The sequence below is a fragment of the Bacillus sp. YBsi01 genome (assembly GCF_038406745.1).
In the GTDB taxonomy this organism is placed as follows: Bacteria; Bacillota; Bacilli; order Bacillales; family Bacillaceae; genus Bacillus; species Bacillus siamensis.
Window position 1 is genome coordinate 2294084 of the sequence record NZ_CP151679.1, and the last position, 115343, is coordinate 2409426.

At 48.0% G+C, this 115343-nt stretch carries 118 protein-coding genes, 1 tRNA gene, 1 other RNA gene, 3 pseudogenes and 1 other annotated feature (2 of these 124 running past the window's edge); of the genes and pseudogenes, 34 read left to right on the forward strand and 89 right to left on the reverse strand.

The window, feature by feature from the left end:
- From cysI to AADZ70_RS11475, 4 genes are all read right to left on the reverse strand, one after another.
- A protein-coding gene (gene cysI / locus AADZ70_RS11460) for an assimilatory sulfite reductase (NADPH) hemoprotein subunit (protein WP_095241342.1) crosses the window boundary here: on the reverse strand, positions 1-409 show its start. Its footprint begins 1307 nt before the window's first position; the window shows 409 of its 1716 coding nt (coding positions 1-409); it begins with the start codon at positions 407-409; the stop codon falls past the left edge of the window.
- A gap of 27 nt (positions 410-436) precedes the next feature.
- Positions 437-2245 carry an assimilatory sulfite reductase (NADPH) flavoprotein subunit gene (locus AADZ70_RS11465; protein WP_342007059.1) on the reverse strand — a complete coding sequence of 603 codons (1809 nt, stop codon included), beginning with the start codon at positions 2243-2245 and terminating at the stop codon, positions 437-439.
- A 175-nt stretch (positions 2246-2420) separates the two neighbouring features.
- Positions 2421-4736 carry an RNA polymerase recycling motor HelD gene (gene helD, locus AADZ70_RS11470; RefSeq protein WP_342007060.1) on the reverse strand — a complete coding sequence of 772 codons (2316 nt, stop codon included), beginning with the start codon at positions 4734-4736 and terminating at the stop codon, positions 2421-2423.
- Between the two features lie 151 nt (positions 4737-4887).
- A complete protein-coding gene (locus AADZ70_RS11475; protein ID WP_016937932.1) occupies positions 4888-5496 on the reverse strand; it encodes a trimeric intracellular cation channel family protein in 609 nt (202 codons plus the stop codon).
- 225 nt (positions 5497-5721) lie between these two features.
- On the opposite strand from AADZ70_RS11475, the gene AADZ70_RS11480 reads away from it, so the two are divergent.
- Positions 5722-6522: a zinc-dependent metalloprotease gene (locus AADZ70_RS11480; RefSeq protein ID WP_342007061.1), complete on the forward strand. Its 801-nt coding sequence runs from the start codon at positions 5722-5724 to the stop codon at positions 6520-6522.
- 33 nt (positions 6523-6555) lie between these two features.
- Here the strand turns inward: AADZ70_RS11480 and AADZ70_RS11485 are convergent, their stop codons facing one another.
- The 6 genes from AADZ70_RS11485 to csoR all read right to left on the reverse strand — a co-directional run bounded on the left by AADZ70_RS11485 (position 6556) and on the right by csoR (position 13114).
- Positions 6556-6975, reverse strand: coding sequence for a disulfide oxidoreductase (locus AADZ70_RS11485; RefSeq protein WP_013353605.1), 420 nt, complete (start codon positions 6973-6975; stop codon positions 6556-6558).
- Complete coding sequence (locus AADZ70_RS11490) at positions 6965-7636, reverse strand: DsbA family protein (protein WP_049627366.1); 672 nt, start codon at positions 7634-7636, stop codon at positions 6965-6967. The genes AADZ70_RS11485 and AADZ70_RS11490 overlap by 11 nt, the downstream gene beginning before the upstream one ends.
- 117 nt (positions 7637-7753) lie before the next feature.
- On the reverse strand, positions 7754-9865 hold the full coding sequence (locus tag AADZ70_RS11495; protein ID WP_342007062.1) for a heavy metal translocating P-type ATPase: 2112 nt from the start codon (positions 9863-9865) through the stop codon (positions 7754-7756).
- A gap of 149 nt (positions 9866-10014) precedes the next feature.
- Positions 10015-12444 (reverse strand): heavy metal translocating P-type ATPase, encoded by a 2430-nt coding sequence (locus AADZ70_RS11500; protein ID WP_342007063.1) that lies wholly within the window; start codon positions 12442-12444, stop codon positions 10015-10017.
- An 83-nt stretch (positions 12445-12527) separates the two neighbouring features.
- Positions 12528-12734, reverse strand: a complete 207-nt coding sequence (gene copZ, locus AADZ70_RS11505) for a copper chaperone CopZ (RefSeq protein ID WP_230014598.1) — start codon at positions 12732-12734, stop codon at positions 12528-12530.
- A 74-nt stretch (positions 12735-12808) separates the two neighbouring features.
- On the reverse strand, positions 12809-13114 hold the full coding sequence (gene csoR / locus AADZ70_RS11510; RefSeq protein WP_013353610.1) for a copper-sensing transcriptional repressor CsoR: 306 nt from the start codon (positions 13112-13114) through the stop codon (positions 12809-12811).
- A 136-nt stretch (positions 13115-13250) separates the two neighbouring features.
- Between csoR and AADZ70_RS11515 the strand changes: the two genes are divergently transcribed.
- A complete protein-coding gene (locus tag AADZ70_RS11515; protein ID WP_342007064.1) occupies positions 13251-14291 on the forward strand; it encodes an oxidoreductase in 1041 nt (346 codons plus the stop codon).
- A 44-nt stretch (positions 14292-14335) separates the two neighbouring features.
- On the opposite strand, the gene azoRB is transcribed toward AADZ70_RS11515, so the two are convergent.
- The 10 genes from azoRB to AADZ70_RS11565 all read right to left on the reverse strand — a co-directional run bounded on the left by azoRB (position 14336) and on the right by AADZ70_RS11565 (position 22224).
- The gene (azoRB, locus tag AADZ70_RS11520; protein WP_003151719.1) at positions 14336-14971 is read right to left on the reverse strand and encodes an FMN-dependent NADH-azoreductase AzoRB; all 636 of its coding nucleotides are present in this window, start codon (positions 14969-14971) and stop codon (positions 14336-14338) included.
- Between the two features lie 194 nt (positions 14972-15165).
- Positions 15166-16494, reverse strand: coding sequence for an LLM class flavin-dependent oxidoreductase (locus tag AADZ70_RS11525; protein ID WP_342007065.1), 1329 nt, complete (start codon positions 16492-16494; stop codon positions 15166-15168).
- Positions 16491-16778: a glutaredoxin family protein gene (locus tag AADZ70_RS11530; protein WP_045925956.1), complete on the reverse strand. Its 288-nt coding sequence runs from the start codon at positions 16776-16778 to the stop codon at positions 16491-16493. Before AADZ70_RS11530 ends, AADZ70_RS11525 begins: the two co-directional genes overlap by 4 nt.
- 2 nt (positions 16779-16780) lie before the next feature.
- On the reverse strand, positions 16781-17797 hold the full coding sequence (locus tag AADZ70_RS11535) for an LLM class flavin-dependent oxidoreductase (RefSeq protein WP_045925955.1): 1017 nt from the start codon (positions 17795-17797) through the stop codon (positions 16781-16783).
- Positions 17794-18573 (reverse strand): amino acid ABC transporter ATP-binding protein, encoded by a 780-nt coding sequence (locus AADZ70_RS11540; protein ID WP_342007066.1) that lies wholly within the window; start codon positions 18571-18573, stop codon positions 17794-17796. Before AADZ70_RS11540 ends, AADZ70_RS11535 begins: the two co-directional genes overlap by 4 nt.
- The gene (locus AADZ70_RS11545; RefSeq protein ID WP_342007067.1) at positions 18570-19277 is read right to left on the reverse strand and encodes an amino acid ABC transporter permease; all 708 of its coding nucleotides are present in this window, start codon (positions 19275-19277) and stop codon (positions 18570-18572) included. Before AADZ70_RS11545 ends, AADZ70_RS11540 begins: the two co-directional genes overlap by 4 nt.
- A 15-nt stretch (positions 19278-19292) precedes the next feature.
- Positions 19293-20015, reverse strand: coding sequence for an amino acid ABC transporter permease (locus tag AADZ70_RS11550; RefSeq protein WP_016937921.1), 723 nt, complete (start codon positions 20013-20015; stop codon positions 19293-19295).
- 22 nt (positions 20016-20037) lie between these two features.
- Complete coding sequence (locus AADZ70_RS11555; RefSeq protein ID WP_095241331.1) at positions 20038-20850, reverse strand: amino acid ABC transporter substrate-binding protein; 813 nt, start codon at positions 20848-20850, stop codon at positions 20038-20040.
- A gap of 25 nt (positions 20851-20875) precedes the next feature.
- Complete coding sequence (locus AADZ70_RS11560) at positions 20876-21685, reverse strand: amino acid ABC transporter substrate-binding protein (RefSeq protein ID WP_064778616.1); 810 nt, start codon at positions 21683-21685, stop codon at positions 20876-20878.
- Positions 21685-22224: a GNAT family N-acetyltransferase gene (locus tag AADZ70_RS11565; protein ID WP_342007068.1), complete on the reverse strand. Its 540-nt coding sequence runs from the start codon at positions 22222-22224 to the stop codon at positions 21685-21687. The genes AADZ70_RS11560 and AADZ70_RS11565 overlap by 1 nt, the downstream gene beginning before the upstream one ends.
- 151 nt (positions 22225-22375) lie before the next feature.
- On the opposite strand from AADZ70_RS11565, the gene AADZ70_RS11570 reads away from it, so the two are divergent.
- Complete coding sequence (locus AADZ70_RS11570) at positions 22376-23266, forward strand: LysR family transcriptional regulator (RefSeq protein ID WP_342007069.1); 891 nt, start codon at positions 22376-22378, stop codon at positions 23264-23266.
- 40 nt (positions 23267-23306) lie between these two features.
- Here the strand turns inward: AADZ70_RS11570 and AADZ70_RS11575 are convergent, their stop codons facing one another.
- The 8 genes from AADZ70_RS11575 to AADZ70_RS11610 form a co-directional block, all read right to left on the reverse strand.
- A complete protein-coding gene (locus tag AADZ70_RS11575; RefSeq protein ID WP_342007070.1) occupies positions 23307-24101 on the reverse strand; it encodes an SDR family oxidoreductase in 795 nt (264 codons plus the stop codon).
- A 113-nt stretch (positions 24102-24214) separates the two neighbouring features.
- Positions 24215-24520, reverse strand: a complete 306-nt coding sequence (locus AADZ70_RS11580; RefSeq protein ID WP_264819158.1) for a barstar family protein — start codon at positions 24518-24520, stop codon at positions 24215-24217.
- 75 nt (positions 24521-24595) lie between these two features.
- Positions 24596-24958, reverse strand: a transfer-messenger RNA (tmRNA) gene (gene ssrA, locus AADZ70_RS11585).
- A 167-nt stretch (positions 24959-25125) separates the two neighbouring features.
- Positions 25126-25596, reverse strand: a complete 471-nt coding sequence (gene smpB, locus AADZ70_RS11590; RefSeq protein ID WP_003151688.1) for an SsrA-binding protein — start codon at positions 25594-25596, stop codon at positions 25126-25128.
- A gap of 139 nt (positions 25597-25735) precedes the next feature.
- A complete protein-coding gene (gene rnr, locus AADZ70_RS11595; protein ID WP_342007071.1) occupies positions 25736-28069 on the reverse strand; it encodes a ribonuclease R in 2334 nt (777 codons plus the stop codon).
- Between the two features lie 18 nt (positions 28070-28087).
- Positions 28088-28828 carry a carboxylesterase gene (locus tag AADZ70_RS11600; RefSeq protein ID WP_016937913.1) on the reverse strand — a complete coding sequence of 247 codons (741 nt, stop codon included), beginning with the start codon at positions 28826-28828 and terminating at the stop codon, positions 28088-28090.
- A gap of 118 nt (positions 28829-28946) precedes the next feature.
- Positions 28947-29177, reverse strand: a complete 231-nt coding sequence (gene secG, locus AADZ70_RS11605; protein ID WP_013353627.1) for a preprotein translocase subunit SecG — start codon at positions 29175-29177, stop codon at positions 28947-28949.
- A gap of 121 nt (positions 29178-29298) precedes the next feature.
- A complete protein-coding gene (locus AADZ70_RS11610; RefSeq protein WP_101605598.1) occupies positions 29299-29487 on the reverse strand; it encodes a helix-turn-helix transcriptional regulator in 189 nt (62 codons plus the stop codon).
- 195 nt (positions 29488-29682) lie between these two features.
- On the opposite strand from AADZ70_RS11610, the gene AADZ70_RS11615 reads away from it, so the two are divergent.
- From AADZ70_RS11615 to AADZ70_RS11625, 3 genes are all read left to right on the forward strand, one after another.
- Positions 29683-30093, forward strand: a complete 411-nt coding sequence (locus AADZ70_RS11615) for a helix-turn-helix transcriptional regulator (RefSeq protein WP_045925948.1) — start codon at positions 29683-29685, stop codon at positions 30091-30093.
- A gap of 24 nt (positions 30094-30117) precedes the next feature.
- Positions 30118-30549: a helix-turn-helix transcriptional regulator gene (locus tag AADZ70_RS11620; protein WP_095241326.1), complete on the forward strand. Its 432-nt coding sequence runs from the start codon at positions 30118-30120 to the stop codon at positions 30547-30549.
- Between the two features lie 81 nt (positions 30550-30630).
- Entirely contained in the window at positions 30631-30948 is a 318-nt protein-coding gene (locus tag AADZ70_RS11625; protein ID WP_016937909.1) for a winged helix-turn-helix transcriptional regulator, read from the forward strand.
- Positions 30949-31031: 83 nt separating this feature from the next.
- Here the strand turns inward: AADZ70_RS11625 and AADZ70_RS11630 are convergent, their stop codons facing one another.
- From AADZ70_RS11630 to AADZ70_RS11670, 9 genes are all read right to left on the reverse strand, one after another.
- A complete protein-coding gene (locus tag AADZ70_RS11630) occupies positions 31032-32435 on the reverse strand; it encodes a HAMP domain-containing sensor histidine kinase (protein ID WP_342007072.1) in 1404 nt (467 codons plus the stop codon).
- Positions 32426-33088, reverse strand: coding sequence for a response regulator transcription factor (locus AADZ70_RS11635; RefSeq protein WP_016937907.1), 663 nt, complete (start codon positions 33086-33088; stop codon positions 32426-32428). The genes AADZ70_RS11630 and AADZ70_RS11635 overlap by 10 nt, the downstream gene beginning before the upstream one ends.
- 21 nt (positions 33089-33109) lie before the next feature.
- Entirely contained in the window at positions 33110-33883 is a 774-nt protein-coding gene (locus tag AADZ70_RS11640; protein ID WP_342007073.1) for a lantibiotic immunity ABC transporter MutG family permease subunit, read from the reverse strand.
- Complete coding sequence (locus AADZ70_RS11645) at positions 33880-34614, reverse strand: lantibiotic immunity ABC transporter MutE/EpiE family permease subunit (protein WP_342007074.1); 735 nt, start codon at positions 34612-34614, stop codon at positions 33880-33882. Before AADZ70_RS11645 ends, AADZ70_RS11640 begins: the two co-directional genes overlap by 4 nt.
- A complete protein-coding gene (locus AADZ70_RS11650; RefSeq protein WP_045925946.1) occupies positions 34611-35324 on the reverse strand; it encodes a lantibiotic protection ABC transporter ATP-binding protein in 714 nt (237 codons plus the stop codon). The genes AADZ70_RS11645 and AADZ70_RS11650 overlap by 4 nt, the downstream gene beginning before the upstream one ends.
- A gap of 110 nt (positions 35325-35434) precedes the next feature.
- Positions 35435-36112, reverse strand: coding sequence for an ABC transporter permease (locus tag AADZ70_RS11655; protein WP_099743844.1), 678 nt, complete (start codon positions 36110-36112; stop codon positions 35435-35437).
- Positions 36113-36130: 18 nt separating this feature from the next.
- Complete coding sequence (locus tag AADZ70_RS11660) at positions 36131-37024, reverse strand: osmoprotectant ABC transporter substrate-binding protein (RefSeq protein WP_231595069.1); 894 nt, start codon at positions 37022-37024, stop codon at positions 36131-36133.
- Positions 37025-37062: 38 nt separating this feature from the next.
- On the reverse strand, positions 37063-37716 hold the full coding sequence (locus tag AADZ70_RS11665) for an ABC transporter permease (protein WP_342007075.1): 654 nt from the start codon (positions 37714-37716) through the stop codon (positions 37063-37065).
- A gap of 16 nt (positions 37717-37732) precedes the next feature.
- On the reverse strand, positions 37733-38878 hold the full coding sequence (locus tag AADZ70_RS11670) for a betaine/proline/choline family ABC transporter ATP-binding protein (RefSeq protein ID WP_342007076.1): 1146 nt from the start codon (positions 38876-38878) through the stop codon (positions 37733-37735).
- 285 nt (positions 38879-39163) lie between these two features.
- Between AADZ70_RS11670 and AADZ70_RS11675 the strand changes: the two genes are divergently transcribed.
- Positions 39164-39697 (forward strand): GbsR/MarR family transcriptional regulator, encoded by a 534-nt coding sequence (locus tag AADZ70_RS11675; protein WP_003151660.1) that lies wholly within the window; start codon positions 39164-39166, stop codon positions 39695-39697.
- A gap of 32 nt (positions 39698-39729) precedes the next feature.
- On the opposite strand, the gene opuCD is transcribed toward AADZ70_RS11675, so the two are convergent.
- From opuCD to opuCA, 4 genes are read right to left on the reverse strand one after another with little or no spacing between them, the layout of a single operon-like run.
- Complete coding sequence (gene opuCD, locus AADZ70_RS11680; RefSeq protein WP_342007077.1) at positions 39730-40404, reverse strand: glycine betaine/carnitine/choline/choline sulfate ABC transporter permease OpuCD; 675 nt, start codon at positions 40402-40404, stop codon at positions 39730-39732.
- 17 nt (positions 40405-40421) lie between these two features.
- Positions 40422-41315 carry an osmoprotectant ABC transporter substrate-binding lipoprotein OpuCC gene (opuCC, locus tag AADZ70_RS11685; RefSeq protein ID WP_342008061.1) on the reverse strand — a complete coding sequence of 298 codons (894 nt, stop codon included), beginning with the start codon at positions 41313-41315 and terminating at the stop codon, positions 40422-40424.
- Positions 41316-41352: 37 nt separating this feature from the next.
- Positions 41353-42006, reverse strand: coding sequence for an ABC transporter permease (locus tag AADZ70_RS11690; RefSeq protein WP_047477185.1), 654 nt, complete (start codon positions 42004-42006; stop codon positions 41353-41355).
- Between the two features lie 20 nt (positions 42007-42026).
- Positions 42027-43166: an osmoprotectant ABC transporter ATP-binding protein OpuCA gene (opuCA, locus tag AADZ70_RS11695; RefSeq protein ID WP_016937896.1), complete on the reverse strand. Its 1140-nt coding sequence runs from the start codon at positions 43164-43166 to the stop codon at positions 42027-42029.
- 260 nt (positions 43167-43426) lie between these two features.
- Here opuCA and AADZ70_RS11700 point away from each other — a divergent pair, with 260 nt between their 5' ends.
- Positions 43427-43984 (forward strand): GbsR/MarR family transcriptional regulator, encoded by a 558-nt coding sequence (locus AADZ70_RS11700; protein WP_045925937.1) that lies wholly within the window; start codon positions 43427-43429, stop codon positions 43982-43984.
- A gap of 21 nt (positions 43985-44005) precedes the next feature.
- Here the strand turns inward: AADZ70_RS11700 and AADZ70_RS11705 are convergent, their stop codons facing one another.
- Positions 44006-44638, reverse strand: coding sequence for an NAAT family transporter (locus AADZ70_RS11705; RefSeq protein WP_014471043.1), 633 nt, complete (start codon positions 44636-44638; stop codon positions 44006-44008).
- Positions 44639-45050: 412 nt separating this feature from the next.
- Here AADZ70_RS11705 and AADZ70_RS11710 point away from each other — a divergent pair, with 412 nt between their 5' ends.
- The gene (locus AADZ70_RS11710) at positions 45051-45746 is read left to right on the forward strand and encodes a zinc ribbon domain-containing protein (protein ID WP_061573640.1); all 696 of its coding nucleotides are present in this window, start codon (positions 45051-45053) and stop codon (positions 45744-45746) included.
- A gap of 40 nt (positions 45747-45786) precedes the next feature.
- Here AADZ70_RS11710 and AADZ70_RS11715 read toward each other — a convergent pair whose 3' ends face one another.
- The gene (locus tag AADZ70_RS11715) at positions 45787-47565 is read right to left on the reverse strand and encodes a hypothetical protein (RefSeq protein WP_342007078.1); all 1779 of its coding nucleotides are present in this window, start codon (positions 47563-47565) and stop codon (positions 45787-45789) included.
- 132 nt (positions 47566-47697) lie between these two features.
- On the opposite strand from AADZ70_RS11715, the gene AADZ70_RS11720 reads away from it, so the two are divergent.
- A complete protein-coding gene (locus AADZ70_RS11720) occupies positions 47698-48159 on the forward strand; it encodes a GNAT family N-acetyltransferase (RefSeq protein ID WP_045925934.1) in 462 nt (153 codons plus the stop codon).
- Positions 48160-48189: 30 nt separating this feature from the next.
- Here AADZ70_RS11720 and eno read toward each other — a convergent pair whose 3' ends face one another.
- From eno to AADZ70_RS11755, 7 genes are all read right to left on the reverse strand, one after another.
- Positions 48190-49482: a phosphopyruvate hydratase gene (gene eno / locus AADZ70_RS11725; protein ID WP_007409956.1), complete on the reverse strand. Its 1293-nt coding sequence runs from the start codon at positions 49480-49482 to the stop codon at positions 48190-48192.
- Between the two features lie 28 nt (positions 49483-49510).
- Positions 49511-51046, reverse strand: coding sequence for a 2,3-bisphosphoglycerate-independent phosphoglycerate mutase (gene gpmI, locus AADZ70_RS11730; RefSeq protein ID WP_016937891.1), 1536 nt, complete (start codon positions 51044-51046; stop codon positions 49511-49513).
- Positions 51039-51800, reverse strand: coding sequence for a triose-phosphate isomerase (gene tpiA / locus AADZ70_RS11735; RefSeq protein ID WP_016937890.1), 762 nt, complete (start codon positions 51798-51800; stop codon positions 51039-51041). The genes gpmI and tpiA overlap by 8 nt, the downstream gene beginning before the upstream one ends.
- Before the next feature lie 24 nt (positions 51801-51824).
- Positions 51825-53009 (reverse strand): phosphoglycerate kinase, encoded by a 1185-nt coding sequence (locus AADZ70_RS11740; protein ID WP_016937889.1) that lies wholly within the window; start codon positions 53007-53009, stop codon positions 51825-51827.
- Between the two features lie 320 nt (positions 53010-53329).
- Positions 53330-54337, reverse strand: a complete 1008-nt coding sequence (gene gap / locus AADZ70_RS11745) for a type I glyceraldehyde-3-phosphate dehydrogenase (protein ID WP_016937887.1) — start codon at positions 54335-54337, stop codon at positions 53330-53332.
- A 33-nt stretch (positions 54338-54370) separates the two neighbouring features.
- Positions 54371-55405, reverse strand: a complete 1035-nt coding sequence (cggR, locus tag AADZ70_RS11750; protein WP_016937886.1) for a gapA transcriptional regulator CggR — start codon at positions 55403-55405, stop codon at positions 54371-54373.
- Positions 55406-55669: 264 nt separating this feature from the next.
- On the reverse strand, positions 55670-57064 hold the full coding sequence (locus tag AADZ70_RS11755) for a sugar porter family MFS transporter (RefSeq protein ID WP_095241316.1): 1395 nt from the start codon (positions 57062-57064) through the stop codon (positions 55670-55672).
- Between the two features lie 224 nt (positions 57065-57288).
- Between AADZ70_RS11755 and AADZ70_RS11760 the strand changes: the two genes are divergently transcribed.
- Positions 57289-58377, forward strand: a complete 1089-nt coding sequence (locus AADZ70_RS11760; protein ID WP_047477197.1) for a GntR family transcriptional regulator — start codon at positions 57289-57291, stop codon at positions 58375-58377.
- Between the two features lie 35 nt (positions 58378-58412).
- Here the strand turns inward: AADZ70_RS11760 and AADZ70_RS11765 are convergent, their stop codons facing one another.
- The gene (locus tag AADZ70_RS11765; protein WP_064778603.1) at positions 58413-59420 is read right to left on the reverse strand and encodes an LLM class flavin-dependent oxidoreductase; all 1008 of its coding nucleotides are present in this window, start codon (positions 59418-59420) and stop codon (positions 58413-58415) included.
- A 275-nt stretch (positions 59421-59695) separates the two neighbouring features.
- Between AADZ70_RS11765 and AADZ70_RS11770 the strand changes: the two genes are divergently transcribed.
- Positions 59696-60103, forward strand: coding sequence for a hypothetical protein (locus AADZ70_RS11770; protein WP_045925929.1), 408 nt, complete (start codon positions 59696-59698; stop codon positions 60101-60103).
- Positions 60104-60133: 30 nt separating this feature from the next.
- Here AADZ70_RS11770 and AADZ70_RS11775 read toward each other — a convergent pair whose 3' ends face one another.
- Positions 60134-61012, reverse strand: a complete 879-nt coding sequence (locus AADZ70_RS11775) for a LysR family transcriptional regulator (protein WP_342007079.1) — start codon at positions 61010-61012, stop codon at positions 60134-60136.
- Positions 61013-61109: 97 nt separating this feature from the next.
- Here AADZ70_RS11775 and AADZ70_RS11780 point away from each other — a divergent pair, with 97 nt between their 5' ends.
- Positions 61110-62027 carry a DMT family transporter gene (locus tag AADZ70_RS11780; protein WP_342007080.1) on the forward strand — a complete coding sequence of 306 codons (918 nt, stop codon included), beginning with the start codon at positions 61110-61112 and terminating at the stop codon, positions 62025-62027.
- A gap of 34 nt (positions 62028-62061) precedes the next feature.
- On the opposite strand, the gene AADZ70_RS11785 is transcribed toward AADZ70_RS11780, so the two are convergent.
- Both AADZ70_RS11785 and AADZ70_RS11790 read right to left on the reverse strand, forming a co-directional pair.
- Complete coding sequence (locus AADZ70_RS11785) at positions 62062-63402, reverse strand: amino acid permease (protein WP_047477202.1); 1341 nt, start codon at positions 63400-63402, stop codon at positions 62062-62064.
- Between the two features lie 62 nt (positions 63403-63464).
- Positions 63465-63704, reverse strand: a binding site (T-box leader).
- Between the two features lie 92 nt (positions 63705-63796).
- Positions 63797-63955 carry a hypothetical protein gene (locus AADZ70_RS11790; RefSeq protein ID WP_016937878.1) on the reverse strand — a complete coding sequence of 53 codons (159 nt, stop codon included), beginning with the start codon at positions 63953-63955 and terminating at the stop codon, positions 63797-63799.
- Positions 63956-64105: 150 nt separating this feature from the next.
- Between AADZ70_RS11790 and AADZ70_RS11795 the strand changes: the two genes are divergently transcribed.
- The 3 genes from AADZ70_RS11795 to AADZ70_RS11805 all read left to right on the forward strand — a co-directional run bounded on the left by AADZ70_RS11795 (position 64106) and on the right by AADZ70_RS11805 (position 68044).
- Entirely contained in the window at positions 64106-64963 is an 858-nt protein-coding gene (locus AADZ70_RS11795; RefSeq protein WP_049627435.1) for a MurR/RpiR family transcriptional regulator, read from the forward strand.
- Positions 64964-65144: 181 nt separating this feature from the next.
- On the forward strand, positions 65145-66689 hold the full coding sequence (gene gntK, locus AADZ70_RS11800; protein ID WP_064778601.1) for a gluconokinase: 1545 nt from the start codon (positions 65145-65147) through the stop codon (positions 66687-66689).
- 26 nt (positions 66690-66715) lie between these two features.
- A complete protein-coding gene (locus AADZ70_RS11805; protein ID WP_016937875.1) occupies positions 66716-68044 on the forward strand; it encodes a GntP family permease in 1329 nt (442 codons plus the stop codon).
- A 33-nt stretch (positions 68045-68077) separates the two neighbouring features.
- On the opposite strand, the gene AADZ70_RS11810 is transcribed toward AADZ70_RS11805, so the two are convergent.
- From AADZ70_RS11810 to AADZ70_RS11830, 5 genes are all read right to left on the reverse strand, one after another.
- On the reverse strand, positions 68078-68800 hold the full coding sequence (locus AADZ70_RS11810; protein WP_342007081.1) for a lactate utilization protein C: 723 nt from the start codon (positions 68798-68800) through the stop codon (positions 68078-68080).
- A complete protein-coding gene (locus AADZ70_RS11815) occupies positions 68800-70230 on the reverse strand; it encodes a LutB/LldF family L-lactate oxidation iron-sulfur protein (protein ID WP_045925923.1) in 1431 nt (476 codons plus the stop codon). The genes AADZ70_RS11810 and AADZ70_RS11815 overlap by 1 nt, the downstream gene beginning before the upstream one ends.
- Positions 70231-70257: 27 nt before the next feature.
- Positions 70258-70974, reverse strand: a complete 717-nt coding sequence (locus AADZ70_RS11820; RefSeq protein WP_016937872.1) for a (Fe-S)-binding protein — start codon at positions 70972-70974, stop codon at positions 70258-70260.
- A 170-nt stretch (positions 70975-71144) separates the two neighbouring features.
- Complete coding sequence (locus AADZ70_RS11825) at positions 71145-72335, reverse strand: PLP-dependent aminotransferase family protein (RefSeq protein WP_188154428.1); 1191 nt, start codon at positions 72333-72335, stop codon at positions 71145-71147.
- Between the two features lie 30 nt (positions 72336-72365).
- On the reverse strand, positions 72366-73085 hold the full coding sequence (locus AADZ70_RS11830; protein ID WP_060964222.1) for a FadR/GntR family transcriptional regulator: 720 nt from the start codon (positions 73083-73085) through the stop codon (positions 72366-72368).
- A 204-nt stretch (positions 73086-73289) separates the two neighbouring features.
- On the opposite strand from AADZ70_RS11830, the gene lutP reads away from it, so the two are divergent.
- Positions 73290-74966 (forward strand): L-lactate permease LutP, encoded by a 1677-nt coding sequence (lutP, locus tag AADZ70_RS11835; RefSeq protein ID WP_342007082.1) that lies wholly within the window; start codon positions 73290-73292, stop codon positions 74964-74966.
- Positions 74967-75002: 36 nt separating this feature from the next.
- Here the strand turns inward: lutP and rpoN are convergent, their stop codons facing one another.
- Positions 75003-76313, reverse strand: a complete 1311-nt coding sequence (gene rpoN, locus AADZ70_RS11840) for an RNA polymerase factor sigma-54 (protein WP_049628769.1) — start codon at positions 76311-76313, stop codon at positions 75003-75005.
- Positions 76314-76390: 77 nt separating this feature from the next.
- Between rpoN and yvfG the strand changes: the two genes are divergently transcribed.
- The gene (gene yvfG / locus AADZ70_RS11845; protein WP_003151570.1) at positions 76391-76609 is read left to right on the forward strand and encodes a protein YvfG; all 219 of its coding nucleotides are present in this window, start codon (positions 76391-76393) and stop codon (positions 76607-76609) included.
- A 13-nt stretch (positions 76610-76622) separates the two neighbouring features.
- Here the strand turns inward: yvfG and AADZ70_RS11850 are convergent, their stop codons facing one another.
- From AADZ70_RS11850 to AADZ70_RS11920, 15 genes are all read right to left on the reverse strand, one after another.
- Positions 76623-77588: a polysaccharide pyruvyl transferase family protein gene (locus AADZ70_RS11850; protein ID WP_342007083.1), complete on the reverse strand. Its 966-nt coding sequence runs from the start codon at positions 77586-77588 to the stop codon at positions 76623-76625.
- Positions 77567-78739, reverse strand: a complete 1173-nt coding sequence (locus tag AADZ70_RS11855) for an aminotransferase class I/II-fold pyridoxal phosphate-dependent enzyme (RefSeq protein ID WP_342007084.1) — start codon at positions 78737-78739, stop codon at positions 77567-77569. The genes AADZ70_RS11850 and AADZ70_RS11855 overlap by 22 nt, the downstream gene beginning before the upstream one ends.
- Before the next feature lie 4 nt (positions 78740-78743).
- Positions 78744-79391 carry an acetyltransferase gene (locus AADZ70_RS11860; RefSeq protein ID WP_342007085.1) on the reverse strand — a complete coding sequence of 216 codons (648 nt, stop codon included), beginning with the start codon at positions 79389-79391 and terminating at the stop codon, positions 78744-78746.
- Positions 79388-79996: a sugar transferase gene (locus AADZ70_RS11865; protein ID WP_342007086.1), complete on the reverse strand. Its 609-nt coding sequence runs from the start codon at positions 79994-79996 to the stop codon at positions 79388-79390. The genes AADZ70_RS11860 and AADZ70_RS11865 overlap by 4 nt, the downstream gene beginning before the upstream one ends.
- On the reverse strand, positions 79993-81510 hold the full coding sequence (locus AADZ70_RS11870) for an MATE family efflux transporter (protein WP_064778593.1): 1518 nt from the start codon (positions 81508-81510) through the stop codon (positions 79993-79995). Before AADZ70_RS11870 ends, AADZ70_RS11865 begins: the two co-directional genes overlap by 4 nt.
- Entirely contained in the window at positions 81507-82541 is a 1035-nt protein-coding gene (locus AADZ70_RS11875; RefSeq protein ID WP_342007087.1) for a glycosyltransferase, read from the reverse strand. The genes AADZ70_RS11870 and AADZ70_RS11875 overlap by 4 nt, the downstream gene beginning before the upstream one ends.
- Complete coding sequence (locus AADZ70_RS11880) at positions 82538-83614, reverse strand: polysaccharide pyruvyl transferase family protein (RefSeq protein ID WP_342007088.1); 1077 nt, start codon at positions 83612-83614, stop codon at positions 82538-82540. Before AADZ70_RS11880 ends, AADZ70_RS11875 begins: the two co-directional genes overlap by 4 nt.
- A gap of 4 nt (positions 83615-83618) precedes the next feature.
- Positions 83619-84656, reverse strand: a complete 1038-nt coding sequence (locus tag AADZ70_RS11885; RefSeq protein WP_342007089.1) for a glycosyltransferase family 2 protein — start codon at positions 84654-84656, stop codon at positions 83619-83621.
- Positions 84657-84674: 18 nt separating this feature from the next.
- Complete coding sequence (locus AADZ70_RS11890) at positions 84675-85778, reverse strand: EpsG family protein (protein WP_342007090.1); 1104 nt, start codon at positions 85776-85778, stop codon at positions 84675-84677.
- A gap of 3 nt (positions 85779-85781) precedes the next feature.
- Positions 85782-86918: a glycosyltransferase family 1 protein gene (locus AADZ70_RS11895; protein WP_342007091.1), complete on the reverse strand. Its 1137-nt coding sequence runs from the start codon at positions 86916-86918 to the stop codon at positions 85782-85784.
- A complete protein-coding gene (locus AADZ70_RS11900) occupies positions 86911-87753 on the reverse strand; it encodes a glycosyltransferase (protein WP_045925910.1) in 843 nt (280 codons plus the stop codon). The genes AADZ70_RS11895 and AADZ70_RS11900 overlap by 8 nt, the downstream gene beginning before the upstream one ends.
- Complete coding sequence (locus AADZ70_RS11905) at positions 87750-88889, reverse strand: glycosyltransferase family 4 protein (protein WP_342007092.1); 1140 nt, start codon at positions 88887-88889, stop codon at positions 87750-87752. Before AADZ70_RS11905 ends, AADZ70_RS11900 begins: the two co-directional genes overlap by 4 nt.
- Before the next feature lie 15 nt (positions 88890-88904).
- Positions 88905-90722: a nucleoside-diphosphate sugar epimerase/dehydratase gene (locus tag AADZ70_RS11910; protein WP_327814617.1), complete on the reverse strand. Its 1818-nt coding sequence runs from the start codon at positions 90720-90722 to the stop codon at positions 88905-88907.
- Between the two features lie 223 nt (positions 90723-90945).
- Positions 90946-91626 (reverse strand): CpsD/CapB family tyrosine-protein kinase, encoded by a 681-nt coding sequence (locus AADZ70_RS11915; protein WP_016937854.1) that lies wholly within the window; start codon positions 91624-91626, stop codon positions 90946-90948.
- 5 nt (positions 91627-91631) lie between these two features.
- Positions 91632-92339, reverse strand: a complete 708-nt coding sequence (locus AADZ70_RS11920; protein WP_047477241.1) for a Wzz/FepE/Etk N-terminal domain-containing protein — start codon at positions 92337-92339, stop codon at positions 91632-91634.
- 244 nt (positions 92340-92583) lie between these two features.
- On the opposite strand from AADZ70_RS11920, the gene AADZ70_RS11925 reads away from it, so the two are divergent.
- The 3 genes from AADZ70_RS11925 to AADZ70_RS11935 all read left to right on the forward strand — a co-directional run bounded on the left by AADZ70_RS11925 (position 92584) and on the right by AADZ70_RS11935 (position 94940).
- On the forward strand, positions 92584-93039 hold the full coding sequence (locus AADZ70_RS11925; protein ID WP_003151541.1) for a helix-turn-helix domain-containing protein: 456 nt from the start codon (positions 92584-92586) through the stop codon (positions 93037-93039).
- 80 nt (positions 93040-93119) lie between these two features.
- Positions 93120-94583, forward strand: coding sequence for a carboxylesterase/lipase family protein (locus AADZ70_RS11930; RefSeq protein ID WP_342007093.1), 1464 nt, complete (start codon positions 93120-93122; stop codon positions 94581-94583).
- Positions 94584-94739: 156 nt separating this feature from the next.
- Complete coding sequence (locus AADZ70_RS11935) at positions 94740-94940, forward strand: hypothetical protein (RefSeq protein ID WP_049627452.1); 201 nt, start codon at positions 94740-94742, stop codon at positions 94938-94940.
- 29 nt (positions 94941-94969) lie between these two features.
- Here AADZ70_RS11935 and AADZ70_RS11940 read toward each other — a convergent pair whose 3' ends face one another.
- Positions 94970-95500 (reverse strand): dihydrofolate reductase family protein, encoded by a 531-nt coding sequence (locus AADZ70_RS11940; protein ID WP_095241296.1) that lies wholly within the window; start codon positions 95498-95500, stop codon positions 94970-94972.
- A gap of 37 nt (positions 95501-95537) precedes the next feature.
- A complete protein-coding gene (locus tag AADZ70_RS11945) occupies positions 95538-96173 on the reverse strand; it encodes a YitT family protein (RefSeq protein WP_045925904.1) in 636 nt (211 codons plus the stop codon).
- Positions 96174-96292: 119 nt separating this feature from the next.
- Here AADZ70_RS11945 and AADZ70_RS11950 point away from each other — a divergent pair, with 119 nt between their 5' ends.
- Positions 96293-96811, forward strand: coding sequence for a GNAT family N-acetyltransferase (locus AADZ70_RS11950; RefSeq protein WP_342007094.1), 519 nt, complete (start codon positions 96293-96295; stop codon positions 96809-96811).
- A gap of 53 nt (positions 96812-96864) precedes the next feature.
- Here the strand turns inward: AADZ70_RS11950 and AADZ70_RS11955 are convergent, their stop codons facing one another.
- From AADZ70_RS11955 to AADZ70_RS11965, 3 genes and pseudogenes are all read right to left on the reverse strand, one after another.
- A complete protein-coding gene (locus AADZ70_RS11955) occupies positions 96865-97353 on the reverse strand; it encodes a phenolic acid decarboxylase (protein WP_045925902.1) in 489 nt (162 codons plus the stop codon).
- 21 nt (positions 97354-97374) lie between these two features.
- Positions 97375-97521: pseudogene (locus tag AADZ70_RS11960) on the reverse strand (DUF3237 family protein); the annotation flags it as partial.
- Between the two features lie 342 nt (positions 97522-97863).
- The gene (locus AADZ70_RS11965) at positions 97864-98208 is read right to left on the reverse strand and encodes a DUF1433 domain-containing protein (RefSeq protein ID WP_045925901.1); all 345 of its coding nucleotides are present in this window, start codon (positions 98206-98208) and stop codon (positions 97864-97866) included.
- 60 nt (positions 98209-98268) lie between these two features.
- On the opposite strand from AADZ70_RS11965, the pseudogene AADZ70_RS11970 reads away from it, so the two are divergent.
- Positions 98269-98385 (forward strand): annotated as a pseudogene (locus tag AADZ70_RS11970) (sporulation transcription factor Spo0A); the annotation flags it as partial.
- 188 nt (positions 98386-98573) lie between these two features.
- On the opposite strand, the gene AADZ70_RS11975 reads toward AADZ70_RS11970, so the two are convergent.
- On the reverse strand, positions 98574-98888 hold the full coding sequence (locus tag AADZ70_RS11975) for a DUF1433 domain-containing protein (protein WP_173425959.1): 315 nt from the start codon (positions 98886-98888) through the stop codon (positions 98574-98576).
- A gap of 47 nt (positions 98889-98935) precedes the next feature.
- Here AADZ70_RS11975 and AADZ70_RS11980 point away from each other — a divergent pair.
- Positions 98936-99223, forward strand: a pseudogene (locus tag AADZ70_RS11980) (lipase); the annotation flags it as partial.
- 275 nt (positions 99224-99498) lie between these two features.
- Here the strand turns inward: AADZ70_RS11980 and AADZ70_RS11985 are convergent.
- Positions 99499-99786: a DUF1433 domain-containing protein gene (locus AADZ70_RS11985; protein ID WP_082083384.1), complete on the reverse strand. Its 288-nt coding sequence runs from the start codon at positions 99784-99786 to the stop codon at positions 99499-99501.
- 110 nt (positions 99787-99896) lie between these two features.
- On the opposite strand from AADZ70_RS11985, the gene AADZ70_RS11990 reads away from it, so the two are divergent.
- The 3 genes from AADZ70_RS11990 to AADZ70_RS12000 all read left to right on the forward strand — a co-directional run bounded on the left by AADZ70_RS11990 (position 99897) and on the right by AADZ70_RS12000 (position 102288).
- Positions 99897-101315 (forward strand): lipase, encoded by a 1419-nt coding sequence (locus AADZ70_RS11990; RefSeq protein WP_342007095.1) that lies wholly within the window; start codon positions 99897-99899, stop codon positions 101313-101315.
- Positions 101316-101331: 16 nt separating this feature from the next.
- A complete protein-coding gene (locus AADZ70_RS11995; protein WP_045925896.1) occupies positions 101332-101643 on the forward strand; it encodes a hypothetical protein in 312 nt (103 codons plus the stop codon).
- 411 nt (positions 101644-102054) lie between these two features.
- Positions 102055-102288, forward strand: a complete 234-nt coding sequence (locus tag AADZ70_RS12000; protein ID WP_342007096.1) for a hypothetical protein — start codon at positions 102055-102057, stop codon at positions 102286-102288.
- A gap of 204 nt (positions 102289-102492) precedes the next feature.
- Here AADZ70_RS12000 and AADZ70_RS12005 read toward each other — a convergent pair.
- The 3 genes from AADZ70_RS12005 to AADZ70_RS12015 form a co-directional block, all read right to left on the reverse strand.
- Positions 102493-102568: transfer RNA gene (locus AADZ70_RS12005), tRNA-Arg, on the reverse strand.
- 251 nt (positions 102569-102819) lie between these two features.
- Complete coding sequence (locus AADZ70_RS12010) at positions 102820-104289, reverse strand: glycoside hydrolase family 32 protein (RefSeq protein ID WP_342007097.1); 1470 nt, start codon at positions 104287-104289, stop codon at positions 102820-102822.
- 14 nt (positions 104290-104303) lie between these two features.
- Positions 104304-105536, reverse strand: a complete 1233-nt coding sequence (locus AADZ70_RS12015) for an MFS transporter (protein ID WP_326351446.1) — start codon at positions 105534-105536, stop codon at positions 104304-104306.
- Between the two features lie 364 nt (positions 105537-105900).
- Here AADZ70_RS12015 and AADZ70_RS12020 point away from each other — a divergent pair, with 364 nt between their 5' ends.
- Entirely contained in the window at positions 105901-106875 is a 975-nt protein-coding gene (locus AADZ70_RS12020; RefSeq protein ID WP_342007098.1) for a LacI family DNA-binding transcriptional regulator, read from the forward strand.
- A 230-nt stretch (positions 106876-107105) separates the two neighbouring features.
- Positions 107106-107702 (forward strand): ATP-dependent Clp endopeptidase proteolytic subunit ClpP, encoded by a 597-nt coding sequence (gene clpP / locus AADZ70_RS12025; protein WP_003151513.1) that lies wholly within the window; start codon positions 107106-107108, stop codon positions 107700-107702.
- 40 nt (positions 107703-107742) lie between these two features.
- Here the strand turns inward: clpP and AADZ70_RS12030 are convergent, their stop codons facing one another.
- A complete protein-coding gene (locus AADZ70_RS12030; protein ID WP_342007099.1) occupies positions 107743-108603 on the reverse strand; it encodes a LysR family transcriptional regulator in 861 nt (286 codons plus the stop codon).
- A 173-nt stretch (positions 108604-108776) separates the two neighbouring features.
- Here AADZ70_RS12030 and AADZ70_RS12035 point away from each other — a divergent pair, with 173 nt between their 5' ends.
- The 4 genes from AADZ70_RS12035 (at position 108777) to AADZ70_RS12050 (ending at position 112344) form a co-directional block, all read left to right on the forward strand.
- Complete coding sequence (locus tag AADZ70_RS12035) at positions 108777-109907, forward strand: PrpF domain-containing protein (RefSeq protein WP_342007100.1); 1131 nt, start codon at positions 108777-108779, stop codon at positions 109905-109907.
- 43 nt (positions 109908-109950) lie between these two features.
- Complete coding sequence (locus AADZ70_RS12040; RefSeq protein WP_342007101.1) at positions 109951-111327, forward strand: MFS transporter; 1377 nt, start codon at positions 109951-109953, stop codon at positions 111325-111327.
- A 178-nt stretch (positions 111328-111505) separates the two neighbouring features.
- Positions 111506-111907, forward strand: a complete 402-nt coding sequence (locus AADZ70_RS12045) for a hypothetical protein (RefSeq protein WP_235714286.1) — start codon at positions 111506-111508, stop codon at positions 111905-111907.
- 5 nt (positions 111908-111912) lie between these two features.
- Positions 111913-112344 carry a hypothetical protein gene (locus AADZ70_RS12050; protein ID WP_235714285.1) on the forward strand — a complete coding sequence of 144 codons (432 nt, stop codon included), beginning with the start codon at positions 111913-111915 and terminating at the stop codon, positions 112342-112344.
- An 8-nt stretch (positions 112345-112352) separates the two neighbouring features.
- On the opposite strand, the gene AADZ70_RS12055 is transcribed toward AADZ70_RS12050, so the two are convergent.
- Positions 112353-112928, reverse strand: a complete 576-nt coding sequence (locus AADZ70_RS12055) for a TIGR00730 family Rossman fold protein (RefSeq protein WP_016937831.1) — start codon at positions 112926-112928, stop codon at positions 112353-112355.
- Between the two features lie 115 nt (positions 112929-113043).
- Here AADZ70_RS12055 and AADZ70_RS12060 point away from each other — a divergent pair, with 115 nt between their 5' ends.
- The gene (locus tag AADZ70_RS12060) at positions 113044-113364 is read left to right on the forward strand and encodes a MazG-like family protein (RefSeq protein WP_016937830.1); all 321 of its coding nucleotides are present in this window, start codon (positions 113044-113046) and stop codon (positions 113362-113364) included.
- Between the two features lie 44 nt (positions 113365-113408).
- Here the strand turns inward: AADZ70_RS12060 and AADZ70_RS12065 are convergent, their stop codons facing one another.
- Together AADZ70_RS12065 and AADZ70_RS12070 are read right to left on the reverse strand one after the other, a co-directional pair.
- Positions 113409-114998 (reverse strand): SulP family inorganic anion transporter, encoded by a 1590-nt coding sequence (locus AADZ70_RS12065; protein ID WP_342008062.1) that lies wholly within the window; start codon positions 114996-114998, stop codon positions 113409-113411.
- 2 nt (positions 114999-115000) lie between these two features.
- Positions 115001-115343: the 3' portion of a carbonic anhydrase gene (locus tag AADZ70_RS12070; protein ID WP_095241440.1), read on the reverse strand. Its footprint extends 248 nt past the window's final position; only the last 343 of its 591 coding nucleotides appear in the window; its start codon lies off the right edge, out of view; the stop codon is at positions 115001-115003.

Sequence of the window (115343 nt, forward strand, 5' to 3'; positions counted from 1 at the left end):
CCGCATTGATTTTCTGAATCGTTTTTTTCATGTTCCATTTTAAAATTCCGTGCATTTGGAACGTTTCGCGCGTTGTCAGCTTTAATGTATTGTTTCCGTATTTTTGCGCCAGTTCATCCATGACAAGCCATTGTTCCGGAGTTGACACGCCGCCTGGCATCCGGACGCGCAGCATGAATTGATAAGCCGGTTCAAGCTTTTGTTTCTGACGTTCATTGCGGAGATCGCGGTCATCCTGCAGGTAGCTGCCGTGATGCTTCATCAGCCGGTTGTCATCGTCCGGGATGCCGGCTGAAATCCGGTCAAGCATGACTTCTTTCAACGTGCCGCGCAAATAATCACTTTTTTCTTTAATTTCCTCAACATCACTTGGAGGGCCTTCCGGCGCTTTTAAAATGTTGTTCACCATGCTGAATAAGCTCCTTTCAAACCAAAATCAATATACGTCACGCTGATAGCGTTTTTTCTGCTGCATGTCTGCCAGGAAGCTTTCCGCTTTTTCACGGCTCATGCCGCCTTCTTCCTGAATGATATCGAGAAGCGCCTGGTGCACGTCATGCGCCATATGCTGTTCATCACCGCAGATGTATACGGCGGCTCCCTGCTGCAGCCATTCATACAGCTCTTTGCTTTGTTCTTTCATACGGTGCTGCACATATACTTTTTCCTCCGAATCCCGGGAAAAAGCGACGTCCATTTTTGTAAGTACACCGTTTTGCAGCCATTTTTGCCATTCCGTCTGATACAGAAAATCAGTGACAAAGTGCTGATCTCCGAAAAACAGCCATGTTTTCCCTTCAGCACCGGTTTCTTCACGTTCCTGCATAAAGGAACGGAACGGCGCGATGCCTGTCCCCGGCCCGACCATAATAATCGGTGTATCCGGGTTTTCCGGCAGCTTGAAGTTTTGGTTGTGCTGAATGTAAATCGGAAGCGTATCTCCCGGCTGGAGTCTTTCCGCACACAGAATGCTGCAGACGCCCTTTCGTTCTCTGCCGTGCGCGTCATATCTGACCGCTCCGATTGTCAGATGCACTTCTTCCGGATTCGCTTCTAAACTGCTTGCGATCGAATAGAGCCGGGCCGGCATTTTACGCAGGATGGAAAGAAAGTCTTCCGCGGACGCTTCCCACGGACCGAAATCCCGGACGAGATCAAGCAGATCACGGCCGTTGATGTATGCTTTCACCTGCTCTTCATTTCCTTCGGCCAGAAGTTCACCCAGCTTTTTGTCAGTCGTAAACTGTGCGGCCTTTTGCAAGAGCGGTTTTGTTAACACTGTAATTTCAAAATGAGAAGTGAGCGCGTCTTTCAGCGGACGGGTCTCTCCTTGCTTATTCACCGCCACTTCCTGTTTTGGGTCCCATTTCAGCTCATTGATCAGCTCATCCACGAGCGCCGGATCATTTTCCGGATAGATGCCGAGGCTGTCCCCGGGCTGATACGCGAGACCGGATCCTTCAAGCGAAAGCTCCAGATGGCGTGTTTCTTTATTCGAACCGCGCCCGTTCAGATTGATGTTCTCAAGAACCTCCGCCCGAAACGGGTTCGTTCTGGAATAAACGGATTCACCGAGAGCAGGCGTCTCGGCAGGCGCTTCGGCTGTTTGGTTTCCCGCACCTTCGTTCAGGCCGCCGATAACCGCATCAAGCCATTCCGAAAACGGTTCATCATAATCAAGATCGCAATCAACCCGAGGCGCAAGCTGCGTGCCGCCGAGCTCTTTAAGACGCTCGTCAAACTCTTTGCCGGTCTGGCAGAAAAATTCATACGAGCTGTCCCCGAGCGCCAAAACGGAAAAACGGAGCGCTTCAAGCTTCGGCGCGCGTCTGCCGTGAAGAAATTCATGAAAAGCCAGCGCATTATCCGGCGGATCGCCTTCTCCGTGCGTGCTCACCACGATCAGTAAATTGTTTATTTTTTTCAGATTATTCGGCTTAAAATCGTTCATAGACGCGACGGTGACTTGGAATCCCCGTTCCTCAAGCGTCTTTACCGTCTGTTTCGCAAGACCTTCCGCATTTCCCGTTTGCGATCCGTATAATACGGTCACTTCTTTCGAGACTGCCGGGCTTTCTGCCGCAGCCTGGGGAGCGGGTGCGGCTGCTTCACCGGACTCGGGCCGGGCCGCAGCCAAATAACCGCTCAGCCAGATTTTCTGTGATTCTGTCAAGGTCGGCAGAAGGCGGTTAAGGAGCTCTGCCTGCTCCTGATTAAACGGACTGTTCATGACCTGAAGTTGCAACGATATCCACCTCACAAGGAATTAAACGTAACGTACGTTATTTCTATAGGAATTGTCAAAATAATATTCTAATTGAAACTTTACCGAAAGTTTGTGTGTAAGTAAAATATATAATCATGATGATAATGATTAAGATTACTAATGATAAAAAGCCCTTTGCACTTGGGCAAAGGGCTTACACGAATAAGCCGGCGGGCACTTCGTTTATAAAAGGAGAGAGTTCTCCCGGAGACAGCACGGTCAGATGATGCATCGCCCGCGTGCAGGCCGTATATAAAAGCTTGCGGTCATGCCCGCTTTTATACTGAGCAGCAGAGGCGTCAGCGACAATGACGGCGTCAAACTCAATGCCTTTTGCCAAATACACGGGAATGACGCATACCCCTTTTTGAAAAGGCTGGTTTTCTTTATTGATCAAACGGACACTGCTCCCGGCGCTGACTGTCTGAAACACTTTTTCCGCTTCCGCGGCCGTTTTGCAGATGACAGCGATCGTCTCCCGGCCTTTTTGCCTGAGCTCCCGTATTGTTTGAGTCAATTGCTCGCGGCGCTCTTTTTCAGTATCCGCCCGCAGAACCCGTGGTTTTTCCCCGTTCCGGTTAAAAGGCTCAATGTCATCACCATCAGCCAGCAGCGCTTTCGTAAATTCAACAATCTGCCGCGTCGATCTGTAAGTCCTCTTCAGGCTGACATCCTTTTCTGCGCCATTGCGGAAGCAGCCGGCGAGTGAAGAAGGACCGGTAATGGTGTGTGCATAAATCGACTGGCTGACATCACCGAGCACCGTCATTTTTGCAGCCGGGAAGATGCTTTGAATATACGTGAGCTGAAAAGAGGAATAATCCTGCGCTTCATCAATGAAAACGTGCTTCATTTGTGTGTTTATTCTTTTTCCTTCTATCAGGTCCTGCAAATACAGATACGGAGCGGCATCTTCATACGGGAGCGACCGTTCTGCAAATGCGCTGCGGGTTAAAGCCCCGATGCTCTGCCAATGATCGGGCTTTTCATCAGCTCCCCAGTCTGAAAACAGCCGGAGGTACATCCGTTTTATATCGAGAAAGCCGAGCTGTCTGACGGCCTGTTTAATCGGTTTAAAGGCTTTGCGGACAATAATGGCGCCAAGCAGGCGCTGTTCACGCTGATGGTCGTCAAATGCAGGTTCATCATCCGCCGCTTGCTTCTTAAGTTTTTGATAAACCTCCGCATAATCTTCTTTATCAAGCAGCTCACTCTCCTGCAGCACCCATTCCTTCTTACGCTCCTTTTTTTCGAGTGCGCTGATTTCCGTAAGAAGCCATTCCGCCGTCAGCTCCGCTCTGTTCGGAATCAGCAGCTGCTTATCAAGCGAATAAAAATAGGCTTCAATCCGCTCTTTTGAAATCAGGATGTCTCCTCGGAAGCTGATCTGTTTACATATCAGACCGGAGACCGAAAGCGACCCGGCATAACGGTCAATCATGGCCTGAAAAGCTGGTGACGCTTTGTAAGCAATGGCTTCGAGCCTTACGGAAAGGGCGTCCTGGTTCTGCTCGGTCAGGCAATATTCGAGCTGTTCGTACGGGCTTTCACATTCAAACTTTCGTCCGAGCCGGCGGGCGATATATTCCTGAAACGTGGCCTGCTCCATATTTTCTTCTCCCAGTTCCGGCAATACGGCGGAAACGTAACTGTTGAATAAAATGTTCGGAGAAAACAGCACTATCTGACGGGCGTCAAGCACACCGCGCCCGCGGTACAGCAAGTAAGCGGCCCGCTGAAGCGCCGCGGATGTTTTCCCGCTTCCGGCGGCTCCCTGAACGATGAGATATTTGCTTTTTTCATCACGAATGATTTCATTCTGTTCTTTTTGGATGGTTGACACGATGTTTTTCATATGCTGGCCGGAATGGCCGCTCAGCACCTCTTGCAGCATTTCGTCACCAATCGTCATATCCGTGTTAAACATCGCTTTAAGCGTCCCGTTTTTAATGATAAACTGCCGCTTCAGTGTGATGTCCCCTTCTATCGTTTCTTCCGGAACTTCATAGCGGGCTTTTCCCGGGGAATATTGATAGTAAAGAGATGAAATGGGCGCACGCCAATCGTAAATGAGAAAATGCTCATTGTTTTCATCCATTAAAGAAGTCAGCCCGATATAAATCTGCTCGGCAGAGGACTCCCCTTTTTCCGTAAAATCGACACGGCCGAAGTAAGGAGAGGCTTTCAGCTTTTGGATTTTTTGAAGCTGCCGGTATTGAAGCCGATGCGTCCGTTCACGTTCTGAAAGCATTTCAGCCTGCTGTTTAATGCTTGAAAATGTTTCCGCCGCTTCATGGGCATCATCCAAATTAACCGTGACATCATCCCAAAACGTTTTTCTCAGGCCGACAATATCCTGCTTCAATCCGCCCGATGATGCTTCAAGACGCGTTTGTTTCTGATCCAGTTCCTTCATGACAAAATTGATTCTTTCCTGCTCTTCTTTCCATTCTTCATCACGTTTTGCCATCAGCGGCACCTCCGACATCAAGCTGACAAATCCGGCTTTCTTTACCAAACATATTATTCATCATTATAGTCAAATACCCTTTTTCTTATCATATCGGGCGTCTTTTTATCCGTTATGCAAAAAAACCGATTTCTTTTATGAAATCGGTTTTTTACTGATCTATATGATAGGAACGAATCGGCAGGCGCCACCTGAAAACATAACTGCAGATGCGGCATGCCACAAGCACTAGGAACAGCACATACAAACCTGCGGCATTCCCGGCCCAGCCGAGGCCCACGATTAATCCTCCGAGTGCGGCCCAGACTGCATAAATTTCCGACTTGAGCACAAGGGGCTTCCTGCCCGCGAGCAGATCCCGTATGATGCCGCCCCCGCTTCCGGTCAGCACCGCGGCCGCAACCACTGCACTGAGCGGATGGCCCATTTTCACGGCATACAAAGCGCCTTGGATGGCAAACGCCGAAAGCCCGATGGCATCGGATAAGTTGCCCCATTTACTCCAATGTCTTAACAGCAGCTTCGGAAATAAAAAGACAATCGTAACTGATGCGAGAGCGATTTGAAAAAATGCGCCTTGCTCCCACAAGGCGGAGACCGGAACACCGATCAGCAGGTTTCGGATGGCTCCGCCGCCGAACGCCGTTACAATCCCCAAGATATACACGCCTAAAATATCATACTCCTCTTCCATCGCAACAATCGCTCCGCTGACCGCAAACGCAATGATGCCGATTACACTAAGCAGCTCCCAGGCCATTCCATATGCTCCTTTTTATTTGTTAAATTTTCTGACGACCATTAGATTTTATAATCGCTTTCTCTTAAAATCAACCTTATTTTTGAAAGATTCTGATCCCAAAATCGGGACAACTGCATTCAGCATGGCTGGAGGCAAGAACATTTTCCTATTTTATACTATATTAGGAGGTTTATTGGAAGTTACATTGAATACCTTCTCTTAACAAAAAAGGGGGGTTATAAGATGAAAATCAGTTCACTTGTTTTTCCAGTTTTACTGGCCGCCGGATTAATTCCTGGCCTGCCGTCAGCCGAAAGCCATACGCATTCGCACACTCATGCGGAGCCGGCCAAAACGGTGTATACGGACCCGCTTCCGAAAGCCGATCATTTTAAAGATCTGAAAGGCCCGGTTCAGATTGAACAGACGGTTGATACAAAAATTCTGGATGAAAACGGTAAGCAGGTCGGCACGAAACGATTCGACGCCAATGTCAATCAGGATAAAGCCTCAACTAAAGCCAGCACGGGCTCTCAGAAGGTCAGAGTACTGGCGGTGGCGGACGCTGAATACCGCGCCAAATACAGCGACTGGCAAACGCGGATCGTCCAGATCGTGGAGCAGGCTGATGTCGCCTTCAACCGTGATCATAACATTGATTTTGTCGTACAGGCCGTGCAAGCCTGGAATTCCTCCGGCTCAAACAGTTCTCAGATTTTATCGAATCTCCAAAGCAGCTTCAGAAATCAAAATTATCATTTTGTCGTCGGTTTTACCGCAAAATCGAGTTTTGACGCCGGCGGTATCGCGTATGTATATAACGGCAAACCGAGCGGCCCGGCTTTCAGCGTGAACCTAGATCAAGGAACGGCCAACACGGCGAAAGCGGCCCAGCACGAGTTTTCCCATAATTTCGGACTTCAGCATGACGCCCAAGGCAGCGGCATCCGCTGCGTCATGAATTATGATTATGCCTATTCCGTAGATATTTGGGACAGTTCCCATAACAGACAGATTGAGACAAACAAAGCTTGGTACAGATAATAGAAAAAGAGCCGCTCCCATGGAGCAGGCTCTTTATTTTGCCGTGCGTTCCGCTTTGACAAAACACATGCAGACAATAATGAGAATAAATGCCGTCAATGCTAAGAATGGAATGGTAATAAAACCGAACCAGTTAATATATTCAGATGAGCAAGGCACGCCGTAGACGCATGGCTTGATGCCGCTGAAACCGGGCACCTTCTGCTCAAGGTAATGCATGATCGATATAAACGCACCGATGACGGCCATCGGGAGCACATATTTTTTCACGCGCGTGTCACCCTGAAAGGTGGCGATTCCTAAAATCAGGACAAGCGGGTACATGAGAATTCTTTGATACCAGCACAGCTCGCACGGTATGAATTTTCTGATCTCGCTGAAATATAGGCTGCCGAGCATGGCAACAAGAGCTATTACCCAAGAAGCATATAAAAATACGATTCTATTTTTCATTTTTCAGCTCTTTCTTAATCGTTTTTGAAATCTCCTCATAATTAGCGAAGTCTTTAATCACTTTGTCATTTACGTAAATCGTCGGTGTCGCCGTGATATTTAATTTATCATTCAGGTCAGTGTCAGCTTTCAGCTCTGTTGCGAAGGTTTCTTTATCAAGGTTTTCCTTCAGCTTGTCAGGATCAACCTTTTTCGCGGTGCTTTTGACCGTCTTTTCAAGCAATGCAGGCGTGACCCATTCCTGTTCGCTTGACGGCTGCTCTTCAAACAGCTTTTCATGGAAAGCCCAGAATGATGCCGGGTCTTCCTTCCACACCTCTTCTGAGGCAAGTGCCGCCAGACGCGAGCCGGTTCCGTGGAACATGACGTTCACAAATGAAAATTTCACGTCGCCTTTATCGATAAAATCTTTTTTGATTTTCGGAAAGATATCGCTGTTAAATACTTTGCATGACGGACATTTGTAATCTCCGAATTCAACTACCGTCACAGGCGCGCTCTCTTTGCCGAGCACGGGCTGTCCTTTAATGGAAGGCTGTTCGGCGGCTGTTTCGCCCGCTTTTTCCGTTTGGTTGTTAATAATTACGATGGCCGCAAATAAAACGACAACGATTAACGTCAGAATCACCGCAAATTTCGCAGACGATTGTTTCTTTTTCACTCAGACACCTCATTGTTTTTAAAATAAAAAAGAAGCGGATGCCGGATGGCCCGCTTCTCTATTTTACCAAGACAACCTTGTTTAAGAAAACCCTGAAAAACGAATTATCTTTGACAATTATTCCGCTTTCACTCTCATGACGCGCATCGCGTTGGCAACGGCGATCAGCGTGACGCCTACATCTGAAAAGACCGCTTCCCACATGGTGGCGAATCCGAATGCGCCAAGCAGGAGAAAAATGATTTTCACGCCTAAAGCAAATCCAATGTTCTGCCAGACGATCCGGCGTGTGCGGCGTGCAATCCGGATGGCTTCGGCTGCTTTTGACGGCTGGTCTGTCATCAGGACGACATCGGCCGCTTCTACGGCGGCATCAGAACCGAGAGCCCCCATGGCAGCTCCGATGTCAGCTCTGGCAAGCACAGGCGTATCGTTAATCCCGTCACCGACAAACATCAGTTTTTCATTCGGTGCAAGCGCCGCTTCGAGTTCTTCGACTCGGTCTACTTTGTCACCCGGCAGCAGTTCTGTATACACGTCATCAATACCGAGCTCGCGGCCGACCGCTTCACCGGTCTGCTTTGAATCACCCGTCAGCATTACTGTCCGTTTGACGCCGAGCGCTTTTAAACGGGCAATGGCCTGTTTGGCGTCCTCTTTGATTTCGTCGGCGATCACGATCGCCCCCGCATACTGCTGATCAACGGCAACGTAAACGACGGTTCCGTTGTTTTCAGCTGTGCCGGAAGCGATTTGTTCTTTTGCCATCAGTTTTTGATTTCCGGCCAAAATCGTTGAACCGCCAGTTTTCACCCGAATGCCGTGTCCGGGTATTTCTTCATATTCTTCAATTTCCTCAGCCGCGAGCGGTTGATTGTAAGCCTCGCGGATGGATGAAGCAATCGGATGATTGGAATGGACTTCGGCAAGCGCAGCCGCATGAAGCAGGCTGTCTTGTGTAAATCCTGCCGCCGGTTTGATATCAGTAACGGCGAAATTGCCTTTCGTTAAGGTTCCCGTTTTATCAAACACGGCGTATGCCACCTGATTGAGCGCTTCTAAATAGTTGCTGCCTTTCACGAGCACCCCTGCTTTAGACGCGGCTCCGATACCGCCGAAAAACCCGAGCGGAATGGAGACGACAAGTGCGCACGGACAAGAAATCACAAGGAAAATCAGCGCCCGGTACACCCAGTCGGACAGCGCGGCTGACGGCACGAAAAGCGGCGGTAAAAAGGCGAGAAGCACCGCAACAATGACAACGGCCGGTGTATAGTACTTGGCAAACTTCGTAATAAAGTTTTCCGTTTTCGCTTTGCGTCCGGCCGCATTTTCGACCAGATCCAATATTTTTGATACGGCGGAGTCTTCATATCCTTTAGAGGTTTCAATATGAAGCACGCCGTTCTGGTTCATAAATCCGGCCATCACATCTTGCCCCGGCTCCGCTTTTCTCGGCACGGATTCGCCCGTTAAAGCGGATGTATCAACCATCGATGAGCCGTTCAGCACCTTTCCGTCCAGCGGAATCCGTTCTCCGGGATTCACGACGATGACCTGTCCGACTTTAACGTCCTGCGGCGGAACGGCAGCCATGCCGTTTTCCGTTTTCACATTGGCGTACTCAGGACGGATGTCCAATAACGCGCTGATCGATTTTCTGGATCGGCTGACGGCCGCCCCCTGAAACAATTCACCGATTTGGTAGAACAGCATGACCGCGACGCCTTCCGGATACTGATGAATGATAAATGCGCCGATTGTCGCAAGCGCCATCAGAAAATGCTCATCAAATACCTGGCCGCGGACAATATTTTTTCCCGCTCTGGCTACGATATCGCCGCCGATGATCAAATACGAAGCAAAAAAGAGCAGAAACTCAAGGACGGCGCCTGTGTGCGCGAAATAAGCGATGACGGCCAAAACGGCGCCCGCCGCCAATCTCACTAACATCAGCTGCAGCTTTTTGCGGTATTCATCCTCTCCGGGTTTGTCCTCATGCTTCGAACGGACGGTCACATGAGGATCAATGGACTTTACTTTTTTTGCGACTTCGTCTTTCATCCATTGCTCATCTTTGCCCCCGGCCGAAACCGTGATGGTGCTTGCCGCAAAATTGACAGCACAGCCGTCGATGCCGTCAATGGCTTTTACGCCGTTTTCTATTTTTTTTGCACAGTTGCTGCAATCAAGTCCGTCTAACACAAATTCACCTTTTGCCGCTTTCATTTTCGACTCACCCTACTTTCCGTAATAGGATTCCCATAATATCAATGCAGCTAAACGAAATTATATATATGAGCATATGTTCATATAGTTGTTTTCTATATTATATGCAAGTTTTGGATAAAGTGTCAATAAAAAAGACAAAACCGGCATCAGCCGATTTTGTCTTTTTTCACCTTCTGTAAACGCAAAGCATTAAGGACGACCGATACCGAGCTGAACGCCATGGCGGCGCCTGCCACCCACGGAGCCAGAAAGCCGGCTGCCGCAATCGGAATGCCTATGGTGTTGTAGCCCAATGCCCATCCTAAATTCTGCTTGATGTTTCTCATAGTCAGCCTGCTCATGCCGATGGCGTCGGCAATGCCGTTCAGGTCTCCGCGAATCAGCGTAATGTCCGCTGCTTCCATTGCGATATCGGTGCCGGTGCCGATGGCCATCCCGATATCGGCCACAGCCAGCGCCGGAGCATCATTGATGCCGTCGCCGACCATTGCCACGCGCCGGCCTTCTTTTTGCAGCCGGGAAATCTCCGCTGCCTTTTGTTCGGGAAGCACTTCGGCAATCACACTGCTGATGCCTGCGGCTTTAGCAATGGCTTCCGCCGTCTTTTGGTTGTCACCGGTCATCATGATGACGTCAAGGCCCATATCCTTCAGGCGTTTCACCGCAGCCTGAGATGTTTCTTTGATCGTATCGGCGACTGCGATAAGCCCCGCCGCTTTGCCGTCTGCCGCAATAAGCATCACCGTTTTTCCTTCCGCCTCCAAGCGGGTCATGTGCGGAAGCAATGCACTATGCTCAATGTGTTCCGATTCCATCAGCCGTCTTGATCCGGCAAGAATCGTTCTCCCGTCAGCCTCTGCATAGATTCCGGAACCGATCCGGGCTTGGAAACGGGTTAGTTTCGGAATGGAAACCCCCCGTTTTTCGGCTCCTGAAACGATGGCTTCTCCAAGCGGGTGCTCCGATCCCGCTTCAGCGGCAGCCGCCAGCCGGAGGAGTTCCTCTTCGTTCATTCCCGCTGCCGGTACGGCGTCTGTCAGCACCGGTCTGCCGTTTGTCACCGTTCCGGTTTTATCCAGTACGATTGTCGTCAGACGCTGTGTCTTTTCTAAATGCTCTCCGCCTTTAAAGAGAATGCCGAATTCAGCTGCACGGCCGGAGCCCGCCATAATGCTCGTCGGAGTGGCGAGCCCGAGTGCGCACGGACAGGCAATGACAAGCACGGCGATGAATTTGCCGATCGCTTCAGAAAACTGTCCCGGAGATACCCATACATACCAAATGAGAAAAGTCACCACGGCCAATCCCAGCACAATCGGGACGAAAATGCCTGAAATGTGATCCGCGAGACGCTGAATGGGCGCTTTTGATCCTTGGGCTTCTTCCACGATTTTAATAATGTGTGCAAGCGCGGTATCTTTCCCGACATTCACCGCTCTGATTTTGAGAAAGCCGTTTGCATTGATCGTCGCCCCGGTGACGGTGCTCCCCGGAGACTTATCTGCAGGCATGCTTTCTCCCGTAATCATCGATTCATCAATCGCGGAATGGCCTTCAATCACTTCGCCATCGACAGGAACGCGTTCTCCCGGTTTCACATATACGATGTCCCCCGTCCGGACCTCGTCAATCGGAATCACCTGTACCTTCCCTTCCCGCTCAACCGCCGCCGTCTTCGCCTGAAGCTTCATTAACTTTTTAATCGCTTCTGATGAGCGGCCTTTTGCTTTCATCTCTAAAAGCTTTCCAAGCAAAATCAAAGTCAGCAAAATGGCGCTCGTTTCATAATAAAGCCCCTCGGCATGGCCGTTTCGCCCGAGAGACGCAATCGTCATGTACAGGCTGTACGCGTAAGCGGCCGTCGTTCCGAGGGCAACGAGAACATCCATATTGGCGCTTTTATTTCTAAGCGCCTTGTACGCTCCCGTATAAAAAGGCCAGCCGATGACGAGCTGCACCGGGGTGGCAAGCGCGAATTGCAGCCACGGATTCATCAGGATATCCGGCATCCAGATAAAAGAAGTAAAAGAAAAATGGCTGACCATCGACCATAGAAGCGGAAAGGAGAGAACGGCAGAAAATATCAGCCTGATCAGCTGTTTACGCTGTTCTTTTTCCTTTTGAGATAATCCGCCGTCTTGGCCGTCCGCTTCCTTATCTTCTAACCGGTAGCCGAGTTTTGCCACGGTCTCTTTCAGTTCTTTCGGTGCCACTTCTTTAGGGTTGTATTCAACGGAGACCGTTTCAAGGGCGAAATTCACCGGCGCGCCCACAACGCCCTCTATTTTGTTCAGGCGCTTTTCAATCCGATTGGCGCAGGCGGCACACGTCATGCCTTCAATCTGAAAATCGGCTTTTTCCGTCACGACGTGATAGCCGAGTTTTTCAATCTTATCCTTTATGGCGCCAGCTTCGATTTTGTCAGGCTGATAGGAAATATTTGAGGTCTCAAGCGCAAGATTGACGGAAGCGTCATTGACGCCGTCCATCCGTTTCAGTCCTTTTTCAATTCTTGAAGCGCAGGCGGCGCATGTCATGCCTCCCACTTGAATAGTCATTTCTTTTGGTTCACTCAATGCCCTCACCTCTTCTCACAAACCCCCAGGGGGTATCATTTTCATAAAAGAAAACCGCGCCCGTTCCCGAAGCGCGATAAACCTTATACGACGTCATAACCTTGATCTTCAATCGCGTCTTTTATATCTGATACGGAGACTTTGTTCTTATCAAACGTCACATCCACCTGTCCGGCTTCCAATTTCACCTGAACCGCCGTCACTCCGTTCAGTTCTCCTACTCCGGTCTCTACTGCTTTGACGCAGTGCTGACAGGACATGCCTTCGACTTGCAGTGTTTTTTGTTCCATGATGATTCCCTCCACGTCTTGTTTTTTCTTCTTCATGTTACCATACCCCTGTAGGGTATTTCAAAACATTTTATTTATGATTTCGCGATTTTTTTCACGACATCCAGCAGCTCGGCAATCGCCTGCTCCCCGTTTCCGCTCTCAATGGCGCCGGCTACGCAGTGATGGGCGTGATCTTCCAGCAGATGAAATGCGACTTTCTGCATGGCCGCCTGAACGGCTGAAATCTGCACGAGAATATCCACGCAATATCGTTCGTTTTCCACCATGTTCTGAATGCCCCTGACTTGGCCTTCAATCCGTTTCAGCCGGTTCAGAATCTGGTCTTTTTCCTTGGCGCTTTTATGATTTAACGATTGATGTTCGGTATGTTTGTCCATTTTCCACCTCGTTTTTTCTTCGTTATCTTCATTATACAGACTTGAAAAACCGGTGTAAAAAATTTTCAACACACAAGTTTTACCAGTACACCCGCGGGGTATATATTGTTATCACATATCAAGAGGGGGAAGTTCATTGAAAACGATACAGGTTGGCCTATTGGGATATGGTCTGTCGGGGAAAGTCTTTCATGCGCCGCTTTTGGACGTCCTTGATGATTATCAGATCAAAAAAGTCATGACCTCCAGAACGGATGAGGTCAAACGTGATCTGCCGGGGGCTGAAGCCGTGCGCACGATTGAAGACATCACCGGAGACCCTGATATTGATCTCGTCATCGTTACGACACCGAGCGGAATGCATTATGAATCAGCGATGAAATGTCTCCTTGCGGGGAAACACACCGTCGTGGAAAAGCCGATGACGGCGACTTCAGCAGAAGCGGAGGAGCTGAGAAGAACGGCTGAAAATAAAGGCGTCTTGCTGAGCGTGTATCACAACCGGCGCTGGGACAATGACTTTTTAACGATTCAAAAGCTGATTCGGGACGGGGCGCTTCAAGACATTCATACATATCAGGTCAACTACGATCTATACAACCCAGTTGTACAAGAAAGATGGCGCGAAAAAAACGGACCCGCCACGGGAACGCTGTATGATCTCGGTTCACATATTATTGACCAGACACTCCTGCTGTTCGGAATGCCGGAATCCGTCACCGCACATGTGATGAAACAGCGGGACAACAGTGAAACGGCCGATTGGTTTCTGGCCGCCCTCCATTACGGCAAGCTTCAGGTTATTCTTCAATCCGGCTCCATGAATGCGGCAAGCGGCCCGCGCTATCAGATTCACGGACGGAATGCAAGCTTTATCAAATACGGAAAGGACGGACAGGAAGCTGCGCTTTCAGCCGGCCAAAAGCCGATTGACGAGAACTGGGGCGCCGATGACCCTGACAGCTTCGGTGAGCTGACAACTGCAGCGGATGAGAAAAGACATACAGAAACAATCCCCTCTGAGAACGGATCTTACCTTACGTACTACAAACGGCTGGCAGACAGCATCTTAAACGGAAAACGGCTTCCTGTTACGGCGGAAGAAGGCATCGATGTCATCCGTGTCATTGAAGCGGTGATGAAAAGCAGCGAACAAAAACGGACGATCGCCCTTTAATATGAAAAACCTCCCAGCCGTACGGCGGGGAGGTTTTTTTAAGATCAGAATGATTTTCCGGCTTCTTTCGCGCGGGCAATCGCATCTTCTTTAATTTGCTGTGCTTTATTCGGTTCAGCATTATGGCCTTCAACGATTAATCCGTCGAAAGAAGGAACGCCGAAGAAGTTCATCATGATGCCGATGTAACGGTGGCCCATTTCCATGTCAGCCGCCGGTCCTTCAGAGTAATAGCCTCCGCGCGCCTGAATGTGGAGCGCTTTTTTGTCTGTCAACAGACCGATCGGGCCTTGTTCTGTATATTTGAATGATTTTCCGGCTACAGCTACAGAATCAAGGTACGCTTTCATAACAGGCGGGAATGAGAAGTTCCAAAGCGGTGTAACGAATACGTATTTGTCAGCAGATGCGAATTGATCGCTCAGCTCGTTCAGACGGCCGACTTTCGCTTTTTCATTTTCAGAAAGCTCTTCAAAACCTGTGCCGGATTGAAGTTTTCCCCAGCCGCTGAATACATCCGCGTCGATATGAGGAATGTTTTCTTTGTAAAGGTCGATATGTACAACCTCATCATTCGGGTTTGATTCTTTATAAGAATCGATAAACGCTTTTCCTGTCGCCATGCTGTAAGATGTCTTTTCATCATGAGGATGAGCAGTGATATAAAGTACTTTTGCCATTGTAAACAGCCCTTTCGTTTTCAGATTACACACATATTTATTATGAAATATGAATGTTTTTTTATACTGATCAGTTCTGTAATAATTATAGTTACAAAAAAATCTTTTAGCAACAATAATATCTCGAAATCAGTATATTTTTTTTGAAATGCTTTAATGACGGGGGTTGGAAGCAGCAGAAAAAGCAGAAACATTTAGTTTCTGCTCAAAATCGGATTTGGTTTGCAGACCGGAATATCCAATCCGAGATTCCCCCGCAGTGTATCCGCCGGATAGCTTTTTCGGTACAGCCCCTTTTCCTGAAGGATCGGTATGACATGATCCACAAAGGCTTCAAGCATGCCCGGGATGTCAGAGTGAATGATAAACCCGTCCGCCGCTTCCCGCTGAAACCATGTTTCAATTAATGATGCCACACGTTCCGGTGTCCCGATAAAGTTGGTTCGCGGAAACGCGGCTTCGCGCGCCACTTGACGCAGCGTAAGATTCCGGGCTTTCGCCTCTCTTTTGATACGGTCTGTCGTGCTTTGAAACGCGTTTTTTCCGACGTCGCCCAAATCAGGAAACGGCTCATCCAATGGAAACCGGCTCAGATCATAATCGTCAAAAAATCTGGCCACATATTTAACGGCGTTCTCTATCGGAATCAGCTCGGCGAATTCTTGGTATTTCGCTTCCGCTTCTTCTTGTGATCCGGCTATAATCGGACTGATTCCCGGAAAGATCCGCAGTTTGGAAGCGTCCCGGCCGTAATCCGCCGCCCGCTTCTTCACATCATCATAAAAAGCTTTCGTTTCCTCAAGTGAATTGGAGTGCGTAAAGACTGCATCGGCATTCCGCGCGGCAAACGACCGGCCGGTTTCTGAAGACCCCGCTTGGAAAACGACCGGCTCTCCCTGTTTGGACCGGCCGATATTCAGCGGGCCCTCCACTTGAAAATACTCGCCTTTGTGATACAGACGATGCAGTTTGTCAGGATCAAAAAACTGTCCGGTTTCTTTGTTGCGGACGAAGGCATCTTCTTCCCAGGAATTCCACAGACCGCGCACCACGTCCACATGTTCTTGGGCGATGGCGTAACGCCGGCTGTGGTCGGGAAGGCTTTCCTTGCTGTGATTGCGCGCAGCCCCCGCCTGCGGAGAAGTGACGAGATTCCAGCCCGCCCGGCCGCCGCTGATATGGTCAAGAGACATGAGCTGTCTTGCGATGGTGAACGGCTCAGTGAACGATGTGGAAAATGTGCCGATTAAACCAAGATGGGTTGTAGAAGCGGTAAGCGCCGATAAAATGGTGATCGGCTCAAACCGATTTAAGAAATGCGGGATGGACTTTTCAGAAATGAACAAACCGTCCGCAATAAAAGCAAAGCTGAACAGCCCTCTTTCAGCGGTCTGCGCTTTTTGCCTGTAAAACGCCGCATTCGTGCTTGCTGACGGATCGACGTCGGGATGACGCCACCCGTCCGTTGTACCGCCGACACCGTGAATCATGGCTCCGAATTGAATAAGATCCGTCCGGCTCATTTTCTCTCCCCCTTTTTTCCCTCGTAATCGGCAAGCGCCCGTTCTACGTGTTCAATGCCGACTTGAGTAACGGCCTGATACACCCGCCTGTCACCGCTGCCGATTTCAACGACGGGGACATGGCGGATGCCGTACTTCGTGTGAAGCACATCACGCAATTCATCCCGCTCCGTCACATCAATTGTTTCGTACGCAATGGCCTTTTCCCGCAAATATCCTTTCACTTCCTCGCAATACGCACAGCCCTTTTTGCTCCAAACCACTACATTTGCTTCATGACTCATGTTCATCCCTCCTGTAATTGTGCGGCCGGCTGCACCGCTTCGCTTAACAGCCGATAAGACAGCCGTTTTTCTTCAGCGTTTTTGATAGGCGACAAAATCACAAAATCGGTAATGCTGTATTGAACGGATAATCGTCGCAGCTCGGCGGCGGTCTCTTCTTTTGTCCCGGCAATCACACCCGTCTTTTGTGTGATCAGCTTATATGGCTGCGTGACTTGTTCAAGAAACGCTTCCGCTTGTTTTCGGGAAGCCACATTCACCTTTTTGCCGTCTTCGAGAATGATTTTGACCGACTCACGCGATACGACGTGTTTTTGCGCTTCCGCTTTTGTATGTGCGGTAAAGACCATCGGCGCAAGGTGGAATTCGGCTTTTGCCCCTTTCGGCAGATGTTCGTCAAAGGCTTGGCGCGCTTTTTCTAACGCAGCGTCTTCACCGTTTATGAAATAGGCGAAAACGAAAGAAATGCCGAGTTTGGCCGCTGTGATCGCGCTTTCTGTGCTGCCGCCGAGCAAAAAGATGTCAGGCGCATACTCAGTATGCGGAGCCGGCCGCAATGACGCGTAGCGGTGTGAGTCCGGAAAATCATTGCGGATGAAATGAGTCAGCTCCTCAAGCTTTTCTTCAAATAAACGAGCGGGCTGAATAAGCTCGCGCTGCAGCGCATCGGTTGACAGCTGAAATCCGCCGGGCGCTTTGCCGACACCGAGCGCTATACGGCCGGGGGCAAGGGCGGATAAAACCCGGAACTGCTCCGCCACTTTATAAGGGCTGTAATGCTGCAGCATCACCCCGCCGGATGCGAGGCGGATTTTTTTCGTACTGGCGGCCAGATATCCCAGGACAATTTCCGGTGCTGATCCCGCTATCTCTTCATTATTATGATGCTCCGCCGCCCAGAAACGGTCATATCCGTATTGTTCGGCCTCTTGAGCCAATCTCACCGTTTGCCGCAAAGCTTCTTCTGCGGTTTGGTTTTCCGCGGTGACACTTTGGTCTAAAATGCTTAAACGAATCATACGACAGGCTCCTTTATGTGTTCTTTTATGTCATAACCGTAATCAGGAAGAACGCGGCGGAGGAACTTCTTCGTTCTTTCTTTTTTCGTCTTGTAAAAGACCTCTTCAGGCGTTCCTTGTTCCACGATTGCGCCTTCATCCATAAACACAATTTGGTCGGACACTCTTCTGGCGAATTCCATTTCATGAGTAACAATGATCATGGTGGCGCCGGTCTGCACAATGTTAAGCATCACCTCAAGCACCTCGCCGACAAGCTCCGGATCGAGGGCTGCAGTCGGTTCATCAAACAGCATCACATCAGGATGAATGGCAAGTGCCCTGGCAATTCCGACCCGCTGCTTTTGGCCTCCCGACAGCTGATTCGGATAGGCGTGCAATTTGTCCTGAAGCCCCACCTTGGCCAGTTCCCGCTCCGCAATGGCGTACGCATCTGTTTTTTTCATTTTCCTTGCGACCGTCAGGCCTTCCATGACATTTTGAATCGCCGTTTTATGCGAAAACAAATGATATTGCTGAAAAACCATCGCCGTCTGTTTCCTCAGTCTGAGAATGTCTTTTTTGGCCGGCTTTTTGCAGTTAATGACTTCACCATGTACGGAAATGGCGCCCTCATCCGGCCGCTCAAGTAAATTAAGGCAGCGCAGAAACGTTGTTTTCCCCGAGCCGCTCGGACCGATGATGGTCACGACTTCCCCTTTCCGGACACTTAAATTGATCCCTTTTAGCACGTGATGACTGCCAAAGTGTTTCTGAATGTTTCGGATTTCGATCATACTGCGCCTCCTTGATATCTGGCCGCTCTTTTTTCCGCCAAAGTGTTTACGGCCTCGAGAATCAGCGTTAATCCCCAATAGATGACGGCCGCCCCGATAAATGCTTCCAAAAACGCATAGTTATCGGATGCCGCAATCGTCGCCGTTCCTGTAATTTCAGGCACTGCAACGATTGCCGCGATTGAAGTGGTATGCAAAAAACCGATGCCTATGTTGGTGAAATTCGGCAGTGATAGCATGAACGCCTGCGGCAGAATCACGCGCCGAATCATCTGGCCCCGTGTCAGGCCGATTGAATAAGCCGCTTCCGCCTGCCCCGTATCGACGGCCATGATCCCTGATCGGAGAATTTCCGTCATATAGGCGCCTGCCGTTAATGACAGTGCCATGATGACAAACACGGCGACCGGAATCTGATTGGCCGACCAGCCGAGATGAAAGGCGCGGCTGAAATGATCGGCAATCAGCGGAACGCCTAAATAAATCAGCATAATATGGAGAATCGCCGGGGTGCTTCGAAAAAAAGACACGTAAAACGCTGAGCAGGCAAGCAGCCATTTGATGCGGAATATACGCACCGTGATATTGCCGAGACCTATGAAAAATCCGGCAATAATCGGAATGACCGTCATTGCCAGTGTAAGCGGAACGGTTTTCATCATTTGTTTTATCGCAGTGCCGATAAACGGAATGTCCAGCTCCAATGTTCTCCCTCCTTTTCAGCTGTGCGCGCTCATATCAAAAACCGTCACAAGGCGCGTCTCATCTTTCTTGATTCGTTTTTCACACCATCTGAAGACACATTCAAATAAAAGGGCGGCTGCGTAATACAAAACAGAAAGCGAGATATACACTTCAAGAGAATGATTGCTCGATGTTATCAATGTCTGACCTCTGCCCGACATATCCATCACTCCGATTGAAAAAGCGAGTGACGTATCTTTTAAAAAACCGATCACCATATTCCCGATGTTGGGAAAAGCCTGCACGAGCGCCTGCGGCAGAATGATGCGCCGGAATGTCTGCACCCCGTTCAGCCCGATGCTGAACGCCGCCTCCGCCTGCCCGCGGTCAACGCTGTTCACACCTCCCCTGATGATTTCCGCCGCTCTTGCCGCACTGCTCAGCGCGTACGTGGCGATGGCCGCATACAAAGGGTCCATTTTGGAAGTGTCAATTCCGGCGAGCGCCGTGAGCGCCGGGATGCCGTAAAATACAATAAACAGCTGCACCATAATGGGCGTTCCTCTGAAAAAGGAGATATACAGCTTCGCGATCTGATTCAGCACGGGAATGCGATAGATCCGGGGCAGCGCCAAAAGCAGCCCCAATAGAAAGCCGAACAGCAAAGACACCGCCAATATATACAGCGTGACGGGCAAATACCCGAGCAATGTCGGCACAAAGGATGCGATCATACTGATATCAAACGCTTTTTCCATTGCCGATCCCTCTCTTTTTCACTTAATATTGCTCCTTTGAATAATCCGCGCCGAGCCACTTTTCACTCAGCTTTTTGAGCGTGCCGTCATCAATGATTTCCTTGAGCGCCTTATCAATGTCATCACTCAGCGTTTGCTCATTTTTGTTAAACATAAAGAACACCTTGGCATTTGACAGCACCCCGCCGACCGTTTTTTCTTTGACCGCGCTCGTTTTGTTTTGGAAATCGACAGCAAACGGCGTGGAAATCGTTGCATCGGCGCGGCCGGATTTCAGCTGGTTGGCCGCATCGTTGGAGCCTTGGCCCGCATAGGCGATTTCAAACGGACTGCCGTGTTTTTCATTCCATTTCTTCAGCACAAGCGCGCCGTTTGACGTCGGACTCGTAATGACACGCTTCCCTTTCAAATCCTCAATGCCGTGAATGTTCCCGTTCTCTTGGAGCACCGTGATTTTCAGCGGGAAGTTGTTATACGCGACTTGATTGAACAGAAATTTTTTCTCCCGTTCGGCGCTTTTCTCCATTTGATGAGCCACGATATCGACTTTATGCTGGCCGAGGCTGACAAGCAAATTGGAGAAATCCATCGTTTTAAAAGTGAAACGATAGTCCGGCAGGCGCCTGTCAAGCTCTTTCACCAGCTCAACATCATAGCCCGTCAATTTTCCTTTATCATCGATAAAGCAAATATTCGGAAATTGAGTTCCCGTGCCGACCGTGATGTTCTTCACATTTTTCTGATTGCCTGATGCCGCCTCCCCGCCAGCGCCGCAGGCTGATAACGCCGCCATTGCGGCAATTGTTAATGACATGACCGCCAGTTTTATTTTCATGTGATCGCCCCGTTTTCTGCTTCAATTATTTCGTGAAACTTGATTTTGAATAATCCGCGCCGAGCCATTTTTCACTCAGCCTTTTCAATGTACCGTCCTTCTCCAGCTTTTGAATCGCCCGATCCGTATCGTCCGCCAGGGTTTGGCTGTTTTTATTGAACATAAAATACACTTCTGTATCCAGCAGCACATCACCGACCGTCTTTTGTTTGAACGCGTGCGTCTTATTTTGAAAATCGACGGCAAACGGCGTAGATACGGTGGCGTCAGCGCGTCCTGTCTCAATTTGGTTCGCTGTATCATTGCTGCCCTGCCCGGCGTATTTCAAATGTATCGGGCTGCCGTGGGCTTTGTTATATGCCGTCATATAATCCGCCGCGTTTGACGTCGCGCCGACGATGACGGTTTTCCCTTTTAAGTCCCGGAGCGTGTGTATCGCGTCATTATCCGCCTTCACTGTGATGTACATCGGCGAGTAGTTATACGGGATTTTGTGATACAAAAAGCGTTTCTCCCGTTCCTTGTTTTTCGCCATATTGTGTGCGATCACGTCAATTTTCCGGTTTCCGAGACTTGTGAGCAGATTCGAAAAATCCATCGTCTTAAAGACAAATTTGTATTGCGGCAGCTGTTTATCAATGGCTTTCATCACTTCAATGTCATAGCCGGTCAGTTCGCCTTTTTCATCCATAAAAGCAATGTTTGGAAAATCAGTTCCCGTGCCGACGATGACGGTCTGCACGCCGCTCCCCGCTTTCGTGCTTTCTCCTTGTCCGCACCCGGCCAGTGCGCCGAGCAGCAGAAGCAGACAGCCGGCTCTGATCCGCTTTTTCATCATTGCGCCCAGCTCGGTGTGCCTAATAGCGACGCGTCAAACCGCTCCGGTATGAGCACCTTTCTCATCATGACCCCGATGTCTCCGTCTTTCTCCTGCTCAAAATACACTTCATAGCCCCTCCGTCTGTACATATCCAATAGCCAGGGATGCTTGCTCGCTGAGGTGCCGAGCGTGATGGCCGGGGCCTTCAGCGTATCCCGCAGCACGTGTTCCTCCACATAAGTCAAAAGTTTGCTGCCGATGCCCTGCCCCTTCAGCTCAGGAAGCGTCGCAAACCACCAGACAAACGGATATTTTGACGGAGGTGTGTCACTCTCCCACGGAAAACGGATCGTAATGGTTGAAAGAAGCCGTCCGTCCCGTTCCAGCACGACGGCTGAATGATTTTCAATATTTTCTGTTACCATGTCAATGTCGGCCCGCGCCGACGGCCAGTCAATCTCCAAATTGCGAATCGGCTGAAACGCGCTGTACAGCAGTTCTAAAAACTCGGGCGCATCCTTTTTCTCAGCCAATCGAAATATGTCTTCACTCATTCCGTTCACTCTCCCCGAAAATATATATAATTCCAATTTGTTTACTAAGCTTTAATTGTTTATACTATAAAGCAAACTGATTTATTTGACTAATCAAAAAAAATAAAGGAAAAGTTCAAGAAAATTAATGAACAGCCGGGAGGGGATTTCGTTGGAGTTACGCACCATTAAAACGTTTCATACCATCGTACAGTCAGGCAGCTTTTATAAGGCCGCCGAAATTCTGAACTATTCACAGCCGACGATTTCAATGCGGATTAAACAGCTGGAGCAGGATGTAGGCGCGCAGCTTTTTGAACGGGGAAAGAAGCTGAAACTGACAAGAGCGGGACGGCTGTTTCATGAGCGGGCCGGGCAGCTTCTCGCGCAATACGAGGTGCTTGACCATACTCTGGCCGATATCAGACAGGGCCAGGCCGGCCTTATTCAGATCGGCATATCCGAACCGACGGCAAGCCTGATCTTTCCTGCCGTGCTGCGGGGGTTTTTAGATGATTATCCTGACATGTCGGTCAATGTCAGCGTGGATGATGCCAATACATGCAGCCGCAAACTGTTGGAGGGCGCCATTGATTTTGCGGTATGCGGCGAGCCGGAGCTGATTTTGGAAAATTACTTCGATCCGTTTTTCCATGACTCGCTCAATGTCATCGTGTCCGACAGACATCCCCTTGCAGCCAAAACAAGTATCAATCTCGAAGACTTAGAAAATGAATGCCTGATTTTCACGCCCGCCAACTGCCCGATCCGAATTCAAATTGAACAGCACCTGCAGCGGGCCATCGGCAGCCGCTATCGAAAAATGGAGCTGACCAGCAGCATGGCTCACCAATATTATGTCAGGGAAAATATCGGCGTCTCGATCTTTACGGCGACGGCGCACTCAGAGCCGATCGGAGGCACGAAGGTCATTCCGATCCGTAACTTAACGATTTCACCGCCGGTCGGGCTGTTGACAAACCAAAAAGAAGAGCATTTTGACTCCGCCACAAAAGATTTAATCAGCAGGATCATCAGCCGGTTTCAGCATGATCCGCATTAAAAAACCCCCGCCACTTTGCGGGGGTTTTTGTATATTCATCTTATATAATGCTCCGCACTAAGCCGCCGTCGATCCGCAAAGCAGATCCGTTAATGGCTGACGACAGCGGGCTGCTTAAAAAGGCGACAAAATGGGCGATCTCCTCCGGACGGATCAATCGCTGAATGATCGACGTCGGACGATTTTCCTTCATAAATCGTCTCTCCGCTTCAGCCACTGTCAGGTTTTCACCCGGATAAAGCGACTCCAGCATCGTTTCGACGCCCTCTGTTTTCGTGGAGCCCGGCATGACCGTATTCACCGTCACATTCGTCCCTTCCGTGAGCTCGGCCAGACTGCGTGACAGCGACAGCTGCGTCGTTTTCGTGGCGCTGTAATGGGCCATTTCCTGAGAAGGCATGACGGCCGCTTCACTCGCGATAAAAATCACCCGCCCTTCCTTCCGTTCAATCATCCGCTTTGCATACCGGCGTGTCAGCCGCACGCCGCTCATGATATTCACCTCGAAAAACCGGAGCCACTCCTCGTCAGGAATATCAAAATATTCCGCGGGTTCAAAGATTCCTAAATTGTTCACGAGAATATCCACATCAGGATACTGCTGAAAAATCTCGCCGCATCCTTCCGCCGTGCCTAAATCAAATGCGGCCGGATAGAGCCGGGCACCCGGCGTCTGTTTCTCTAGTTCCCGGATCGTTTCGTTCACCTTTTCTTCACGGCGGCCGTTAATGATCACCGCCGCGCCTTCTGCAATCAGCGAAGCCGCAATCGCCTTCCCGATGCCTGACGTAGATCCCGTCACAAGCGCCGTCTTCCCTTTCAACTGCAAATCCATCGTCCATTCCTCCTATCACAAGTCTCTTCTTATATATGGTCAGAAATCGAAAGCCTGAAACCTTCCGTCCCTATTATCGGATAGAAAAATGGATGAGGGGAAGTACGCACTTTTTAGTGCCTGTCGTTTGACCCGGCTGACGGCTGTTCGAGTTGAATGAAAAACTCACCATCTAATTCTGCCTCAGCCTTTTTTAATATCCTTAATACATCATCAGCATCCGAACCCAATGCCTTCTGACTGATCTCAAAATTCTTCCACACCAAAGTCAGCGGATATTCGATCCATCCTGTCAGGCAATCCCATAAGGCATTCAGATTTTCACCATAATAGTCCGGGAAATCTAATTGATCTTTTAAGGTTCGGTGTAATGCTTCTGTGCTTGTAATATCTTTTCCGTCTATGATGACGATTTCCATTCACATTCACTCCTTTATTTCGGCACGAAAAAACCGCAGTGCGGTCATGTGACGGCACTGCGGTTCTTATGTTATGTATGGAGACGGTGGGAGTCGAACCCACGTCCAGAAACATCGATTACTTAAGCGTCTACGAGCGTAGCCTGCATATTTCGTGTTTCACTCGTCTTCGTGCCTGCGGGCGGGCCTTCCGAGAGCTAGTCTGTCAGTCTCTTCTTACGTTCTCAGACGGGAACGTAAGCGTAGCCTACTTGGATGTGCTCTTCACGGACACATAGGCAATGTCAGGAAGAGCTCGCTGCGTTTATTAGGCAGCTAGTGCTAAGTTTTGGTTAAAACTTTTAGTTTTGCCAGTTATATTTAGGTGCGTGTTAACGAGATCGCCTCTCGGCTCGCAGCTCAAGCTCGATCCATCCCTGTCGAATCCGTAACGTCCCCTTGTTAAGGGTATACGGGAGATCTATCAAGCTCTTGCTCAACTGGCTGTACTGTTATTATATCATGATCACAGACAAATTCAATTGGGAATGTCTTCAATAAACAGCCTGTGAATCTGATGTGTGAACAGTATAGCATAGGGCAGTCATCACATCAAGGCTCAGGCATCAGAAGCCTTTTTGTCTGTCTCTGAACGCTCTTTCGATTTCTCTTTTGGCGTCTTTTCGTTTTAAATCTTCGCGTTTATCGTATGTTTTCTTCCCTTTTCCGAGGCCGATTAACACTTTGGCGAAGCCGTTTTTCAAGTACAGCTTCAGCGGCACGAGGGAATAGCCTTTCTCTTTCGTCAGGCCGATCAGCTTATTGATTTCTTTCCTGTGCATCAAAAGCTTTCTCGTCCGGAGCGGGTCGTGGTTATAGCGGTTTCCCTGCTCGTACGGGCTGATGTGCATATTGTGGAGGAACACTTCGCCGCGCTCGATTTTCGCAAAGGAATCCTTCATGTTTACGCGGCCGGCGCGGATGGACTTAATCTCCGTCCCCTGCAGCACGATGCCTGTTTCATAGGTTTCTTCTATAAAGTAATCATGGTTTGCTTTTTTGTTTTGTGATAATACTTTGCCTGATCCTTTTGGCATGCCTTATCCTCCTCTCTCCGCAAAAACCGTTCATGTGTGCGATACGCTTTATTTTAGCAAATGGAGCGTTCCGCGACAATGAAAATGCGGCTTGCGAAAGAAAGCAAACAGAGCATTTTGCCCCATTTGCTTTTCGCATTTACTTCTTCTTTTTGCGTTTTTGTTTCGGCGCGTTTTGGAAACCGCGTTTTTTCTTTTTCTTCTTCGGTTTTGTAAACCATTCCCCTTTTTCCTCCGATTTCGGCGGTGAAGCCGGGGTATTGCTGTTTAACACACGTTTCCGCGCCGGTCTGCCTCGTTTTCTGCGATCGCCTGTTGTTTCTCTCGGACGACGGGTGCCTTTCATGCCGACAATTTCAAAGTCGATGTTTCTCTCATCTTTATTGACGTCGACGACTTTGACCGTGATTTCGTCTCCGATCCGATAAACGTTGCCCGTGCGTTCGCCGATCATGGCGAAATGCTGCTCGTCAAAACGGTAATAATCATCCGTCATAAAGCTGACGTGCACAAGCCCTTCAATCGTATTCGGCAGCTCGACGAACATTCCGAAGTTTGTGACGGAACTGATCATGCCGTCAAATTCCTCGCCGATTTTATCAAGCATATATTCCGCTTTTTTCAGATCGTCCGTTTCCCGCTCTGCATCAACGGCGCGCCGTTCCATCGTTGACGTATGGTCAGCGATTTCCGGAAGGCGTTCGGCCCACTTTTCCTGAGTCGCTTCGTCCGATTGTCCGTTGATCAAATACGTTCTGATCAGTCTGTGAACGATTAAGTCAGGATAACGGCGGATCGGCGATGTGAAGTGCGTATAAAATTCAGTCGCCAGCCCGAAATGGCCCAAGCTTTGCGGATCGTATTTCGCCTGCTTCATGGAACGGAGCATGACGGTTGAAATCACCGTTTCTTCCGGACGGTCCCGCACTTCGTCAAGAATGCTTTGCAGCGCGCGCGGATGAATGTCTCCGGCTTTCCCTTTGACGATATAACCGAATGTGGTGACGAACTCCAGGAACTTTTGCAGTTTTTCGGCGTTCGGCTCTTCGTGAATCCGGTAAATAAACGGCACGTTCATCCAATGGAAGTGCTCGGCCACCGTTTCGTTTGCCACAAGCATGAATTCTTCAATCAGCTTTTCCGCTACTGAGCGCTCTCTGATGACGACGTCTTTTACGGCGCCTTCCTCATCGACGAGCACCTTCGCCTCTTTGAAATCAAAATCCACGGCGCCGCGGTCCATCCGTTTCGCCCGGAGAATTTCCGCCAGACGTTCCATGTCTTTGAACATCGGGACGAGCGGCCCATACCTTTCTTTCAGCTCGGCGTCGTCTTCTGTGAGAATCCGGTTGACATCTGAATAGGTCATTCTTTCCGTCGTTTTAATGACGCTTTGGAAGATCTCATGTTCTGTCACCTGTCCCTGCTGGTTGATTGTCATTTCGCAGGAAAGCGTCAGGCGGTCGACCTTCGGATTTAAAGAACAGATTCCGTTAGACAGTCTGTGCGGGATCATCGGAATGACCCGGTCAACCAAGTACACGCTTGTCCCTCTTTCCAGCGCTTCTTTGTCAATCGGGGAATTCTCCGTGACGTAATGGCTGACATCGGCAATATGGACGCCGAGCTTGTAGCTGCCGTTATCAAGCTTTGTTACAGTGACGGCGTCATCCAGATCCTTCGCATCCGCGCCGTCAATGGTGACAATGACCTGATCGCGGAGATCACGGCGGTCTTTGATGTCTTTTTCATCGATGGTATCCGGCGTGCTTGTTGCCTGCTCCATCGCTTCAGCCGGAAAATCTCCCGGCAGGCCGTGCTTATGGATGATTGATAAAATATCGATGCCCGGATCATTTTTATGGCCGAGTATTTCAACGATTTCTCCTTCGGCGTTCATTCTGCCTTCAGGGTAGCTTGTCAGTTTGACGACGACTTTATGGCCTTCCGCAGCGCCGTTATTGGCATGTTTCGGAATAAAAATATCACTCGTGATTTTCTTATCATCCGGGATGACAAAGCCGAAGCTTTTCGTTTCTGTGTATGTGCCCACGACGCGGTCGATGCTTCTTTCCAGGATGCGGATGACCGTGCCTTCCTGTCTCGATCCGCTTGACTGGGAATTGAGCCGGACCATGACGATATCGCCGTTCATAGCTGTATTCAGCTCATTCGGCGGAATAAACACATCGCTTAAAGAGGTATCCTCCGGCAATAGAAACGCGAATCCCTTTGCATGCGCGGAAATTTTTCCTTTTACTAAATTCATTTTTTCCGGAAGCCCGTAGCGGTTGCTTCTGGTGCGGACGATTTGTCCGGTCTCCTCGAGCGCCACCAGCGCTTTTACCAGTTCTTTAAATTCTTCGGCTTCCGTGATGTTCAGCATCTCCTCAAGTTCCTGAACGGTAAGGGGCTTGTACGCCTCTTCCTTCATAAACGCGAGAAGACGGTCCATAAACGCTTCTTTTTCCATTATCCGACCTCCTGTTTGTTACCAATCGAGTTTCTCTAAAAATTCGTACACATCCTGATGAACGAGGTCCCGTTCTTTGTCCAGCGTAATGACATGTCCTGACTCTTCATACCATTTCAGCTGTTTGTCGTCCGTTTCCACCTCGTTGTAAATGATGTCTGCACTGTCTGTGTTAATCATATGGTCATGCCGTGCCTGAACCACAAATGTCGGGGAATAGATCATGTCGACGTTTTTGCGCACATCGGCAATCAGCTCCTGAAGCGATTTGAGCGTATTCATCGGCGTTTTTTCAAACTCCTTCATTTCCTTTTCAATCTGCTCCGGCTGTTTTCCTTCGAATTTTTTATAATTGCGCGCGTAGGAGAGAACTCCTTCGTACATAACCTCTTCACTTTTAATGTGCATCGGAGCACACATAGGAACAATTCCCTTTATGGGTACAGTGTAACCCAATTTCAATGAAAAAACCCCGCCAAGCGACAGTCCGCAGGCCGCAATGTTTTCATAGCCTTCAGATTGTAAATATTCATACCCGTCCATGACGTCTTTCCACCAATCTTCAGGTCCCGTATGTACCAGCTCTTCCGGCGGAACGCCGTGCCCTTTATATTGAGGCGCGTGACAAGTGTAGCCGCGCTCATTTAAGTAGCGGCCGAGCATTCTGACGTCTGCCGTATTTCCCGTAAACCCGTGCAGCAGAAGCACCGCCTTGTCTCCGCCTTTAAATGTAAATGGTTTTGGTGTCACAATTTTCATGCTCATAACCCCTTTTTTGCACATTCAATTTAGTTTTCCACAGTTTTGCGAGAAACAAACGCCGTCTCTCAACAAGAAAAAGGCCTGATATTAAATCAGACCTTATACAAACATTGCCTTATACGATATACGCCAGCGAAATCGTCAACACGAAAAACAAGACTGCCAGCACAACGGTTGTGCGGTGAAGAATCAGATCAAGGCCCCTTGCTTTCTGTTTTCCGAAAAGCTGCTCCGCCCCGCCTGAAATCGCACCCGATAAACCGGCGCTTTTGCTGGATTGAAGCAATACGACAATAATAAGTGCAATACTGACGATAACCAATAAGGTAATCAATAAAGTGTGCATCCCATACACCTCCAGACTGACTGGCCTACATTGCTTCTATTTTACATGAAAAGCAAAGGCATGTCACGCCGTATCGGTGCACATCATGTCAGAAAAACGGAAATGCAATTTGAATCTTTCATCACTGTTGACTTTTGTCAACAAAATCGTAGTAAAAAAGATCTTCAAACTTCATGTCAAAGTAATAGAGCATCTTTCCGATGACCAGCTGGCCCGGCCTCCGCTCTCCATTCAGTACACGGCTCAGTGTGGCGGGAGATATTCCGATCTCCAGGGCGAGCTGGTTTAACGAGTAGTCATTATTGACCATATACTGCAGCACATAATCTCTTCTGATCTGTATCTTTTCGACCACTTTCTTCACCTTCCGTTCTGTCAAATACTTTCTTTCTTATACATAAGATACGGCTTTTGTTAACTTTTGTCAATACTTTTCCAGCCTGACTATTCCCTTTAGTCAATAAACATACTAGAATATAATTAGACCGCGGGAGGGGGAGAGACTGTGGAAAGCTTCGGGAAACAATTACGGACATTGCGGGAAAAACGGCATCTGACAGTGAACCAGCTGGCAACGTATTCAGGCGTCAGCGCCGCGGGAATCTCGCGGATTGAAAACGGCAAACGCGGGGTTCCGAAACCTGCAACCATTAAAAAGCTCGCAGATGCGTTAAAAATCCCGTATGAGGAATTGATGCAGACGGCGGGATACATAGAGACCGTTCAGGAAACGAGAGCCTCATACGACACAGGCTGCACCTTGCTGGAAAAAGCCGAAACGTATGAGCTGGATGATTTATCACTTTTGGAGCGGGAGAACTGGCGGCACCTGTCGAAAGAAGACTTGGTTCTGCTTGATAAATACTTTGCATTCTTGTCAGCGGAAGCCAAAAAAAGAAAAAATGAAGACTCATGACTTTGCACATGTGAGGCGATCTTATTGAACACATTCGGAAAGCAATTAAGAGAGCTGCGCCGCGCCCGGAAGCTTACCGTCAATCAGCTTGCCGTCTATTCCGGCGTCAGCTCGGCGACCATTTCCAGAATTGAAAACGGGCACCGCGGCATTCCTAAACCGGCGACCATCAAGAAATTGGCGGACACATTAAAAATTCCGTACGAAGAGTTAATGGCGCGGGCCGGACACATCAAGGCATTTCAGGAGGAAATCCGCGAAACATCCGAAAGCTATCAATCCATCCGCGCCATCTATCAGACCGCCGTTGACAGAGGCGCGGAGCATCTGCCGCTGTTTGACAGCAAAAAGTGGCAGCACTTCACAAAGGAAGACATTGAAAGCGTCAGCAAATACTTTGATTTTATCGCGGCTGAAGCGAAAAAGCGCTCCCAAGATTCCTCATCCTCTTTTTGATCCTCTCCTCAACTTAACAAGCGCCAGACGTACGTTCCCTCTGATTTTGCGGTATAATAGCAGAAGACGAGGTGAAAAAGCATGAACCAATCAGAAATGTGCCCCAGATTCGAAAAAGCGGTCGACATCCTAAGTAAACGCTGGGTGGCTCTAATCGTCTTTCAGTTATTGAACGGACAGCAGCGATTTAGCGAAATTGAAGCGGCGCTTCCGAATTTAAGCGGAAGAGTCTTGTCAGAACGTCTGAAAGAACTTGAAACAGAAGGTGTGATCAAACGGGATGTTATCCCCGAAACGCCTGTCCGTATTGAGTATTCTTTAACGAAAAAAGGCTGCGCATTAGCCCCTATTTTAGAGGAAATTTCCAAGTGGTCTTCAACATGGATTGATCCTTCCTGATAAACGCTTTTCCGCATAAGCGGCTGATCTCTCAAACGGACAGCCGTTTTCATTTTGCCTTTCTTAAACAGGAAAACAAGCCCTCATGCGTGCAGGGCTTGTTTTTGTCTGATGCCTTCCAGCGGAATTCGGATTTCCGCACGGGCTCCGCCAGACTCTTGATTTTCAAGTATTAATTCGCCGTGGTGAAGATGCACGACATGATGGGCGAATGTAAGCCCCATGCCGTGATGCCCCGCCGAATGTCTGCTTTTATCCTCCGTGTAAAAAAGCTGTGTCGCCCTTTTCAGCGCTTCCTGTGAGAACCCGCTTCCGCTGTCAGATACGGCAATACTGAGTGCGGTATCGGTGCATAGGACGTCCACACGGATTTCTCCTCTTTCCGGCGTATAGTCGACGGCATTCGCCGCGATATTCATGACCGCCCTGCGAAGCAGTTCTTGATCAATCGGCGCTTCTTTTCGGTCAATGCCCCGCTCTCTGAGGACGAGATCAATCTGTTTCGGCCCCGCAAGCGCCGCTGCGTCACGATATATGTTTTGAGCCCACTCTTTGAGATCGGTATATTCCAGATGAACGGCAACTGCCCCCTCCGCTTTAGAAAGCTGAATCAGCTGCCCGACATATTGCTCGATTTTGTTTCCGGCATCAAGGATATACTGCGTGTATTCCGTCTGTTCCTCATCAGGTTCTGTTAACTGAAGCAGCTCGGCATTTCCTTTAATGATCGTTGCCGGAATTTTAATATCATGCGCAAGCGCGCCGATCTGTTCCTTCTTTATCCGCTCCGCCTCCCATTGCGCAGCCAGAGATGCCTGAAGCGCGTCTTTCATTTTCAGCAGAGAGTCAATGACATCGTCAAATTCCTTTATGCGCGGCCTTTTTGGATTGATATTTAAATTCTGTTTTTGAATGCTTGCCGTAATGGAGCTGAGTGTGCTGAAATGCCGTCTCAGCTGATTGGCGAATCGCGTCGTCACGATAAACACAGTTAAAAGAAGCAAAGTGATCAGAACCGCAAGACCCGTCCATTCATAATTCGGCAGATAGCGCCTTAGCAGCGGCGACTGAAATTCCGACCTGAGTGAATATTGGAGAACGCCGTATTCATTTTTCCGATCAACCACCATGAATCCTTTTTGAGCATAATTAAAATACGGCTGGTGCTGGATCTTTTTTCTGGCGCTGGCCGCGTCTTTTTCCGTCATCGTTCCTTTCGTCATCCGCTTTGTTTTTTTATCAAAAACGGCGTATGTCATACCGTCGGGGATCATTTCTTCTGTTATCTTTTCCGCCGATTTCAGGCGGGGCTTGATCTGTTCCGCCTCATGCTCGCTGTAATTTGCCGGCAGGATCGCTCCGGCATTCAGGGCAATGGCATTTAAGGCGACGCATAATGCCGCCACCCCCATCGTGCTCAGACACAGCGTGATGGTAAATTTGACAAGCTCTTTGCGGATGCTGGATTTTCCTTTTGCTATTCCCATTTGTATCCGACACCCCACACCGTTTTGATCGGATCAGCCCCGTGTTCTTTACATTTTTTCCGGATGGTTCTGATAAACTCCGTAATGGTTGAATAGAGCGCATCGCCGTCCAAGCCGTACACTTCCTCGTAAATCTGCTCCCGTGAGAATGTTCTGTTTTTATGCTGTGCCAGAAATTCTACGATTTTATATTCGTTTTTCGTAAGAGGCAGTTTCCGGTCATCAAACCATACTTCTTTATTGTCAAAATCAAACATGAAGCCTGATATCAGACGTTTTGTCTGACGCTTTTCCCGCTGTTCCCTTCTGACATGAGCGTTTACCCTTGCCATCAATTCCTGTACGCCGAACGGCTTTGTGATGTAATCATCAGCGCCTGTCATGAGGCCTTTCACAATGGATTCTTCGTCAGACTTTGCCGTTAAAAACAGGATCGGGCTGTCCACCAGCGGCCGAATCCTCCGGCAGAGTTCAATCCCGTCGGTTCCGGGCATCATGACATCAAGAAGAATCAAATCATAGCCTTGAAAAAAATCCAATGACTGATCTTCCGCTTTTTCCAGAATCGTTACTGTATGCTGATCACGCTGTAAAATGTTTCTGATCAGAACGAGAATATCTTTTTCATCATCTACCGCTAAAATGTTTGCCACCGGCCGAATCGCTCCTTGCCTTTATTCATATGAACGCCGCCCTTCCCATCTTCTGCACCAATGGAGGCCGGCCAGACATAATATCACTATAGAAAAATATAACATTATTTCTCCGAATCTCATATCGTATCTCACATAAGGGAGGAACTCTTTTTTGACTTTGTCAAAATGCAGCAGTCCTGCAAGGCCCGACAGCCGCACGCTCCATGCCCACGGGAAAAAACGCCAGATGACATCGCCCAACCCCGTATTCATCAGCGCCGCCATTAATAAACCCGCTCCCCCTAAAAGCCCGGACGGTCCCATGCCGTACTGTATGCCGACAAAAAAAGAAATCATATAAAGCGGAATACTGCCGGCAATCAGCCACGCCCCTCCCTTTAAAAAGAGAAAGTACGGAAGGTCATTGATGTGAAGAACAAATTTCATCCCCGCCAAATAAAGACAGATGGCAAGACCTATCGATAACACATTCAAGAGCAGCAATAGAAGCAGCTTGCCCGCAAAACTGACGATTTTCGAATGCGGAACCGCCAGCATCATCTGAAAATAACCCGCCTGTTCCTCGACGGAGGCAGACATGCCGCAGACAATACTGATGATTAAAGGGTATAAAACGGCAATCACGTTGAAGAAGACGCTGTACAGCACATAAGGCTCCTGAATCCTTCCATACATCATATATAACAGGAAAAATCCCGCGCATACGGCCGGCGCCGCAACATGCATCCATATGAACGGCGTGCGCTTCATTTTTAATACATCGGCCCACATATATCGTAAAAGCACGGTCATGACCGGTTTCCCCCTTTTGCAAAAGGCACGGCGGAAATCAAACTTATTGCGATAAAAGAAAGGATAGAAAGAATAATAGCCGGAAAGATCACGTTTCCGTTTAATAAGCCGCTGTCTGCGGGAAGCGGAATTCCGTTCGGATGGATCCCGAGAATCGGTGACATCACCCGGACTGACCAGCTCCACGGACTCAGCCACCACAATGAACCGGACGCCGGCACAATACCCAAAACAAAGGCGGCAATCATATTCACGAGAATGACTGCCGTAAACCCGAACTGTCTGGCAATCCATAAGCACAATGGGATTTCCCAAAGCGTCGTCAGCCATAAAAGGGAGCCCGCTTCAACGCCTTTCAGCTGCAGCGCAGCAATTCCCGGAAACACAAGGCCAAGTAAAAACATGATGATGAAAAAGACGATTTGCGACAGGAGTGAATACAGCGCGATCAAGCTTATTTTTGAGAGCCATATGCTTTTTAAGTCTGCCGGCAATGAGTACACCGCGCGGTCGTTCGCAGATTTTTTCTCTTTTTTAACAGATAAACCGCACATTAGAGCAATCATGAGCGGCATGAAAATAACCGCCCACCAATTGAACGTGCCCGTCATAAAATAGGCGGCATTCAGCAGAAAAGAAAAAGCCGTGTTCAGAAGCGGAATCAGAATGATGAGCTTTCTGATAAATGTTCTTTTAGATGTAAGGTGTTCCGCCTGCATGTACTGAATCATTTTCCTGTCCCCGCTTTCTCCCGTGTTGATTTGACTACCTCCAGAAACAGCTGCTCCAGATCGTCTTCCCGGCTGATTTCTCCCTGATATCCCAAAACACCGTCACTGATGATTCCGATATGGTCTGCGATCTGCTCCACTTCTGATAACAGGTGGCTTGATAAAATCACCGTCATTCCCTGTCCGGGCAGGGAGCGGATAAATTCCCGCAAATCCTGAATCCCCATCGGGTCCAATCCGTTTGTCGGCTCGTCAAGAATTAAGAGCGACGGACGGTTGACTAATGCCAACGCAATGCCGAGACGCTGTTTCATTCCCATGGAAAATTGGCCGGCGCGCTTTTTTCCGGTTCCCGTTAATCCCGTGATTTCCAGCACCTCCGCAATTCTTGAATCAGGAAGCCCGAGCATCACGCAGCGGACTTTCAGGTTTTCAGCGGCTGTCAAGTTGCTGTAAAGCGGCGGCGCTTCAATCAGGGAACTGATCTTTTTCAAATCTTCGCGCTTCCATGGATGCCCGTCGAACAGAACCTCGCCGGATGTTTGCTGCAAGATGCCGGTCAATATTTTAAGAGTCGTTGATTTTCCGGCGCCGTTCGGACCGAGCAGGCCGTATATACTGTTGCGCTTAACCGATAGAGACACATCAGCCACTGCCTGTTGTCTGCCGAATGATTTTTGCAGCTGTCTCGTTTCTAAGATGTTGCTCATATGATTACCCCTCTGCTTTGTTATTTGATATGTAAGACTTTACAGCGCAGTTATCAAAATTTAATCAAGAAATCAAAAAAAGCATCCTTCACGCGGAAGAATGCTTTTTTTCATGAGGCTGAGCGTACGATCAGCTTTCTTTTTTGTTTTTTCACAGGGCTGAGGGCTCGTTCCAGCCACGCCATCAGCAGGTCTGCGGCTACCGCCATCAGTGCGGTCGGAATGGCGCCCGAAAGAATAATGGCGGTTCCGTTTGTCGCGTTCGAGCCTCTGACGATCATATCCCCGAGACCGCCTGCGCCGACGAAGGTGCCGATTGCCGTGATGCCGATCGCAATGACGAGCGCCGTTCGAAGACCCGCCATAATGACGGAAAGCGCAAGCGGCAGCTCCACCATGCGGAGCACTTGATATTTCGTCATGCCCATCGCTTTTCCCGACTCAAGATAAGCGTGATCAATATTAATAATGCCCGTGTGCGTATTCCTGAGAATCGGCAGCAGTGAATACAGAAACAAAGCCGTGATGACCGTATTGGCGCCAAGTCCCATGACAAGCATCAGGACGGCGAGCATCGCCAGCGCCGGAACGGTTTGAATCACGTTCGCCACAGCAAACACCCAGCCGGAGAGACGCCCGTGCCTTGCTGTCACAATGCCGGCCGGAATGGCGAAAGCGGCGGCGAAAACGACGCCGTACGCCGACATGAGAAAATGCCGCCAGCACTCATACAGAACATAGCTGCCGTTTTGAGCGTAATACGTAAACAGCTCTTTCAGCGTGTCCATCCGCACATCTCCTTTCCGTTATTCAAAGTAATGATGTTTTTCTAAAAATTCCTTTGCCACGACGGACGGCTCTTTTAATTGGCCGTCGACTTCGTAATTCATTTTCTGCATCATCTTCGTATCAATCGCGCCGATCATTTGATTGATCACGCCTTCCAGCTCGGGATGCTCGTTTAATACACGTTTCGGAACGACGGGTGAACAGTCGTACGGAGGAAAGAACCGCTTATCATCTTTCAGCGTTTTCAGTCCGTAAGCAATGATTCTTCCGTCGGTGGAATAAGCGAGCGCGATATCCATCTTCCTGCTTTTCAGCGCGTCGTAAACGAGGCCGATCTGCATCGGATACGTGCCTTCAAATGACATTCCGTATGTGTTCATAAAATCCTGATATCCGTTGCCTCTCAGCTTCATCCAATAGTTATCAACGCCGAATTTCAGATGAGACGCCTCTTTTTTGACATCGGATACCGTTTCTAAATGGTATTTGCGGGCAAGCTGTCCGGAAACGGTAAAGACGTATGTATTATCAAAGCCGTAGGAATCAAACCATTTCATGTCATATCTGTTCTGAAATTCACGCTGAACGAGCCGCAAAGCTTTATCCGGGTCTTTTTCCGGCTCCATACGAAGCGTGCCCGTCAGCGCGTCCCCCGTATAGCGCGTGGCGGCGATATCAATATCACCGTTTATCAAGGATTGCTGCTGTACGGCGTTGGAGCCGAGATTTTTAATAACGGTTGTTTTCAAATCGCTGTGATGTTCGATCATCTGTCCGAGCATGCTCGCGATGATTTCTGATTCGGTCATGCTTTGCGCCCCGATTTTGATGGTATCCTCCGACGCGGCGCTCAATCCCGGAAGCGAACAGCCGCCAAGGAGCAGCACGCCGATACAGGCGAATGCGAGCAGCCGTTTTTTGCATCTATTCCCCACGAGAGATCTCCTCCTTATGAAGCATTTTTTATGTCCTTCAGCCCGTCAGGCGTGACTTTCCGTTCTGTCATCCCGAGCATGCAGTCAACGGCGGCCGCTAACATCGTGACCGGAACGGCGCCGGCGATAATATACTCCGGCTGATAAAGGTTCAAGCCGATAAAAATGTAATCCCCCAGTCCGCCTCCGCCGATAAAGGAGGCAAGCGTCGCCCAGCCGATCAAATAAATCGCGGACGTCCGGATGCCCGCCATGATGACCGGGGCGGCAAGCGGGAGCTCTACAAGCCTGATCTGCTCCCATGCGGTCATGCCGATCCCTTTTCCCGATTCAAGAAGATGCCGGTTGACACCGAGGATTCCCGTATACGTGTTTCTGAGAATCGGCAGCACGGAATAGAAAAACAGCGCCGCAATGGCTGGGACCTTTCCCACGCCTAAAAGCGGAATAAAAAATGCGAGAATGGCAAGGCTCGGCAAAGTTTGGATGATATTGACGATGCCGATGACTGTGCCGGCGCCTCTTTTCATCCTCGTCAGCAGGACGCCGAGCGGAACGGCGGCGAGAATGCCCGCCATGACGGCGATTAATGAGATGTACAAGTGCTCCCATGTTTTATAAAGCAGTTCTGCACCGTTTGTCTGTAAAAATTGCATGGTCTGATTCATATCAATTGAAGCCTCCTCATGACATCACCGCGAGCTCTTTCTCTTCTCCCCAAATGGAGTCATAGACGATGTCAACGAGACTTGCCCTTGTCACGATTCCCGTTAAACGGCCGGCTTCATCAATGACGGGCACAAATTTCATGCCTCTTTTTAAAATTTTATGGACGGCGTCGCGAAGCAGGGTGCCGCTTCTGACCGTGTATAGATCGCGCTCGAGCACTTCCGCGACGGTTGCCGCCTGTCTTCGTTTGCGGCCAATCATTTCCACATCGACATAACCTTGGAGAACGTTCTTCTCATCAATGACGAGCAGCGAATCCACCCGCTCGGCGCGCATCAGCTGAATGGCGGCTGACAGCGTTTTCTCAGGTGTTACCGTCACAGGAGCGGAATTCATGATCTGCTCCACCCGTTCAATATCAGGGCTGGATGATTGAATCAGCCGTTCTTTGCCGATAAACTCCTCGACAAATTCATTCGCCGGAAATCGGAGAATGTCATCAGGCGTTCCGGCTTGGACGATTTCTCCCGCTTTCAGAATGACGATTCTGTCCGCAAGTTTGATGGCTTCGTCCATATCATGGGTAACAAATACGATGGTTTTATGTAAGGTTTTTTGCAGTTTTTTAAATTCTTCCTGAAGGGAATCTCTCGTAATCGGGTCAAGCGCCCCGAACGGTTCATCCATTAAGATAAGCGGCGGCTCTGCGGCAAGTGCCCGTAATACACCTATTCGCTGCTGCTGTCCTCCGCTCAGTTCATGAGGGTAACGGTCTAAATATTCAGGCCCCATATCAACGAGCTTTAAAAGCTCCCGCGCCCGTTCCTTCCGTTCTTTTGCAGGATGTTTTAAAAGTTTCGGAACGAGGGTAATGTTCTGCTGAATGGTCATATGCGGAAACAGCCCGATCTGCTGAATGACATAGCCGATGCTTCTTCTGAGTTCCACCGGGTCTTGTTCCATAATGTTCCGGCCCTCTATCAGGATTCTGCCTTCCGTCGGTTCAATTAAGCGGTTGATCATTTTCATCGTCGTCGTTTTCCCGCAGCCGCTCGGTCCGATAAAACAAATAAATTCGCCCTTAGCGATATTCAGATTGATGCTGTTGACGGCTTTTTTTCCGCCTTTATACGTTTTCGAGACATTTTCTAATGTCAGCAAACACTCACACCTCCATGATTAAGTTTATTCAATTTGTTAAATTTGTATTTAACTTTTCAGACAATTGAATGTTTCCCATTATAAATTAAACTTTATAAATAAAAAAGTTTACAATTTGTCCATATTATATATAAAGGTTGTGTAAGCACTGATTTACCCGTATTGACCGGCAAAGTTCTTCTTATTGCTCCGAATTACTGCCAAATTCTCTCGGAAGAGCATTTCCGCCGGTTTAAAAATATGGTATATTGACATCGGAATTGCTGACTGAAAGGATTGAAACTGTTGGAGAAAGATCCGTTACACGTAATCGAACAAGCCGAAGATCATTTAATAGAACGAATCGCTGAAAATATGCATACATTCGGGATGCCCGCGACGGTGGGACGCATTTTAGGCATTATTTATATGAACCGCAAGCCGATGACCTTAACTGAATTATCAGAAGCGACCGGCATGAGCAAAACGAGAATGAGCCAGGCCGTCCGTGAAATGCTTGACGTCAATCTGGCGGAAAAAGTGTTTGAAAAAGGCGTCCGCAAAGATTTATACGACGTCGAGCAGGATTATTACCAAACCTTTATTACGCTGTTTACGGCCACATGGAGCAAGGTCGTCAGCAAAAATAAGATGATGCATAAAAAGCTGAACCGCGAACTGACGGCCGTTCTTGAAAACGGCGTGCCGGAGGAAGCTGAGGAAAAAATCAATGAACTGCTGAAAGAATTAAAGGATTGGCTGGATTACTACAATTGGATCAGCCGCCTGATCGAGTTTTTCGAAAGCGAAGAAATTTTCAAGCATGTTCCGAAGCCATAAGAAAAAACGCCCTGACCCGCAAGGCGTTTTTTTCATGCCGCATTCGGCGCTTTGGTTCGTTTTTTCTTTCTCCCCGGGCTCAGCGCCCGCTCCAGCCACGCCATCACAAGATCTGCGATAACTGCCATCAGCGCTGTCGGGATGGCGCCGGCTAAAATAATCGCGGTTCCGTTCGTGGCGTTTGAGCCTCTGACAATAATGTCACCGAGTCCGCCAGCGCCGACAAACGTACCGATTGCCGTAATGCCGATCGCGATGACGAGCGCCGTCCGCAGCCCCGCCATGATGACGGAGAGCGCAAGCGGCAATTCCACCATGCGAAGCACTTGAAATTTGGTCATGCCCATCGCTTTTCCCGATTCAAGATAAGCGTGTTCAATGCTGGCGATTCCCGTGTACGTATTCCGGATGATCGGAAGAAGCGAATATAAAAACAGCGACAAAATCACCGTATTGGCGCCGAGCCCCATGACAAGCATCAGCACCGCGAGCATCGCAAGCGCCGGCACGGTCTGAATCACGTTTGTCACCGCGAATACCCAGCCGCTTAATGTTCTGTATCTGGCAATGAAGATGCCGAGCGGAATCCCAACGACCGCCGCAAATAAAACGCCGTATACCGACATGAGAAAATGGCGGTAAAACTCCTGAAGCACATAGGCGCCGTTTTGAGAATAATAAGTGCCGAGCTGCTGCAGCACTTCCATTTGCCCCACCTCATTTCTTATTCAAAATAATGATGTTTCTCCAAAAATTCTTTAGCGACGACGGACGGTTCTTTCAGCTTGCCGTCCACCTCGTAATTCAATTCCTGCATCGTTTCCGTATCGATTTTGCCGATCAGTTTATTCACAATGCCATTCAGTTCCGGATGCTGTTTCAGCACGCTGTCGGGGATGACCGGCGAACAGTCATACGGCGGGAAAAACTGCTTGTCGTCTTTTAAAATTTTCAGATCGTACGCTTTAATCCGTCCGTCCGTTGAATAGGCGAGGACGGCATCCATTTTCCCGTTTTTCACGGCATCGTATACAAGTCCGATCTGCATTGGATAAGTTGTGCCGAATTCATAGCCGTACGTGTCGGTGAAGCCCTTATAGCCGTCGCCTTTTCGTTTCAGCCACGCATTGTCTACACCGAGCTTAAATTGATCCGCATACTTCTTAATATCTGATACTTTGTCTAAATGGTCTTTTTCCGCAAGCTCTTTCGTGACGGTAAAAGCGTATGTGTTTTCAAATCCGTAGGAATCAAACCATTTGTAATGGAAGCGTTTCTCAAATTCTTTCTGCACGATGGATAATGCTTTTTTCGGATCTTTTTCCGCTTCCATGCCGAGGGTGCTCGTTAAGTCAGTTCCTGAGTAGCGCGTCGCGGCGATATCGATTTCACCGCCGAGCATCGCCTGCTGCTGGACATAGTTTGATCCGAGGTTTTTAATTAATGCCGTATTCAAATCTGTATTGTGCTCAATCATCTGTGCGAGCATATTGGCGATAATTTCTGATTCCGTCATGCTTTGCGCCCCGATTTTAATCGTATCATCGGAAGCCCCGCTCAGCCCGGGAAGGGAACAGCCGCCTACAAGCAGAGCAGCCGACAGCGCCAGCGCGCACATCCATCTCTTTAGGTTTCTTTTCAAAACAGCCAACTCCTTATGATACTTCCTTCAGTCCTTTCAGCCCTTTCGGCGTCACCTTCCGTTCCGTCGCCGCCAGCAGATAATCGATGATAATGGCTAAAATGGTGACGGGCACGGCGCCGCCGATAATATATTCAGGCTGATAGAGGTTCAGGCCGATAAAAATATAGTCTCCGAGCCCGCCGCCCCCGATAAAGGAAGCAAGCGTCGCCCAGCCGATCAGATAAATGGTGGATGTGCGGATGCCCGCCATGATCACCGGAACCGCAAGCGGCAGTTCCACAAGCCTGATCTGCTCCCAGACCGTCATCCCGATGCCTTTTCCCGATTCCAGCAGATTTTTGTTTACGCCTTGAATGCCGGTGTACGTGTTCCGGAGAATCGGCAGCACCGAATAGAAAAACAGCGCGACGATCGCCGGCAGCTTTCCCACCCCTAACAGCGGGATAAAGAATGCCAGTATCGCGAGACTCGGCAAGGTCTGCACAATGTTGACGGCGCCGATGACAGCGCCTGCGCCCTTTTTCATTCTCGTCAGCCCCACTCCGAGCGGAACGGCGACGAGAATGCCTAATATGACGGCGATGATTGAAATATATAAATGCTCCCACGTTTTATATAAAAGCTCTCCGCCGTTCGTCTGCAAAAACTTGATCATTTCATTCATTGTAAGCGTTCCTCCCCTTGTCAGCCTGTCACCAGCTGGTCTTCCTCGCCCCAGATTGAATCGTAAACGATGTCGACAAGGCTCGCTCTCGTGACAATCCCGACCAAATGCCTTTGTTCATCAACGACGGGTACGTATTTCATTCCGCGCTTTAAAATTTTGCGTACGGTATCGCGGAGGAGCGTCCCCTGTTCGACCGTATACAGATCAGAGCGGAGCACGTCGCCGACGAGGCTTGCTTTTTTCCGGTTCTGATCAATGATTTCGACATCTACATATCCTTGCAGCACATTCAGGTCATCAACGACAAGCAGGGAATCGACCCGGTGCTCCCGCATCACCTGTATCGCCTGCGAAAGCGTTTTGTCCGCCGTAACGGTGACGGGCTTTTTGTTCATCATTTGCTCGACGCGTTCAATGTCAGGTCTTGATTGCAATAACCGTTCTTTGCCGATAAATTCTTCGACAAACTCATTAGCCGGATTTCGGAGGATGTCATCAGGAGTGCCGGCCTGAACGATCTCTCCCGCTTTTAAAATGACGATCCGGTCAGCCAGCTTAATAGCTTCATCCATGTCGTGGGTTACAAACACAATCGTTTTATTCAGTGTTCTTTGCAGTTTTTTGAATTCTTCCTGAAGCGAATCACGTGTAATCGGATCAAGCGCTCCGAACGGTTCATCCATGAGAATAAGGGGAGGTTCCGCTGCCAGGGCGCGCAGCACGCCGATTCTCTGCTGCTGTCCGCCGCTCAGCTCATGAGGATAGCGGTCTAAATATTCCGGGCCCATATCGACGAGCTTCAAAAGCTCCCGCGCCCGTTCCTTCCGCTTTTGTTCCGGCCATTTCAGCAGTTTCGGCACGAGGGAAATGTTCTGCTGAATGGTCATGTGGGGGAAAAGTCCGATCTGCTGAATGACGTAGCCGATTTTCCGTCTCAGCTCCACGGGGTCCTGCTCCATGATGTTTTCGCCATCGATAAAAATCTTTCCTGATGACGGCTCAATCAGTCTGTTAATCATTTTCATCGTCGTTGTTTTTCCGCAGCCGCTCGGCCCGATAAAACAAATAAACTCGCCTTTTTCGATATTTAAATCAATGCTGTTGACGGCTTTTTTTCCGCCTTTATAGATTTTTGATACATTTTCTAATCTCAGCAATCCGTGCACCTCCGAAGGATTCCGTTATTTTTCTGAAAAGTATAATCTTTATTATAAGATGAAGTTTATAAAATAAAAAGTTTACAATGTGTCTAAATTATATATAATATACGTATTATTTGATGTTATCCCGCTGACAACGGGGACGTTCTTACAATCGCTCCGGAAAGCTCGCATATCCTGCCGCATCATCTTTTTCAACAACTGTAAAAAATATGATATATTGTCAGCATGAAAAGCCAGTGAAGGGATGATCAGCCGTGGAAAAAAACGCTCTTGATATCATCGGTCAAGCTGAAGAGCATCTCATTGAGAGAATCGCCGAGAATATGCATACATTCGGAATGCCGGCCACACTGGGGCGTGTGCTCGGTATTATTTATATGAACCGAAAGCCGATGACGTTAAATGAGCTGTCAGAGGCGACCGGCATGAGCAAAACGAGGATGAGCCAGGTGGTCCGCGAGATGACCGATGCCAATCTGGCTGAAAAAGTGTTTGAAAAAGGCGTTCGGAAAGACCTTTACGACGTGGAGCGTGATTATTACCAGACGTTCATCTCCCTGTTTACGGCAAATTGGACAAAGGCGGTCAGCAAAAATAAAATGCTGTATAAGAAGCTGAACCGTGAGCTGACTGAGCTTCTGGAATCGGAAAACCTCAGTCCCGAAATTGAAGAAAAAGCCCGTCAGCTTTTGAACGAACTGACGGACTGGCTCCATTATTATGACTGGCTGAGCCGTTTGATAGAATTTTTTGAGAGTGAAGAAGTGTTTCAGCATGTGCCGAAAATAGAAAAAAGCAGCGCCCGCAGATAACCGGGCGCTGCTTTTTTTAAGTCAGGAAACCAATATCGGGAACATGCCTTTCAGACCGGCGCCGATCATGCCGATCGCCACTACCGCCAAAATCAAACCCATCAGCCGGGTAATCACGTTCATTTCGGTTTTCCCGAGCTTGTTGCTGATGAAAGAAGAATAGTGAAAGAAGATGAACGTCATCGCGATGACGGCCGCAATACCGATCAGCACGCTGATGTAATGGAAGATGCCGCCGTGGCCGGCCGACAGACTCATTACCGTCGCAATCGTACCGGGACCGGCGATAATCGGAATCGACAGAGGCGTCACGGAAATATCCGCTTTCTCCTTGCTTTCCCCCTTCTCTTCATGATGAAGGGACTGTACATGTGATTGTTTCGCGTTCAAAAGATTATAAGCGATGCCGAAAATAAAAATACCGCCCGCGATACGCAGGGCATGAATATTAATGTCAAACAGTTTAAAGATCAGATGGCCGAAGATTAAAAATGCCGCCAAGATGATAAACGACAGCACGGACGCCTTGCGTGCGATCGCTGTCCGTTCTTTCTCCGGGTAGCCCTCTGTCAGTGAAAGAAAAATCGGCACGTTTCCGATGGGGTTGGACACTGCAAACAGGGAAATGAAGACATGAATGATAAATGAAAACATGCGTACCTCCTTATGACTTGCCGTTGTGATTTATGTTTTGTTTTCCGCTGTTTCTTATGCATGATTTTTACCCCGGTGCCTGCTTCTTGTAACCTCAGCCGGCCGATCTGGAAACAGAAAAAAACCGCCCTTACAGGACGGTTTTTTCCGTTTGCTATCTCCATAAGCCTTTTCCGAATTTCAACAGCCGATAAAGCATTTTTAATTTTTTTAGCATCAGTTAATTTCCTCTATCACCCTGATCAATACTCTCGTTAAAAATTCTACCATAATGGGTACTTTTTCTCTATTATCAAATAATAGAGAAAGTGAATAGTATATCTTTAGAAATCTCCGTTACATCCGCCCTATTTTCTTTTATAATGTAAATATTGAACAAAATCCCTATATTACATGTAAAAGGAGTTTTAGAATGTATTGTCCTCAATGCGGCCATCATACAGATGGCGGAAAGTTTTGTGAAAAGTGCGGTGCGCCCCAGCCCAACCAGACCGGTTCAGGCCAAATGCAGGCCGGCGCCGCTGCTAAACAGGCTTCAAAGCAATTTGCCTTATTCGTGCTTAATGTGTTAAAGAAACCGTATCAGACATGCAAAACGACAGGCAGTGAACAGCTTGTCAGCAGCATAATCAACATGGTGCTTTTCTGTCTGATAACGCCGATTATGATGTATATTCTCTTATCAGACGGCTTTCGTGACGTCAGTTTTACCGCGGTTGTGATCAAACCGGCGCTTACCTTTGCAATATGTGTTTTCTGCCTGTATCTCTTGATTTTTATCGCATTGAAGGCCGGCGGCGCGCAGGTGTCATTTAAAGATTCGCTGTCCAGATTCGGGGCGTTTTTGATTCCGTTTACGGCTATTTTGCTTCTTGCACTCATTTTTATGCTGATGCACACAACCGTTTGCTTTACCATTCTGGCTGTCGGTCTTTTAGGAGCGGCGTTTGCCGTGCCTCCGCTCATGCTGGCGAGCTACCAGCATCAGCTCACGGCTAAAGCGGATATCACTTATGCTATTATCGTCATCTATTTCATCATTTGCGTAACATTTCAATTCACGATCAAGCATTACACAAAAGAACTTATGAATTATCTTTTCTTTTAAAAACGAAAACCCCCGCCGCCTGATTGGCGCGGGGATTTTTTTATTGAATGGATGTTAAATAAATTCTTCCGTCTTTCACCACGCCGCCATACGTCCAATTAAATGTTCTGAGCTTCGGACTGCCGCCGGCTTTCGTAATATAAAACTCCTCATACGTATGAATCGTCAGATGGGAGCCGTTCTGCGAAAAGCTTTTTACATTCACTTCATTAAATACTTCTGTCGTTCCCTCGCCGTATAGTTTTTTAACCAATTTTTGCTGATCAGCATACAAAGGGCTTCCCTCTTCCAAATTGCCCGCCATGATGGCGAAATTGTTCAGGCTGACGGCGCTTGATTGATTTGTCAGGTAATCAACCATAAACGATGTGACTTGTTCATTCGTGAGGCTGCCTGAAGCTGCCTTTCCTTTGGATGACGCCCATGCGGATGTGTAGGTTTTCGGCTGGTCGTTTTTTATTTTTTTCACATTTGCCCCAGAAGAATCTGAGGCAGGGTCAGCTTTTTCGAAAACCCATTTTTTATGTTTTGTATCATATGACAGTATATAATGAAAGCTCGGTTCAGCCTCTTCCATATCAGGCTTCGTATTCCCGTCGAAATAAGCAGACTCATGAAGCTCTTTACCCGTAACAGTTACTTGCCAGCGGCCGTTCTCTTGTGAAATCGCAAATGAATCCAGATCAAAGCTTGTCTCTTTATACTGATCCTTCAAAAAAGTGCCGGAACTCTTCATGCCGGAAACCACTTCTTTCGTCTGCTCCTTCCACGCTGAACCAGCCTCTGTCATCTTATCCGTATTTCCGTCTGCCATCGCTTTTGTATACTGCTTCGTTGTTTTGACAATCGTGTCCATGATTGTTTTTTGTGTATCTTGATCGGGAATTAGCGTTAATTCCATATCAGTGCCGTTGATCGGAACATCGGCAGTTTTTGTTTCCCCCCAAGGAAAATCAGCCTCCACGGCGGCTGTCATGGAGCCGTCAGTTAAGAGCGGGCCGTATGTAACGGACTTAAAAGGGTCTTTATGGACGGACTTGCCGTTTATCAGCAGATCGCCTTTCGCGTTTTTGAAGCTGTCTGCCGGAGTGAACGTCACATCCTCGGCGTCTAACGGCAGGTCAAACTCAACATTCCGGCTTCCGGCTGCCTCCGCCTCTTGCTTTTTGACAACGTCAACCGTATCATTTTGAAGCTTGGCTTCCGCCGTATAGACACCGGGTGCATACGGGCCGAATGTTTGGGTTTCATCGGCTTTTTTGACCGTACCGGTTTTCTCGCTGTTGATGTAAAGATCGGCGCCTTTATAATTACTTGTGATGCGGAAATAAACTGGATCGACTTTCAGTTCATAATGGTCGAACAAGAGAAGGGTTTTTCCCTCTTTTTTGACATATACCGCATCTTTTTCAGATGAATTGCCGCGAAGCGATTCCAGCAGTTCACCGTGTTTCTTTGCGTATGCAAGGAGCGGTTTGACATTGGTCTCATTCAGCTTCATTTTTTTATCTGAAGGGGTGAGAAGGGCTGCGAGCTTTTTCGTGTCCCCGTCATGAACCGCCTGTTCGAATTGATCCGTGAGCCTTTTTTCAGATGTCAGCCAGGCTCCGGTTTTATATGCGGCAATCAATAAGATCAGCGCTGCGGCGATGCCTCCCCATAGGAAGAGCGTTTTTTTAGGGATCGGCTTTCTCGGCTGTGATGCGGATTCAGCCGCCTGCCGCTCCAGCCGGCTTCCTTTCCCGATCGGCTTTCCGCATTCTTTACAGAAATGCGCCTCTTCATTATTCTGTCGGCCGCAATATTTACAAAAAAACATGACTTTCCTCCTATTCAATCTGCAAAACTTGTATAACTTTTCCTATGTTTCATATTTTATAATAAAGTAGAATGATTTTGGAGTTATTTTGAAAAAATAGCTGCCGATCACAATGAAGGAGGAGAAACGGACATGCAAAAACTGAGCATCCGAAAAGCGGCAGAGCGGGATGAAGCGCTGTATGAACTATTGCTGCTGGCCGATCCGTCGAGGGAAATTGTCGATGATTATCTTGCCAGAGGCGAATGCTATACGGCTTGGACGTCAGACGAGCTTGCAGGGGTCTTCGTCCTTTTAAAAACAAGACCAAAAACGGTGGAAATCGTCAATATTGCGGTAAACGAATCAATGCAGAACAAAGGCATCGGCAGAAAGCTCTTAGAAGAGGCCTTGAATAAGGCAAAACAAATGGGAGCAGTGACTATTGAAATCGGAACGGGCAACTCCAGTATAGGCCAGCTTGCCCTTTACCAAAAATGCGGCTTCAGACTCCAAGCCATCGACCATGATTTTTTCATCAGGCATTATGAAGAGGAGATTTTCGAAAACGGGATACAGTGCCGCGATATGGTAAGGCTTTATGCAGACATATAAAAAAACCTCCCCTTGGGGAGGTTTTTTCGATTACTTATTCAAGTTATAGAAAGAGTTGATACCGTGGTATTGAGCAGTTTCAGCCAACTGATCTTCGATGCGAAGAAGCTGGTTGTATTTCGCAACACGGTCCGTACGGGACGGAGCACCTGTTTTGATTTGTCCTGCGTTCGTTGCCACAGCGATGTCAGCGATTGTGCTGTCTTCAGTTTCACCAGAACGGTGAGAGATAACGGCAGTGTAGCCTGCGCGTTTCGCCATTTCGATCGCATCGAATGTTTCAGTCAATGTACCGATTTGGTTTACTTTGATCAGGATAGAGTTGCCTACGCCGTTTTTAATACCTTCAGCAAGCTTTTTCGTGTTTGTAACGAAAAGGTCGTCACCGACAAGCTGAACTTTTTTGCCAAGACGCTCTGTAAGAAGTTTGTGGCCTTCCCAGTCGTTTTCGTCAAGTCCGTCTTCGATAGAGATGATTGGGTATTTAGAAACCATTTCTTCATACCAGTCAACCATTTCAGCAGATGTTTTCACAACGCCTTCGCCAGACAGATGGTATTTGCCGTCTTCTTTGTTGTAGAACTCAGAAGATGCAGCATCCATAGCAAGTTTCACTTCTTCGCCAGGTTTGAAGCCGGCTTTTTCGATTGCTTCAACGATTGTTTGAAGCGCTTCTTCGTTAGAACCAAGGTTCGGAGCGAATCCGCCTTCGTCACCTACAGCTGTGTTCATGCCTTTAGCAGAAAGAACTGATTTCAGGCTGTGGAAGATTTGAGCGCCCATGCGAAGCGCTTCACGGAAGTTAGGCGCGCCTACAGGCATAATCATGAATTCTTGAATGTCTACGTTGTTGTCAGCATGCTCTCCGCCGTTTACGATGTTCATCATCGGTACAGGAAGCGTTTTTGAGTTGAAGCCTCCAAGGTACTGATAAAGAGGGATCTGTAAGAAATCAGCAGCTGCGCGCGCACAAGCCATAGATACGCCAAGGATAGCGTTCGCACCGAGTTTGCCTTTGTTTTCAGTTCCATCAAGCTCGATTAAAAGCTGATCGATTGCGTTTTGTTCTGTTACGTCAAAGCCGAGAAGCTCTGGAGAAATGATTTCGTTTACGTTGTTAACAGCAGTTAACACGCCTTTTCCAAGGTAACGGTCTTTGTCGCCGTCACGAAGCTCAACCGCTTCGTATTCGCCTGTAGAAGCTCCGCTTGGCACTAATGCGCGGCCGAAAGCTCCTGTTTCTGTATATACTTCTACTTCAACTGTCGGGTTGCCGCGGGAGTCAAGGACTTCGCGTGCATAAACATCAACAATGTATGGCATGAGTTTTGTCTCTCCTTTTGATTTCAAATTATTTTTGAATTAAAGATGTTCCGGTCATTTCTTTCGGTTTTTCAACACCGAGAAGGTCTAATAACGTTGGTGCGAGGTCGCCTAGGATTCCGCCTTCGCGCAGCGTCACGCCTTCTTTCGTCACAATGACAGGGACTGGATTTGTCGTATGGGCAGTGTGCGGTTCGCCTGATTCTGTAATCAGAATATCTGCATTACCGTGATCAGCGGTAATGATGGCATGCCCGCCTTTAGCGATGATGGCGTCAACCACTTCGCCTAAGCACTCGTCCACTGCTTCAATTGCTTTAATCGTCGGTTCGACCATTCCGGAGTGGCCGACCATGTCAGGGTTTGCAAAGTTCAGGATGATCGCGTCATGCTTGTCAGCCGCGATTTCTTTTACAAGAGCATCCTTCACTTCATACGCACTCATTTCAGGCTTCAGGTCATATGTCGCAACCTTCGGCGAGTTGATAAGGATGCGCTCTTCGCCCGGGAATTCTTCTTCGCGGCCGCCGCTCATAAAGAACGTAACGTGCGGATACTTTTCAGTTTCTGCAATGCGAAGCTGTTTTAACCCGTGCTGTGCTAATACTTCACCAACCGTATTGTCAAGGTTTACCGGTTTAAAAGCCACATATCCGTCAACAGATTCACTGAAGTGAGTCAGGCAGACGAAATACAGGTTTTTCGGATGATGTTCACCGCGGTCGAAATCGCGGAAATCTTTGTTGGTAAACGTGTTCGAAATCTGGATGGCGCGGTCAGGTCTGAAATTATAGAAAATCACAGAATCGCCGTCATGAATTTTCGCAACGGGTTCACCGTTTTCTTTTGTGATAACGGACGGGATGACGAATTCATCATGAATGCCGTTCGCATAAGAATCGTCAACTACATCCATCGCGCTGCGGTAAGACGGGCCTTCGCCGTAAGCCATTGCGCGGTACGCTTTTTCTACACGGTCCCAGCGTTTGTCGCGGTCCATGGAGTAGTAGCGTCCGGAAATGCTGGCGATTTCACCGACACCGATTTCTTCGATCTGCTCATTCAGCTGCTGAATGTAAGTTTTCGCAGTTTGCGGACCTACATCGCGGCCGTCGAGGAAACCGTGGATATACACCTTCGTCAGCCCTTCACTTTTCGCAAGCTTCAGCAGCGCGAATAAATGATTGATGTGACTGTGTACGCCCCCGTCAGAAAGAAGGCCGAACAGGTGCAGCGCTTTGTCGTTGTCTTTCGCGTTTTTGATGGCGTCAAGGAACGTTTGATTGCGTTCGAATTCGCCTTCGCGGATGGCAACGTTCACGCGTGTTAAGCTTTGGTACACAATACGTCCTGCGCCGATATTCAAATGTCCGACTTCAGAGTTCCCCATCTGTCCTTCAGGCAGTCCGACTGCTTCGCCTGATGCCGTCAGCGTCTGATGAGGGTATTGGTTCCAATAACGGTCGAAATTCGGTTTTTTCGCTTGTGCGACTGCATTTCCGACTGTTTCATTGCGTAATCCGAACCCATCAAGAATGATGAGTGCAGCTGGTTTTTTACTCATATTGACCTTCCTCCAATAATTGAACGAATGACTGCGGTTCAAGGCTTGCGCCGCCGACCAAAGCACCGTCAATATCGGACTCTGCCATATATTCTTTAATATTTGCAGGTTTTACGCTGCCGCCGTATTGAATGCGGAGCTTGTCAGCAGTTTCCTGGCTGAAGCTTTCAGCAACGACTTTACGGATATGCGCGCAGACGTCGTTAGCATCTTTCGCTGTAGAAGATTTGCCTGTTCCGATTGCCCAGATTGGCTCGTACGCAATAACGGAAGCAGCAACTTGCTCTTCAGAAAGACCCGCAAGACCTTTTTTCACTTGATCGGCAACAAGATCATTTGTTTTTCCGGCTTCGCGCTCTTCAAGCGTTTCACCTACGCAAATGATCGGCACAATGCCGTGTTTGAAAGCGGCATGCGCTTTTTTGTTAACAGTTTCATCTGTTTCAGCGAACATTTCACGGCGCTCAGAGTGGCCGATGACACAGTATTCCACGCCAAGGTCTTTCAGAGCAACCGGGCTGATTTCGCCTGTGAACGCACCGTTTTCTTCAAAATGCATGTTTTGGGCGCCGACTTTTAAGTCAGTTCCTTTAACAGCAGAAGTCAGCTTTTCTAAGAAAAGTGCTGGTGCGCAAACAACGGCTTCCGCTTTGTCTGCTGCTGGAATGGAAGATTTCACTTCTTCAACGAAGCTGACAGCCTCGCCGAGTGTTTTGTTCATTTTCCAGTTACCGGCTATAATTGGTTTTCTCATCTGTTCCACTTCCTTATAGCAGTTTTATTTATCGTTCAGTGCAGCTACCCCTGGAAGCTCTTTGCCTTCCATAAATTCAAGGGATGCGCCGCCGCCTGTTGAGATGTGGCTCATTTTGTCAGCAAGGCCGAATTTTTCAACGGCTGCCGCAGAGTCTCCTCCGCCGATGACAGAGTATGTATCATTCGCCTCTGCCAATGCTTCTGCAACCGCTTTTGTGCCTTGAGCGAACAAGTCGATTTCGAATACGCCCATCGGTCCGTTCCACACGACAAGTTTGCTGTTTTTGATGACGTCAGCGTACGTTTCGCGTGTTTTCGTACCAATGTCGATGGCTTCTAAATCACTTGGAATCTCAGAGATCGGCACGATTTGAACGTTTGCATCGTTAGAGAAATCATCAGCAACGAGAACGTCTTCCGGCATATAGAATTTAACGCCTTTTTCTTTCGCGCGGTCCATGAATGATTTTGCAAGCTCGATTTTATCTTCTTCAAGAAGAGATTTACCGACTTCATAGCCAAGCGCTTTAACGAATGTGTAAGCAAGACCTCCGCCGATGATCAAGTTGTCCACTTTATCAAGCAGACTTTCGATGACGCCGATTTTGTCTTTTACTTTCGCTCCGCCGATGATTGCCGTAAACGGGCGCTCAGGATTTGTCACGGCTTTGCCGAGAACGTCAAGCTCTTTTTCCATCAGGAATCCTGCAACCGCCGGCAGATGCTCGGCAATTCCGGCTGTAGATGCGTGAGCACGGTGGGCAGCACCGAATGCGTCATTGACATATACATCCGCAAGCTCAGCAAATGCTTTAGCAAGCTCAGGATCATTTTTCTCTTCGCCAGGGTAGAAACGTACGTTTTCCAATACAAGAACGTCTCCGTCCTTCATATCAGAAATTTGTGCTTTTACAGCATCACCGTAAGCTTCATCTGCTTTTTTCACTTCTTTGCCAAGCAGTTCGCCTAAGCGTGCAGCGACAGGAGTTAAACGAAGCTCCTCAACCACTTCGCCTTTCGGGCGGCCTAAGTGGCTCGCAAGAAGGACTTTCGCGCCTTGGTCTGCAAGATGTTTGATTGTCGGAAGCGCAGCGCGGATACGAGTATCGTCTGTTACTTCCCCGTCTTTCATTGGAACGTTAAAGTCAACGCGGCAGAATACGACTTTGCCTTTTACGTCGATGTCTTTTACTGTTTTTTTATTCATGCCTTAGGAGATCCTCCTTCAAAATGGTTTGCATAGCACGAAAAACGTGAAACGTGAAACCGCCTTATGATGCTTCCGCCGCGGGGCAGATTGCAGCTTCCGGGCACGGGGCAGATCGTCTTCTGAGCCAGGGCAGGCGGCCAGAAAACGAAAGTGCCGCTGAAACTGCAAAACGCGGACGTTCTGCAGCAATCCGGCGCTTTCTGAAAGCCGGTTCTCATGGAAAAAGGGAAAGGGAGTCCGTCCCCTTCCCTTGTCCGCTTTCATTATAGCGTTTCTGTCCGAAAGAACCAAGTCCGGCCCTTTCCGGGAGCTATGAATTAAAGACCTTGTTTTGCGATGTAAGCTGCAAGGTCAACAACGCGGTTAGAGTAGCCGCTTTCGTTATCGTACCAAGAGATTACTTTTACCATGCTGCCTTCCATAACCATTGTAGAAAGAGCATCGATTGTAGAAGAGTTAGCATTGCCGTTGTAGTCTCCGGATACTAATGGCTCTTCGCTGTAGCCAAGGATTCCTTTAAGATCGCCTTCAGCCGCTTCTTTAAGAGCTGCGTTTACGTCTTCAACCGTTACGTCTTTGTTAAGTTCAGCAACTAAGTCAACAAGAGAAACGTTTGGAGTCGGCACACGCATAGCTCCGCCGTTCAGTTTGCCTTTTAGTTCAGGAAGAACTAGAGAAACTGCTTTAGCAGCACCAGTTGATGTTGGGATGATGTTTTCAGCTGCTGCACGCGCACGACGGTAGTCTTTGTGCGGAAGATCAAGGATTTGCTGATCATTTGTGTAAGAGTGAACAGTTGTCATCATACCGCGTTTGATGCCGAATTTGTCGTTAAGTACTTTTGCAAACGGCGCAAGGCAGTTTGTTGTGCAAGATGCGTTAGAGATAACATCGTGGTTAGCTGCATCGTATTTATCTTCGTTAACACCCATAACGATTGTGATATCTTCTTCGTTAGCAGGTGCAGAGATGATGACTTTTTTCGCGCCGGCTTCTAAATGTTTCGCAGCGTCTGCGCGTTTTGTGAAGAAACCAGTAGATTCAACTACGATTTCAACGCCTTGTTTGCCCCAGCTGAGTTTCGCAGGATCGCGCTCAGCAGAAACTTCGATTGTTTTGCCGTTAACAACAAGGTTGCTGCCGTCAACTTTAACTTCTGCGTCTAATTTTCCGTGTACGGAATCATATTGTAAAAGATGAGCAAGCATGTTAGCGTCTGTTAAATCGTTAACCGCCACTACCTCAACTTCAGGATTGTTTAATGCTGCGCGGAATACGTTACGTCCAATACGACCAAAACCGTTAATACCGACTTTTACTGCCATGATTATTTCCTCCTTTTAATAAGTGAGAGATATTTATATTGAGGGACTGTTATCCCTTAATAACTTCTTTGCGGCTCCTTCGTCCGTGACGAGAACCGTGTTTCGCTGCTTTTTAAAATAAGCTTCGATTGCTTCTGCTTTTGATGATCCGCCCGCTACTGCGATAATGTCGGGAATGGCATCGAGGTCATCGAGCTGCATTCCGACTGAATGCACCTTGTGAACGACTTCTCCGTCCGCATTAAAGTAGTAGCCGAATGCTTCTGTCACCGCATGATTGTCATCTATTTTCTTCAAATCTTCCAAAGGCGTGTTTCTTCGCTCCGCCATTGTTCTAGCTTCGCCGATTCCGTGAATGAGCATACTCGCTGATTTAATCGTCTGAAGCACCTCTTTTACGGAAGGTTCTTCAATAATAGATGAATAGGCGCCTTGTGACAGCTGTCCGGGAACAAACAAAAGCCGGTAAGTGCCTGAAGCCTTTTCCGCCATATGCGCGCATATGGTGTTCGCCTGGTTTTTCACGTCTTCGCCTAAACCGCCTCTTGCAGGCACAAACAAAAGCTCGCGGTTTTTAGAATCCGGCGTCATCATATCAGCGACGGCTTCAATTGTTGTACCGCCGGTTACAGCGACGATATTTTTGCCTGAAAATCTCTTTTTCATACACGCAACGGCCGCTCTCCCTAATTCTTTTTTGACCCAAGGAGATTGGTCGCTGTCTCCGGAGACGATAATGGCGTCTTTCAGATTAAGCCGCTCTTTTAATGTCTTTTCCAAAAGCGTCAATCCTAAAACATCCTTCATCGTATCTTCCAGAATCGAAAGCAGTGAATAGCCTTCTTCCGTCATTGTCATGCCGTTTGTTTTAATATCAATGAGATTCTGTTCTTTCAAAAACTGAACCTCGCTTCTGAGAACGCGCTCGGTCAATCCGAGACTGGCTGCGAGACTTCTGCGGCCGATCGGTTCGGTAAGCCTGATATACTGCAAGATTTCAAATCTTTTCTGCATGACAAGCAAAAGATCAGGCAATAATTTTTTTTGAGCTTGGATTAACTGGTTCATGACTCAAACGTTCCTTCCTATTCATACTGGACAGAAAATGTCCCGCTATGACAAAAAACGTCCCATCATAGCCAAAAAAAATTATGTCTGCTTTCTTTAATTATTTTAACAGGATGACTTTGTTAATTCAACTGTTAAAGGTCAATTCCTCGACATTCTTCGCAGGATTTACCAGTATCTCCTTGATACAGTCATTATATACAGAAACGGACTGAAAGTGACAGACAAAAGCCCGCCGGAGCGGACTTTTGTCGTAAAGCGCTTTCATTTTATCCAGAGTTTTTCTATTTCCTCTAATGATTTATTTTTCGTCTCAGGGCAGATCGTCACGACAAACAAGAAACAGAGAATATTAATGACGGCGAATATCCAGAAAGTGTACGCGAGACCCAGCCCGCTGATCATCATCGGCACGAATTGGCCGATCGCCCAGTTCGCCCCCCACAGGAATATCGTCGCAATACCGGCGGCGCGTGCGCGGAGGTGGTTCGGAAAGATTTCTGAAATCATGATCCACGTAATCGGCCCGACTGAAACGCAGAAAGCGGCGACGAATCCTAATATAATGACGACTAAAGCCGGACCGCTTGCCAGCTGAAAATAAAAGGATGCCCCGATTAAGATCATGAACAGCGCCATAAAGGCTGATCCGACCCCCATCAGCTTTTTCCGGCCAACTTTATCGACTAAAAGAACCGCAATAATGGTGAAAATCACTTCGACGACACCGACGATGCATGTCGTGACAAACCCCGCATTCTGCCCGAAGCCCATCATTTTGAAGATTTCCGGCCCGTAATACGTAATCGCGTTCATGCCGATGACCTGATTGAACAAAGCCAGCAGAATCCCGATCACAAGCGCTTTTCTCAGCCCCGGTTTAAACAGCTGAGACAATGAACCCATTTTTTCTAATTGTAAAGACGTTTCGATTTGTTTGATTTCTTCTTTCGCGGTCTGCTCGCCGTTAATGCGCGTCAGCACGGCGAGAGCTTCATTCCTGCGCCCCGCTTTTGCAAGCCAGCGCGGACTTTCCGGCACGATAAGCAGCACGATAAAAAAGATGACAGACGGAATCATGCCGTAAGCGAGCATCCACCGCCAGCCGGTGTGCACCCCCCATTCATATGAGCCGGACTGCTGGACGGCGAGGTTAATAAAATAAGTGCCGGAGATGCCCAATATCGTAAACAGCTGATACAGTGAGGACAGACTGCCGCGTATGGCCGGCGGAGCGGCTTCGGTAATATAGGTGACAGAAAGCGAGGAGCCCATTCCGATCCCCAGACCGCCGATGACTCTGGCGATAATTAAGGAAGACACACTTTGAGAAAGCGCAGAGACAACCGCTGACACCGCAAACAAAAGGGCCGCTGCCATCAGAACCTTTCTCCGTCCGAAACGGTCACTCAAAAATCCGGAAATACCGACGCCGAAAACACCGCCGATCATAATGCTTGAAATCACGAGCCCTTCCATAAAAGGACTTAAACGGTACAAGTCTTTCAGAAAACCGATGGCGCCGGAAATAACCGCCGTGTCATAACCGTACAAAAGCCCTCCCAGTCCGGCCGCGCATGAGATAAGAATGACAAACCACTTCGAATGCTCCCGAGTGACAGGTACATTTGAGCCAATTGGTGCCGGGTGATTCTTCATGAATTTTACCCTCCCGCGAATAATAGAATAAAAACGCTTACAAATTAGAGTGTTGTTACATTTGTACGTACTTATAAAGAATTTTATCTAAAAATAAGAAAAATTAGTACGTACAAATAAAGAATAAGCAGTTTTTCAGAATCTGTCAATTGTTTTTACGACTTGATGAAAGGGCTTACTATGTTATACTGGAATTTGTCCGTATACATTTTGGAGGAATTGATATGCTACCGAAATATGCTCAAGTAAAAGAAGAAATTTGTTCATGGCTGAATCAAGGGAAAATACAGCCTGACCAAAAGCTGCCTACGGAAAATGAGCTGATGCAGCAGTTCGGCGTCAGCCGCCATACCATCAGAAAAGCGATCGGGGATTTAGTCTCGCAGGGGCTGCTGTACAGCGTTCAGGGCGGAGGCACCTTTGTCGCTTCACGCACGGCGAAATCAGCCATGCATTCAAACAAAACGATCGGCGTCATTACAACGTACATATCAGACTATATTTTCCCGAGCATCATCAGGGGAATCGAATCTTATTTAAGCGAACAAGGCTATTCCATGCTGCTGACGAGCACCAACAACAATACAGAAAGTGAACGACGTGGCCTTGAAAACCTGCTGTCTAAAAATATAGACGGGCTGATTGTCGAGCCTACGAAAAGCGCGCTGCAGACGCCCAACATCGGCTATTATCTCAATCTGGAGAAAAACGGCATTCCTTTTGCCATGATTAACGCTTCTTATGCGGAGCTGGCCGCACCGAGCTTTTCCGTCAATGATGTCAAAGGCGGCATGATGGCTTGCGAATACGTCATGTCCCTCGGCCACACGCACATTATGGGAATTTTTAAAGCGGATGACACGCAGGGCGTCAAACGAATGAACGGCTATCTGCAGGCGCATCGGGAGCGCGGAATCTTCCCGTCTCCGGACATGATCGTAACTTACACGACTGAGGAAAAAGAAACCGTGCTTCTCCAAAAGATTAAGGATACCCTTGAGCAAAACAGCGGGTCATACCCGACGGCCATTCTTTGTTATAATGATGAAATTGCGCTGAAGACGATTAATCTTCTCAGAGAATTCGGCTTAAAGGTGCCTGATGACGTGTCAGTCATGGGCTATGATGATTCACATTTCGCCCAGATTTCCGAGGTGAAGCTCACCTCTGTCAAGCACCCGAAATCCATTATGGGGAAAGCGGCGGCAAAATACGTCATCGACTGCTTAGAACATAAAAAACCGAAGCAAGATGACGTCGTGTATGATCCGGAACTCGTCATCCGGAATTCCGTCAGGCGGATCGGCGAATGAAAAAAGCAATGTGCTGCGCACATTGCTTTTTTTGATCAGCTGTTTTTTAATTCGGCGATGATTTCAAACGACCGCATTCTGTCGGCATGCTCAAAGCTTTCTGAATTGACCATGATTTCATCCGCCTGTGTTGTCCGGATGAAGCTTTCCAGCTTTTCCTTCACACGATCCGGTCCGCCGACGATCGTTGAACTGAGCTGTTCATTGACCATCGCTTTTTCATACGGCGACCAGATTTGATCCATGTCTTCAACAGGGGGCTTCAGCTGGTTCGGCGTGCCGCGGACGAGGTCTAAAAATCTTTGATAATGCGATGTCGCCAGATGCTCCGCCTTTTCATCCGTGTCCGCGGCAATAACGGTAACGCCGACCATCGCGTACGGTTTATCCAGTACGTCTGACGGACGGAAGGAGCTTCGGTATAACTCAAGAGCCGGCACGGTGTTTTTCGGTGAGAAATGAGCCGCAAAGGCGAACGGAAGCCCGAGCTCTCCGGCAAGGCGTGCGCTGAAGCCGCTTGAGCCCAGAAGCCAGATCGGCACGTCCAGCCCTTCGCCCGGAATGGCGCGGACTTGATTGCGCACATTGCCTGTCGGTTTGAAGTAATTTCTCAATTCTTCAAGCTGCTCCGGGAAATCCTCCCCGCTGTTTATGTTTCTTCTTAAGGCTCTTGCCGTTAATTGGTCGGTTCCCGGCGCACGTCCGAGTCCGAGGTCAATCCGCCCTGGATATAACGTTTCAAGGGTTCCGAATTGCTCCGCGATTATAAGTGACGAATGATTCGGCAGCATAATGCCGCCTGAACCGACGCGGATTTTTTTCGTGCCGCCGGCGATGTGGCCGATCAGCACTGACGTTGCCGAGCTGGCGACGCCTTCTATATTATGATGCTCCGCCAGCCAATAGCGGTTATAGCCCCACTCCTCGGCGCGGCGCGCTAAATCCATGCTGTTGCGGAACGATTCAGCAACCGTTCCCCCCTGTACGACCGGCGATAAATTCAATACGGAAAACGCAGTATCTTTCAATGTATGTTCAGCCATCGTTTTCTCCTTTATGGTTTAGTGTAAGCAGATCTTAAACAAGGTCTCTACCACCCACCTTACCACAGCTTATCACGTGAGTTAAACAATTTGATTCGATGATCTTCGAACAATCAGTAAGCGGTCGTCACTAGTGAACTCTGTATGAATGAATCTATTACATTCAGATATCAAGAGCTTTTCATCCTATAAAAGTGAAAATCTATCGTTGAAAGAACAGACCCAATAATGTTAAGATATGTATGATATTGAATAGGAAGGAAGTCATTGTCTATATGCGTAAAAAAATCTTAATGGCACTCACAACAGCTTTACTGGCAGCAATCTTTTTTACAGGAAACACCGATAAGGCATACGCCGCAGACTTTTATGACGGCACTCAGCAGCATTTAAATGTAAGCGGATTTACCGATGCCTCCTACTACACGAAAAAAGCGAAAACTGTCGATTTTACTCTCAGTACACCGTATCCGTCTAATCGAACCTTTAAAGGAAACCTATACTTACAGCGAAAGTCAGGAAAGAAATGGACGACTTGCAAAAAAACAACCTTTTCATTCTCAGTAAGGGTGACTAAGTCATTCTCTTTAAAAGGATGCAAGACAGGTTATTATCGTGTCAAAGCCACGTTCAGCGGTTCAAAACTTGTCAATACGACAAACTCTTTTAAAATTAACCGATAAGATTCAGGACCCTAAGATGATTAGGGTCTTTTATTCATTCTTTGTGAGTTCCTGCGCGATTTGAATAAAAAGTTTTGCCGCCAATGAAGCCTCTTTTACGGAAGGAACGGCAAGCAGAACATCGCGGTACAACGCCTGATTCAGATCTCTCGTCACGACATTGTCCGGCAGCGATATTCCCGACATAGACATTTGTGATAATATCGCGATTCCCAGCCCTTCTTTAATCATGCTGATGGACGTATTGACGTTGTAAACAGTGAATGCGGCAGTCAGCACAGATCCTGCCTCCCTAAACATATCAATAAGCGGTGATTCGTACCCTCCGTCACAGATGATCATCGGCTGGCAGTCAAGGTCTTTCAGAGTGATTGACTCACAGCTGCAAAGCGGATGATCATTTCTAAGCACGACGGCCATTTTATCTTTTTTCAGCGGCAGATATTCCATATCTTCCGTAGGAAAAAGAGTAATACCTACATCTATTACCCGGGAACGGAGCCATTCCTTTACTTCGTTGACCGTTCCTTCATGAAGCACCAATTCAAGCTTCGGATACCGCTTTTTAAACATGCTGATCAGCTTTGGAATGAAATAAGCGGAAGCGGCCGGAAATGTGCCGACGTGAATCGTTCCCTGTTCAAGCCCTCTTTCCGCGGCCGCCAGCTGTTCGGCTTTTTCTATGCCTTTGAGCACCTCTCTGATATGGACGAGAATTTTTCCGCCCGTGTCCGTGAGCCTTAAGCCGTTGCGGCGCTCGCGGATGATCAGCTTAATGCCGAGCTCTGACTCAAGCGCAGAAATGGCATGGCTGACGGCGGGCTGCGTCATATTCAGCGCCTGCCCCGCTTTTGTAAAGCTTCCCGTTTCAGCAATTTGAACAAAAACCCGCAGTTGTGTAATCGTCATAACGTTTTACTTATGCTCCTTATAAAAAAGATTCATTTTATTTATCTTGCTGATTACCGTATCATATGATGGAATTGTTCTACAAGGAGTGAACGACGTGAAACAGCTTTCGAAAATACAGACAGCTCTCATGCTGGCGTTTTTAGTTACGGTATGGGGGATTAACTGGCCGCTGACAAAGGCCGCGCTTGCCTATTCGCCGCCACTTCTGTTTGCCGGAATCCGCACGCTGATCGGCGGAATTCTATTATTAATGGTGGCGCTGCCCCGTTTTAAAAAGCTGCGTTTTAAAGAAACGTGGCCGATCTATCTGATTTCTGCTATTTTAAATATTACTTTATTTTACGGCCTGCAAACGGTCGGCTTGAATTACCTGCCTGCCGGCCTATTTTCAGCCATTGTGTTTTTCCAGCCTGTTTTAATGGGTGTTTTTTCTTGGCTGTGGCTCGGGGAATCGATGTATCCTTTGAAAATAGCCGGGCTTATTCTGGGCTTTTCCGGTGTCGCCGTCATCAGCTCAGCCGGTTTCGGAGGTCATATTTCCATCGCCGGCATTCTTTTGGCCTTAGGCTCCGCAGTCAGCTGGGCGCTCGGCACGGTATATGTGAAAAGAACGGGCGGACGCGCGGACTCGATCTGGATGGTCGCTCTTCAGCTTCTGATCGGCGGCGTGCTGCTTGTGAGCTCCGGCAGTTTTTCAGAAAGCTTTTCAGCGATTCAATGGAAAGCTCCGTTCATTCTGAGCCTTCTGTTCATTTCGGTATTTGTCATCGCGCTCGGCTGGCTCGCCTTTTTTACGCTTGTCGGTTCAGGGGAAGCAAGCAAGGTTGCCTCTTACACCTTCCTGATCCCGCTTATATCCATTGTCGTCAGCTCGATATTCCTGCATGAGCCGCTGACCGTCAGCCTTTTGGCCGGACTGCTTCTGATTGTCACAAGCATTTGCTTTGTGAATATAACACCAAAGAGACTGAAAACACCTGCTTTGGCCGCAGAAAAAAAGGCCGCTCATTAAAAAAACTCTTGCCGCGGGGCAAGAGTTTTTTTGTTTATTGATGTCTCCCTTTCACGAGATACGCAGCCGTAATAAGCAGGTAGATGGCCGCGGTGATGCATGTGATGACAATGGATGTCGTCGCAATTACGCCGATCAGGATGGCCAAAAGCGCAAGCACCGCGAACCAGGTCGTGTACGGGAACCATTTGACGTAATAAGCCGGCTGTTCTGTTGAATGTTTTCTTGATTTCAAATGGGCGAATCCGATAATCAGCCAGATGAACAGCACGGTATAGCCGAGTGAACCCATCAAATAATTAAACGTCTGGCTTCCTGCAAATAAAGAAATCAGAACGCCTACATATAAAAATGACGTACAAGTCAGAATCGCATAGACGGGAACCTTTTTCTTCGATAGTTTTGAAAAGATTTTCGGCACCCGGCCGTCAGAAGCCTGCGTAAATAAGACGCGGGATGACCCATACAATCCCGAGTTCATAGACGAGATAATCGCAAGAAGAATGACGGCATTCATAATATGGTCGGCACCCGGAATTCCGATCATCTTAAATACTATGACAAACGGGCTTTCGGGAACGCTGTTGACTTGATTCCAAGGAATCAGGCTGACGATGATGAAAAACGGCAGCAAATAAAAAGCGACAATCCGCGTTAACGTGCTTCGGACAGCTTTCGGAATCACCTTTTCGGGGTTTTTTGTCTCCGCCAGCGTGACGCCGATGATTTCCGTTCCGCCGTATGAGTAGATCACGACGAGCATCGCCGTAATGACGCCCCCCGCTCCATGCGGGAAGAACCCTCCGTGATCCGTTAAATGAGACAGCCCCGGCGCCGTGTGATTGCCGAATGAGAAAAATAAAAGCAGAATTCCGCATAAAATAAAGATGACAATCACCGTAATTTTAATGAGCGCAAGCCAGTACTCTGTCTCGGCAAAAAGCTTCACAGAAAGCATGTTTACGACCGTTACCACAATGGAAATAATCAAAGCGAGTATCCATATCGGACATTCCGGCAGCCAATATTGAATGAAAATGGCGGCTACGACCGCCTCTGCGGCAATATTGAGCACCCACATTTTCCAATAGATCCAGTCTAAAAAGTATGCAGCGTACGATCCGAGAGACTGCTCAACCAAATCACGGAACGTTCTTGCATGTTTGTTTCTGACAGCCATTTCGGCCAGCCCCTGCATAATAAACAGCAGAATGATTCCGCCGAGGAGGTAGGCCAGCAGCACGGAAGGCCCGGCTTCATCAATCGCCGTGCTGCTGCCTTTAAAGAGCCCGGCCCCAATTGCGCCTCCAAGCGCCATCATCATAATGTGTCTGGACGACATCGTCCGTTTCAACGTTTGCTTGTCCTTTTCCATCTATCACACGCCCTCTCGCAAAAAGTGTTCATCACATAAAAAAGCACGCCGCCTCTTTTTAGAAAAGAGACGGCGTGCCTCAGGCAGCCGCGGTACCACTCTTGTTGATCCCAAATATCCGGAATCCAGCTTGAAAACCTTTTAACGAAGGTCAGCCGTTAGGACATAGGGAATATTCCGATAATTCCGTTCCGCCCTGCCACTTCCGGGCGAGTTCAAAGAACAATCAGTCCGCGTTGCACCACCCCGCGGCTCTCTTTTTCTGACTGGATTCTTTTACTGCTCCCGTTCACAGTGTTTTATGTTAAATGAATCTCTTGAGTTTTTATTTTCTGAATATAGTAACATAATATACAGTCTTCTAATTTCAAAGTCAATACTAATTTTTACCGTCCTATTGTCCTTCCCGGTCATTCGAAAATCTCAGCTGAAAACCGGAAACAAGGCTTTGCTTTCCAGGTGCCGCGCTTTCCGCTTTCACCTTAGTGTTTGCGTATAAAAACAGCGCAAGCGCAATGCCGAAGGATATGACGAGAATCCATGCTTTTTTCATCCAGATGCCTCCTCACTTTCTATCATCGGCGGCCTTTCTCTTTTTTTATACACCAAATCGAAAAAACAATTTTAAAATTCTGTTTTCCTTATATTGAAACTTGCTTTATCATAAAAGTATGCGTTTACATTCGAATAGGGAGGTTATAGCATGACCCCTGTCAATTCAAGCAGTATCGGGAAGATTCAGGCAGCCAGCAAAGGCTTGTCGCCAAAATTGAGAGCGATTGCAGACCATATCGTGAAGGAACCGAAAGACGTGGTTCATCTCTCTATCATTCAGCTGGCGGAAAAAACGAAAAGCTCTGAAGCGACGATTTTCAGGCTGTGCAAGCGGCTCGGTTTTTCCGGCTATCAGGATTTAAAAATCGCGCTTGCTCAGGAAATCGTTCAGGAGCCTGTGCAGCACATTCATGAAGAAATGAGCCCTGATGACGATACCGAAGTCATCATCCAAAAAGTTTTCCGCGCAAATATTTCCGGCCTGACCGATACGTTTCAGTTGTTAGATCCGGCCGATGTTGAAAAAGCGGTAGAGATGATTCACGGCGCAGACAGAATCGAATTTTACGGAAACGGCGGCTCCGGGCTGATCGCCACAGATGCGTATCATAAGTTTATGCGCACGGGCATAAACTGCATCGCTCACACGGACTCTCACTTTCAGGCGATGTCAGCGGGTCTTCTCGGTCCCGGAAGCGCAGTCATTGGGATTTCTCACTCGGGGAGCAACAAGGATGTGCTCGACGCGGTGAAAACGGCCAAATCGCTCGGCGCGGGCACGATCGGCATTACAAGCTACCAAAAGTCGCCGCTCACCCAGATTTCTGACGTTGTGCTGTATACATCAACAAGGGAGACGGCCTTCCGAACGGAAGCGATGTCCGCAAGACTCGCCCAGCTGACGGTCATTGATACACTTTATTTCGCAACGGCCCGTCTGCGGCAAGAGAAAACGCTCGCCAACTTGCAGCAAATCAGAAAAATGATCGCGCACAAACGTTTGTAACCGTTTTCTGAATATTTATTTTTCAAAGAGAAAAGCCGATACAGCGGGAATTGAGGCAATTTTGTGAAAAAAATTTTCTTCTCTATCGTTGATTTATAAAAAAATTATTCCTATAATTGACTTTGTAAGGGCATACATTATCAATCTATCTTATTATTCAATTAGAGTAGGCGGGATATATATGAAGGAAACCCAAGCTGTTATCGGTCTGGATATCGGCACGACCAGCACGAAAGCCGTTCTGTTCGGACCAAGAGGCAAAGTGCTATCCAAACATTCGGTTCACTATGATTTAATACAGCCAAAGCCGGCATGGGCCGAGCAGGATCCCGAGCACATTTTGGAAGCTGTTATCGCGAGCATCAGAGGCGCCGTCACAAAGGCCGGACTGAGCCCGGACAACCTGCTGGCAATCGGTATCAGCACCGCCATGCACTCATTGATTGCTGTCGATCAAAACGGCGGCCTGCTGACCAAAAGCATCATTTGGGCGGACAACCGCAGCGCCGAGCAATCAAAACGGATTTTAAAAGAAATGAACGGTTTCGATATTTATAAAAGAACGGGCACACCGATTCACCCGATGTCTCCCCTTTCCAAAATTGTGTGGATGAGAGAACAGGATAAGGAGACATTCGCGAAAGCCGCCAAATTCATCAGTATTAAGGAATATATTTTGCACGAGTTTTTCGGAACTTATGTCGTTGATTATTCGATCGCTTCGGCAACGGGGCTGTTCCGTTTAGAGACGCTTTCATGGGATGAAGAAGCGCTCCGGATTGCCGGAATCCGGGAAGATCAGCTGTCGGACATCGTGCCGACCACTCACCGGCTATGCGGCCTTGCGCCGGAAATCGCGGCACGGATGGGCATTCATGCGAATACTCCGTTTATCATCGGCGCAAATGACGGCGTGCTTGCCAATCTGGGAGTAGGCGCGATCGGCAAAGGCGAGGTAGCCGTTACGATCGGAACAAGCGGAGCCGTACGTTCGGTGACGGATAAGCCGGTGACGGATGAAAAAGCGCGGACGTTCTGTTATGCGCTGACTGACAAGCATTGGGTCATCGGAGGACCGACGAATAACGGAGGCATTATGCTGCGCTGGCTTCGTGATGAATTCGCTTCTCCTGAGGTCGAAACGGCGAAGCGGCTTGGCATCGATCCGTACGATTTAATGATTGATATCGCGGATAAAGTGCCCGCAGGCTCTGATGGTCTGCTGTTTCTGCCGTTTTTATCAGGAGAGCGCGCGCCGTTTTGGAATCCGAATGCCCGCGGAACGTTTTTCGGCATCAGCCTCCGCCATAAACGGGAGCATTTTATCAGAGCGGTGCTGGAAGGCGTCATCATGAGCGTCTTTTCGATCGGTGTCGCACTGAGAGATTTGGCGGGCCCCGCAAAAGATGTGCGGGCATCCGGAGGGTTTGCGAGATCGCCGCTGTGGAGGCAGATTTTGTCCGATACGATGGGACGGGAAGTCCTCGTTCCGGAAAGTTATGAGGCATCGGCGCTCGGAGCTGCCGTCCTCGCTTTACACAGCATTGGCGAAATGGAACAGATTGAGGATGTTCAGGACTGGATCAGAATTTCTCACCGTCATGAACCGAATGTCAAAAACAGCGAAACATATATTGAGCTGTTTTACTTATACGAGCGGCTGTATGACAAGCTCAAAGATGAATTTGACGTCATCAGTGAATTTCAGCTCAAACAAAGCCGTTAATTCTTCTTTGAAAGGGTGAAAAGGTCATGTTACTGTTTATAGTCATTGCCGCTATTATCGTTTTACTCTTATTGATTACGGTCGCTAAGTTAAATCCTTTTATCAGTCTTTTGATTACATCCATTCTTGTCGGTTTCGCAGCGGGCATGAAGCTGCCGGACATTATCACTTCGATGAAAACCGGGCTCGGCAATACGCTGTCTCTGCTTGCGATCGTGCTGGCCCTCGGCACGATGCTCGGAAAAATGATGGCTGAATCAGGCGGTGCGGAGCGGATCGCCCACACCCTGATCGGCCGTTTCGGCAAAAAGAAAGTGCATTGGGCGATGGTGGCCGTCGCTTTTATCGTCGGCATCCCGGTCTTTTTCCAGGTCGGCTTCGTCCTGCTCGTGCCGCTTCTGTTTACGATTGCGATTGAAACCGGTGTTTCATTAGTGACGATCGGAATTCCGCTCCTTGCGGGACTTTCCGTCGTGCACGGATTGGTTCCGCCCCACCCTGCGGCGATGGCGGCTGTCGGCATTTATCACGCCAATGTCGGAAAAACGATTGTGTATTCTTTAATTGTCGGCATTCCGACTGCTATCATCGCAGGGCCGCTTTACGGAAAATGGATCGGTAAGCGCATTCACAAACCCGTCCCCGAACTGTTGAAAAAACAATTTATTGAACGGAATGAAAAACGTAAGCTTCCGGGATTCGCAAATACATTGTTTACGATATTAGTACCGGTGATTCTGATGCTTATGGCAACGCTTGCCGAAATTGCGCTTCCGGAAAAAAGCGCGCTCTATGACACTTTTAAATTTATCGGCGACCCTGTCACGGCGCTTTTGATCGCCACGGTTTACTCCTTTTTCAGCCTTGGATTTTATCAAGGCTTTAACAGAGAAAGCATTTTAAAATTCAGCAATGACTGTCTGGGACCGATCGCTTCCATTCTGCTCGTGATCGGAGCCGGCGGCGCTTTTAACAACGTTCTGATTGATTCAGGCGTCGGCACGTACATCGCAGACATGGCGAAGCATTCGAGCTTCTCTCCCGTTCTTTTAAGCTGGACGATCGCGGCAGTCATCCGTGTCGCGACAGGTTCAGCGACTGTCGCCATGATGACGGCGGCCGGTATTGTTGCACCGATTGCATCTGTCATGCCGGGGGTCAGCAGCGAGCTTCTTGTTTTGGCAACGGGAGCGGGCTCTCTGATTCTTTCTCACGTCAACGACTCCGGTTTCTGGCTCATTAAAGAGTATTTCGGAATGACCGTGAAAGAAACGTTCCTGACATGGACGGCGATGGAAACGATTATTTCTGTCAGTGCGATTTGTTTTATTATGATTATTAACGCGTTTATATAAAAACAACCCCCGGTTTTGGCCGGGGGTTGTTTTTTATCGGTCATTCACAAGGATATAAGCGGCTTTCACGGGTCCGTGGACGCCGACAACCAAGTCCATTTCGATATCGGCCGAGTTGCTCGGTCCGGTAATATAGTTGATGCAGGAAGGAACGGTGACGCCGTCTCTGATCTGCTGTTTCAGGATATCGCTGGCCTGCGTCATTCTCGGCACAATGGAAGATTTCGGAATGATTGCGATATAGGTGATCGGAAGCAGGCTGACTGATCGGCCGGCATGCTCTGACGCATACAAAACGACGGTGGCTGATTCAGCAAGCGTAATCTCGCTGAATGTAATGCCTACATTCGCTTGTTCCGCTTTTTCAATATTTTTCGCTCCTTGTTCCGCATCCCATTCCCAAACCGGAATGCCTTCATCCGGCCACTCTTCCGACACAAGAGTCTGCAGGCCGTACGTTTCAAAGCGGCTGTCTTTCGGAATGATGACAGGCCCTCCTTCAAAACGGTCCACCTGCGTGCGCAAAGCGGCGTACAGCCCGGCGGCATCCGTTTCGATCAGCTCGGTATGAATGTTGACGCAATGGTCTTTCAGCATCGTGACAAGATCATCTTCCGTACAGCCCGCATGCGTTTCATATTGAGGCTGGTACTTCCATTCAGGCAGGGACACGCCTGCTTTTCTGCGCTCTCTGCCCAGACGTTCGGCGATCCGGTTTAAAAAGGATTCCTGATGTTTAACCGTCCCTTTCATCATCATTCTTCCCCCTTTTGTTTTTCCCGGTCAAAAAACCAATCTCTGAATCTCGATTTATGCGGCGCCGGGAAGTCCCGGACTGCGGTCCATCCCTTTAACGGCCCCGGCCCTTTTGATATTTTGTCATCTTCCGTAAACGGCGTCATGGCTGCAGGCGCCCATTTTGATCCCATTTTATAAAGGGACGGGGATGACGAGCCGATCCCGAAGGCTTTCATGGCCAGTTTTTCGCTGAACGGCGCTTTGCCCTCTTTTTCCACGATGTTCTGCCGATGCTTGAGCAGCAGCTCGTGCAGCGGAATTTTAACAGGACACGCTTCCGTGCAGGCCGCGCATAAGGAAGATGCGTACGGGAGCTCCTTATACTCATCATATCCGCCGAGAAGGGGCGATAGGACGGCGCCGATCGGACCCGAATAGATGGACCCGTACGAGTGTCCGCCGACATGCCGGTATACGGGACAGACATTGATGCAGGCGGCGCAGCGGATACATTGCAGCACCGATTGAAATTCCGTGCCGAGTATGCGGGAACGCCCGTTATCCACGACCACGAGGTGGAATTCCTCCGGCCCGTCTGCTTCTCCTTCCTGCCGGGGGCCCGTCAGCGCCGTAATGTAGCTTGTAAGCCGCTGGCCGACGGCGCTTCTCGTCAGCATGCTGACAAGCACTTCAAACTCAGAAAATGAAGGAACGATCCGCTCCATTCCCATCACGGTGATCTGCGTCTTCGGCAGCGCGGACACAAGGCGGCCGTTTCCTTCGTTTGTCACGAGACTGACCGATCCCGTATCCGCGATTGCAAAGTTACAGCCCGTGATGCCGACATCCGCTTCGAGAAATTTTTTCCGGAGGACGCTGCGCGCGTGCATGACGAGCTCTTCCGGTTTTTCCGTCTGTTTGTATTCGAGTCTCTCTTTAAAGACGTCACGAATCTGCTCTTTGTTTTTGTGAAGAGCCGGAGCAACAATATGTGACGGCGGATCGTGATCGTCAATCTGGAGAATATATTCGCCGAGATCCGTTTCTGTGACTTCACAGCCCTCTTCTTCAAGCACTTCGTTCATATTGATTTCTTCTGTCACCATGGATTTGGATTTTACGATTTTTTTGGCGTTTTTCTGCCGGATGACATCGCGGATATAGGAGGACGCTTCTTCCGCCGTTTCGGCGAAAAATACGTGCCCCCCTCTTTTGGCGACGTTTTCGGCGAGCTGTTCTAAATAGAAATCAAGATTGTCCAGCACATGCTGTCTGATTTCCTCCGCATGGGAACGCCAATCCTCCCAGTTTCCCAATTCCTCTGCCGCCTGAAGCCTTCTCGTCCTGAGCCGTTCCTGCGCTCCGGAGACGGCTCCTCTCATAAATTCATTATCTATTCCTTCTGATACCCGCTCTTTAAAAGCGGCGGTACCGATTTTCATCGCCATGATTTTACCCCCCTGTGGTTTCTCCTTTTATCTGCTGTTCAGCACTTCGGCGATGTGCATGACTCTGACGTTTTTATCCTTACGGTCAAGACGCCCTCCGATATTCATCAGACAGCCGCAATCCGCCCCGATCAGCACCTCGGCCTCCGTTTCTTCCACGCAGGCGACCTTTTCATCCACCATTTGCTCAGAGATTTGCGCCATTTTTACTGAAAACGTTCCTCCGAATCCGCAGCATTGATGTTTTCCGGGAAGCGAAGTAAACTCAAGCCCCTTTACATGGCGCAAAAGCTTCATCGGCTCCTCCGACACGCCGAGCAGCCTTGTCATGTGGCACGACGTATGTAATGTCGCTTTTTTATGCAGCACCGCCCCGACATCCTCCACTCCGAGAACATTGACGATAAAATCTGTTAACTCATACGTTTTGTCCGCAAGCTGCTGCGCTTTTTCCGCCCACTTCGGATCGTCCTGAAACAGATGCGGATATTCACGGAACATCGTCGTACAGGAACCTGACGGACTGACGACGTACTCCGCTTTTTCAAACGCGGCAATCATCTGCTTCATTGCTTTTTTCGCGTCCGTCACATACCCGCTGTTGTATGCGGGCTGCCCGCAGCAAATCTGACCCTCGGGAAAATCCACCTCACAGCCGAGCCGTTCCAGCACCTCAACCGTCGCCTTTCCGACATTGGTCTGGAACATATCCACAAGGCACGTGACAAATAATGAGACTTTCATGATGAACCCCTCTTTCATCCTCAATATGTGATCCGGTCATCTGATGACCTGTTTTTGGAAAGCTCTATAAATATCCTACACTATTCTGAATATGGATTGGAAGGTTTTTCTGAAAAATCCTTTTGTCCGATGCGCTAAGAGCACAAAAAAAGAGAAGCCCGAATGCTTCTTTACGCCTCATTTTTCAGCAGGCATCCCAGCCGTTGGACCCCCTCTTTTAGCGCGGCTTTTCCTGCGTAACTGAACGACAGACGGAGATATTCTGCGCCGTCTTCCTGATGCAGAAAAAAATATTTACCGGGTACATAGGAAACACCGTGAGAAAGAGCCCGCTCCAGAAGTGCAGACGTATCAGCCCCCGGCACTTTCACCCAGACAAAATAACCGCCGTCCGGCACGTGCCAGGATGCGGACTCCGGCAGATATTGCTTTAATGCGGCGATCAATACGTCACGTTTGCTCCGGTATGCTTTACGCAAGGCGGCGAGCCGTTCTTCAACATTCGTTTGTTCCAGATAGACGGCGGTCACCGCTTGAGAAAATGGATGATCCAAGTCTTTTTTAAACCAAGACAACGCCTTGATGAATGCAGCGTCCCCTGCAATCCAGCCGATTCTCAGACCCGGGGCGATGACTTTTGAAAATGAACCGGCGTACAGCACCCGGCCGTTCTGATCCATGGCTTTCAATGACGGCGGGATATCCGTGAATCCGAGCTCGCCGTATGCGTCATCCTCCAAGATGAGAAAATCATATGTGTCGGCAAGCTGAAGCAGGCGGGTTCTCCGCTTCGCTGACATCACGGTTCCCGCAGGATTCTGAAAAGCGGGTATCGTGTAAAGAAGACGCGGAAGCACAAGCCCTTTTCGTTTTCTTTCCTCAAGCATGAACGCTAATGTTTCTGTTTGCAGGCCGTCTTGATCTGCCGGAATGCTTATCATATGCGGTGTGTAATTTTTAAAAATCTCGAGCGCTTCCATGTAAGCCGGAGCTTCTGCGGCAGCGGCGGTTTGTTCATCGAGGAACACCCGGGCTGCCAGATCTATCGCCTGACAGGAGCCCGAGGTCACGAGCAGTTCATCGTCACGGCAGCGAATGCCGCGGATGGCCAACCGTTCTTGAATCTGCTTTTTTAAAACGGCCGTCCTCGGACTTCCCATATAATGCAGCGGCAGATCGCGCTCCTCATCCAGAAGGCGGGACGCGGCTTCTTTCAGCTCCTTATCAGGAATGAGCGCGGGATCGGGATAGCCGGAATGCAGAGGGATGCACGCTTTTGGAACAGCCGGCATCCACTCCCCGGGAGGATCGTTTGTCAGAGCTTTCTTTACATGGTCAGGAAAAAAAGATTCGGCCTGCATGTGATCTTATCCCCTTTCACAAGTCAGCTTCTATACATTTTCTTCAAAATAAGCCCCCAGCACTTCTTCCACATTGGTCAGGTGCGCGGTCATCGCGGCTTCCGCTTCATCCGCGTCTCCGGCCGCGACGGCGCTGTAAATGCGTTCATGCTCTTCATACAATCGCTGCACGCTCGTTCGTTTAGAAAACAGCCAGATTCTTCTCGTTTCTCTCATCGTTTCCAAAAGAAGCGCAGAGACATGATTCATGAGATGCTTGAGCAGGCCGTTTTGTGATGCTTCCGCCAGCGCCATGTGAAAGGAGAAATCTGCTTTTTCGCCCAATTCTTCGTCTCCGTCGATGTCTTTCATCTCCATGAGGGCCTGGCGGATTTTTTGTAAATCCTCTTCGGTGCGTTTTTCAGCGGCCATGGCGGCGACGCCGAGTTCAAGCAGCTTTCTCACTTCGAGCAGCTGTTTGACATCCTCTTTTTTCATTAAGAGAGCGGAAGAAAGCGGCTGGGAAATATGGGACGGCTCAAATTCTCTTATGTATGTGCCTTCTCCCTGCTTCATGTCGACGAGGCCCATCGCTTTTAAAGCCGACAGCGCTTCTCTGACCGCCGAGCGGCTGACCTGAAAGCTCTCGGAAAGCGCCTGAACGGAATCAAGCTTTTCACCCGGCTTAAGCTCGCCCGCTTTTATCTTCTCCAGCAATGCATCAGCGATTTCTTCGTAAATTTTTTTCGTTTTAATTTGTTTATATTTCAACGCGATCACCCCGTCACTTGTGAATCTTGATGTTTATCGTCTATTATACTTCTTTTTTCGCACGGCCGACAGGTTCAGACAATTTGTTCAAGAAAAGGATTGTATTTTCAAAACTTTCAAAATATAATGCTAATTAACCCGGTCATCAGATGACCTTATCATAAAAGTAATCGCTTGCATGACATAAGGAGGGGTTTTTTAGGGATGCAATGGACACAGGGGTATGCTCCATTAGGGGGAAATTTGCTTTTATCGGCAGCTTGCGCGCTCGTGCCGATGATCTTCTTATTTTGGGCGCTTGCGGTGAAACGGATGAAGGGGTATATAGCGGGGCTTTTGACGTTAGCCGTTTCGCTTTTAATCGCTGTATTTGTGTACGGCATGCCGGCGGAAAAAGCGGTGCTGTCGGCCTCGCAGGGAGCGGTGTACGGGCTGCTTCCGATCGGCTGGATTATCGTCACATCGGTCTTTTTGTATAAAATCACCGTGAAAACGGGACAATTTGAGATTATCCGGAGTTCAGTGCTGTCGATTACAGATGACCGGCGTTTGCAGGCGCTGCTCATCGCCTTTTCTTTCGGGGCGTTTTTAGAAGGCGCCGCCGGTTTCGGCGCTCCCGTCGCGATCTCGGCCGCTTTGCTTGTCGGACTTGGTTTTCAGCCGCTTTATGCGGCGGGGATTTGCCTGATTGCCAATACGGCGCCCGTTGCCTTTGGCGCGATCGGCATTCCGATTACCGCCGTCGAAGGTCCGACCGGGATACCGGCTATGGACATTTCCCAAATGGTCGGCCGGCAGCTGCCGTTTTTATCCGTGTTTATACCGCTTTATTTAATTATTTTGATGAGCGGGTTTAAAAAGGCTTTTGAAGTATGGCCGGCCATTCTTGTTTCCGGCGTCTCCTTTGCGGCCGTGCAGTACGCAAGCTCGAACTTTTTAGGGCCTGAACTGCCGGATGTGCTGTCAGCGCTAGTTTCCATGGCCGCGCTCGCTGTGTTTTTAAAGTTTTGGAAACCGAAAACGGCCTTTCGTTTCGCGGCAGAACGGGAATCAGCAGCGTCCATCGACGGGGTGCCGGCCGTGTACGGAGGCGCTCAAATATTTAAAGCGTGGTCTCCTTTTCTTCTTCTGACGGCCATGATATCCGTTTGGGGGATTCCCGGCGTGAAGGCCGCCCTGACCGGCCATTATGAAGGAACGTCAATTTGGCTTTCCTGGCTGAATGCAGCCGGGCGTGCATTGACTTTCACGCCTCCCGTCCCATTTGTAAATCAGCAAATTCTTCAGGCGGATGGCACGCCGATTGAAGCGGTGTACAAGCTTGAGCTTCTCGGTTCAGCGGGCACGGCGATTCTGATTGCCGCCGTCATCTCCAAGTTCGCACTCGGCATGTCGTGGAAGGCATGGGGCGGGGCGTTTATAGAAACGGTGAAAGAATTGACGCTTCCGATCGTCACCATCGTTTCTGTTGTCGGCTTTGCTTATGTGACGAATGCTTCCGGCATGAGCACGACACTCGGTCTTGCGCTTGCCATGACGGGCGCGATGTTTACCTTTTTTTCACCTGTGCTCGGCTGGCTCGGCGTGTTTATTACCGGCTCTGATACGTCGGCCAATCTGTTATTCGGCGGATTGCAAAAGGTGACGGCGCTCTCTGTCGGGATGGAACCGGTTCTCTCCGTCGCCGCCAATTCATCAGGCGGTGTCACCGGAAAAATGATTTCTCCGCAATCCATTGCGGTTGCCTGTGCCGCTGTCGGTCTGGCGGGCAAGGAAGCTGACCTTTTTCGCTTTACGATTAAGCACAGTCTGTTTTTGCTTCTGCTCGTCTGTCTCATGACATTTTTACAGCATCATCTGTTTTCATGGATGATCCCGTAACACGGAGAACCTCCCCGGGCATGGCTCGGGGAGGTTTCAGCTGTACCGTTTTCGCGCAGATGACGGCGGAATATTTAATTGGTCACGGTATTTGGCGACGGTGCGTCTGGAGATTCGGATGTCATGTTGTTCGTGCAGCAGATCGGCAAGCTTTTGGTCTGAAAAAGGTTTCTTTTTATCTTCTTTACGGACCAATGCTTCCAGATGCGCTTTTACGGCATAATTGGAGGCGCCGCCGTCTCCCGATGATTCAGCTTTCGCCGAGAAAAATGTTTTCATTTCATACAGTCCGTACGGCGTCTGGACGTACTTCCCTTTGATGGCCCGGCTGATCGTTGATTCGTGGAGCTCCAGCGTTTCCGCCACCTCTCTTAGGGTCAGCGGCTGCATTCCGCTTTTTCCTGTGAGAAAAAAGGATGCCTGCCGTTCAGTCAGGACGCCGATGATTCTCGTGATGGTTTGTTTTCTTTGCGACAACGCCCGGTTCAGCCAGCGCCATTCCTGATATTTCGCCGACAGATAATTTTTCGTATCACGGCATCCGGCGGCTGACAATAGCGGCTGGTAATGGGCATGAAGCTGGATGTCAGGGAACGAACGGCTGTTGAGCCGCGCTTGAATGGTGCCGTTTTTCACCGTGATGAAAATATCCGGTTCTACATAAAAACCCGGCTCCTCATGCGCATAACGGAGCCCCGGCCTCGGATCAAGCGCGCTGATCATGTCAAAGATGTCCTGAATGTCTTTCAGCGGAATGCCCGTCTTCATTGTAAGCGCTTTCCAGTTCTTTCTTGCAAATAGCTCAAAATAGTCGCCGGCAATCCATTCCGCCTGTTCGTTCCGTTCGGGCAGACGGCGGAGCTGAAGAAGGATGCATTCCTGCAAAGACCGAGCACCGATTCCCGCGGGCTCAAGCGATTGAAGCTTTGAAAGAACCGCTTCCGTCTCCTCCAATGATGCGGATACATGGTCGGCGGCAGCTTGTATGTCCTCATTTAAATATCCGTTTGAATCCAAAGAATATATCAGATAATTAAAAATTTTCTTCTCATCATCGGACAGCTTCATGTCCAAGGCCTGCTGTTTGAGCGAATCCTGCAGCGTTTTGCGCGTAAGTCTGATCTGCTGGCTTCCGTCCCGTTCTTTCATCCTGTTTTTACTTGTTTTATGGTAAGATAGTGGCGGCGTGTCTGTTTCCTTTCGTTCAATCAGAGGGTTTTCCAGTGAGAGCTCATCAATATATCCGGCCAGTTCCGCGGAATTGTATCCGAGTAATGTGATGGCCTGTTTAAGCTCTTGCGTTAATTGAGGCTTTAACATTTGTGTTTGCTGAAGTTTGATATCCATCATGCTCACTCCCCTTTTTTCATTGTACATGATTGGTTTCATACCGTATATACTTATTAAAAGGAGTTGCTTTATAGATGTCAGAACTTTTTTCTGTTCCGTATTTTATTGAAAACTTTACACAGCATATTGAAATGAATCCGAATGAAGACCGAATTCATGCGATGAACAGCTATTACCGTTCCGTCGTCTCAACCCTTGTCCAGGATCAGCTGACAAAGAACTCGGTTGTGCTCAAAAGAATTCAGCATTTGGATGAGGCATATAACAAAGTAAAACGTGGAGAAACAAAATAAACCTTCCGCTCATTCAAAGCGGAAGGTTTTCCTTCGTGCCGGCGGTTTCCCCGATCAGACGGACGTCCGGCGCTTCGTGCATCCAAGTGTGATAATAGTTGGCGTTTTTCCCGTATGAATTATCAATGACGGTATTTGGTTTCCCAAGAAGCGAGGACAGAATGTGGCCGTGAAGCCTTGACGTTTCCACCGATTCGTACCTGCTGAAAAACAGGACCGCTTTTTTCGTTAAGAAATCGGAATAGCGTTTCCAAAACCGCGCAATCGGCAGCGGGTTTCCCGCTTTTTTATTCAAAACATTCAGTGTTTGGAAAAAAGCGATCCCCCGGCGGTCACTTGCTGACAGCACATGCTGCCAGTCGCAGCTTTCAACGGAAGAATCGGTTTGCAGATTCGGATTGATTTCCCCGTCCGTGCGGATAAAATGAAGCCTGCCGCGTGACGGAGCCGCTGCCATCCGTATCGGATACAGCTGATGGGCCATATCCGGCATAAGCCCGATATGATTTGCCGAAAAAAAGCGTTTCGCGGTTTCGTATGACACATGATCTCTCGTAAACAGATGCAGATCCTTGTGCTCCGCAAAAAGCGCCGCTGTCTTTCGCAGCCGTGTTTTATCCTGATAATAGATGGATTGCGGCAGAATGACGATCCTATTTTCCGGAAAGGCTTTGACGATTCTTTCTCTGAATGTCTGATAGTATGGATAAAGATCCCCGAAATTCCCGCCTCCCTGGCAGACGATGATCGTTTCTTTGCCCGCCCGGCGCCCGAATGGAAAATTATCAGGGTTCCAGCGCTGTTTCACGCGGATGCCGTGCGCTTTAAAAAACGCCTCCGTCCCTTTCATAATTAATAAATCCCCTACATTTCCGTAGAGGGGATAGTCGGCATAAATGATGTCAGACTTGGGCGGTATGACGCTGAGCAGCCCTGCCAGCGTCTCCTTTAATCGGCTCATGACATGGCGGCTGTCCATGTTTTCTCCCCTTTCGTTTCAAACAGATGCGCAAGTGCGTCAATGACACGCTGCTGCTCGTCAATAGACAAGTCAGAGCCGGACGGCAGACAAATCCCCCGGCTGAAAAGATTCTCAGAAACCCGCTCATCTTCACTGTGAGGATAAAAGACGGAAGACGAGAAAAGCGGCTGCGTATGCAGCGGTTTCCACAACGGACGGGCCTCAATATGCTGTTCTGCAAGATAGGCGACGGCTTCTTCCGGCGTCACGCCGTTATCAAGCGTCAAAGCCGTGAGCCAGCGGTTTGAAACCGTTCCTTCAAGCTCCGGCATCATGCGGATTCCCGGATACGTTTCGAGCGCTTCCCGATACCTGTGAAAAATGTCTCTCCTCGCCCGGACGCGATCTTCGAGCACTTCCAGCTGTGATATACCCACCCCTGCGAGAATGTTGCTGAGTCTGTAGTTATAACCGAGCTCACTGTGCTGGTAATGAACGGCGGCATCTCTCGCCTGTGACGCAAGAAACCTCGCTTTTTCAATCGCGGCTTCATCGTCAGACACGAGCATGCCGCCTCCCGATGTTGTAATGATTTTGTTTCCGTTAAAGGAATAAATGCCGAAACGGCCGAATGTGCCGCTCTGTCTGCCTTTATATGTTGATCCTAAAGACTCGGCAGCATCTTCAATCAGACAGACATCGTATGCGTCGCAAAGGCTCATGAGTTCATCCATTTTTGCGCTTTGGCCGTAAAGATTGACGGCGATCACCGCTTTCGGGAGCCTGCCGCGCCGGTTTGCATCACGGAACGCCCGCTCAAGCGCGTCGGGCGACATGTTCCACGTCTCCCATTCCGAATCAATAAAAACGGGCTCTGCCTGCTCGTACACAATCGGATTCGCCGTGGCGACAAATGTAAAGGAGGGGCAAAATACAGCGTCTCCTTTTTTCACACCCGCAAGCCGCAGGGCAAGATGGATGGCCGCCGTTCCCGAGCTTACGGCCGCCGCGCTTTTCACTCCCGCATATTCCGCCAGCCGCGCTTCAAACGAATTGACGAGCGGACCGAGCGGCGCAATCCAATTGGAACGGAAGGCTTCCGCGATGTATTCCTGTTCTTTTCCGCTCATATGCGGCGGAGATAAATAAATCCGTTTGTTTGTATGCATGAAATCATCCTTTTTCATTATGAATAGAGGAGATGACGCGGGCCGGAACGCCGACCGCCGTCACATGGCCGGGAATCCGGCTGATGACGGCAGCCCCCGCGCCGATCACGGACCAAGGACCGATGTCCATCTGCGGTATGACGGACGCGCCGATTCCGACGTGCGCTCCTTCCCCGACTTTCACTCCGCCGGCAAGTGCCGCGCGCGGTGAAAGATGGACGTAATCTCCGATTGTATTGTCATGATCGGCAACCGCACCCGTATTGATGATGCAATGGGCGCCGATGTCAGCGCCCGCCTGAATGACGGCACCCGCCATCACAACCGTTCCGTTTCCGACGGAAGCCGTTTCACTGACGATTGCCTCCGGGTGAATGAGTGCGGCATAATTGTCATGTTCAATCCCAAGCGTTTCAGCAAGCTGCTTTCTGACACTGTTATGTCCGATGCATATCGTGAACACGGCTTCAGGGACGAGTTGCAGAAGCCTGTGCACGTCTTTCGCCCGGCCTGTATATATACCGTTCCGAACCGCAAAACCGCTGAATCCGTCGTCCAATACGCCCGTAAGCTCCATATCAGAACGGGCCTGCACGATTTCCTTCACCACTTTTCCGTGTCCGCCGTTTCCGATCAGCACGACCTTTTTCACGATGACATATCTCCGCTGCCTGTGAAGCGCTTTGCCGTCACTTGGCCGTCTTGGTGTATGCCTTCAGACACGAGAACTTTTTTCACCGTTAAAAGCAGAATCTTTAAGTCGAGAAGGAATGAGCGGTTGTCGACATACCACACGTCAAGCTTGAATTTCTCTTCCCAGGAAATCGCGTTTCTCCCGTTAATCTGCGCCCAGCCCGTAATTCCCGGTTTCACCTCGTGCCGCCGCGCCTGCTCCGCCGTGTAAAGCGGCAGATAATCCATCAGCAAAGGGCGGGGTCCGACCAGACTGATATCGCCTTTAATCACATTAAAAAGCTGGGGAAGCTCATCGATGCTCAGTTTTCTGATGAGCTTTCCCATTTTGGTCAGACGGAGATGATCCGGAAGCAGCACACCGTTTTCATCACGCGCATCCGTCATCGTCCTGAGTTTATACAACGTAAACGGACGCCCGTTATGCCCCGGTCTCGTCTGTTTGAATAATACGGGAGACCCGATGGCGCATCTGACGGCTGCCATGGCGAAGAGAAGAATGACACTTGCGCCGCACAATAACAACATCGCGGCCGCTATATCAAATACACGTTTCACCTTCAAATGTGAACAGCTCCTTTCACTTTTCGGCATTTCTGTAAAGCAAGCCGCCTTTCTTCTTTCGTACAAATGAAGAAAAAAGCGAATGCGGCATAGCTCATGCATACGGCAAGCCCCGCGGCGATCAGACCGGCCCAGCTGTCAAGCGGTGAAAACAGCCGGATACCCCGGCAGACAGCCCAAGCAAATACGGCCGCCGCCAACGGGCCGAACATTCCTTTATAAAACGCGGTTTTCTGAAAGCCGGTAATATGCGAAACATACAGCGGCGTGAAGACGGCATTTTTCAAGATGAGGGAGACAGCCCCGGCAATGGTGATACCGTACAGGCCGAGATGAGCCGGTCCGCTGAGAACCACGGCCAATATGACATTCAGTCCGCCTAAACATAAAGTAACGACGGCGGGCGTTTTTTGTTTATTAAAAGCCGTCCATACGTAAAAAAGCGGCATGACAGAGAGACTGACCGCCAAGTACCCGGCGTGAATGTATAAAAGCGGCGCCGTCTGCACAAATGACGGGCCCAGCCAAATCGCCAGAAACGGTTCGGCAAGCCCTCCCAATAATGCCGCGGGAAGCGCGAGCAGAAGCCCGTTCAGCCGTACGGCCTTATTGGCGTAAGACAGGAGGCCTTCCATATCGCCTTTTGAATAGCAGGAAGTCAAAACCGGCGCAAACAGCGAAGCAAGCGTCCCGGCGAGACTTCTGAGCAAAAGCGGAAATTGGATAATCGCCGCATAAACACCCGCTTCAGACGGTCCCAGCACGAGGTTGGCCGTCATGAGGTCAATCTGCAGAAACAGCAGCACGCCGATCTGATTGACAGAACTCCAGGCACCGGCCGAAAACAGCACTTTACTCGTCTGTAATGACAAGGTTTTACGGCTGAAAGAAAACCACGGAATCAATTTCTTAAAAAAGAAAAACGTCAGCACGGCCGCACAGACGGCTCCCGCTAAAGCTGAAAGCTGGATCTGCCAGATCTTCGGCGGCAGGCACGTAAACAGAGCGAGCACACACAGCACCCTCACCAGCATTTGCACGGCCTGAATGGAACTTGTGATATAAAGCTTGTTGGCAAAAAACGGCCCTGTCGCGAATCCCGCCGTCAAAAACGTCAGCATAAACAGCACACTGCCGATGACGATAGAGAGCCTCACATCCGTTAACAGCCCGGCCGGCACATTCATGATCTTGTCAATATAAAAAGCCGTCCCGGCGAGCGGCACAGCGAGCAAGAGCGATATCACGGCAGACGCGGCTAAATAATTGCTTACATACGCATTGGCCTCATCCCTGTTCCCCCTGTGGGCGGCGACGGTGAAAAACCTCACAACGACAGAGCTCAGCGCAACAGTAATAATCGAGAAATAGTTAATGATATTCTGTGTCAGATGGACAAATCCAAAAGCCTCCACACCTAATGTTTTCACAATAAAGGGCGTCATCCACACTGATAAAAACACCGATAGTAAAAACGCCGTCACATTGGCGCCGAAATTAATGGCAAATTTCATGCTCCTTCCGCACTGCCTTTCTCTTTCGTTTTCCGTTCGAAAAACGCATGCAGAAGAAGCGGAAGGCGCATTTTGCACAGACCGAGCACCACACGCTCTCCCGCCAGCAGCTGTTTATGCCGGCACGGCGTGCTGCGCACCGCCGTTTTTACCATGTCATACGTCAAAATTCTGCCGATGTGCGCCGTAATCTGATGTGACGGCTGCGGGGCGGCGCATGCGTTGGCGATCAGCATCGGGATCTGATGCTTGCACAAATACGTATCGATATCGCCCCGGCAGGCGTCCGTCAGTCCGTTCGCCTCATAAAAAGCCATTTTCGCCTCATATTGCTTCTGAAGTTCGTCATCTAAGTGAGGCTTAAACGGTGTTTCTGTAAGGCTTTGCGGGTTTTCCCGGTACACGTACAGCCCTTCATCTATCACTTTGATACGCGAGGCTTGCTTGAACGCTGCCAAGTTAAACGGAGAATCTTCGGCAAACCGGATATCTTCATGGAACAACAGCCCTTGCAGCGCTTCTCTCCGGTATATATAGCGCCACACATACCAAATAAACCGATGTTCGTGCGCGCGGGTCAGCAATTCAGTCATCTCAGCCGCCGTGAAGATGCGGCCCGGCGGAAGGGACGGCGGCATATACGTTCTTTCTTTAGACGGCGTTTCTTTGTAATAACCGCAGCCGGCGATATCAAGCCGGTTCTTCTCCGCTTCTTCATAAAGCCGCTCGAACATCGTTTCCGCCGCATAGTCATCGCCGTCCGCAAAGCCGATATAACGGCCGCGGGCGGCTTTTATTCCGGCATTGCGGGCCGAGCTGAGGCCGCCGTTTTCTTTATGAATCACCCGGATTCTCGCATCTTCTGCGGCGAATTGTTCAGCAATCCGGCCGGACTGATCCGGTGAGCCGTCATTGACGAAAATGATTTCGATGTCTCTCAGCGTCTGTTTTGTTAAAGATACTGCGCATTCTTTTATAAAAGGCTCTGTCTTATACATCGGGACGATCACGCTCACAAGCGGCGCGTTCATTGGGCATCACCGCTGATTTTCGAGCGCAGCCCGGCAAAATAAACACTGCGCAAAGAACCGTCTGCCTCATGCTTGCCGCTCAGCAGCCCGTTTACAGCGGCCGTCACGGCTTCAGGCTCCGGACGTTCAAGCAGTGTCATGTTCGGTATATGTTCCAGCCATTGAAAGCCTTCCATCACTTTATGATCAAACGAACGAATGACAACACAAGGCGTTTTCGTCAGCGCGCAAAAAATCATCCCGTGAAGCCTGTCAGTGACTACCGCCTCCGCGCCTTTCAGCGTATTCCACAGCGCCTCCAGCTCCCCTTCGCGTGTATGGCGGCTGACCCTCCGGCCGACCGTCGTGGTAAAGCTATGCAGCTCTCCGTACTCTTTTTTCAAAGCTTCTTTTACCATCGTTCTTTCCTCAGCTGACAGCGCACTCTCCTTATCCTCTCGTAAACAAAGGTAGATCCCTTCCCGCGGGATGCGCCGCTCGCTTTTGTCCAAATATAAGACCATATCAGGCTGTTTGAGCACAGTTTTTCCGGGAAAATGCCGCTTCATCCACTGATACGTCGTCTCATCTCTCGCCATCAGCAGAAGGTCGGGATGCGCATTGTACACTTTTTGGGCGCGTTTCAGTTCCTTCCGCCCCTTTTTTGAATCAGAAAAGTGAGCCGTCGCCGGAAGCTGAACGATCCGATACTGCCGGAATGTTTTTATAATAAAACGGCGCGTCCATTCCTCATACCGGTACAAATCCCCCATGTTTCCGCCGCCGATGATGAATACCATATCATCGGGATGGCGCTTTTTGATCAGCGCTTTTGCGGACCTGTAAATATCCTTCATATCGACCTCAATCAGATCAAAATCGGGATATTCCCGTTCAAGAAACGTTTTGCTTGCATAAGCGATGGCATGATCACCGAGATTATCGTGGGACGGAAGCAGCGTCAGAATGATCTTTTTTCTTGCCGCTGTATGCTCCGCCCTGTCCGCTGCCGTTCCGAAATGAAATTGGGACGGGTATTTGACCTTTAGCAAAAGCCATTCCGCGAGATTGATTTTTAAAGATTGTATCGACATGTCTTCACCCTCTGATTTTCATTTTGTACTCGATTGCCCGCTGATACGCGGCTGATGCCAGCGATACGAACGGAATCAGCTTCAGCCTCGCCAAAAGCAGAAGGCATGAGCGTTTGGCGTCAAACGGCGCCGTTCCGGTTTTGGAAAGACTCAGCCGGAACACGGGATCAGCGCATACCCGGCTGATATTCCGCCATTTTTCGGAGAACCGGCCGCCGTTATTCCGCTTCCATTCATTCAGCAGGCAGACTGTTCCGTGCTGGACGATAAAATAATCAAGCTCCTGCCGGTATTCCTGTAAGCAGCCGTTTTCACGCAAAAAAGCCTCGTTCAGCCGATAGAGAACGAGACCTGAGTCAAACAGCTTTTTCTGATAGCTTTGTACAATAGAAGTCAAGTGAATCCGATAATGATAGAGCGGCTGATCCACGTACGAGACCGCACCGGCGAAAACATGCGCCCGGAGGCTGAAGTACTGATCCTCCACGTGCTCAAGCTCATCCCGAAGCGGAAAGCGCAGCCGATGCTGTTCGATCATAGCCCTTTTGTACAGCTTGTTCCATGAAAATCCGCTGACTCTTCCTTCGAATAAATCTTTTAGGTACAGCTGTTTCGGACGGCCCTCGTATGCTGAAGCGATCGTTGAAACGGCGGTTTTCCCCGTCTCCGCAAATTCGGCCGCATATTCGCAAATCACGAGATCAGCCTGATGAGCCTTCGCTTTTTCATACATGCGCAGGCAATAATCGGGTTCAACCCAGTCGTCCGCATCAATAAAAGCGATAAATTCGCCGCGCGCCGCCTCAATCCCCTTGTTGCGGACCGCGCCGAGTCCCTGGTTTTGCTGATGTATGACCCGGATTCTCTCATCCCGTTTCTGATAGGTTTCAAGAATGTCCGGGCTTTGATCCGTTGATCCATCATTGACGGCGATGATTTCGATATTGGCGAGCGACTGATTGAGCAATGAATCTAAGCATCTTTCTAAATAAGTTTCCGTATTATACACAGCAATTAATAAACTGACCGCGGGTGTTTCCATATAAACCTCCAGTATCCATTACCGGGAAAAAATCGTTCTGTACGGAAGCACAGACGAATCGACCGGCATAAGCAAATAGCTGTAAAGAAAATAACAGACAATAATGGCGATATAGATCAGCGCATTCGATTTTTCATCAAAAATCCTCACAAAATAAGGGATCAGAATCATTTGGTAAAGGCCGAAATATATATTAAACCGGGCGAAAATAACGTCCTTTGTCGCCAAAAGACCGAAGAGCAGGCCGAGCAGACAGAAATTCACGATAACATCAATGTCAGGCCAGAGCTTCCGCAGCCGCTCCCGGTAGCAGAAAGCCAAAAACAGCGGCAGCAGCAGCACCGCGATTTTTACGACGTTCATCCCGTTCGTATTCGTCATCAGCCATTTCTCATAATGGCCGTACGAGCTGTTTTCCAGCACGACGACAAACAGCGAAATGAACTTCTGATACAGAAACGTCATAAGAAGAAACAATGCCGACAGTCCGAAAATCGCGGGCGACCAGGCTCTTTTTCTGACAATGAAATAAACCGGAATCATGATTAAGGCCGAGGAATGAAAGAGCGAACACAACAGCACGATGGACATATAACGCTTCCAGCTTCCATTTATCACATAGCGGACTGCCCAAAACAAAACGGCCGCCACCATATACTGCCTGATTCCGTTAAAGGAAGCGTAATAATGATACGTGCCCAAAAACAAAAACACACTCAGTTCAAACGGACGTCCGAACTCAACGAGCCCCTTTAAAATAAAGCTGCATGTCACGACCGCCACGGTGAAATACATAATTTGCGGATCTTTCGTGATAAAATTCATGAGCCAGATAAGAGCGGTAAATCCCGGATCAACGGCTGCTTTTTTCGCTCCGAACCCGAAGATCTCCCATATGCTCCCGTAATTTCCCGCCAGCTTGTACATCAGCGCGTACGTCTGAAAATCCGTCCCGACTCTGTAACGCAAACCGGAAACCAATACAAGCGATAGCAGCGGAACGAGCATGACGAGCTGATTCGGCCGGTACCCGGTTGAAAGCGATTGATCACGCCCGCCGCACATTTTCGCGAACCATGACCAAATATAAACAATTCCCATATTGACTACATATACAATCATTCGTTACTGTTCCTTTTCACAGTTCATATTGTAAAGCTTCATAACAGCTCCCGCATTCTCTCCCACGTCATATCCCAGCCGTCCGAGGGTTTCTTTAATGCGCGCCCTGCCAGGCTTTGGCGCCTCAGCTGCCCGCAAAATCGCGGATGCCCATCGTTCAGGCGGTTCTTTGAGGCTGAGCCTTTTGACCAGCCCGAGCCCGGCATCGGCTTCTTCTGTAATGCCGTCTGATATGACGCACGGCACCCCGGAGGCCTGCGCTTCAACAAGCGTGACGGGCAGCCCCTCATAAAGAGACGGCATGACAAATACATCCAGCGTTTTCAGCAGATCATGAACGCGATCCTCTACACCGATAAAACGCACAGCAGCATCAAGCCCCAGCTTCTCCGCCAGTTTTTCCATATCGGTGCGAAGCGGACCGTCTCCGGCGAGGATCAGCTGTAAACCGATGCCCCGCTCTTTCATATCAGCGGCCAGCCGAAGCAGAAATTCGTGGTTTTTCTCCTCTGTAAAGCGGCCGATATGACCGATCACCAATCGGCCGGCGGCAATGCCCCGCTTCCTTTTTTCAGATTCTATGTCCGCGCGTCCGCCGGCAAATAAGTCAAGATCAATGCCGTTCGGCAAAAGCCGCACGCCTTTTTGTTCTCCGAATAAGAAACGGCCCGCTTCTTCTCCGCAGGCGCACAGTGCGGTGGCATTGGCCGTAATCAGCCGCCGGAACACAAACATCTGCATCTTGCCGAGCCCGGACGACCGCCCCCGCCACGATGTGCTGTGCGAATGACAGATCCGCACGGGGACGCCTGCTAAACGAGCGGCCAATGCGATAAATCCCGACTGAAAATCGGTATGAGCATGCACGGCGGCAAACGGTCCTTTTTCCTGAATCACCCGTTTGACCTGTTTCACAAAAGTAATCGGGTTTGTGCTGCCGATGCTCGGCACATAAAAAAGCCGTCCGCCGAGAGCAAGAATTTCCTCATCATAAGCGCACGGATCGTTCCTATGGGTTAAAAAGTCAAATTGCACCTTCGTTTTGTCCATCTTCCGGTACAAATTCATCATCATCGTTTCTGCGCCGCCTCTGTTCATCCCGCTGAAAATGTGCAGCACCCGCGCCGGTTTGTCAGTCATGTTCGGCAAGCCCTTCTTTTTGGCGGACGTCCCTGTTTTTATGATAACGGTTCATGACCGCGGGCGGCGTGATAGCGCGGATGAGCGGTTTTGCGATATACACGTAATGGGAAAGCGGCAGTTTCAGCCGTCTGCACGCCTGAAAAACGAGCACCGCGTTATCAATGGAATACGTAAACGATCTCCGTTTAAACGCATCGCTGTCCTCTCTGACTTTATACAGCGTTTCCTGAAGGTTGTACCCTCGAAAACCCGCTTCAAAAAAGCGCAGCCACAAATCGATATCCTCCATCCGCCGCGTCCGCCTGACTGACCGGTAGCCGCCGAGCGCTTTGTACGCTTCGGCCCGCATCATAATGGTGCCGTGGCAGAACGGTGTGCCTTTCGCCATAATTCCCGGTTTCGGCACGGGCGGCAAAAGCCGGGCGCCCCTGACGCCGAATTCGTCAAATACGAGCATACCCGTGCCGACGACTTGATAGTGGGCGTGCTTGTTTAAGAAAGCGGCCTGTTTTTCCAATCTTCTCGGGACGGATATGTCATCACCGTCCTGCCTGGCGATATAATCCCCCGTTGCGTATGTCAGACAGCGGTTCAGCGAAGCGGCAAGCCGTTGATTTGTCTTATTTTGAATCAGCGTGATCCGGTCGCTGTAATGGTCCGCATAGCGGCGCGCAATCTGATACGTTCCGTCAGTTGATGCGTCATCACACATAATCAGTTCCCAATTCTTATAAGATTGGCTCAGGATGGATTCAATACTCTCCGCTAAAGTCTGTTCGCAATTATAAATCCCCATGATAACGGAAATTTTCGGTTGTGCTCCTGCATTCATACGCTTTTCTCCTTTTTATCCATATAGCCGGCGTAAATATGCGCCATTTCCTTTACCGTGCGTGTTTCTGAAAAACATTCCGCCGTACTGCGCCCTTTTTGCCCCATTGCTTTTCGCAGGCCGGGGGAGCGGTACAGCTTTTCAATCCGATCGGCAAACGCTGCGCTGTCTCCGGCCGGCACGAGAAAACCATTCACACCGTCTTCGATGATCTCACGGTGCCCCCTGTTGTCCGCGGCAACGACGGGCTTTTCGGCAGCCATCCCCTCAAGCAGATTCATACCGAGCCCTTCGCGGAGACTTGAGGCGACAGACAGATCGGCAAGCTGAATCAGCTCATGAATGTCGCGGCAAAAACCGTAAAATCGCACAATGTCGGATACCCCAAGTGATTCAGCCTTTTTTCTGTACGGCTCTTCCATCGCGCCTTCTCCGGCAAACACGAGTTTCAGCTCCGGGATGCTGCGCTTCAGCAAGGCCGCAGACTCAATGAGGATACCCTGATTTTTGTTGCCGTTTAATTCGGCGGGATATACGAGGATAAATTCCCCGGCGCTGAAGCCGTGTTTTTTTCTCAGCCGTTCACTTTCTCCCCGGCTCACAGGGCAGAACCTGTCTGTATTAACACCGATGCCGTGTATTTTTTTCGCGTCGCAATCCGTTTTTTTCATTTGCTTGGCCCGTTCGAAATCTTCTTCATTAATGGTAATGAGACAATCTGTATAAGAAGAGAGAAATTTTTCGATCGGGTAATAAAGAAGCCAGTTCTTCAGAGGCGCTCCGTCGCAGAAGTGAAAGCCGTGCGCAGTGTACAGCACCTTTGTCCCTTTTTGGCGCGCTTGTCTCGCAGCAAGGCGGGTGAGTACGCCGCCGACCGGCGTATGACAGTGAATCATGTCATAGCCGTTGTCTTGAATGAGCTGCTTCAGCCGCCTGTAAACAGAAAGATTTTCGGGATGAAACGGGGAGCGCCGGATCGGAATGGAAAACTTTTTATCAACGAACGGAAGGTTCATATGACCGCCTGCCGCGACATGCACCTCCCAGCCCATATCCTGAAACCATTGAAAATACGGAAGATGAAAGGCTTTAAAATGATAATCGACTGTGGCGCAGAATAATACTTTTTTCGTCATCTTTCTGTCCTCCCATCACACGCCTGCGGCCGCTTCTTCATGTACTGATTCAATCGCCTCAAACAGCCGTTTTCTCAGCTCATCTTCAGGCAGACGGCTGAATTCCTCCATAAAACGGATGAGCACGCCCCAATCCCCGTCGATCGCTTTCCCGATATGGATTTTCGGGAAAATCTGTTCCGTATGTACTTCATTATGATTCAGCAGTTCTTCATACATCTTTTCTCCCGGGCGGATGCCTGAGAATTCAATGGGAATCTGTTCTGTCGTATAGCCTGATAAATGAATCAGGTTCTTTGCCAAGTCGACGATTTTGACGGGCTCTCCCATATCCAGAACGAAAATCTGCCGCCCTTTTGCAAGCGCCCCCGCCTGAATGACGAGTCTTGACGCTTCGGGAATCGTCATAAAATATCTTGTCATCGCCGGATGCGTGACGGTGACGGGTCCGCCTTTTTCAATCTGCTTTTTAAAAATCGGAATGACGCTGCCGCGGCTTCCGAGCACATTTCCGAAACGGACGGCGGCGAATTTGGTGCGGCTGACCTTTCCGAGGTTCATGATGACCATTTCCGCAAACCGCTTCGTCGCGCCCATGACATTGGCCGGATTGACCGCTTTGTCAGAAGAAATCAGCACGAATGTTTCTGTTCCGCACATATCGGCGGCTTCGGCGACATTTTTCGTGCCGATAATATTGTTTTTGACGGCTTCTTCCGGATTATGTTCCATTAACGGCACATGTTTATGAGCGGCCGCATGATAGACGACGTGCGGCTCGTATTTCTTCATCAATGTAAAGATTTTATCTCTGTCCTGAATATCGGCAATCTCCGCGTGAAAAAGCACCTCTTTGCCGAAGCGTGCGGACAGTTCGTTATGCACCGAATAAATGCTGTTCTCCCCGTGGCCGAGAAGGACGATTTCATGGGGAAGAAACGCGCTGATCTGGCGGCAGATTTCAGAACCGATAGAGCCGCCGGCGCCCGTGACCAGAATCGTTTTCCCCTTTATGCTGTCAGAAATTTTGCTCGTATCAAGGGTGACCGGCTTTCTGCCGAGGAGATCTTCGGCTTTTACATCCCTGATGTTTCCGGCAGCCTGCGTTCCGAGCAGGATCTCATCAAATTGCGGCATGATTTTAATATGGGCGCCCGTCTGCACACATTCTTTGTACAGCGTTTGGAGCTCATGGGGGCAAAGAGACGGAATGGCGATGATGATATGATGAATTCTCAGCCTCTGCACCGCCGGCATAATGCTTTCTTTTCCGCCGATGACGGGCAGACCCATAATTTTGAGCTTATGCTTCGTCTGATCATCATCAATAAAAGCCACCGGCATGATCCCGAGATCATTTTTCTGCGTAAGCTGACGGGCGAGCAGCGTCCCCCCTGCGCCCGCGCCGATGATCAGCGCCCGGGAAGAGTCCTTTTGCTTCCTGCCGATCGTTTCTTTCAGCACGCGCGAAATCATCCGGCTTCCTCCGATAAACAAGAGCTGAATCATCCAGCTGACGGCTAAAAGCCGGAACAAAATCGTGTGGAACACCCCGTATTGGACGGCGGCTGTCACGGCTGCGGACAGAGTGATCCCCTTCAGCAGATCAAGCAGCTCGCCTATTCCCGTATACGTCCATACCTGCTTATACTGATGAAACATAAAAGCGCATACATGGTGGCTGATCAGCATGCTCACGGCGGTCAGTAATAACGCTCCGGAGTCATAAAAGTGATAAGAATCCTCAAAAAATTGATATCCTATAACAACGGAAAGTAAAACGAGATACGTATCCAATGCAAAAATCATTGAAAGTCTTCTCCGGTAAGTCAATCTTTCCCCTCCTCATTTATCGGTTTAGCTGGTACGGTTTTCGTAAAAAAACTGGCATAACAGCTAAAACGATAACAATGCAGCATTAAAATAAATTGGGCATTTAACCCGTCCTCACACCCCGCCACCGACGACCAGCATCTAAGGCAGCAGCAGAAACCGCTGCCCACAGCAGAGCCGAGTGCCTCCGTTGATAAAGGTAAGGAGACATCACCTGCACTGCTCAATACGAGTAGTGCTCTGTTTTTTTGATTTTCTTTTTATTCAGCAGCGCGCCCAGAAGCTTCGCCTTTGACTGCTGGAGCGCGTCTTTCGCCTTTTGGACGGTATCCATTTTCGTTTTTCCGCTCAAAACGACGAGAACGCTTCCATCCGTCTGGTTTGCTAAAATCTGTCCGTCAGCCACCGCCAAAAGCGGAGGTGAGTCGAAAACAACAAGACTGTACCGGCTGTACATCTCCTGAATCAGCTCTCCCATCGCCTTTGAGGACAAAAGCTCTGCCGGATTCGGCGGCGTCGGCCCGCTCGTTAGGACATAGAGGTTGTCAATCAGCGTTTTTTGCACCGTTTCATCGAGGGAAGCGTTTCCGACTAACACATTCGTAAGGCCTTGTACATTTTCAAGCTGATAAGTCTCGTGTATCGTCGGTTTTCGTAAATCCGCATCGACGAGCAGCACCTTTTTCTCCTGCTGCGCAAATACCGCGGCAAGATTGGCGGCGCTGAATGATTTTCCTTCTCCCGGAACGGAAGAAGTGACGAGAATGGAGCGCAGATGGGTCTGGACAGAGGAAAACTCAATATTTGTCCGAATGGTGCGGTATTGTTCAGCCACCAATGATTTGTGATGTAAAACAGATATTTGAGCCAATCCCCGTCTTGACTTCTTTTTTCTGAATCCCAAACGCCTCACTCCCCGAAATGTTTTTCATCAGACCGTGTCTGCTGATTTTTGATATCATACACAACCCCTAAAACGGGCAAGTCCGTTTTTTCGCTGAGCTGCCGCTCGCTCTTAACGGTTTCATCAAGAAAGTGGAGAAAAAACGCAAGCGTCACACCGGCCATAAGAGCCGCACCGAATGCCATCATGATATTCCGGATGCGCGAAGGCTTGACCATCGGGCTTTCCGATGCTTTCGCCTCAGACAAAACGATGACGCCTTTTATATTCATCCTGTCGCGGACTTCTTTTTTAAATGTCTTCATCAGCGTGTTCGCTATAGCGGCGGCCTTTTTCGGATTCTCATCCTGCACCGCTGCGGTGATGATTTCTGAATCGGTTTCGCTGCTTGTCGTGATCTTCGCTTTTAAAGCGGATGCCGTCTCAGAAAGATGCAGCGTCTGTTTCACTTTCTCAAGCACAACCGGGCTTTTCATTATCGTTTGAAACGTGGTGCTGTAATGAAGATTCAGCTGAACGTCGCTGAGATTCGAATTTTTTTCACCGCTTGTTTCATGAATGAGCACTTGTGTCGACGCCTGATAAACGGGCGAAATCACCCGGAATTGGATGTATCCCGTTATCAGCGTCACCGCTGCTGTCATGATAAAAATCAGTAAAAATCTGTGCTTAATAATGTCAAATAATTCTTTAAAACTCATATTCTCATTCATGTAATATACAGCCTCATCCTTGTTGCATCAGGCTTAAACGCCCCCTTCTGTTAATGATTGGATTATAAAAGAAAAGCTCGAAATTTGAAAATTTCAAATTAAGCCATTTGGTTCTTTTTAGAGAACATTATCGTGATTTTCCTCTTATTTACTGCACTTACCTTTCAATTTTAAATTTTATAAAGAACGAAAAATTTCTTATAATGAACGAAAAATGTCAGTATGCAGGGGAGAATTCAGCACAATGATTGGAAGAATAATACGTTTATACCGCAGAAGAAAAGGCTACTCTATTAATCAGCTAGCAGTCGAAGCAGGAGTCTCTAAATCTTATTTAAGCAAGATAGAACGGGGGGTTCACTCAAATCCGTCCATCCAATTTCTTAAAAAAGTGTCCGCCACCCTTCAAGTCGATCTGACGGAGCTTTTTGATGCCGAAACGATGCTGCATCACATGGGAGGCACGGAAGATGAGTGGCGCATTCATCTCGTGCAGGCTGTGCAGTCAGGCATGCCGAAAGAAGAACTGTTCACCTTTACGAACAAACTGACTGAAAAACGGCCGGAGCCCGCACCCTACCGCAACAGAAAACTGACTGAATCGAACATTGAGGAATGGAAAGCGCTGATGCAGGAAGCAAAAGAACTCGGCTTGTCCGTTCAGGAAGTCAGATCATTTTTAGAACGGAAACGTTACTGATCATATGCAGATGAAAGGGATTTCATTCGCTTCATGTCTTCATCTCTGTATATAATGAAAAGAAAAAAGGGGATGAAGTCATGACAAAACTTACCGTTCAAACCCGCTGCGGCGCATTAAAAGGAACGGCCGGCCGCGGTGTCCGCACATGGAAGGGCATACCTTACGCCAAGCCGCCCGTCGGAGTGCTGAGATTTAAAGCGCCGGAGCCGCCCGCACCTTGGGACGGCGTAAAACATGCCGACTCGTTCGGACCGGTTTGTCCGCAGCCCGCTGATTTGCTGTCCATGTCGTTTTCCGGAGAAGTTCCGCCTCAATCTGAAGATTGCCTTTACCTCAATGTGTTCGCCCCAGAATCAGAGGGTGTGAAACGGCCTGTCATGGTATGGATTCACGGCGGCGCATTTTTTTTAGGCGCCGGAAGCGAACCGATTTACGACGGGTCTGCTCTTGCCGCTGAAGGAGATGTCATTGTGGTGACACTTAATTACAGGCTCGGGCCGTTCGGTTTTTTACATTTGTCTTCTATTTCTGACGCGTATCCCGGCAATATCGGCCTGCTCGATCAGATCGCCGCGCTGCGCTGGGTGAAGGACAATATTTCCGCTTTTGGAGGGGACCCTGATAACGTCACGGTATTTGGTGAATCGGCAGGCGGCATGAGCATCGCCTCCCTTATGGCAATGCCTGACGCAAAAGGCCTGTTTCATAAAGTCATTTTAGAAAGCGGGGCCTCTCAGACGATGACTGCTGATATGGCAAAAGACATTGCCGAGACTTTTATCAGCGAGGCCGGTATTAAGACAGATGATATGAGCAAATTGCATACCCTCCCGACAGATGACATTCTCACAGCTGCCGGAAAAGTGAACAGTATAAAGGGACAGAATATTTTTCATCTTTTTTATCAGCCGGCCATAGATCCGGCCACATTGCCGAAGGAACCTGAAAAAGCGATTCACGGCGGTGCGGCAGAAGGCATACCGATACTCATCGGCACCAATCGGGATGAAGGATATTTATTTTTCACCCCTGATTCACCTGTTCATTCCGAACAGGAGCACGCCGATTATTTGCGCCATCACCTTGGAGAAGAAGGCTATTTGCAAGCGGCACCCTTATATCCTCATTCCTTAACGGGACAAATTGATATGATGACGGATTTGAAATTCTGGCGGCCGGCTGTCGCTTTCGCACAAGGACAATCGCGATTCGCACCCGTCTGGATGTACCGCTTTGACTGGCATGGCGAAACACCGCCGTTTCATAAAGCGGTTCACGCTCTGGAATTGCCGTTTGTGTTCGGAAACTTTGATTCTTTGAAAAAAACGCTGAAGGAACCGCTCGGTGAAGATGCAAAAGAGCTCTCCAGGCTGATGCAATCCTCATGGCTGGCCTTTGCGAAAAAAGGAAACCCGGACACCGATCAGCTCCATTGGCCTCAGTATGAAACAGGCTCGCGTGAGACGCTCATTTTCAACACAGCCGTCTCGACGGAAAGTGATCCCGATTCCGCTAAACGCCGCATCCTGTTTCAAGCATAAAAAAACCCCAAGGGATCAGGTTCCCTTGGGGTTTCGTTTTCATCCCAGTTCAGACCTCAGTCATTCAACTTCGCAGAATATCATTTTCCATATTAACCCTTATATGTTATATTCCTTTATAACTGATCATCTAACCATTCATAAAGGAGTTTTTATATGGAGAAATCAAGCATTATCGGCACAGCTGCCGTTATCATCGGGGCGCTGATGATCTTAGTTTCAGTTGTCTTCCTGCGCGACACTGATTTCTATGCCGTGAGGTGGATAGGCGCTGTCATCATGGCTGCAGGATTTTCATACGGGCCGGCCCACACAATTTCAAAACATAAAAACAAACATGAAAAAGAAACCCGGTAACCTTACTGGGTTTCTTTCATCTATTTCATTTATCTCACTTCATAGTGCAATTCCGCAAATTGTTTATAGCGCCGGACATCCGTCAGCTTCAGCCCGGTCTCCCGATCTCTGGGTTTAAATAACGGAATTCCCCGGCCGAGCAGAACAGGGGCGACCTGAATGATAAACTCATCGACAAGTTTTTCCTCCAAAACGGGGTGCAGCAAATCACTCCCGCCGACAATCCAAATCCGCTTGCCTTCTTGGCGTTTCAACGCTTGTATAAAACCGGCAGGCTCTTCATGAATAAACCGCACATTTTCAGTACGCCCGGTCAATGTCCGCGAAAACACATAGCACTCTTTTCCCTTATACAGAAACTCCTCGGGAAATAACGTCATAATTTCATCATATGTTTTTCTGCCCATAATGATCGTATCGACAGATTCATAGAAAGATGCATAATCGGTGTCTTCTTCACCTTCAGTCCCGATTAACCAATCCAAAGAATGATTTTCCCGCGCAAGATAGCCATCTGCGCTGACAGCACCGTAAAAAACGAGCTTTCTTTGACCGCCCATGAAAAATCCCTCCCCCTTTTTTACAAGTTCATACAAACTAATTATACCATTTTTTCTTATCTTTCTGCTTTTGAGATGCTGTTAAAATACCGTCTATCCATCTTCCTGTAATCGGCATAAAGAAATGAAGGATGAGCCCTCCTAAACAAAAGGTTAATAACGTCCCGATGCCGACCGGACCTTTTAAGATCAATGCCAATATGAAAAACACGAAGTAAATGACCGTTCTTGAAAAAAAGATGCTTCTCCCTGTTAATTCGCGGATAATCAACGTTAACCGATCAACCGGGATCGGTGCGAAATTTGTGTGCAAATAAGCCGCGGTTCCAATCCCTATTACAACCAAACCGATGGCAAAACAACCCGCTTTTTCGTACCATGGTTCAGGCACTATGAAACGATGCAGGAAAAACAGCCACATATCAATCCCGATTCCCGTTATAAACGCCGTAATCATCCCTGAAAATTCCGGTCTTTGTCTTTTTAACATTGAATTGCAGCATATTAACAGGAAAGCTATGATGATTTCCCAGCTTCCTACAGTCAGCCCAGCATGTACAGACAGCCCCACGATTAGCGCATCGAAAGGCGACGTTCCAAGATCAGATTGAATCGTGACAGAAATACCAAAAGTTAATATAATGATTCCCAAAATATAAAAAACATATCTCATGTTACCGGCCTCATTTTCATATTTTATGTTGCAAATACAACAAAATCACGTTATGTTTAATATACGGTATTTTTATTGCAATTACAATATTTCATAAATAAGAAAGGAGCTGTATGAACATGAGCATCAAATTAAAAAAATGCAGCCTCGACGATATAACAGCACTCCGGGAGATAAGCATTGACACATTCAATGATACATTTACAGATCAAAATTCACTTGAAAATATGAAGGCTTATTTGGAAAATGCATTCCACACTGAAAAGCTGAAAACGGAATTATCCAATCTGTCTTCACAATTCTATTTTGTCTATTATGATGATGATCTTGCGGGATATGTAAAAATCAACATGGATGAAGCTCAATCAGAAAAAATGGGTGATGATTCTCTGGAAATTGAGAGAATTTATATAAGAAAAAACCATCAGAAACACGGGCTTGGCAAATATCTGCTGAATGAAGCTGTGAAAATCGCTGCCGAACACAACAAAAAGAAAATCTGGCTTGGCGTATGGGAAAAAAACGAAAACGCAATCGCCTTTTATAAAAAAATGGGGTTTGTCCAAACGGGAGAACACTCTTTTTTTATGGGGGATGACGAACAAGTCGACTTTATCATGACCAAAACCCTGTCGTAGGATTTCCTGATTTCATACACAAAAAACCCGGCATCTGAGCCGGGTTTTTTCTATTATTTTAATTTTCCTGCGCGAATATCATCTGTCATTCCTTCGTACGGCGCTTCTGAAATCAATGATTCGTTATTGATTCCCGCATTATTGAGATACGTAATATCCGCAAACTCAGGAACGACATATTTAGGATACGTTTCATATTTCTCACGTGACTCTTTCATCACATCAATGTAATCATTTTGGTAGCATACGGTGATTTCCGGATGCTCATGCACCCATTTCGGGAAGAAAATAATCCCGTGCATCCGTTTTTCATTCGGCATAAAGTTTAATGAAACATCTGTGCCTGTCGGTTCAGTCCATGACACTTTATATACGCCTTCTGTCAGCTTTACGATATTCACTTCTTGGTCGCGCACCCAGCGTCCGCCTACCATACCGCTATGAATCCGATAGTCGATCGTATGATCATTTTTAATATAAATTTCATACTCCCAGCCGTTTTCATACGTGTAAATCATATGGCTTCCGATAAAGTTTTCCATGTCGACTCACTCTCCATATCATTATTGAACTTCATAAATATCCAGCCGAATGTCATCCGGCAATCTGACCGCAGCCCCGATAAACAGCCGGTCCTGCAAACTGATATGCCTCACTGCTTGCTTCAAACATAGGCACAGTCCGAAATAAACATGCTCGGGATCAATGATGCCGTTCACTGAATCATTGATGACTTTTTTAAAGAAGGTTCATTCAAGAACGTATCACCTCCCGAGATATTATGTTTATTTAAACATGTAACTATTTACACGTTTAATTGTAACGCTGTTAAAATGGACTGTCAAATAATGAGCGGCCTCTGATAAAGTTTACCCGAAAAAAAAGGTCTTCAACAAAAAAGACAAGGGCGGCAATGCCGAACCCTTGTCTTTTTTGTTTAGTGTAAATTCATTACCGCTTCATGCTCCATATGCAGCTCGCGGACTAGAAAGATGGTTCGCGATATCCTAGCAATAAAACAAAATTAGCCCAGCTTGATTGAGCGGGCTAATTTATCTTATACAAAGCTTATCTTTACATTCTTCTTTAGGTTCGGCATCAACCGTATACGACAATATTTCTTTATTGTTTGGATCATACAGACCTTCAAACTCTTTTTTTCCATTCGTATAACCCTTTAAACTAATACCATCCATTGGATTAATATGGTAATCCCTAGAAAAATGGATATCATCCACATTTTTATAGTTCGTTGTTAAAAACTTTTCCATATGATTCTGGGCTTCTTCGAATAACGCAATCTCTTTTTCCTTTTGATCATACTGATGCTTCTTAAAAAGTCCCCCAACTGCTATAATTATTAGAATAAGGATAATTATGTACTTTTTCTTTTTCATTTGGAAATCAACCCTTTCCTATAAATAACTGTCGTTTTTAAGTAAACGAAATGAGCGAAAACTTGATATGAATATACTTTCAGCATGTCAAAAGCAAAGCTAACCAATTCAGAATTCATCGCGATTGTTGCTGACAAGTTAAGATTGGAACTTAAAGCGAGTAAAATGCTGATCTGACGTTTTTCCTATCGTTGAGTTGTCATGATATTTGTATGCGGTTACCGTTAATATCGGGGATACCTCGACAAATGAGACGGTAGAGGCGATTGATCTCAGGAATAGGTTTGAACTGTATGAGAAACATATCACGAATTTTGTAAGATAATTAAACAAAATAAATACCCACTCATCCTGAGGTGGGTATTTTACCTTTCTTCGGCATTGACCACTGAAATCCCTATCTCCTTGTTCGTTGGATCATATATACCGGAAAATTCTTTTTCTTTATTATTATTTATGTAGCCTGAAACTTCGACTCCGCCTGTCGGATCGATATTGTAGTCTTTTGAAAAATGAACTTCCTGTACATTTTTATAGTCTTTTTTTAAGTAATTCTTCATGTGCTCTTGCGCCTCAATCACAAGTTTTTCTTCGTTTTTATGTTTATCATATTGATGCTTCACGAAAAAACCTCCCACTGCTATAATTATAACAATTAGGATAATAATGTATTTTCTCATGCGTATCATCCTTTCGGAATTATTTTACAATATAAGAAACGTGATGTATATATGCCAAAAGGAAAAAAGTATATTATCGTTTGAGTCAAGCAGCTTACAATTATAAAATGTTAGCCTCATATTGGTATGTTGAGAAAGTGAAGCAGGATTCTGATACGGATCTTGATGACTTTATATTCTCAAAAGGCATCAAGACAAAAAGCGGAAAATGGGTGAAATCAAAAAACCACGAAAACGGGGTCGTCGCCTTTGCGGGAACCGATATCGGAAAAGACCCGATCTTTGACTGTGGAAATATTGTTTTCGGAAATGATCCGAAAAAAGAAGTGTATTATAAAGAGAAAAACAAGAATGGCTACTCTTTAAGGAAAGGGATTTATCCGTTAGAGTTTTTGGGGCCAGCCAATAATACAAAAATAAAGACGCCAGTTAGGCGTCATAAGATTTTCCTTCCGCATCCACAGAGGAGCTCCCTATTTTGTCATCTGGAGGATCATATAAACCGGCAAATTCGTTTGGTATTACATTATTCAAATATCACTAAACTGTAATTTCGCCAGCTAAATCAATAAAATAATCATAAAGAATTCTTCTCTATTCCAGCGTCTTTTTAGTATTCACACTCTTTTTCCTGACACTCAGGTTTCTCTTCCGCATCGACTGACGAAACTCCTATTTCATCATTCGTTCTGTCATAAAGTCCAAAAAATTCTTTTTCCTTATTACCATTCAAGTATCCCTTCACGGAAATACCACCCATAGGATTTATTTTATAATCGTTAATGTATGTAATTTGCTTTATATTTTTGTAATTAGCTTTTATATAGCTTTCCATTTTATTTTTCGCTTGGATAAAAAGTTCTTGTTCTGCTTCTTTTTTATCATGTTGGTACTTCATGTAAATACCTCCTAATGCTATAATTATTACAAAGATTAGGATAATTATGTATTTCTTCATAAACTCATCCTTTCTTAGATTAATCTTACATCAACTCCGGGGTGTTGTACATGTCTAAAAACATCAATGTAACAAATATCAGTGACCGAGAATACTTTTATATAAGCCAGATATCTTATGATTATGAAACTCTTAAAAATCACTTAAAAACACAAAAGCCATTAAAATTTAAATCTCCCACCAGATGGTACGTCGATCAAATAAAATCGGACAACGATACCGGACTTGACGCGGTTGTTCTGTCACAAGCTGAAAAGAAAAACGGAAAATGGGTAAAATCAAAAAACCCCGAAAACGTGGTCGTCGCCTTTGCCGGAACCGATATCGGAAAAGACCCGATCAATGACGGCGTAAAAGCGGACGGCGGGAATATTGTTTTTGGAAATAATCCAAAAAAAGAAGTGTATTATATTGTAAAAAAAGACGCGAAGGATACCTCGAAAACACTCGGAAAATACAATGGAACGCCCTCTCAAGACGCCATGCTCACAACCGGAAAGTATAAGCTGATAACGAAAACATCACAAATCGATCAAGCCGATCAGCTGGTACGGAGCGTAAAGAAAAAGTATGCCGGAACGTCAACGATTATTTCAACAACCGGCCATTCACTCGGCGGCGCTGAGGCCGAATACAGCGCGGTGAATAATGATATTTATGCCGTTGCGTTTAACAGTCCTTCCGTCGTGAAACTGCACGATGAAGAAACACAGAAAGACATCAACAGCGGCATATACGATCCTTACATCCGGTCAATTATCAATCCGGACGACATGGTCGGGGCAGGTTATTGGAACGAATATGACCGCCACAACGGGACAACGATTTATACGAAAAACCCCTCACTCTCACAGTTCAGCCGAAAGCAGCGGCTTGATGGGAACTTAAACGAGCAGATCAGCAAGAATCTCGCTTATTTCTTTACTACCGTCATTCTGAGAAATCCGGATACACACGGCTTAAACGAAGCGAATTTCATATTTGACCGAAACGGAAACATCACAAATCCGAACGGAGATGAGTTAGTCTTCGATAAAAATCTCGGCGCTCTTCTGCCGGCCGGTGCGATCGGTAGCGGAGACGCGATAAAAGTAACGCCGAAAAACGCAAAGAAGCTGGCTGAAAAGGTGCAGGCCATGACTGAGGATTTGCGGACGATGAAAAAAGAAGCGCAGAACGCCTATCAGGAGCACGATGAAAAAATCGCCGAGCTGAAAACAGAATTTTACGGCCAAGTCGGACACGGCTTGTTTGATCAGCTTCAAGCACAGGACGTGACCAATACAATTGAAGATATTGCGCAATCCTACGATAAAGGCCCGATTTTTTACGACACTCAGGCTGAGCAGGCGTTTATTGATTCTTTGCAGACCGCGATCACGGACCTTGAAGAGATCGGCGGATTCTTACATAAAATAGCGGACGAATTTCAGGAAAAAGACCAGATGCTCGCAAACTGGTTAAGATGATAGAGGTGGATACATAATGCCGACATTAGACGAACTTTTAGAACATAAGGACGACCCGATGAAGAAAAGGCTGCAGCGGCAAATGCTGAAAACCGTCATGACGCAGGCAGCGGGAACAAAACTGGAAACAGTGCGCCAAACACTGAAACCGACATTCGAAATGGACACATTGAAAGATGAATTATATGAAGTTTATTCAGCTTTATTGAACAGCTTCGAAGGCAAGGCGCAAAAAGCTCTAGCACAGCGGATCAGTGAAAGTGCGCGGCTGATTGCCGGCACTGAAAATAACAGGGACACATTCATTAACAGTTTCAAAACAAGGTAAAATAAAAAACCTCGCGGATTTATTATTTGCGGGGTTTTTCCTATCGTCTTAACTGACACGCTCGGAGAATGTATCATATACCTCTATGAACGTTGATATATAAGTTTTTTTGATAATCCTTTGATCCGTCAGTCGGAATGAGTAGCCGGCGGGAAGTGAGAGCGGGAGAATAAAAGAAGCTTTTCATGAACATAAAAAACAAGAGGTTTATTGTATAAGATCGCGCGTATTCTTGACGATGTTCAAGCTGCTAAAAACGGCATGCTTGGATAAAGGATAAACCGCCACGCTGCAGGAAAAGCCACCGGGACACTAAACGAGTGGGATTTTTTTTCGGCTAGGCTATATCCTCTTTTAAACAAAATCCTCATTTGAAAATAATGGGTATTGTAAGGAAGGAGTGATTGAATCGTGTTATTGTTCATAGGAAAGTTCATATTGCTCTTTTTGTTCTGTACGTTAGTGTATTATTTATTTAAAGTGGTTTATTACAATGTTGGTAAGAAGGTCGCTCTCAATGCGTCAGAAGGAACAAAAGCCAATTGGGTTGCGAACGTCTTAATTAAAAATGGTACTAAGCTTACTGACGGAGATTACTTTATGGTTGCTGTCGTTACGACATTATGGCTTATGATCCATTTATGATGTATCAAAACGATTAGGACTTGCTAGTATTGATACGACTCAAAGCCATGTGCAAAGTTTGCGTAAAACGAAATGAAATAATAACGTTTTTTAACGCTTTCGCGTGTTCCCAATAAGTCCATCGAAACAAAGAAAAACCCTTGCACGGCAAGGGTTTTCGACTTCTTTAAGCTTTATTCATTTAAAGCTATCTCATGCTCTTGACGCGCTCGGAGGGATTCGAACCCCCGACAGACGTGGTACCGGAAACCACCGCTCTATCCAACTGAGCTACGAGCGCACGTTTTTTCAATCAGATACCTTTATATTATAATAAAGACACACGCAGAAAGCAACACTTTTTCAATAATAGTGAACTTTACGGCGCTTATGCTGCAGTGATGTATGTATAGTAACAGGATTATGCAGCGTCCTCATGCAGCATAATCCCGCCCCGCATAACGGCTTGTTTTTCAAAAGGCTCACACGCCTGATGCGATCAGTCATTTCAGCTGCTCAGTACTTTTCCAGTCACTTCAGAAAAAGCACGTTTCAGCTTTTTTTCCAAATGTCTTTTAACGTCCAATAGGTGAATTCCTCAACCTTTACAGCGCCTTTCTCAGAAAACAGCTCAAGCCCCAATCTGCCCTCTTTCGGATAGATACGGCTTGTCATCGTTGCTTCTCCATGATTGGCGAATACTTCAATCGAAGATCTGTCAATAAATATCCGCAGCGCCAGCTTGCCGCTTGCATCCAGCCGCACTCTTCTCACACCGTCTTTCGCTTTTCCCATTTTGGTGCAATCAAGTGTCAATTTTTTATCCGTTAGATTGTACTTAAGCACAAGTTCTTCTTCATCAAGGCCGCGAATCTTAAAACCTGCGGATTCGGCATCGCAATCGTTGATATCAAACACGACTCGGACTTCAAGCAGGTCTTCGGACGTCTTTGCCAAGTAACTCCCTGATACCTGCCGGCCTGCACATTCCCGGTATTCCTTTGTTCGCAGCTGCTTGGTTTCTTCTGCGGGATTCATCAAAAGTTTATGATCATCACGCAATGTCAGTTCTCGCGGCAGCGTCAATGCACCGCACCATCCGTCCGCTTTTGTCGGCATCTCGGATTCCCACATATCCATCCAGCCGATAGCAATTCTGCGTCCCTTATCATCCAGTAATGTTTGCACCGCGTAAAAGTCATGGCCGTAATCCAGCTCTGTAAAAGCGCCATGTGTAAATTTATTTGTTTCATAATTATAGTCACCGATTAAATAACCGGTTTGATGTAAATTGTTATATGAATCGCCGTCGGCTTCAATACCCTGTGGCGAAATCAGCAGGACATGTTTGCCGCCTAATTCAAAGAAATCCGGACATTCCCACATATAGCCGAGATGACCGTCGCTTTGGGCGAGAACACCTGCGTATTCCCATTCACGCAAATCAGATGAACGGTATAAAACGACCCGTCCGACGTTTTCTTTTGTGGAGTTGCCGATGACCATATTCCACTCATCGCGATGCTTCCATACTTTCGGATCGCGGAAATGACGGGCGCTGTCTTCCGGCGGTGCCGCAATAACGGGGTTTTCCTGAAGCTTTTCAAACACAATTCCATCTTGGCTGACCGCGATATTTTGAGTTTGATAGAAAAGGTCTTTCTCTTGATCAATCATATTATGGCCTGTATAGATTAAAGTAAGGCGTCCGTTATCATCGGCCGCGCTTCCCGAAAAACAGCCGCTTTGATCAAATGCATCACCCGGAGCTAAGGCAACCGGCAGGTGCTCCCAATGAATGAGATCTTTACTCTTTACATGCCCCCAATGCATCGGCCCCCAGTTCTCATCATACGGATGATGCTGAAAAAAGACGTGGTATTCTCCTTTAAACTGAATAAGCCCGTTCGGATCATTGATCCAATTCGCCCGGGGCATAATGTGGTACCCGAGCCGATATCTTTGTTTCACTTTACCCTCTGCTTCCTTCAAAGCTTCCTCCGCCTGCTGAATTCTATCCATTTGCGACATCCTCTCTATCCGATTTTTTGTAAATCCTGCACACGCTTGCTGTTTTTTTTCGAGTCTAATAAAGTAAAAATGGAGATCATGGTAAAACCAAAGACGACGATTCCCATGATGAGATAGGTTTGCCGGAACCCCGCACTGTCATATAATCCTCCCGCCAGCGGCGACAGAATCGACGCGCCTGCCTGAGATGCGAATTGAAAACCGACGAGATAAAGGACGGACGACAGACGCGTATCAAAATTGGCCGCCAAATATTTAAAAACGGCGATCAGCATAATCGGCAGTTCCAGTGCGTGGATGAGTTTCATTGATGAAATTCCTACAGGCTCAACTGCAATTCCGGACCCGACGATGCGGAAAGCCATTAAAAACCCCGCTAAAATCAAACTGTTTTTCGCTCCGAACTTATTGACGATAAAAGGCGCAAGAAACATCATGCCTGCCTCTAAAAATACCTGGACTGAATTAAGATAGCCGAATACTTGGTTGCCTATCGACACTGAAGGAAACAAAGACGCATAGTAGATCGGGAACTGCTGATCATATACGCCGTAAATGCAGGTCACGCCGATAATGTACATCATAAAAAACCAAAAATCCTTTATTAAAAAGAGCCGCCCCACATCTTTTAACCGGACCGAATCCGCTCTGTTTTTCTCGTGGTCTGTCATTTCGATTTTTACAGACATGATAATGGCCGTTAAAATGACGGCTGAAACAGACGCGATCCAGAAGTTGATATTGGGATTGATATTGAAAAGCTGTCCTGCAAAAAATGCAGCCGCCGCCCAGCCCAATGAGCCCCACATTCTTGATTTTCCATACTCGAAATGATATTTTCGGCTGACCTTTTCAATGTACGTTTCAATCGCGCCTATCCCCGCCAAAAAGCCGGCTCCCAAATACAGGCCTCCGACAATGGCGCCAAGAAAGACATTGTACTGTAAGAGCGGTCCATAGATGAAAATATAAAACGGACCTGTAAATAGGAGAAGAAAGCTGATCATAAATAAAATCTTTTTCTTCAGCCCCAATTTGTCAGAAATAAAACCGTAAAGAGGCTGCATGCACAAGGCAAATACGGCGTTTACAGAAAAAATAATGCCTGTCGATGATCCATTCAAATTCATTTCCTGCCCCAGCCAAATCGCAAATAAAGAATAGCTGGAAGACCAAGTAAAAAAGAAAAAGAAAAAATAAGCACTCAGTTTCCAATACAGACTTTTTGCGTTTTTCATTTTCACCGCTCCTTTAATAGGACCTTTTACTCCACGTTCCCGAACCGCTGAGCCACGTCATTCCTACCCGCTATAAAGTAAGCGCTTTCTTTTTAGCGCTGTCCGGTACTTCACTTTAGCTGCATTACGCAAACAGCCGCCGTCACTTCCCTTCACCCTCTTTGTAAAGCGCTTTCATAAAGAATTGTATGTCAACCGGTTTCATATGTCAATCGGTTGACATAAAACTTTCTGATTATTCAAATCGAACAAAACGCACCCCTAGCAGAAATATGGAATTTCCTTGCACATGTCAGCCCGATTCTCTAAAATAAGTGCGTGACGAGAATTGTAAGCCATTTCAGTAAAGCAGGAGGGCAAGGGAATGAAGCCTAACATTCACGATGTTGCAAAAATAGCGGGAGTTTCCTCTACAACCGTTTCGCGGGTATTAAATAACCGCGGCTATATCAGCGAAAAAACAAAAGAAAAAGTGTACAAGGCGATGGAAGAAATCAATTACTTTCCAAACGATCTCGCCCGCTCTTTATTCCGTAAAAGAACCAATTTAATAGGGCTTATCATCCCAAACTCCGGCAATCCGTTTTTCGGCGAACTCGCTTTTCATATTGAAAGCATTTGTACGTCCATGGGCTACAAACTGCTGCTTTGCAACAGTTTACATCGAAAGGATAAAGAAGAAAAATATGTGGAGATGCTGATAAGAAACCAAGTGGACGGCGTGATCGCTGTGACTTACAACCGGGGAATTCTCAATTATCATAAGCAAAATCTGCCGATTGTCGCCATTGATCATTTCTTATCGGATTCAATTCCCGTCGTCGGCTCAGACAACTATGACGGCGGAAAAAAAGCGGCGGAACTGCTGATCGAAAAAGGGTGCCGGCACATCGTCCATATCAACGGCCCGCTTGAACTCGAAACACCGGCAAACCTCAGAAGAAAAGCATACGAAGATGTCATGCGTAAACACGGAAGGCAGCCCATTACATATGAAGTACCCTTTTATCAACATGACCGTGACATCATTTCATCGTTATTCGATGAACAGCCTGACACCGACGGAATTTTTGCCAGTGATGATCTGATGGCCGCAGCAGTCATGACCGAGGCCAAAAAACGGGGAAAAGATATCCCGACTCAATTAAAAGTGATCGGTTATGACGGCACCGAAACCGTTCAATCGATCCTTCCGGAATTGACAACCATCCAGCAGCCGATCGAATTGATTTCCAAAACAGCCATCGAGATTTTAGTAAAAGAAATTGAAGGCGAATTTGATGATTTGCCGCTGGAAACATATTTGCCGGTGCGGTTTCTGGAAGGTCAGACAACTTAATCAGCCGTACGGCACGCCAGCGTTCTATTTCGGCTGCTCAAGCATATCATTTTCTCAAGCGCCGGCGTTGTTAATACCCATTTTCACTTTGCTGTTTGAACTTTTTGTTTTCTGGGAAAAATGGTGTTAGAAGAAAAGGTTGGCATTTGGTCAGCGTTTTGTTTGACCTTTATTGACCAAAAATGTATCATGTAAATACATACTTACCTAAAAGGTGAAGGAGGAGCATTATGAATTTAATACCTACAGTCATTGAACAAACGAACCGCGGAGAAAGAGCTTATGACATTTACTCCCGTCTTTTGAAGGACCGTATTATCATGCTTGGATCTGCGATTGATGACAACGTTGCGAACTCCATCGTGTCACAGCTTTTATTCCTTGAAGCGGAAGACCCTGAAAAAGATATTTCCATTTACATTAACAGCCCTGGCGGATCAATCACTGCCGGTATGGCAATCTACGATACAATGCAGTTCATTAAACCGAAAGTATCTACAATCTGCATCGGGATGGCCGCTTCTATGGGAGCATTTTTACTTGCAGCCGGTGAGAAAGGCAAACGTTACGCGCTTCCTAACAGTGAAGTCATGATTCACCAGCCGCTTGGCGGAGCGCAAGGACAGGCGACAGAAATTGAAATCGCGGCAAAACGCATTCTCTTGCTTCGCGATAAATTAAACAAAGTGCTTGCTGAACGTACCGGCCAGCCGCTTGAAGTGATCGAGCGCGATACAGACCGCGACAACTTCAAATCAGCTGATGAAGCTTTAGAATACGGCTTAATCGATAAAGTGCTGACACGCAATACGGAAGACCAGAAGTAAGATCCTGCCTGCAAGAGAGTCTCAAACTCTTGCAGGTTTTTTATGCTTTATCTTCATTCAAAAAAGTAATGAATGCTTTGACGACAGACAATTCTAACGCTGAAGAATCATACATAAGCCACGTATCACGTATCACAGGCTCGTTATTTTTATAAGACAGCGCCAATGTGTATAATTCATCAGAAGGCTGAAGACAGATTTCCGGCACAACAGAATAACCGAGACCGTTTTTCACCATCTCTTTACAGGTTTCCTGTCTGTCTACCTCCATTGCAATGAAAGGCGGCTCAGTAAATTGATTATTCCACCATTTTTGAATCAGACTTTTCAAAGAGGCATCAGTTTGATAATAAATCATCGGCAATTTGGGCAGGTCCTCACTGTTAATTTCAGTTTTTGAAATTAGGTACAGCCTCTCTTCATTTAACAGTTGTTTTTCCCCTTGCCAATCATAATTTCCCCTCATAATCCCAAGGTGCACGCCGGAATGATGAAGCAGATCCATCACCTTCGCACTCCATCCCGTATTGACGTGGAATTGAACAGACGGATACTGATCAGAAAACCGTTTTAGAATCGCCGGGAGCTTATACTGAGCAAAATTGCTTGAGACTCCTAATCTGAGAACCCCGCTGACTTCATGGCTCATATTGAGCATATCATCCTTCATTTTTCTGAATTCCTGCAGCATCTCTTTCGAATATTCAACCAGATATTCACCTTCTGAAGTGAATTCCATCCCTTTTTTTCTTTTATAAAAGAGGCGCACTCCGAATTGCGATTCCAGGTTTTTGAGCCGATAACTTAACGCCGGCTGTGTCATATATAACCGCTCTGCCGCCTTCGTCATATTTTTTTCCTCGAATAATGTAATGAGTACAGCCCAATCCTTTTCATCCATATAAAATCCCCCAAAATATTTTTCTGCTATAAAATTTTCTCCTATTATAAAAGTTTTTTATTCAACTTTATAAAAATTATATGTTTTACTTATAATCCATATTTATCATACGATATTTTCCAAAGGGACCGGTACCTTTTTATCCACACAAAATGATGTAAGGATGAGACAGCATGGAAAAAGTTCCTGTAACCGTCATGAGAGGCGGCACCAGCAAAGGCGTTTTTATTCTTCAAAAAGACATGCCAGACGATACAAACCTATGGAGCGATTTTCTTTTAGACATTATGGGAAGTCCTGACGAGAGACAAATTGACGGCCTCGGCGGCGGCCATTCTCTCACAAGCAAGGCAGCCATTATTAAGAAATCCGCCAGAAAGGACGCAGATGTTGAGTATACATTTGCGCAGGTCAGTCTGACTGACAAATTTACCGACTTCAAAGGCAATTGCGGAAATATCTCTTCTGCCGTAGGCCCTTATGCTATTGAGAAAGGGCTCGTTCAGGCTGAAGAGCCGGTGACAACAGTCAGAATTTTAAACACAAACACGCAAAAAGTGATCGCAGCAGAAGTTGAAGTCAAAAACGGAACATTTCATTATCAGGGAGACTGCTCGATTCCGGGGGTTCCAGGTACAGCTTCTCCTATTTATCTTTCATTTCACCAGGCTGAAGGGGCGGTGACCGGAAAACTGTTTCCGACCGGTCAGCCTATTGATATTCTCGATACACCGTATGGGAATATCTCCGTATCTATTATTGATTACGCCAATCCGCTTGTCTTTGTAAAAGCAGAGGACGCGGGGCTTACCGGCATAGAACTTCCGGACGAATATACTCCGGATATATTGGAAAAGCTCGAAATAATCCGATCAATTGCAGCCGAGAAATGCAGATTCGCTTCAAGACATGAGGCTTCGGCAAAATCACCGGCCGTACCAAAACTGACTTTAATCTCATCTCCAGCGGATTATATTGATACAAAAGGGATAAAAAGACACGCTCATGAGATGGACCTTGTCATTCGTATGATGTCCATGCAAAAACCGCATCAAGCTTTAGCCATTACAGGGGCGGTATGCACGACCGCCGGCATGTTATTGGAGGATACGATATTATCTGAATTTTCATTCTCCGGAAAAACGATCCGATTAGGGCATCCAAGCGGCATTTTAAAAACCGAAGCAGATGCCGATCCGGACGGAACAACGATTAAAGTAGTACGCACAGCAAGAAAAATCTCTGAAGGCTATGTGTTTACTAAGCAAAGTTACAACATGAATACGCTGAATCACATTGGTTAATACAAGCCCCCAGACAAGTCAAAGATAAACGGAGGAATACGAGATGATCAATGTAAACGCGTCTAATCGACTGAACAGACTGCCTTTTTCAAGGGCTCATCAAGCGGTGCTCGTTATCCTTTCATTCGCTTACTTTTTTGATTTTATTGATTTAAATACGTTTTCATATGCGGCGCCTTCACTTTTAAAGGAATGGAACATATCCACTCATACCATCGCTTTTATTACGTCTGTCTCCTATTTCGGAATGTTTATCGGCGCCTCTGCCGGAGGATGGTTTTCAGATCGTTTCGGAAGGAAAAAAGGTTTAATTCTGGTTGTCACCTTTTTCTCTTTCTTCTCCCTCCTCTCTTCTCTGTCTTGGAATCCAGAAATACTCGGTGTTTTTAGATTTCTTACGAGTTTAGGTATCGGCGCCACAACGATTGTGGCAAGTACGTATATCAGCGAATTTTTCCCATCCGCAACTAAGGGAAAATACCAGGCAATCTGTATTACGATAGGCATATGCGGAATTCCTGCAGCCGGCTGGGTGGCTAAATTGGTCGTGCCGTCCGCCTCTTACGGCTGGCGGTTTATCTTTCTATTCGGCGCGGTCGGTATTTTTTTTCCGCTGATCGCCAGAAAACTGGAAGAATCACCAAAATGGCTGGATACGAAAGGAAAAAGCGAACAGGCACACCGCATTCTGCTTGAGCTTGAAGCAAAAATAGAAAAAGAAAAGGGTGAACTGCCTGAACCGGCTCCGGCTCTAAAAAGCAGAAAAACCGCTGTAAAATCCGTTCCATATCGGACGTTATTTCAAAAGCCTTTAGCAGGAAGAACTTTGGTTTTAATGACGATGTGGGCAGCTTCCACGATTGCCATTCAAGGCTTTGGCACGTGGGTTCCCACCCTTTTGGTGAAAGAAGGCGTATCAATGGATGAGTCTATCGTATACGTTACTCTGGGAACGATCGGTGCCCCGCTTGGCGCTCTCATTGCGTCGCAAATCTCTGACCGTGTGGATCGAAAGTGGGCCATTTCTGTTTTATCGTTCATTATTATGGGACTTGGATTCATTTACGGCATCAATCCTTTGCCGATGGTCATTGTCATATGCGGATTTCTCATGCATATGTTTGAGCGTACGTTCAGTTCAATCGCATATGCTTATACGCCGGAATTATATCCGGTTGAAGCCAGGGCGTCTGGAAATGGCCTCACTTACGGCGTAGGGCGTCTTGCGAATGTAGCCGGTCCCTTTGTCGTCAGTTTTCTGTATTCAGGCTACGGATTTTTAAGTGTTTTCTTGTTCTTCACAGGCTGCTGGCTCCTTTGTGCACTGACAGTCGGTATTTTTGGAATCGGGTCAAAAAAACAAAAGATGCAGCAGGATGATTTCATATCGGAAGACACATTCGCGCAGCAAAAGTTGTAAACGCATACACTTCAAACCGCAAAACATCCATCTCCCCAGAGGAAATGGATGTTCTTCTTTCAATCCCAACCGCAGTCTCTTTCTCATCTTATTCTCATACACATGTCTTATCCTTAAGAAAGGCGTGATACGCATGAGATGGAGAAAACGGTTTTTCCCCGGAAAGAAAAGGTATTTTATGGGCGGAGAACTTTCCGATCAGAATGGTTTAGATGCAACCGCCGAACCATCTTCCTACAGAGCAGTTGATGCCGAAACATATTTCAGACCCTCTTGTCTGCCTGTCCTGAACACAGCAATTGAAAGTTCCTTTTTTAATCCTTATATTGACAGGCCTTGGAAAAGCATTCATCTGCCCCAATCCCTCACATTGGCTCCGGAAAAAACGGTCTTGCATTATTTTAGTGTTTTACGTGAAGCCGAAAATCTTACGGACGAAAAAGCCGGGGGGTGCGGTACAGTCGGCCAGGCCCGCATTCCTTTTCCGCTTGCCTTGCCTTTTTCTCTCCGGCCTGCCGTAAGAAACATTCCTACAAAGCTTTTCTTGCCTCATTTGAAGGTATCGGCCAGACCCACCTGATCAAATTGAATCAGCTTGAAGGCTTGCGCTATTTCGTTGAGATCGAAACCATTCAAGGTTCAAATCAAAACGTCACATTTTTCGCTTATTATCACGGTATTGTCCAGTTGGAAAAACACAATGGCCGGTTTCTGATCGGACGAATAACTTGGTATGGTGAAGATTTTTTGTGTGCCGCTTACCATTTGTGGCAGCACAATGCAGAAACCAGCCTTGATATCAAATTTGGCAGCTGGTGCAAGCTTATTAAAAAAAGGTGGCCTGTCCGGCAGAATGGTTATGTCAAAACAATTGATTTTGACGGAACAGACGGCGGTCATTACCGTTTTGTCTATTTTCAGCTCACGAATGGTACAGACGTGTTAGCCAAACAGCTGAGAAAAAACAGCTCCGGGCAATGGGAGCTGATTCATCTTGATGCTGACGGCTGCTTATAGAATCTTCCTTACAATTCCCGCCATTTCTTATCTAAAATCGGGTATGTATACCGATTCATCTGTTCAATCAGCTCATCTGGGCGGGAGGAGCTGTGGATCAGCTTCAAATGAGATTCATTCGAAAATCCTTCCTGAATGCTGTATTTGACCATCTTCATCATCGGCTCAAAATAACCGTTCACATTGTAAAGTCCGATTGGTTTTTGATGAATGCCGATTTGCGCCCAGCACAGCACTTCAAATAACTCTTCATAAGTTCCGAAGCCGCCTGGCATGGCAATGTACCCGTCGGCAAGTTCACTCATTTTCGCTTTCCGTTCATGCATGCCGCTGACTTCAATCAGCTCCGTCAGATTTTGGTGAACAATCTCTCCGCTGAACAGCCCGCTCGGCATGACGCCGACAGCTTTTCCGCCGCCTGCCATTAACGCGTCGGCAACGGTTCCCATCAGACCGACCCGTGAACCGCCGTAAACAAGGGCGATTCCCTGCTCCGCCATATATTCACCGAGTTCGGCCGCTTTGCGTTTGTATTCTTCATTTACCCCCAGATTTGATCCCGCAAATACACAAATCGTTTTCATTTTTTCATCTCCGCATCTATATATGTACATCAATAAATCAAAATACACTATATATTGTCCCATCTCTATATGATAATATCAATAAGAATCATACAGGACATAAGGAGTGTTTCACATGCAGATCGCTGAAACAGAACAATGGCTGAAAGACTTTTACGAAAAAAGAGGATGGACGGCGTACGGACCATTTATCAGAATCGGCTTTTTAATGGAAGAAGCGGGTGAGCTCGCCCGGGCGGTAAGAGCATATGAAATCGGCAGGGACCGGCCGGATGAAAAGGACGCGACCCAGTCAGAACGCAGGCAGGAGCTGATGGAAGAAATGGGTGATGTCCTCGGAAACCTCGCCATCCTCGCCGATAAGTACGGAATCACTTTAGAAGATGCGATGAGAGCCCATCAGGAAAAACTGATTAAACGCTTTGAAACCGAATAAAAACACGGCCTGTCCGCTTTTTCATGGACAGGCCGCACCTGAATTTATCCCGTTATCTCGTCCTGATGCTCAAAGAAGTGCTGTTTTCCGATTTTATGAAACAGCCCCGTCTTTCGGATCAGCTCCCTCGGCTGAGACTGCAATCCGACGATCATCAATCTGCCGTTATGGCGTTTGATCCGGTTCATGACATTCCCCAGAACCGCTTCTGCGGAAGTATCCATGTAATGCACATTATTCATCAGCAGGATAAGCGTTTTCGGCTTTTCCTGAAGCCTCTCCAGCAATGATGATTCCAATGAATCAATCGAACCGAAAAACAGCGGCCCTTCAATGGAATATGTGCTGACGGACGAATCGTTTTTAACCGATTTGACGGCGGCATGCGGTGTTTTGACGCTTGTCGATTCGCTCATTTTTCTGATAAAGAAAACAAAGGCAAGCACGAGACCGGCAGACACGCCGATGATTAAATCAAACAGAACCGTCAGTAAAAAGGTTGCCGCCAGTACGAATGAATCAGTGTTTCTCAGCCGCATCATATTGGCGACTTCCCTCCGTTCACTCATGTTCCAAGCCACAACCATCAATACCGGCGCCATGCTTGCCAGCGGTACGTGAACGGCAAGCGGGGCGAAGACGAGCAGGACGAGGAGGACGGTGACTCCGTGGACAACACCGGAAATCGGAGAAACTGCGCCGTTTTTAATATTTGTTGCGGTTCGCGCAATCGCTCCCGTTGCCGGTATGCCGCCGAAAAGCGGCGCGGCCATATTGGCGATGCCCTGCCCGACAAGCTCCCTATTGCTGTCATGCCGTGATCCCTTCATATTATCCGCGACCATTGCCGATAATATGGATTCAAGCCCGCCGAGAAGCGCAATGATCAGAGCCGACGGAAACATCATTATCATGTTATCAATTGAGAAATCAGGAAGCTGAAAAGCCGGAAGCTGCCGCGGAATCTCTCCGTAAGCAGAACCGATTGTCGCCATCTTGTCAGGGAAAAACACGACCGCCGCGGCTGTAGATACAAGCAGCGCCACAAGCGCACCCGGAATCTTCGGCATCAGCCTGGCTGATAACAGCAAAATGGCCAAAGCAATTCCCGCGATCAAAATGCTGTACAAATTAAAGGTTCCGATCTTTTTGCCGATCTCCGCAATGTTAAGGATAAAGCTTTCATGCTTTTGAATATCGCGCAGACCGAGAAAATGGGCGATCTGCTCTGAGAAAATCAGCACTGCGATTCCGGCCGTAAATCCGACGATCACCGGCTTCGGCACGAATTTCATAATCTTCCCGAGCTTAAATACGCCGAACAGGACGAGCATCACGCCTGCCATGAAACCGGCGACAAGTAAATTCTCAAAACCATACTGCATCACAATGGCAAATAAAATGGGAACAAACGCCCCCGTAGGCCCTCCGATCTGATATTTAGAGCCGCCTAACAGCGAAATCAGAATTCCGGCCACAATAACGGTATAAAGCCCGTATTCCGGACCGACCCCGGAGGCGATGGCAAAGGCCATGCCCAAAGGAATTGCTACAATTCCGACGACAATTCCTGCGACCAAGTCTTTCTGAAATTTCTGCAAATTGTATCCATAATATCTGCCGTAAAATTGCATGGTCAGCTGCATCCCCCTTTGACTGTTTCATAACCGTCAACCACAACATCCAGCGTCCCCGTCCCCGGATCAATCACCAGCCCGTGCACCGGCACCTCTTCAGGCAGGAGCGGATGGTGCCTGACCATATTCACGCTGTGAGCCACGCTTTCTTCGACGCTGTGAAAACCGGACAGCCATGTCTCCAAATCGACTCCCGCATGCTGCAAAAGGCTGAGACATTTCTCCTCCACGCCGCGCTCTTTTGCTTTATTTAATATGGAAGCCGCATTCAATCCCGACATCCCGCACTCGCGGTGACCTACGATGCAGACTTCCTCAGCCTGCAGTTCATAAACGGCAACC

Coding starts and splice junctions, on each gene's coding strand:
- gap (WP_016937887.1), bottom strand. CDS start 54,337: ATGGCAGTAAAAGTCGGTATTAACGGTTTTGGTCGTATTGGACGTAAC.
- AADZ70_RS11645 (WP_342007074.1), bottom strand. CDS start 34,614: ATGATTCAGTACATGCAGGCGGAACACCTTACATCTAAAAGAACATTT.
- secG (WP_013353627.1), bottom strand. CDS start 29,177: ATGCACACTTTATTGATTACCTTATTGGTTATCGTCAGTATTGCACTT.
- AADZ70_RS12035 (WP_342007100.1), top strand. CDS start 108,777: ATGGAAAAAGTTCCTGTAACCGTCATGAGAGGCGGCACCAGCAAAGGC.
- AADZ70_RS12065 (WP_342008062.1), bottom strand. CDS start 114,998: ATGCAATTTTACGGCAGATATTATGGATACAATTTGCAGAAATTTCAG.
- AADZ70_RS11705 (WP_014471043.1), bottom strand. CDS start 44,638: ATGTTTTCATTTATCATTCATGTCTTCATTTCCCTGTTTGCAGTGTCC.
- AADZ70_RS11775 (WP_342007079.1), bottom strand. CDS start 61,012: ATGACGATTACACAACTGCGGGTTTTTGTTCAAATTGCTGAAACGGGA.
- AADZ70_RS12015 (WP_326351446.1), bottom strand. CDS start 105,536: ATGAAAAACGCAAAAAGTCTGTATTGGAAACTGAGTGCTTATTTTTTC.
- AADZ70_RS11985 (WP_082083384.1), bottom strand. CDS start 99,786: ATGAAGTACCAACATGATAAAAAAGAAGCAGAACAAGAACTTTTTATC.
- AADZ70_RS11665 (WP_342007075.1), bottom strand. CDS start 37,716: ATGAATCAGACCATGCAATTTTTACAGACAAACGGTGCAGAACTGCTT.
- AADZ70_RS11625 (WP_016937909.1), top strand. CDS start 30,631: ATGAACCAATCAGAAATGTGCCCCAGATTCGAAAAAGCGGTCGACATC.
- AADZ70_RS11785 (WP_047477202.1), bottom strand. CDS start 63,402: ATGGAAAAGGACAAGCAAACGTTGAAACGGACGATGTCGTCCAGACAC.
- AADZ70_RS11610 (WP_101605598.1), bottom strand. CDS start 29,487: ATGGTCAATAATGACTACTCGTTAAACCAGCTCGCCCTGGAGATCGGA.
- AADZ70_RS11950 (WP_342007094.1), top strand. CDS start 96,293: ATGAGCATCAAATTAAAAAAATGCAGCCTCGACGATATAACAGCACTC.
- AADZ70_RS12010 (WP_342007097.1), bottom strand. CDS start 104,289: ATGGATAGAATTCAGCAGGCGGAGGAAGCTTTGAAGGAAGCAGAGGGT.
- opuCD (WP_342007077.1), bottom strand. CDS start 40,404: ATGGAAGTGCTGCAGCAGCTCGGCACTTATTATTCTCAAAACGGCGCC.
- AADZ70_RS12020 (WP_342007098.1), top strand. CDS start 105,901: ATGAAGCCTAACATTCACGATGTTGCAAAAATAGCGGGAGTTTCCTCT.
- AADZ70_RS11790 (WP_016937878.1), bottom strand. CDS start 63,955: ATGAAAAAAGCATGGATTCTCGTCATATCCTTCGGCATTGCGCTTGCG.
- AADZ70_RS11755 (WP_095241316.1), bottom strand. CDS start 57,064: ATGAAGAATCACCCGGCACCAATTGGCTCAAATGTACCTGTCACTCGG.
- copZ (WP_230014598.1), bottom strand. CDS start 12,734: ATGGAACAAAAAACACTGCAAGTCGAAGGCATGTCCTGTCAGCACTGC.
- AADZ70_RS11555 (WP_095241331.1), bottom strand. CDS start 20,850: ATGAAAATAAAACTGGCGGTCATGTCATTAACAATTGCCGCAATGGCG.
- AADZ70_RS11720 (WP_045925934.1), top strand. CDS start 47,698: ATGCAAAAACTGAGCATCCGAAAAGCGGCAGAGCGGGATGAAGCGCTG.
- AADZ70_RS11560 (WP_064778616.1), bottom strand. CDS start 21,685: ATGAAAAAGCGGATCAGAGCCGGCTGTCTGCTTCTGCTGCTCGGCGCA.
- AADZ70_RS11655 (WP_099743844.1), bottom strand. CDS start 36,112: ATGGACACGCTGAAAGAGCTGTTTACGTATTACGCTCAAAACGGCAGC.
- AADZ70_RS11475 (WP_016937932.1), bottom strand. CDS start 5,496: ATGGCCTGGGAGCTGCTTAGTGTAATCGGCATCATTGCGTTTGCGGTC.
- AADZ70_RS11855 (WP_342007084.1), bottom strand. CDS start 78,739: ATGCATACAAACAAACGGATTTATTTATCTCCGCCGCATATGAGCGGA.
- AADZ70_RS12055 (WP_016937831.1), bottom strand. CDS start 112,928: ATGAAAACGATTTGTGTATTTGCGGGATCAAATCTGGGGGTAAATGAA.
- AADZ70_RS11850 (WP_342007083.1), bottom strand. CDS start 77,588: ATGGACAGCCGCCATGTCATGAGCCGATTAAAGGAGACGCTGGCAGGG.
- AADZ70_RS11945 (WP_045925904.1), bottom strand. CDS start 96,173: ATGAGATATGTTTTTTATATTTTGGGAATCATTATATTAACTTTTGGT.
- AADZ70_RS11925 (WP_003151541.1), top strand. CDS start 92,584: ATGATTGGAAGAATAATACGTTTATACCGCAGAAGAAAAGGCTACTCT.
- AADZ70_RS11920 (WP_047477241.1), bottom strand. CDS start 92,339: ATGAATGAGAATATGAGTTTTAAAGAATTATTTGACATTATTAAGCAC.
- opuCC (WP_342008061.1), bottom strand. CDS start 41,315: ATGTGCGCGCTGGCGCTGTCGGCTGCTCTGCTTGTAGGCGGCTGTTCC.
- AADZ70_RS11770 (WP_045925929.1), top strand. CDS start 59,696: ATGCGTAAAAAAATCTTAATGGCACTCACAACAGCTTTACTGGCAGCA.
- AADZ70_RS11930 (WP_342007093.1), top strand. CDS start 93,120: ATGACAAAACTTACCGTTCAAACCCGCTGCGGCGCATTAAAAGGAACG.
- AADZ70_RS11895 (WP_342007091.1), bottom strand. CDS start 86,918: ATGACTGACAAACCGGCGCGGGTGCTGCACATTTTCAGCGGGATGAAC.
- AADZ70_RS11525 (WP_342007065.1), bottom strand. CDS start 16,494: ATGAGCCGGACGGATCTTATTCAATTCGGAGCCATGATTCACGGTGTC.
- csoR (WP_013353610.1), bottom strand. CDS start 13,114: ATGGACAAACATACCGAACATCAATCGTTAAATCATAAAAGCGCCAAG.
- AADZ70_RS12045 (WP_235714286.1), top strand. CDS start 111,506: ATGGGCGGAGAACTTTCCGATCAGAATGGTTTAGATGCAACCGCCGAA.
- AADZ70_RS11565 (WP_342007068.1), bottom strand. CDS start 22,224: ATGAGTGAAGACATATTTCGATTGGCTGAGAAAAAGGATGCGCCCGAG.
- AADZ70_RS11805 (WP_016937875.1), top strand. CDS start 66,716: ATGTTACTGTTTATAGTCATTGCCGCTATTATCGTTTTACTCTTATTG.
- AADZ70_RS11885 (WP_342007089.1), bottom strand. CDS start 84,656: ATGGAAACACCCGCGGTCAGTTTATTAATTGCTGTGTATAATACGGAA.
- AADZ70_RS11955 (WP_045925902.1), bottom strand. CDS start 97,353: ATGGAAAACTTTATCGGAAGCCATATGATTTACACGTATGAAAACGGC.
- yvfG (WP_003151570.1), top strand. CDS start 76,391: ATGTCAGAACTTTTTTCTGTTCCGTATTTTATTGAAAACTTTACACAG.
- AADZ70_RS11690 (WP_047477185.1), bottom strand. CDS start 42,006: ATGAATGAAATGATCAAGTTTTTGCAGACGAACGGCGGAGAGCTTTTA.
- AADZ70_RS11530 (WP_045925956.1), bottom strand. CDS start 16,778: ATGAGTCATGAAGCAAATGTAGTGGTTTGGAGCAAAAAGGGCTGTGCG.
- AADZ70_RS11810 (WP_342007081.1), bottom strand. CDS start 68,800: ATGATGAAAGGGACGGTTAAACATCAGGAATCCTTTTTAAACCGGATC.
- AADZ70_RS11795 (WP_049627435.1), top strand. CDS start 64,106: ATGACCCCTGTCAATTCAAGCAGTATCGGGAAGATTCAGGCAGCCAGC.
- AADZ70_RS12030 (WP_342007099.1), bottom strand. CDS start 108,603: ATGGATGAAAAGGATTGGGCTGTACTCATTACATTATTCGAGGAAAAA.
- AADZ70_RS11710 (WP_061573640.1), top strand. CDS start 45,051: ATGTATTGTCCTCAATGCGGCCATCATACAGATGGCGGAAAGTTTTGT.
- AADZ70_RS11940 (WP_095241296.1), bottom strand. CDS start 95,500: ATGGGCGGTCAAAGAAAGCTCGTTTTTTACGGTGCTGTCAGCGCAGAT.
- AADZ70_RS11600 (WP_016937913.1), bottom strand. CDS start 28,828: ATGAAAATTGTGACACCAAAACCATTTACATTTAAAGGCGGAGACAAG.
- AADZ70_RS11485 (WP_013353605.1), bottom strand. CDS start 6,975: ATGAAAAATAGAATCGTATTTTTATATGCTTCTTGGGTAATAGCTCTT.
- AADZ70_RS11580 (WP_264819158.1), bottom strand. CDS start 24,520: ATGGAAATCGTCATCATAGACGGAAAAGATATTACAAGCACAGAAGCA.
- AADZ70_RS11495 (WP_342007062.1), bottom strand. CDS start 9,865: ATGAAAGCGGCAAAAGGTGAATTTGTGTTAGACGGACTTGATTGCAGC.
- rnr (WP_342007071.1), bottom strand. CDS start 28,069: ATGGAAAAAGAAGCGTTTATGGACCGTCTTCTCGCGTTTATGAAGGAA.
- AADZ70_RS11760 (WP_047477197.1), top strand. CDS start 57,289: ATGCTACCGAAATATGCTCAAGTAAAAGAAGAAATTTGTTCATGGCTG.
- cggR (WP_016937886.1), bottom strand. CDS start 55,405: ATGAACCAGTTAATCCAAGCTCAAAAAAAATTATTGCCTGATCTTTTG.
- AADZ70_RS11965 (WP_045925901.1), bottom strand. CDS start 98,208: ATGAAAAAGAAAAAGTACATAATTATCCTTATTCTAATAATTATAGCA.
- AADZ70_RS11640 (WP_342007073.1), bottom strand. CDS start 33,883: ATGACCGTGCTTTTACGATATATGTGGGCCGATGTATTAAAAATGAAG.
- AADZ70_RS12060 (WP_016937830.1), top strand. CDS start 113,044: ATGCAGATCGCTGAAACAGAACAATGGCTGAAAGACTTTTACGAAAAA.
- AADZ70_RS11815 (WP_045925923.1), bottom strand. CDS start 70,230: ATGGCGATGAAAATCGGTACCGCCGCTTTTAAAGAGCGGGTATCAGAA.
- AADZ70_RS11575 (WP_342007070.1), bottom strand. CDS start 24,101: ATGGATTTGCAGTTGAAAGGGAAGACGGCGCTTGTGACGGGATCTACG.
- helD (WP_342007060.1), bottom strand. CDS start 4,736: ATGGCAAAACGTGATGAAGAATGGAAAGAAGAGCAGGAAAGAATCAAT.
- AADZ70_RS11825 (WP_188154428.1), bottom strand. CDS start 72,335: ATGCAGGCCGAATCTTTTTTTCCTGACCATGTAAAGAAAGCTCTGACA.
- AADZ70_RS11765 (WP_064778603.1), bottom strand. CDS start 59,420: ATGGCTGAACATACATTGAAAGATACTGCGTTTTCCGTATTGAATTTA.
- AADZ70_RS11875 (WP_342007087.1), bottom strand. CDS start 82,541: ATGAACGCGCCGCTTGTGAGCGTGATCGTCCCGATGTATAAGACAGAG.
- rpoN (WP_049628769.1), bottom strand. CDS start 76,313: ATGGATATCAAACTTCAGCAAACACAAATGTTAAAGCCTCAATTAACG.
- AADZ70_RS11995 (WP_045925896.1), top strand. CDS start 101,332: ATGCCGACATTAGACGAACTTTTAGAACATAAGGACGACCCGATGAAG.
- AADZ70_RS11740 (WP_016937889.1), bottom strand. CDS start 53,009: ATGAATAAAAAAACAGTAAAAGACATCGACGTAAAAGGCAAAGTCGTA.
- gntK (WP_064778601.1), top strand. CDS start 65,145: ATGAAGGAAACCCAAGCTGTTATCGGTCTGGATATCGGCACGACCAGC.
- azoRB (WP_003151719.1), bottom strand. CDS start 14,971: ATGGCAAAAGTACTTTATATCACTGCTCATCCTCATGATGAAAAGACA.
- AADZ70_RS11820 (WP_016937872.1), bottom strand. CDS start 70,974: ATGAAAGTCTCATTATTTGTCACGTGCCTTGTGGATATGTTCCAGACC.
- AADZ70_RS11870 (WP_064778593.1), bottom strand. CDS start 81,510: ATGAAATTTGCCATTAATTTCGGCGCCAATGTGACGGCGTTTTTACTA.
- AADZ70_RS11650 (WP_045925946.1), bottom strand. CDS start 35,324: ATGAGCAACATCTTAGAAACGAGACAGCTGCAAAAATCATTCGGCAGA.
- AADZ70_RS11935 (WP_049627452.1), top strand. CDS start 94,740: ATGGAGAAATCAAGCATTATCGGCACAGCTGCCGTTATCATCGGGGCG.
- AADZ70_RS11630 (WP_342007072.1), bottom strand. CDS start 32,435: ATGGGAATAGCAAAAGGAAAATCCAGCATCCGCAAAGAGCTTGTCAAA.
- AADZ70_RS11900 (WP_045925910.1), bottom strand. CDS start 87,753: ATGAATGCAGGAGCACAACCGAAAATTTCCGTTATCATGGGGATTTAT.
- AADZ70_RS12040 (WP_342007101.1), top strand. CDS start 109,951: ATGATCAATGTAAACGCGTCTAATCGACTGAACAGACTGCCTTTTTCA.
- lutP (WP_342007082.1), top strand. CDS start 73,290: ATGCAATGGACACAGGGGTATGCTCCATTAGGGGGAAATTTGCTTTTA.
- AADZ70_RS11990 (WP_342007095.1), top strand. CDS start 99,897: ATGTCTAAAAACATCAATGTAACAAATATCAGTGACCGAGAATACTTT.
- eno (WP_007409956.1), bottom strand. CDS start 49,482: ATGCCATACATTGTTGATGTTTATGCACGCGAAGTCCTTGACTCCCGC.
- AADZ70_RS11540 (WP_342007066.1), bottom strand. CDS start 18,573: ATGATCGAAATCCGAAACATTCAGAAACACTTTGGCAGTCATCACGTG.
- AADZ70_RS11715 (WP_342007078.1), bottom strand. CDS start 47,565: ATGTTTTTTTGTAAATATTGCGGCCGACAGAATAATGAAGAGGCGCAT.
- tpiA (WP_016937890.1), bottom strand. CDS start 51,800: ATGAGAAAACCAATTATAGCCGGTAACTGGAAAATGAACAAAACACTC.
- clpP (WP_003151513.1), top strand. CDS start 107,106: ATGAATTTAATACCTACAGTCATTGAACAAACGAACCGCGGAGAAAGA.
- AADZ70_RS11975 (WP_173425959.1), bottom strand. CDS start 98,888: ATGAGAAAATACATTATTATCCTAATTGTTATAATTATAGCAGTGGGA.
- AADZ70_RS11535 (WP_045925955.1), bottom strand. CDS start 17,797: ATGATTCGTTTAAGCATTTTAGACCAAAGTGTCACCGCGGAAAACCAA.
- AADZ70_RS11480 (WP_342007061.1), top strand. CDS start 5,722: ATGAAAATCAGTTCACTTGTTTTTCCAGTTTTACTGGCCGCCGGATTA.
- AADZ70_RS11550 (WP_016937921.1), bottom strand. CDS start 20,015: ATGGAAAAAGCGTTTGATATCAGTATGATCGCATCCTTTGTGCCGACA.
- AADZ70_RS11880 (WP_342007088.1), bottom strand. CDS start 83,614: ATGTCGATACAATCTTTAAAAATCAATCTCGCGGAATGGCTTTTGCTA.
- smpB (WP_003151688.1), bottom strand. CDS start 25,596: ATGCCAAAAGGATCAGGCAAAGTATTATCACAAAACAAAAAAGCAAAC.
- AADZ70_RS11905 (WP_342007092.1), bottom strand. CDS start 88,889: ATGACGAAAAAAGTATTATTCTGCGCCACAGTCGATTATCATTTTAAA.
- AADZ70_RS11890 (WP_342007090.1), bottom strand. CDS start 85,778: ATGATTGTATATGTAGTCAATATGGGAATTGTTTATATTTGGTCATGG.
- gpmI (WP_016937891.1), bottom strand. CDS start 51,046: ATGAGTAAAAAACCAGCTGCACTCATCATTCTTGATGGGTTCGGATTA.